This is a genomic window from Halomicrobium urmianum (assembly GCF_020217425.1).
Lineage (GTDB): Archaea > Halobacteriota > Halobacteria > Halobacteriales > Haloarculaceae > Halomicrobium > Halomicrobium urmianum.
The window spans coordinates 2,830,418-2,938,436 of sequence record NZ_CP084090.1; the positions used below are offsets into that span (position 1 = coordinate 2,830,418).

The following is a 108,019-nucleotide window of genomic DNA, read 5'->3' on the forward strand; positions in this document are numbered from 1 at the left end:
TATTCATAGGTCTGGGAATAGACCAACAAGCATGGCTACGATCGAGACCAGCGTCAACCGCCCGTACCTCCCCGCCGACGGCGCGACCCTCACCGCGGAAATCGACGTCGAGCCGGGCGAGCAGACCGCGAGCCCCCGCCGCCACGTCGCCCTCTGTATCGACACGAGCGGGTCGATGCAGGGCGAGAACATCCAGCGCGCCCGCGACGGCGCAGCGTGGGTGTTCGGCCTGCTCGACGACGACGACTGGGTCAGCGTCGTCGCCTTCGACACCGACGCGGAAGTGATCCTGCCGGCGACCCGGTGGGGCGACATCGAGCGCGACGACGCGATGGACGACGTCGACGACCTCTCCGCCGGCGGCGGTACCGACATGTACAGCGGGCTGCGCGCGGCCGCCGAATCGCTGCACGGCTCTCGTGCGGGACCCGACGCCGTCCGCCGGCTCCTCCTGCTGTCGGACGGCAAGGACAACGAGCACCAGCCCGCCGACTTCGCCGACCTCGCGCGGGAGATCGACGCCGCCGGCGCGCGGATCCAGTCGGCCGGCATCGGCACGGACTACAACCAGAAGACCATCCGGACGCTCGGCACCACCGCGCGCGGGACCTGGACGCACCTGGAGTCCCCCGGCGACATCGAGGCGTTCTTCGGCGACGCCGTCGAGCAGGCCGGATCAGTGGTCGCGCCGGACGCACAGCTGGAACTCGACGTCGCGCCCGGCGTCGAGGTCAGCGAGGTCTACCGCGCGCTGCCGCAGGCCCAGGAGGTCGACGTCGAGTGGGAGGACAACACCTCCGTCGTGAAGCTCCCGGACCTCGTCGAGCGGGAGCAACAGCGCGTCGTCCTGAAGATTCACGCGCCGGGCGGCGACCTCGGCGAGGAGGCGACGCTCGCCGACGTGACCCTCACCGCGCGCGGCGAGACGGCCGTCGACGAGGTGGCCGTCGAATACACCGACGACGCGGACCTGCTCGCCGAGCACAACGAGTCCGTCTCGATCGACCACAAGCAGACCGTCGTCCGCACCGAGCTGGGCAAGGGCAACGTCGAGGCCGCCGAGACCGAGGTCGAGCGGATGACCGTCGTCCACGGCGAGGACGCGGCCGCCGTCGAGGAGGCCGAGCAGCAGACCCAGCTCGTCAAGGAGGGCGGCCGCGCCGAGCGGAGCCAGGCCACCCAGATCGTCGACGAGGACCGACTCGAGTGACGATGGACGGAGCGGGACGGGAGCGCGGAGGTGACCGGCCGTGACGGCCGGCGCCGCGACCAGCGACATCGGGCCAGGCGACGTCGTCGCCGGCCGGTACCGGATCGAGGAGGAGGCCGGCGCCGGCGGGTTCGCCCGCGCGTACGAGGCCGTCGACGGCGACACCGGCGAGACGGTCGCCGTCAAGGTGCCCAACTACGACTCCGCGAACGACGCCGACGTCATCGAGGAGTACTTCGGCGCGGAGGCGGACGCCTTAGAGCGGATCCGCGCGGCCGGCGGCCACCCGAACGTGATGGACCTGCTCGCCCGCACGGACGTCGGCGGGACGCCCGTCCTCATCGTCGAGTTCGTCGACGGCTACGAGCTCGATCGGGCGATCGACGAGATCGGGACGCTGGACGCCGGCGAGGTCCGCGAGGTCGGGATGGGCCTGTCGGACGCGATGTCGTTCCTCCACGAGAACGAGATCGTCTACCGCGACCTGAAGCCGGACAACGTGATGCTCGCCGAGCGGGACGGGCAGGTGACGCCCGTCCTGATCGACTTCAACACGGCCACCGGGTTCGACGCCTCCGGCGAGGCCGAGGACTCCGGGACGACCATCCTCGGCCCCTACAAGCCCCGCGAGGTCGCCGAGGCCAGCAGGACCGACGCCCGGCAGGGCCCGTGGTCGGACGTCTACTCCATCGGGAAGATCCTCCTGTTCCTGCTGAAGGGCACCGTCCCGAAGCAGGACGGGATCGACCCGCGGGACTTCGGCGTCGACTGCCCGGCCTACCTCGCCGCCGTCGTCGAGAAGGCCACCCGGACGGACTACGAGGAGCGGTACCCCAACGCCACCTCGCTGTACCACGTCCTCGAGCAGGAGGACCCGAGCCCGCCGCCGCAGGCGCGCCTGCAGTCCCTGCAGACGGACGCGCGGTTCACGATTCACCCCGGCGACACCCTCGGCCGGGAGGACGCCGTCGGTCCCTCCCCCGCGATCGCCATCGAGGACGAGGACGAGTACGTCTCGACAGTCCAGATTCAGTTCGAGTACGACGGCGGGACGTGGGTGCTGGGCGACCGCAGCCTCAACGGCACCTACGTCCAGACCGGCGAGGGCTGGCAGCGGGTGCTGGGCGCGGCCGGCCGCGAGCGTCTGCGCGAGCAGGGCGAGGACCCCACCGACCGCCACGGCGAGGTCCCGCCCGAGACGTTCCGGCTCGCGGACGGCGACCTGATCGCGCTCGTCCACCCCAGCTACGGTGTCGCATTCGAGTTCCAGACGGGATGACCATGGAGTACGCAACACGATACGACGTCGGCGACCGGAAGCGAGCGAGCGGCATCAACGAGGACAGCGTCGCGGTGTCCGTCTTCGAGGAGGGGCACCGCTCGGGGCTGCGCGCGGGTGACGACGCCGGCGAGAGCGATCCGGGTGGCGTCCGCGGCGGGGCCCGCGTCGACGCGGACCGGGGTGCGGCTCGCGGGGCCGGCGCGGGCGACGCATACGACGGCAGCGAGGCCGGCGCGCCCGAGAACCGGTCCGCGTTCGCGTTCGCGCTGGCCGACGGCGCCGGCGGCCACGACGCGGGCGACGTCGCCTCCTACCTCGCGACGACGCGCGCCCTCGAAGAGCTGTCGCCCGTCGCGGCTCGCGCGGCGCGGAGCGACCCCGGCCCGTTCGGGATCGACGTGAACGACGCGGTCCTCCCCGACGAGCCCGACGCGGCGTCGCTGGAGGCGGCCGTCGAGGAGGCAGTCGTCGCGGCCCACCGCGAGGTCGTCGGGTACGCCGCCGAGTCCGGGACGGCGGCGTACACGACCCTCGTGGCCGGGGTCTGCGTCGGCGGGCGCTGTCACTACGGCTGGGTCGGCGACAGCCGGGCGTACCTGGTCAACGCCGCCCGGGACCGGATCGAACTGCTCACGAAGGACCACGCCGTGGTCGAGGAGTTGCGCGACCGCGGCGAGGTCGACGACGTGGCCGCCCACGTCCATCCGCGCGGCAACGAGATCACGCGCGCGCTGGGCGGCACCGGCGACGCCGACCCCGAGACGGCCACCGTCCCCGTCGACACCGAGACCGCCCCGGTCTACGCCGAGGACGTCCTGTTCGTGACCAGCGACGGCCTGATCGACGCCCAGACCGACGCGCCGGTGCTGTACGACCGGTACGTCGAGTCCGGACACGACGAGGAGGTCGCCGCGTCGGTCCGCGAGGCGGTCGTGACGGACGCGGAGTTGCGCGATTACGTCCTGCGCACAGATTCGCTGGCCGACGCCGCCGAGGACCTGATCGACCTGGCCAACGAGCGCGGCGGCAAGGACAACCTCTCGCTGCTGCTGGCCCGCGATCCGGGGCTCCCGTCGACGCCCGACGACCGACCCCTGCGGCGTGCGCTCGAACCCGAGCTCCTGGAGGACCGGGCCACTGTCATCCTCCGCGAGGAGTAATCAGCGCTCGTTCTCCACGAAACTATTTTCTACGATTGGATGCCATTGCCATACCAGGATGTCAGAAAGTACCGGTTCGCTGGTCGAATGTCCTCTCTGTGGGGAGGAGTTCGACCCGACGGTGGCGGGGGGATGGTGTACCAACTCGGACTGCGGCGAGTGGCAGCACGAGGGCACGACCGACGCGGGCGGCGACGAGACCGAGGCTGACGACGAGTCGGAGCCCGATGGGCTCCCCGGAGACTGGGACACGCCCGCTGGGACGAAGTCGGACGACGATGACGACGAAGCGTCCGGTGACGTCGGCTCAGCGGTGCCGGGGCCGGGAGCCGAGGACGGCGAGGCCGAGGGCGACGACGCGACTGCCGAAGCCGCGACGGCCGACGAAGCGGCGCAGGACGGCGAGGACGCCGCGGACGCGGATGACGGGAGCGCGGACGGCGCGGTCGAGGCAGATGCGGACGGCGGCGAGGACGCGGCAGACGAGGACGGCGACGGAGCGCCCGCGGACTCCATCGACTGTCCCGACTGCGGCGCCGACCTGTCCGCGGACGCGGAGTTTTGCACCGAGTGTGGGTCCGACGCCGTCGGCGAGGACGAGGCGTCAGACGAGGCCGAACTGTCCGAGTGTCCGTCCTGCGGGACGGACGTCGACGCGGACGACAGCTTCTGCGCCGGCTGCGGCGAGGACCTCGACGCCCACCGCGGCGACGACGACGGCGGGCTCGAAGCCTGTCCGTCCTGCGGGACGGACGTCGACGCGGCCGACAGCTTCTGCGCCTCGTGTGGTGAGGACCTCGACGCCCACCGCGACGGCGACGTCCTGACCGAGTGCCCGTCCTGCGGGACGGACGTCGACGCGGCCGACAGCTTCTGCGCCGGCTGCGGCGAGGACCTCGACGCCCACCGCGGTGGCGGGACGGCGGACGGTCCCGTCGACTCGGGCGCGACGGCTGGCGGCGGCGCGTCGAGCGCGGGTGCCGGTGCGGGCGAGGAGACGCCGTCGGTGCTCGCGCTGACGGCCTACGGCCGCTCGGTCGTCGTCGGCGACGACGAGACCGTGGGCCGGGAGATCCGGTCGTTGCTGGCCGACGCGGGCAAGTCCGAGGACGAGGCGGTCCGCATCCACCGCGAGCACGTCCGGTTCGTCCGGGAGGACGAGCGGTTCTACCTCGTCGATCTCGGCGAGAACCCCACGCAGCTCAACGGCGAGTCGCTCCAGAAGGGGGACCGCCGTCCCGTCGAACCCGGCGACGAACTGGACCTGTCCGGCGTGGTGACGATGACCGTCGAGGAGCCCTGATCGACGGAGCGGTGCGAGCGGACGACCCCGATACTGCTCGGAACTCCCCGCCGGGAGCCCGACCGCCGCGGCGAACGGAAGGGATTTCACGGGGGCCGACAACGATGCGCGTATGACGTGGCGGCGCGAGGTCGGCGACGCCTTCCGTCTGGTCCGGACTGAGCGATGGGTGGCGACGGACCTCGTCGCGGGCGCGCTCCTGTACGCGCTGTGGTTCGCCGGCACGGGAGCGCTCCTCCGGCGGGCCGCGGACGCCGCCGGACTCACGCCGCCAGCGGCCCACCGCCCGGTCCTCGTCGCCGCCTGCCTCCTCTGGCTGGTCGTGCCCGGGGCGGTCGCCGTCTACCGCCTCCGCGACCGTCTGCTGAACCTGCGCGGGAACGTCGAGCAGCGCTACCGCTTCGACTACCCGGGCGCCCTGCTCGTTCCGCCGGCGGCGTTGCTCGCGGCCCTGGCAGTCATCGCCGCGGTCGTCCCCGATCGCCGCTACGGCGCGGTCGCCCTCTCGGTCGCCGGGCTGTACCTGCTGGCGCGCACGCTCGCGTACAGCTACCGCGTGTTCGCCTTCTCGCGACCCGCGGTTCTCTACGCGGCGACGTTCGCGACGGTCGCGGTCCAGGCGCCCGCGGTCCTGGTGACGGTCGCACCGGCCGTCGACCGGGGCGCGCTGGTCGAACGGGCCGTCGCGGCGCTGGGGGTCGGCGAGTACGTGACGGGGACCGCCGGCGGCGTCCCGCTCCCGCTGGTCGCGACCGTTGCGGTGCCGGTCGGGCTGGCCGTCGCGTACGTCGCCCTCCAGAACGTCGCCGCGCTCGCGGTCCGTCTGATCGAACCCGAGGTGAACCGCTCCGACCTCCGGACGGGCCAGCGCTACCCGCCCTTCGTCGACGTGGCCGACGGGCCCGCCTACGACCGGACGCCGGCCGACGGCGAGGCGACCGACGACGACCGAGCGGCCGAACCGACGCCCGACGAGGGGACCGACGACGCCGGCGAGAACCTGGACGAGGTCCGTCACACGCGCGTGTTTAGGCCCCCGGGTGAGGACGGTGACGACGCGAGCCCCGGCGGCGCGGACCTGATCGAGGACGGCGCCGGCGGCGCGGACGCTGGGACCGGCGGCGCCGCCCGTCGCTGTACGGCCTGCGGCGAAACCGCGGGGGCGGACGCGACGGTCTGTCCGAACTGCGGGACGTCGCTGTAGCGCTCCGAAGCAACCGACGTCCGTTCCTCCTCGACGACGGAGTGCCTTCGAGCGTCGACAATATTTATGACATCTGGTATCGAACCACAAATTGTAGGCGCAGTCGCGAGGACACACTGGACGTCCTGAGCGGGTCCGTTCGTCGGGAACGGGGCCCGTTCGGGGTAGAGGCAAAACCGAAACCCCGTAAGAGGGGTGCGAGGTGAACGCCTCGAAGGAGGACCGAAGCGGCCCGATACCCGCACTCCATTGAGCGCGGGCGAGAAGGCCAAGTAGCGGACCGCGCGTGAGCGTGGTTCGCGAACCTGGTCGGACCAGTACAGGCCGCAGGGGCCGTGGACCCCGCCTCCCGTCCGGGTCCTGATCGCGATCGCGTCCCGTTCTGTCGCTCGCTACCGCCGAGCCGGGAGGCCGGACGCGTTCGGTTCGCCCGGCCGCCGTCAGTCACCCTGCGCCGAACTATCGCGCCGCCCGTCGCCGACGCCGACGTAGGCGTCGCCCTCCTTCATGATCGCCTGTGCGTTGCCGAGCTGACCGGAGTCCTCGATCTCGTGGCCGAGATCCGCCAGGCCCCGTCGGGTCTCCTCCGGGATGGTCTCCTCGACGAACAGCCGGCCGTCGCCGAAGGCGAAGATGCGCGGCTCCTCGACGGCCTCCTCGATGCTCATCCCGAACTCGGCGACGTTGAGGATCACCTGCGACACCGTCGTGATGATGGTGAACCCGCCCGGGGAGCCGATGCTGAAGAACGGCTCGCCGTCCCGGAAGACGATAGTCGGGCTGGTGCTGCTCAGCGGCCGCTTCCAAGGCTGGACCTCGTTCGGCCCGCCGGGCTCGGCGTCGAAGTCGGTCAGCTCGTTGTTGAGCATGAACCCGCGGCCGGGCACCATGTTGCCCGAGCCGAACAGCTGCTCGATGGTGCTGGTCCAGGAGACGACATTGCCCTCGCCGTCGGCGGTCGTGAAGTGGGTCGTCTGGCCGCTGTCCTCGACGGCCGGGTGCGCCGACTCCGTCGACTGCCCGGCGGCCGTCGCCAGGTTCTGGAACTGCTCGATGTCGCGGGCCTCGACGCGGTACTCCCCGCCGGGCTGGAAGGAGAAGGGGTCGCCGGGCTCGTAGGACGCCCGCGCCGACTCGACGTCGATCAGTTCCCGACGCTCGTCGACGTAGTCCTCGTCGAGGAAGCCCTGCTTCGGCGGGTCGACGAACTCGTCGTCTCCGAGGTGCGCGGTCCGGTCGACGAACGCCAGGTTCGACGCCTCAGCGATGAGGTGGTACGTCTCGACGCCCCGGCGGTCGAGGTCTGCGAGGTCCAGCGGTTCGAGCAACTGGAGAATCTGAGCGATGGTCAGCCCGCCAGACGTGGGCAGGGACATCGTCCTGACGGTCACCGTCTCCGCGGAGCCCTCGAAGGTGCTGACGGTCGGGAGCGTCCGTTCGACGTTGTACCGCCCGAGGTCCTGCGCGGACATGTTCCCGCCGCGCTTCCGGCGCCGGGCGAGCCCCTGGACGGTCTCGGCGAGGTCCTCGCCGATCTCGCCCCTGTAGAAGGCCTCGCTGCCCTCGTCGGCGATCAGGTCGAGCGTGTCCGCGAGGTCCGGCTGGACGAGGTCGTCGCCCTCTGCCAGCGGTTCGCCCCCGGGGACGAACACCTCCCGCGCGGCCTCGTTGAACGCGTCCAGCTCGACGTTCTCGCGGATGGACTCCGCGAGGAAGGCGTCGACCGCGACGCCCTCGGCAGCCAGATCCACGGCCGGGTCGACCAGCTCGGCTCGCTCCTTGCTCCCGAACTCCTTCAGCATGACGTCGGCGGCCCGGAGCGTCCCCGGCACCCCGACGGCCTTGCCGTTCGTCCGCAGGTTCTGGAAGTCGGGCTCCTCGCCGTTCTCGTCGAGGAACATGTCCGGCGTCGCGCCCAGCGGCGCGCGCTCGCGGCTGTCGATGGCGTACTCCTCGTCGGCCTCCGCGTCGTATACGATTGCGAACCCGCCGCCGCCGATGCCGGACGTGTGCGGCTGGACGACGTTGAGCGCGAACTGGACGGCCACGGCTGCGTCGACGGCGTTGCCGCCGTCCTCGAGGACGTCGACGCCGATCTCCGTCGCCTTCGGGTGCGAGGACGCCACCATGCCGTCGCCGCTCGTCGCCGTCGACGCGTCGAGGACGTCCCCGTGTTCGTCGTCGCCCGCGGCCGCGACGCTCTGCGATCCGAGCACCCCGCTCCCGAGCAGCGCGGACGTTCCCGCGAGAAAGCCGCGTTTCGTGATCCGCACGCCGTCGTCCGTCCCCGTCGTCTCGTCCGCGGTCGTCTCGTCGTCCGCTTCCTCCGTGCGGTCGTCTTGAGTCCGCATGGTCACCGATCATGTAATTGAAATTTAGTTATAGACGGGGACGGGTCAGTACCGTCGGATTTCGTCGCGGCGACGCGGACCGGACAGGCGGGGCGGTCCAGCGCCGCCTCCGCGTCGGTTTCCGGACTGACAGCGACGGCGGGGTAAGGAAATCGTACGGCCCGTCAGCCGCCAGACTCCGAAGTCTCTCGGTCCGCGCCCGGCGCTGGACGACGCGGGTCACCGCCCGGGAATCGCGATTATCGCGCGAAAATCCGCGGCTACCCGCCCGGCGTGCGGGCCCACCGTCGAAATCGCCCCACTGCCGTCAGACGGTGACGAACCACGGAGTCCCGGGACGTCCACGGCCAGTTCACCCCTGCGAACGCGACAGTACCCTTTTGGCCCGGGCCAGCGAAGGTTCGGGTATGTACGTCCGGGACGCGAAGAACCGCGAGGAGGTCTGGCTGCTGGACCACATCGAGGAGATGGGCCTCGACGAGACGGCGTTCCGGTCGCGCGACTACGTCGTGGCGATCGACGAGGAGAACCACGAGAAGGCCGGCTTCGGCCGCATCCGGATCCACAAGCCCGACGACGGCGACGTCTGCGAGCTGACGAGCATCGGCGTCTTGCCGGAGTGGCGCGGCCAGGGGGTCGGCGCGCACGTCGTCGAGCGACTCGTCGAGTACGCGGGCGACGATGGGTTCCAGGAGGTGTACTCGCTGGCCGGCGAGCCCGACTACCTCCAGCAGTTCGGCTTCGAGCGCATCGAGCCCGAGCAACTGCCCGAGAAGCTCCGGGGCCGCCTGACCGAGAAGCAGGAGTCGATCCAGCCCGGCGCCGTCCCGCTCCGGCTCCAGGTCGACAGGTTCCGGATGCCCGGCCGGCTCCGCGACCGATTCAAGCAGGCGGCCGCCGAGGACGAGGGCGAGACCGAACCCGCCGAGGGCCCGGAGGACTTCGGCATCGACCCCGACGAGGCCACCTACAAGTACGACACCGGCCGCTGACGGACGCGACCGGCCGCTGACGGTTCGGCGCGCCGTCGGCTCTCACACCACCGTCACGCTTTTCTCTCGCTTTCGAGTGTGCCCGTGCATGGTCGAGTTCGTGACGCCCCCGCCGGCCGAGCCCGGCGACCGGGTCGCCGTCCTTGCTCCCTCCAGCGGAGCCGCGGCCGACGTTCCGGGCGTGCTCGCCCTGGCGCTGGAACGGCTCCGCGACCTGGGCGTCGAACCCGTCGTCTACCCGACCGCGCGCCAGTCCGACGACTACCTCCGCGACCACCCCGAGGCCCGCGCAGCCGACCTCCACGCGGCCGTCCGCGACCCCGAGATCAGCGCCGTCTTCGCCACCATCGGCGGCGACGATCAGGTGCGCGTCCTCGACCGCGTCGACCCCGCCGTCCTCCGCGAGCACCCGACTCGCTTCTTCGGGATGAGTGACAACACGAACCTCGCGGCCCTGCTGTGGACGGCCGGCGTCGTCTCCTGCTACGGCGGCCAGCTGCTCAACCAGGTCGCGACTCCCGGCCGGTTCCACGAGTACAGCCGGGAGTACCTGAAGCGCGCGCTGTTCGAGGAGGCGATCGGCGACCTCCGACCGGCCGAGGAGTGGACCGACGACGTCGTCTCCTGGTACCGCGACGACTACGCCGAGGTCGAACCCGAGTACGAGGACACCCCCGGCTGGCGGTGGCGCGGCGACCGCGCCGTCGAGGGCCGCGTGTGGGGCGGCTGCCTCGCAGTGCTCCGCTGGCAGCTGCTGGTCGACCGCTACCTCCCCGACCCCGAGCGGCTGGACGGGCAGGTGCTGGCGATAGAGACGGCAGAGAACATGCCCGAGGCCCGCCGCGTCCGCTGGACGCTGCGGGGCATGGGCGAGCGCGGCCTCCTGGAGCGGTTCGACGCCGTTCTCGTCGGCCGGCCGCAGACACGCAACCACGAGGACGATCCCGGGCGCGAGGCCCGCTACGAGTACCGCCGCGAGCAGCGCGAGGCGATCCTGGCCGAACTGGAGCGGTACAACCCGGACGCGACGGTCGTCTTCGACCTGGACTTCGGTCACACGAACCCGACCGCTCCGATCCCCATCGGCGGCCGGGTCACGATCGAGCCCGACGCGGAGACGATCCGCTTCGAGTGACGGCGTGTGAGACGCGATTACCCCTCGGGATCCGGCCGCTCTCCGAGCGTCAGTTCGACCGTCCGGCGCTGACCGTCCCGGTACAGGTCCACGTCGATCGATTCGCCGGGGTCGGTCTCCAGCGCGAGAAAGGATGTGAGGTCCTGGCGGGCGCGGATCTCGGTGTCCGCCATGCGGACGATCACGTCGCCGCCGACGGGGGCCGAGACGCCGTTGACCGGGCGCGTGCCGTCGCTGCCCTGAAGGACGCCCTCGGCCGGTCCGTCGTCAATCACCTCGTCGATGTAGACGCCGCGGGACTCGGGTACGTCGTTGGCGCGCGCGACGGGCGGCGAGACGTTCATCAGCCGTACGCCCACGTAGGAGTGGCCGAACTCACCCTCCGTGATCAGTTCAGGGATCACCCGCCGGGCCAGGGCGGCGGAGATGGCGAAGCCGATGTTGTCGCCGCCGCCGGCGTTGATGACGCCGGCGACGTCCCCGTCGAGGGTGACCAGCGGGCCCCCGCTGTTGCCGGGGTTGACCGCGGCGTCGGTCTGGATGGCGTCGGGGATCGAGAAGCCGTTGGCCGCGGCGAGCGTCCGGTCGCGGCCGCTGACGATGCCCTCCGAGACGGAACCGCCGTAGCCGAAGGGGTTGCCGATGGCGACGACCCGCTGGCCGACCGCGGGGTCCGATTTGAGCAGCGGGAGGGGTTCGGCGCCGTCCGGCAGGGCAGTCATCTCCATGACGGCGAGGTCGCTGTAGACGTCGGTCGCGAGGACCTCGGCGTTGCGCCAGCCCGAGTCCTGGAAGCGTACGCTCACGTCCGAGGCACCGGAGACGACGTGCTGGTTGGTGACGAGGTGGCGGTCGTCGTAGACGAACGCCGTCCCCTGCGCCCCGTTGCCGCCGCCGTCGTAGGTCCGGACCGAGGCGACCGAGCCGACGACCGACTCGTAGACGGCGGCGTAGGGCTCGCCGTCGACGGCCGCGTCCGCCGCGTCGCCGTCGTTCGACGCCGGGTCGTCCGCGTCTCCCGTCCCCGCGGGCGTGGACTCGCCCGTCGAGCCCGGGGACTGACAGCCGGCCGCGCTCGCGCCGCCGGCCGCCGCCAGCGACCCGAGGAAGGCGCGGCGGGACTGCTCGTGATCCATGGACGCCACACGGGCGTCGATCCGAATAAACCCCGGGCATCCGGCCGAAAGCTACAGGGTGGCGGCCACGTGACTGCTGGCAATGACGAGCAAGTCGAACTCCGACGCGGTCCCCGCACCGGGCTTCGTCGTCCCGGGCGCCCGGTGCGCCCTCGAGATGGCGCTGGTCGGCCTGCTGATCGGGCTGGTCGGGCTCCCGGCCGAGAACGCGCTGTACCTGGGCGTCGTCGCGCTGGCGGCGCTGGTCGCCATGGTCGTCGTCCTCTTCTGGTCGCTCAACCGGCAGATGCGCAAGTGGATCCGGCGCGCGCAGGGCAAGCCAACGATGGCCGACGGCTCCGATCCGCGGTGACTCGCGGCCGCTCGCCCCGCTCTCGGCCGGTCGGAGCGCGCGTTCGGATGCGCGAACCTCCTCCAACCGTTAAGTGCGCTCCGCGAGTAGCCGCGAGCGGCTATGGAACTCACCTGGCACGGCCACTCCACCTGGCACGTCACGGTCGGGGACACCTCGGTGCTGATCGACCCCTTCTTCGACAACCCCAAGACCGACCTCGATCCCGCGGACGTCGAGACGCCCGACTACGTCCTCCTCACGCACGGCCACGCCGACCACGTCGCCGACGTCGGCGAGTTCACCGACGCGACGATCGCCGGCACGCCGGAGATCGCCGCCTACGTCGAGGACGAGTACGGCGCCGATGAGACGGTCGGCTTCAACATGGGCGGCACCGTCGAACTGGGCGACGCCTTCGTGACGATGCACCGGGCGGATCACACGAACGGCCTCGAGACGGACTACGAGTACAGCGGCGGCCCGCCGGCCAGCTACGTCATCTCGGACACCAAGCCCACGCAGATCTCCGACGAGGAGTCGACGACGTTCTACCACGCCGGCGACACCGCCCTGATGACGGAGATGCGCGACGTGATCGGACCGTTCCTCGAGCCCGACGCCGCCGCCGTGCCCGCGGGCGACCACTTCACCATGGGCCCGATGCAGGCGGCCATCGCCGTCGACTGGCTCGACGTCGACCACGCGTTCCCGATGCACTACGACACCTTCCCGCCGATCGAGATCGACACCGACCAGTTCGTCAACGAGGTCAGGGGCACCGGCAGCGACGCCGAGGTGCACGTGCTGGACGGCGACGAGACGTTCGAGCTATAGGTTCGCCGTCGGCTGAAGGGATGCGCGGATCGACCGGCACGCGGAGTGCCGCGTCGGACAGGTTTTAGAGGGAGGCGGTCGACCTCCCGTACGCTATGGCAGACATTCAGGTCACCAGTACGTCCGAGGAGGGCTTCACGACGAGCAACGTCATCGACGACGAGTGGGAGCTGACCATCGACGCGCTCAGCGAGGACGGGCCGGACCCGAACCAGGTCCTCGCGGCCGACTACGCGTCCTGTTACATCCCGGCGTTCCGCGTGGCCGGCGACCAGACTGGCTACGACGACCTCGGCCGGATCGAGGTCGACGTCTCCGCGGACATCGACGAGGACGACGACCTCGAGTCGATCGCCTTCGACATCCGCGTCGAGGCCGACGTCAGCGGCGACGAGGACGAGCTGATCGAGCTGGGCGAGGAGATCTGTCACGTCCACTCGGCGCTGCGCGAGGGACTCCACGCCGACATCTCGGTCGAGGGCGACGCGTTCTAAGTCGGACGTCGCGACCGCACGCACCGTCGACCGCTACTGACGCAGTTTTTCGGGAAACGCTCATACCGGCCGCGGGCCAAGTGCCGGGCATGGCCGACGACTGGACTTCGTCTATCGCCGCCGAGCGGATGGAACTGGACTCGGAGTTCAACGACCGGGTGGAAGCGTCGTCGTTCTCCAACCAGCAGTGGAACCTGGTGATGACGGCGATCGAACTGGAGATCGAGAGCCCGGACGATCCGGAGGCGGCTCAGATCGTCCCCGACACGTCGAGCCTGCCGACGATCATGCCGGAACTCGACCGCGTCGAGCAGCAGTCGATGATGGGCGGCGGTGGCGCCGACGCCGGCGGCGGCTCCAGCGGCGGCGGCCTCCTCGGCGGCGTCAAGGACGCGCTCGGGCTGGGGTCAGGGGGCGGTGACGACGAGCGCATCGAGGAGGCCGAGGACCTCGCCGAGCAGTACTGCGAGCGGCTACAGGAGAAACTCGAGTCGAGCGGACGCTGGGACGGCGTCCGGAGTCGGGCCGCGGGCAACTCGCCGGAGTGAGGACTGGTCGGATCGGTCGAGTCGACCGTCAGATCTCGTCGGAGGACTCGTCCTCGATCCGGAGGTCGTCGAGCCGGTCGATCGTCTCCTGGTCGAGTTCGACGCTGGGCATATAGTAGAAATTGAACGCACTGACACACTCGAGGGGCACCCCGGGTGCCCCTCGATGTGTAAATAGTTTCAATTTCTACTACAGTCGGCGAGAGTAGCGGTACCTACGTGACGGTTCGGAGGTCGCAGCGGCGGGCCGGACGTAGCAGATGCGACGACGATCGATAGAAAACGATCAACTCCGAAAGCGATATGTGAGCGTTAACGGTAGGGGGAGGTATGCGATCCGTCGCGGATTCCCCCGTCACGCGGGACGGCAAGGCGCTCGTACTGGCACACGATCACGGCCTCGAACACGGTCCCAAGCAGTTCGCGGGCGTCGAGGAGCGCCTCGATCCGACCGAAGTCTTCGAGATGGCCACGCACGACGCCGTGACGGCGCTGGCCGTCGGCAAGGGCCTGACCGAGACCTACTATCCCAGCTACGACGATCAGGTGAACCTGCTGGCGAAACTCAACGGCGGCTCGGACCTGTGGATGGGCGAGCCCTACTCGCCGCACAACTGGTCCGTCGAGTACGCCGAGGAACTGGGCGCCGACGCCGTCGGCTACACCATCTATCCCGGCGTCAACAAGGAGCCCGAGATGTTCGAGGACTTCCGCCCGGTCCAGGAGGAGGCCCGCGAGCGCGACATCCCGATCGCCATGTGGTCCTACCCGCGCGGCCAGGCCATCAAGGAGCACCGCTCCCGCGACGTCATCGCCTACGCCGCCCGGATCGCCCACGAACTGGGCGCCGACTTCGCGAAGGTGAAGTACCCGCGCAGCCAGGAGGCCATGGCCCACGCCGTCGACTCCGCGGCCGCCACGAAGGTCCTGCTCTCGGGCGGCTCGAAGACCTCCGACCGCGACTTCCTCGAACTCGTCGAGTCCTGCATGGAGGCGGGCGTCGAGGGACTGGCCGTCGGCCGCAACGTCTGGCAGCGCGAGAATCCCTACGAGATCCTCGACATGCTCGAGGCGGTCGTCTTCGAGGGGGCCAGCGCAGACGACGTCCTGTGACGATGGACGAGGAGACGGCCGACGCGGCCTCGCTTGCCGGCGAGCAGTTCCCCGAGGCGGTCGACGGCGGGCGCGTCGTGTTCGGCTTCGACGGCTACGTCGACCGCGTGCGCGAGGTCGTCGCCGACCGCCACGACCCGGAGCACTACGACCGGCTGGACACGCTGGCGGAGTTCGGCGGTCGCGTGAACCGCTCCGTCGAGGCCGACAGCTCGCTGTCCTTCGAGTGGCTCCAGCGGGGGACGCGCACCGGCGGCCACACCAGTCACCTCTCGCGCGTGTTCGGCACCTGGGGGTTCGATCCCGTCATGATCGGGATGTACGGCCGCCCCGAGCTCGACGTCTTCGCCGAGGAGTTCGCCGAGTACGAGCGTCACACCCTCGGCGAGCCCGGCTACACCGACGCCGTCGAGTTCGACGACGGCAAGCTGATGATCATGGAGCTCGGGGACACGAAGGACCTCGACTGGAAGCGCCTGCTCGAGACGGTCGACCGCGAGACGCTGGCCGACCGCCTCGACGGCGCCGACCTGCTCGGGACGGGCTACTGGGCCGAGACGCCCGACCTGCCCGACGTCCTCGACGGGCTGCGCGACCTCTGGGACGAACTCGACGACCCGCCGGAGACGGTGCTCGTGGACCCGGGCGACGTCCGGAAGCTCGACCGCGACCGCCTGCGGGCCGGCCGGGACGCGCTCGGCCGCCTGGACGACGTCGCGCGGGTCGTCGTCTCGGCCAACCGCGCAGAGACGAAGCTGCTCGCCGAGATCTTCGGCGACGGCGTGCCCGAGGACGCCGACGCCGCCACCGACGCCGAGGCGGTCGCCGACGCCGTCGACGCCGAGCTCGTGGTCAGCCACGGCGTCGACCGCTCCGTCGTAGTCGGCCCGTCGGGCACGACGGGCGTCGCCGTCCCGAAGGTCGACGAGCCCGAACTGACGACGAGTTCGGGCGACCACTTTAACGCCGGCCTGGCGCTCGGGCTGGTCGAGGGGATGGACCCCGCGGCCGCCGTCGTCGTCGGCAACGCCGTCGCCGGCCAGTTCGTCCGGACGGGCGAGTCGCCGACGTTCGACGCGGTCAGCTCGTTCGTCGAGCGCTACGAAGCAAAGTTCTGACGGCCCGAGCCGTCTCTCGTTCCGACGGCCCGAGCCGTCCCTTTTCGCGATATCTGAGACGGTTCTACAGGCGCCGCGTCTCGACCGCGTCGCGGTCCTCGTCGAGGCCCTCGAAGTCGGGGACGCTCGTTCCGGCCCGCTGGACCACGCGCGTCGCGACGGCGACCCCGTTCCTGAGCGCGGCCTCGTCGGACTCCCCGCGGTCCAGCGCCGCCAGTACGCCCGTCAGCATCGCGTCGCCGGCGCCGACCGTGTCGACGACGTCGACGTCGAACGCCTCGGCGAACACGACGCCGTCCGGACCTGCGAGCAGAGCGCCCTCGCCCCCCAGCGAGGCGACGACGCGCTCGAAGCCACCGTCGCGCAGCCGGCGCGCGGCGTCGGCGCACTCGGCGATCGTCTCGACGTCGGCGCCGGTCGCCGCGGCCAGTTCCTCTCGGTTGGGCTTGGCGAGGTCGTACTCCCCGTCGAGCGCGGCGAGCACGTCCCCGCCCACGTCGACGGCGGTCCGCCACTCGCCTGCCCCGGCGATTCGGTCGATGGCGTCGGGATCCAGTCCCGGCGGGAGGCTGCCCCCGACGAGCACGCGGTCGGGGCCGTGCGAGCGGACGGCGTCCGCTAGGTCGTCGACGACGGACGGCGCCACGTCCGGGCCGTTCTGGTTCAGCTTGTACTCCTCGCCCCCGGCCAGTGCGGTCGTGTTCAGCCGGGTGGGCTCGTCGATGTCGACGAAGTCGGTGGCGAACCCGTCGTCGGCCAGCGCGTCGCGGATGAACGTGCCCGTGAAGCCGCCGAGCAGGCCCGTCGCGACGGTGTCGGCGTCCAGCGCGTCGAGGTACTGGGAGACGTTGATGCCCTTGCCGCCGGCGTCGAAGCGGGCGTCGGTCGCGCGGCTGACTGCCCCCGGCGTCAGCGACTCGGCGAAGGTCATCGTCTGGTCGACCGCCGGGTTGAACGTGACGGTCAGGATCACTCGTCGACCTCCGCGACGGAGACGCCGCTGTCTTCGAGGGCGGCCCTGAGGTCGCCCACGGGGGCCTCGTCGGTCACGAGCACGTCCACGTCGGCCAAGTCCGCGAAGGTGACGTAGGACTGCTCCCCGAACTTCGAGCGGTCGGCGATCAGGACGACGCGGCTGGCCCGCTCGACCATCAGCGACTTGACCGCGGCCTCGTCCTCGTCCGGCGTCGTCAGCCCCGACGGGAGCACCGAGTTCGTCCCCAGGAAGAGAAGGTCGATGTGGCGCCGCTCGAGGAACGTCTCCGTCGAGGGGCCGACCAGTGCACGCGTCCGCGGGCGCAGTCGCCCGCCCGTGACCGACACGTCGATGCCCCGCTCCATCAGGGCGGTCGCCAGCTCCGGCATGTTCGTGACGGCGTCGAGCACGGCGTCGGCGGGCACCGCCCGCGCGAGCGCCATCGTCGTCGTGCCGGCGTCGAAGCAGACGACCTGATCGTCCCTGATCTCCTCGACCGCGCGGTCGGCGATGGCCTCCTTCGCGTCGAGGCGCTGTACCTCTCGCTGTCCGTAGGACCGCTCCCGGCCGACCGAGGAGACCGGGACGGCCCCGCCGTGGGACCGCTCGACCTGTCCCTCGTCTTCGAGCTCCTGCAGGTCGCGGCGGATCGTCGCCTTGGAGAAGTCGAGTTCGGAGGCGAGTTCGGCGACCGAGCAGCCGTCACGCTCGGTGACGAGCTCGACGATCCGTCGCCTGCGCTCCGCTGGTAGCATTGGCGGCGGTTTGTCGCCCCGCGACTTACGCGTTTCTATCGTTCCCGTTCGTTTCTGCTCGGACTGATTGTTTCTGAACGGTTCTATGCGAACGGCGGGCTCAGAGCCGATCCAGCACGGCCGCCGTCACGTCCTCCGTCCCGGCGTCGCCGCCCAGGTCCGGCGTCCGTGGTCCCTCCGCGAGGACGTCCTCGACGGCCGTCCTGACGCGGTCGGCCTCGTCGCCGTAGTCGAGGTGGTCCAGCAGCATGGCCGCCGAGAGGAGCATCGCCGAGGGGTTCGCGACGCCCTCGCCGGCGATGTCCGGTGCCGATCCGTGAACCGGCTCGAAGAGCGCGTTGTCCGCACCGACGTTGGCGCTCGGGAGGAGGCCGAGTCCGCCAACGAGGCCCGCTGCCAGGTCCGACAGCATGTCGCCCGCGAGGTTCGGGCAGATGACAACGCCGTAGTCCTCCGGGTGCATCACTAGGTGCATCGCCAGCGCGTCCATCAGCGCGGTGTCGTAGTCGACGTCGAAGGAGTCGCCGACCTCCTCGGCGACCTCCAGGAACAGCCCGTCAGTCTCGCGCATGACGTTGGCCTTGTGGGCGATGGTGACGTTCTCGAAGCCGTTCTGCTTCGCGTACCGGAAGCCGAACTCCGCGATCTCGCGGGAGGCGTCCTCGGTGACCACGCGGGTCAGCGTCCGGACGCCGTCGTGGACCTCCGCCTCGATGCCGGAGTAGACGCCCTCGGTGTTCTCGCGGATGAAGACGAGGTCGGTGTCCGGCTGGACGGCGTCGAGCGCCGGGTACGCCCGCGCCGGGCGGACGTTCGCGAACGAGCCGACGACGTCCCGCAGCGGCAGGATCACGTCGGCCGCCGTCTCGCCCGCGGCGCCGAACAGCGTCGCGTCGGCCTCGGCCGCCAGTTCGCGGGTCTCCGCCGGCAGCGCCTCGCCGCGCTCCGCCTTCACCGCGTCGCCGGCCTCGCCCTCGACGAACTCCAGGTTCAGGTCGAGCGATTCCAGCACCTCGACCGCCGCGGGCGTGACCTCCTGCCCGATCCCGTCGCCGGGGATGACTGCGATCTCGTGAGTCATGCGCGTAGGTCCCGCCGGGGCCGAAAAGAGCGTGTCGATATCCGCGGTGCTAGTACCGCGCGTACAGCACCGCTGCGATCCGGGTCGCGAACAGGACCGTCCCGAGGACGGCGGTCCCCGCGACGAGGGGCGTGATCCCGCCGAGCCCCACCGCGCTCCGGTCGAGACCGAGCAGGTCGCCGCGGGCCACCAGCGAGAGCCACAGCGTCCCGCCGACCGCCGCCACGAGGCTGTACGGTACCGTCCCCTGGTCGATCTCCTCGGCGATCCGGTGCTCGCCGCGCAGGACGTCGCCCTCTATGGAGTGCTTGACCACGAGCAGCGCCAGGAGCCCGATGCCGGCGAGAAACAGCCCCCTGAGTCCGTCCAGCGCGTCGGCCACGAGCAGCCAGGTCATCCACCCCGCGGCCTCGATCAGGCCGAGCGTCGCCAGCCGCTCCAGCGGGACCGTCCGCCCGGGCCCCGTGGCAGCCATCTCGGTGAACAACTGGTGAGCGATCAGGCCGCCGACGAGCACGAGGGTGGCCACGGCCGTCGTCATCGACGCGAGCGGCGCTGTCACCAGGACGGACCACCAGACGACGACGGCCCCTGTCTGGAGCAAGGCCGCGATCAGCACGAGCGTGATCCAGACCGTCGCGAACAGTCCCGCGTTGGTCGACCGCGGCCACTGCTCTGTCCGCTGCATACGCCTCCGTGGACCTCGCACGACAATGGTAACACACAGCTTACTCGGGTCTGTCGACCCGCTTCGCGTGTTAGACCGAGCGAAAACCGCCCGACTCCGAGTCGGCCGGCGATGCGAAGGGACGTTCGCAACCCGAACGGTCTGGTTCCGCTCGCGTTCCGACGGGAACTCTCGGCGTATCGAGGTCGCCGTGCGAGACCGCGCTAAGCATCGCTTTCTGCGAGTCGCCCGGCCAGAGGTCGGGCAAAATAGCCCTCCCGGTTAGTCGTCCGACTCGACGTACGGCAACCCGTCGACCGTCTCGTCGATGGCGTTCTGGTTGGCCTTCATCAGGGCCGTCGTGTCCCAGATGCCCTCGACGAGCGCCTGTCGCTGCGCGTCGTCGACCTCGACGTCAACCGTCTGGCCGCCGTAGGTGACGGTCTCGGCCTCGACGTCGACCTCGACGTCGCCGTCGGGGTTCTCGTCGACCCAGTCCTGCAGGTCCGTGATCGTCTCGTGGTCCGCCGTCACGGTCGGGATGCCCAGCGCCAGGCAGTTGCCCGCGAAGATCTCCGCGAAGGACTCGCCGACGATGGCGTCGATACCCCAGCGCATCAGCGCCTGGGGCGCGTGCTCGCGCGAGGAGCCGCAGCCGAAGTTGGCGTTGACGACCATGACCGAGGCGTCCTGGAAGCGATCCTCGTTCATCGGGTGGTCCTTCTCGTTGTCGTCGTCGTCGAAGCGCTGGTCGAAGAAGGCGAACTCGCCCAGCCCGTCGAACGTGACGACCTTCATGAACCGCGCGGGGATGATCTGGTCGGTGTCGATGTCGTTCCCGCGGATGGGAACGCCGCTCCCCTCGACGTAGTCGACGGAGGGGATTTCCTCGGTGGGGTCGCTCATGCCAGAGCCACCTCCTCCAGTTCGCGCACGTCAGTCACTTCCCCGTTGATGGCCGCAGCGGCGACCATACGTGGGTTCATCAGGACGGTGCGGCCGTCCTTGCTCCCCTGCCGGCCGATGAAGTTCCGGTTTGACGAGGACGCGCAGGCCTCGTCGCCCTCCAGCTGGTCCTCGTTCATGCCGAGGCACATCGAACAGCCGGCGTTGCGCCAGTCGAAGCCGGCCTCCTCGAAGACGTCCTTCAGGCCCTCCTCCTCGGCCTGCTTCTGGACGCGCTGGCTGCCGGGGACGACCATCGCGCGGACGTCGTCGTGGACCTCGCGACCCTTGACGATCCGCGCCGCGCGGCGCAGGTCGGGCAGGCGGGCGTTCGTACAGGAGCCCAGGAAGGCGACGTCGATGTCGTAGCCGTTCATCGTGTCGCCGGGCTCGACGCGCATGTGCTCCTGGGCTCGCCGCGCGGTGTCCTGCTTGTCCTCGGGTAGGTCCGCCGGCGCGGGGATCGGGTCGTTGATGCCGATGCCCTGGCCGGGCGTGGTGCCCCACGTGACGACGGGATCGAGCTCGCTCGCGTCGATGTGGACGACGTCGTCGTACTCGGCGTCGTCGTCGGAGCGGATGGACTCCCAGTAGGGCTTAAGCTCCTCGAAGCGCTCAGGGTTGTTCTGGAAGTAGTCCGTCCCCTCCAGCCACTCGTAGGTGGTCTCGTCGGGGTTGACGTAACCCGCGCGAGCGCCGCCCTCGATGGACATGTTGCAGATGGACATCCGCCCTTCCATGTCCAGGTTCTCGATGGCCTCGCCGGCGTACTCGTAGACGTAGCCGACGCCGCCCTCGGTGCCCAGGCGACGGATGATCTCCAGGATGATGTCCTTGGCCTCGACGCCCTCGTCGAGTTCGCCGTCGACCTGGATCTTGCGGACCTTCTGCTTCTCCATCGCGATGGTCTGGGTCGCCAGCACGTCGCGGATCTGGCTGGTACCGATGCCGAAGGCCAGCGCGCCGAAGGCGCCGTGGGTCGACGTGTGGCTGTCGCCGCAGACGATGGTCTTGCCGGGCTGGGTCAGCCCCTGCTCCGGCCCGACGACGTGGACGATGCCCTGATCGCCGGTGGTCGGGTCGAGGAAGTTGATGCCCGCGTCGCGGACGTTCTCCTCGAGCTCCGACATCATGTTCTCGGCCGCGTCGTCGCCGTAGGGCCGGGACTGGTCGGCCGTCGGGACGATGTGATCGACCGTGGCCAGCGTCAGGTCGGGCCGGGCGACCTCCAGGTCGCGCTCCTGGAGCATCCCGAACGCCTGCGGGCTCGTGACCTCGTGGATGAGGTGGAGCCCGACGAACAGCTGATCCTGTCCGTTGGGCAGCGTCGTCACCTTGTGTCGGTCCCAGACCTTGTCGTACAGCGTGTTCTCGCTCATTCGTCAGTCATCCGCGTTTACGCGCTCCTGCTCGTCCGCTGATTCGGACTCGGACTCCTCCCACGCGAACAGCTCGCGCAGGCGGGCGCCGACGTCCTCGATCTCGTGGTCCTTCTCGGCGGCCCGGAGCTGGGTGTAGCTCGGACGGCCGGCCTGGTTCTCGGCGATCCACTCGCGGGCGAACTCTCCGTTCTGGACCCGCTCGAGGGTCTCCTCCATGTTCTCCCGGACGTGGTCGTCGAGGATCTCGTCGCCCTCCGTGAGGCCGCCGTACTCGGCGGTGTCAGACACGGAGTCCCACATGCCGCCGAGGCCGCCCTCGTACATCAGGTCGACGATGAGCTTCAGTTCGTTGAGGCACTCGAAGTAGGCCATCTCCGGGCTGTAGCCCGCGTCGACCAGCGTCTCGTAGCCGTGCTTGACGAGGCTGGTGACGCCGCCACAGAGGACGGCCTGCTCGCCGAAGAGGTCCGTCTCGACCTCCTCCTTGAAGCTCGTCTCGATGACGCCGGCGCGGGTGCAACCGATGCCCTTCGCGTACGCCAGCGCCTCCTCCTTGGCACCGCCGGAGACGTCCTGGTAGACGGCGATCAGGCCGGGCGTGCCCTGGTCGCGCTCGTAGTTACGGCGCACGAGGTGGCCGGGGGACTTCGGCGCGACCATGGTCACGTCGACGTACTCCGGCGGCTCGATCTGGTTGTAGTGGATGTTGAACCCGTGGGCGAACTGCACCGTGTCGCCCTCGTCGAGTTCGGGCTCGATGGCCTCGAAGACGGCCGGCTGGACCGTGTCCGGAACCAGGATGGATACGACGTCGGCCTGCGCCGCGGCGTCGTCGGGCGTCGCGACCTCCAGGCCCGCCTCCTCGGCCTCGGCGCGCGAGGAGGAGTCCTCGCGCAGGCCCACGACCACGTCCACCCCGCTCTCGTGCAGGTTGAGTGCGTGCGCGTGGCCCTGACTGCCGTATCCCAGCACCGCGACGGTCTTGCCGTCCAGGTGCGATCCGTCCGCGTCCTCGTCGTAGTATACCTCGGTAGTGAATTTCTCAGTCATCGTCTTGCAGTGTGTCGGCACCTCTTTCAAGTGCTACGGTTCCGCCTCGGGCGACCTCCTGGACGTCGAACTGCCGGAAGGCGTCGATGGCGGCGTCGATCTTCTGCTGGCTGCCGGTCACCTCGACGGTGATCGAGTCGGTGCTGACGTCGACCGCGGTGCCGTCGTACATCTCCGCGACGGCGTTGACGTCGTCGGGCTTCTCGCCGTCGACCTTGATCAGCGCCAGCTCCCGGTTGGTCGACGCCGGCTCCAGCTCGCGGACCGAGATGGTCGGCACGAGCTTCTCCAGTTGCTTCTTGGCCTGGTCGATGCCGGGCTCGGGCTCTTCGATGACGATGGTCATCCGCGCGACGTCGTCGTCCATCGTCGCGCCGACGGTCAGGCTCTCGATGTTGAACTGCCGCCGGCTGAAGAGCCCGGACACCTCGGCGAGCACGCCGGGCTCGTGTTTCACCAGCGCCGCCAGCACCGCCTGCCGCGGCTCGTGGGTGGCCTCTGCCTCCGGATCGACGCGAATACCTTGCTCGTTACGCCGGCCCTCCGGACGCATCCGCTCGTTCGGGGCCGGTCCAGGCATGCCTCCGGTCATATCAGATCATCTCCAGGTGGTCCTCGTTCAGCGCGAACAGTCCGTTGTCGCCGCCGCTGGGCACCATCGGGAAGACGTTCTCCTCGGGGTCGATGATGGCGTCGACGACCGACGGGCCGTCGTACTCGCGGGCGGCCTCGATCGTCTCCTCGACGTCGTCGTAGTCCTCCAGACGGAAGCCCCGCGCCCCGAAGGCCTCCGCGAGCTTGTCGAACTCGGGGACCCACGGGTACTCCGAGGCCATCCGCCGGCCCTCAAAGAAGCCGTCCTGCCACTGGCGGACCATCCCGACCGCCTCGTTGTTCAGGACGACGTAGGTGATGTCCAGGTTCTCACGCACCGCGACGGACAGCTCCTGGACGGTCATCAGGAACGAGCCGTCGCCGTCGAAGCAGACGACCTCCTGATCGGGCGCGGCTATCTTGGCGCCGATCGCCGAGGGCACGCCGTAGCCCATCGTCCCCAGCCCGTGGCTGGAGACCCAGGTGCGGGGCTCAGTGAACGTCCAGAACTGGGAGGCCCACATCTGGTGTTGTCCGACGCCGGTCGTGACGATGGCGTCGTCGTCCGCCTGCTCCGAGAACCGCTCGACCACGTACTGGGGCTTGAGCGGCTCGTCGTCCGGCGTGTCGTACGCCATCGGGTACTCCTCTTTCCAGGTCCGGCACTGCTCGCGCCACTCGTCGGCGTCCGGCTCGGCCGGCATGGCGTCGTACAGCTGCCGGAGGACGGCCTTCGCGTCCCCGATCAGCGGATAGTCCGCGTGGATGTTCTTGCTGATCTCCGCGGGGTCGACGTCGACGTGGATGACGTCCGCGTCGGGCGCGAAGGAGTCGACGCCGCCGGTCAGGCGGTCGTCGAAGCGCGTCCCGATGGCCAGCATGCAGTCGGTGTTCGTGATGGCCATGTTGGCGTAGCCGGTGCCGTGCATGCCGGCCCACTCCAGGGACAGCTCGTGGTCCTCCGGGAAGGAACCGATCCCGGGCATCGTCGTGACGACCGGAATCTCGTACTCCTTCGCGAAGTCCCGCAGTTCGTCCGACGCCTCGGCTTTGATCACGCCGCCCCCGGAGAGGATCAGCGGGCGGTCGGCCTCGGCCAGCACGTCGGCGGCTTCCTGGACGTTCGCGTCGTCGGCCTCCTCCGCCGGGTGGTAGGTGTCCGGCGCTTTCGGCTCGCCGGGCTCGACGTCGGTCTCGCCCTGGGTGACGTCTTTCGGGAGGTCGACCAGCGTCGGCCCCTGGCGGCCCTCGTCGGCCAGGGCGAACGCCTCACCGACGTCGTCGCCGACGGTGTCGGCGTCGCCGGCGAAGTAGCTGTGTTTGGTGACGGGCTGGGTGATGCCCACCGTGTCCGTCTCCTGGAAGGCGTCGTTGCCGACGAGGTCCGTCGCCACCTGCCCGGTCAGCGCGATGACCGGATCGGAGTCCATGTTGGCGTCGGCCAGGCCCGTCACGAGGTTCGTCGCGCCGGGGCCCGAAGTGGCGAAGCAGACGCCGGGCTCGCCGGAGACGATGCCGTAGGCGTCCGCCGCGTGGGATGCCCCCTGTTCGTGGGCCATCGTCACGTGGTCGATCTCGGAGTCGTACAGCGCGTCGTAGACGGGCATGATCGCCCCGCCCTGGACGCCGAAGACGTACTCGGCTCCGGCGTTCTCCAGGGCGCGGACGACGGACTGCGCGCCCGTCGTAACGGGTGCCTGCTCCGCGGCGCTGTCCGCGTCCTCGGCGGCCTCGTCTGCCTCCTCCGAGGGAACTGACGCTCGTTCGCTCATGCCGTCTCACCTCGCTGGCGATACTGCGGTCGTGCCGTCTGTGTATACTGGTGCATGGTTGGTGTCCTGTGATGGTCGAAGTCCGATCCGACGGTCGCTGGAGTGACGGGTGCTGTAGGGGCTATACCGCCCCTACAATACGTACGAGAAGGGCGAGTGCGCGGCTGCCGACGGGACGAACCCGGGTAGCAGCGCGCGCCGTCATCACGTCGAGACTCTGACTCGCACCGATAATAAGGTTTCCGTGAGACGGTCTGCCGAACTGACGCGAGAGAGCTGCGACGACTCTCTCCACGCACACCTGCGCCCGCGTCGCCGGAGGCGCCGCTCGCGGTGCCTGCGACCGCACGCGATACGCGCGGCTTCCGGACCGTGCGAACCGGACGTGGGAGCACGGTTAGACCCTGACCTCCTCTTCGGTCTGGGGGACGCCCACGCCCTCTGCGAAGCGCTCCAGTTCCTCCATGGTGACGCGCTTCTTCTCGGCCCCGAAGTCCTTCACGCGGCGCGTGACCTCCCGTACCTGCTCGTCGGTCGGGTCGTAGCCCGCGTCGACGAGCCGCTCGCGGACGGAGTGCTGGCCGGTGTGCTTGCCGAGCACGAGCTGGCGCTCGGCGCCGACCATCTCGGGGGTCATCACGCCGGGCTCGAAGGTGTCGGAGTTCTCGATGACGCCGGCGGCGTGGATACCGCTCTCGTGGGAGAACGCGTTGGACCCGACCACGGGCTTGTTGGCCGGCACCTCGATGCCGGACTTCTCCTCGATGGTCGCGGACAGCTCCGTGATGCGGGTGGTGTCGATCCCCGTATCCACGTCGTACAGCGACTCGACGGCCATCACGACCTCCTCGTAGGCCGCGTTGCCGGCGCGCTCGCCGATGCCGTTGACGCTGACCTGGGCCTGGGCCGCCCCGGCCTCGTAGCCGGAGATGGCGTTGGCCGCGGCCAGCCCGAAGTCGTCGTGGGTGTGGACGTCGATGCGCGCGTCGGTCTCGGCGTCGACTATCTCGATGAGGTCGTAGAAACGACGCGGCGTGGCGACGCCGCAGGTGTCGGGGATGTTGATCCAGTCGACGCCGACCTCGCTGACGGCCTCGATGACCTCGACGAGGAAGTCCTCGTCGGTGCGGGTGGCGTCCATCGGTGAGAACATGCACTCGACGCCGGCCTCCTTGACGCGCTCGACCGACTCGACCGCGCTTTCGAGGGCCTCCTGCCGCGTCGCGTGCATGGAGTCCTCGAGCTGGACGTCGCTCGTCGAGACGAACGTGTGCACCAGGTCCACGCCCGAGTCGAGCGCGGCCTCGATGTCCTTCTCGACGACGCGCGCCAGCCCGCAGACCTCCACCGAACTGGCCTCGGCGATGTCCCGGACGGCCTCGAACTCCGCGTCCGAGTTGACCGGGAACCCCGCCTCTATGACGTGGGTCCCCATGTCGTCCAGAATCGCCGCTATCTCTCGTTTGTCTTCGTAACTGAACGACGTGCGTGGCGACTGCTCGCCGTCCCGCAGCGTCGTGTCGAAAATGCGTGCTTCTGAAATTTCAGAAGTGGAATCCAGTGTGCCCTGGAAGAACTCGATCCGCCGGGGATCCCGACGCGCCCTCTGTATCGTTGGACATAGTCACCCGAATGACTGGTTCCCTCGTAGTTAAAGGTGTCTATCGGTGCGGCGCCGTGACAGCTGTTGGCAGTGCGAGCTGCAGACGCCGGTCGTCGCCCGGTCGGGAGAACGCCAGGGGAGGACGTCACGGGCCGCTGAATGCAGTCGAAGCGAGGATTTTTCTCGGTCGACAGTGAGTACCCGCGTATGTCCGACTTCGAGGGGTTGGATCTGCAGGCGGTGGAGGACAGGATCGACGAGGGCGACGGCGTCTGCGACCGGATCGTGCTGGGCGTGCTCGACGGATCGACACAGCCCGAGGAGTGGCTCGAAGCGATCGCGACCGGCGCCACCCTCGTGTTGAACGTCGAGGGCGACCTCAACGAGCTGGCCGCCGGCTTCGCGCGGGACGTCCGCGACGAGGGCGGCGAGCTGATGCACTTCCGCGGGTTCCTGATCGCGACGCCGCCTGGCGTCGAGATCGACGCCGACAGGCTGGGCGACTGAACGGCCCCGTCCGGACGAAGCCGCCGATCACGCACAGAGCGTCAGGTAGTGGCCGTCGGGGTCCCGAATCCGGACGCCGTCGTCAGTCTCCCAGACGGCGAGGGCGTCCCCGCGGACCTGATCGGCCAGTTCTGCGGGCTCGTCGGCCGCGATGCCCCAGTCGACGTGAACGCCGCCGCGCGCGTCGGCCAGGCCGAGGTGGGGTTCCCACAGTTCCAGGTCCACGTCGCCGGCCGTCAGGCGGACGCGGCGACGCCGGTCGCCGCGGTCGATCACGTCGCACCCCAGCGCCGAGTAGAAGGCCGTCGCCGCGTCGAGGTCCTCGACCTCCAGCACGACCTCGAACAGGCTGGTGATGCCGCCCTCGCCGCCCGCGCCGCTCCCGTCGCCGTCAGTCCCGGCGTCGTCCGCCTCGCCGAGTTCGACGCAGTTGCCGTCGGGGTCGTACAGGTACAGCGAGCGCGCATCGCCGAAGCGGTGTTCCGTCAGGTCGAACGGACCGTCGAGTCGCTCGTACCAGTCGTCGTACGCCGAGGCGGGGACCGAGAGGGCGTAGTGGACGTGCAAGCCGCCCCGCGGAACCGCACCGGGCGCCCTGAGGCGGAGGCGCGCCTCGCCCGTCGGGTAGACTACCTCGTCGTCGGACTCGCGCTCGGGTTCCAGCCCGAGGTGGGTCTCGTAGAAGGACCGCGCCCGGTCGAGGTACTTCGCTTCCAGGGTCAGCCAGCGCGGGCGGCCGAGCATGGCGGGGGTTCGCCCGGCGGTCGGAAAGGCGTTCGGCCAGCGGGCAGCAAGTCGTTCGCCCGGCGTCGAGCAGCGGGTGAGACGCTGTGCTGGTATCCGTTTTATGGGACCGTCGGCCGTACGTCGTGATATGGCTATGAAAGGTTCCGGCCGGGCGAGGAACTGGCAGGAGATCGACCGCTGGGACGGGGGCGTGGGCTGGATCGCCTACCCGGAGGAGGCGATGCAGCGGGCCAGCCACGCGCTGGCCGTCGACGGCGAGGTGTGGGTCGTGGACCCGGTCGACGCCCCGGGACTGGACGACCTGCTGGCGGAGTTCGGCGAGGTGGCCGGCGTCGTCGTCCTCCTCGACCGACACACGCGCGACGCGGGCGCTGTCGCCCGGCGCCACGGGGTCTCCGTTCACGTCCCCCACTGGATGACCGGGGTTCAGGGCGACATCGGCGCGCCCGTCGAGCGGGTCCGCACGGAACTGGGGTCGACGGGCTACGGCGTCCACAAGATCGTGGACAACCCCGTCTGGCAGGAGGCGGCGCTGTACGGCGAGGACACCGGTACCCTCGTGGTCCCGGAGTCGGTCGGCACGGCCGACTTCTTCCTGGCCGGTGACGAGCGCCTCGGCGTCCACCCCGCGCTCCGGCTGTTCCCGCCGAAGCGGCTGGGCCGGCTCTCCCCCGAGCGGATCTACGTGGGCCACGGGACCGGCATCGACGAGGGTGCGACGGAGGCGCTCGACGACGCCCTGAAGCACGCCCGGTCGCGGGCGCCGTCGCTGTACGCCGAGACGGTCCGGGAGTACCTGCTGTCCTGAGCGCCCGCGGTCGAGCGCTCCGCAGTCGAGCGGTGGCGCCGCACTGCCGGGCGGTACGACGAAGGTCGGCTCCGGCGACGCTATTATGCTCCGGCAGTGCGAACAGTCGTCGTGGTCTACGCGACGCGCGGCCTCGTCGACACGCTGCTGCGGATGGCCAGTGACGCGGACCCGGAGTCCGTGACGATCCCGGTGGCCGTCACGCGCGCCGGTGAACTCCCCGACGCCGGCCTTCAGGACGACGTTCCCGTGTTCACGCACTTCTACATGCCCGGGGCGGGGAACTCGGTCGGGGCCGTCTTCGGGATGGACCTGGGAACGCCGGCCGGCCAGACGCAGGGCCGGTTCGTCTCCCACCCGTCGGGTCACCTCGGCGTCACCGAGGAGGACGACCTCCACGAGGTGGTGTTCGTCGCGGCCCCGCCGTGGGACGGCGACGCGTTCGCCGCGTTCGATCGACGGGGCCGCGAGCGCGACCTGACGGTCCTGGACGTCGAACCGCCGGAAGAAGCCATCGAGTAGCGAGCGCGCCGGGCCCGGACGATCGACGCGGAGCCGACTTACTCGAGGTAACCCAGGTCGCGCAGTTGATCGGCGATATCCTGGAACTCCGCCTCGGTCAGTTCGCCCTCCTCCTCGTGCTTGATGACGATCGATCGCAGCAGGAACCGCACGAGGTCGCTCGTGGACGAGAAGCTCGTCCCCTCGATCGTCTCCTCGACCCGGTCCGCGAGGTCCTTCGGGATGGAAACGGTCGTGTAGTCGGCCATGGACCCGCTTTGGAAGCCTCCCGGATAGGCGTTCCGGGCCCGCGAGACGGGACCGTGCCGTCAGTCCCGTCCCGGGCGCGTCGGCTCGTCGGCCGTCGTGTCGAACTGGCCCATCTGGGCCGCACTTTCGGGGGAGAACGTCAGCGGCGCGCCAGCACCGCGGGCGAGCGCGCTCGCCTCGTCAGCCGCGGGCGCGTGAGCCGCCGTCTGTCGGCCGTCGGCGGTCGACTGTCGGTCGCTGGTGGTAGACTGTCGTTCGTCGGCGTCGGTCGGTCGCGCGTCAGTGAGCGGTTCGGTGTTCGTCGTAGACATGGTCGTGGCGTCGTCGGTGGCGGTCGTCTGGCTGTGCGTCCCCGTCTGCGCGCGCGTTTCGTCGGTACGTGCATCGCAGCTATTCGGTCGGAATAGAATATAATAAAAGTTAATGAAGGCATGTGAACGACCGCCAAGCGTCGGCGCCGCTCAGACGACGAGTTCCATCGGGTAGTCGGTGAGGTTCTCGTAGCCGTCCTCGGTGACGACGACGAGGTCCTCCAGTCGGAGCCCGCCGACATCGGGGTCGTACAGGCCCGGTTCGATGGTGATGACGTGGCCCGGTTCCAGTTCGCCACCGTTGGGGCCGACCCGCGGCAGTTCGTGGACGTCCAGGCCGACGCCGTGGCCGGTGCTGTGGATGAAGCCCGTCTCGGTCGACTCGTCGGACCGCAGCGTCGGCAGGCCGGCCGCCTCGTAGACGTCGCAGACGGCGTCGTGGACGTCGGCACCCGTCACGCCGGGCCCGACCGCGTCCAGGGCCGCCCCGTGGGCCTCGGCGGTGAGATCGTACCACTCGCGGACGGTCTCGGACGGCTCGCCGACGACGAACGTCCGGGTCATGTCACCGTGATACTTCGTCTCCTTGTCCCGCGGGAAGATGTCGACGACGACTGGATCGCCGGCCGTCAGCGGTCCGCTCCCCCTGTCGTGCGGGTCGGCAGCGTCGCTGCCGCAGGCGACGATGGTGTCGTCCAGTGCGCACCCCTCCCGAAGGAGCGTCACCTCGATCTCTTCCTTGACGCGCTCGCTGGTGAGGGGTTCGCCGTCGAGTTCGAGCGTCCCGTCCGCGGCGACGTCGGCGTCGCGAAGCGCCCGCTCGGCCGCGACCATGGCCTTCTCGTTGGCCGCCTGCGCGTCCCGGATCAGTTCCACCTCGTCCTCGGTCTTCGTCGCGCGGACCTCCGTGACGGCGCTGTCCTCGTCGGGTTCGACGGCGACGCCCCGGGCGCGAACGCCGTCGGCCGTCGCGACGGGGAACCGCGGCGGGACGGCCACGGAGTCGACGTCGTAGGCGTCGAGGAAGTCCGCGAGGACGTGCCACACCGCCTCGCGCCGGCCGTGTTCCTCGGTCTTCGCCTCGTAGTCATAGTCGACGTACCGCTCGACGCTCTCGGCGCGGGCCTCCCGCGTGGCGCGGCCGTACTCCAGGCTGCGCGAGAACAGGAGGTGGACCTCGCCGTCGTAGAGCGTGACGAAGGGGTCGGGCGCGTCGAACCCCGAGAGGTAGTACTGATCGGCGTCCTCGGAGTCGGCGTCGATCAGGTAGCCGTCGAGGCCCTGTTCGTCGAGGTACGCGTCGAGGTCCGAGAAGTCCGGGTCCATACCGCGTGGTGAGGACGCCACGGCCTTAGTCCCTGACTTCGCGGCGACCGGCGCTCCGGCCGTTCCGGCGACCGACCGTCGCTATAGCAGAAATTGAACGCACTGACACACTCGAGGGGCACACGGGGAGCCCCTCGATGGGTAAATAGTTTCAATTTCTACGATAGCTCCGCCGGGCGATCCGCAGGAAGGCGAACGCGGCGCCCAGCAGCGCGGTGTTCTTCAGGAACTGGATCTGCTCTTGCTGGCGCTCCTGGGGGTCGTCGATCGTCCAGAAGTCGTGCATCACCGGGGTGACGCTGAGCAGGAAGGAGACGACGGCGGCGAGCGCCAGCGTCGGGAGCCGCCACAGCACGACGCCGACGGCACCGAGCAACAGCGACGCGCTCATGGCCGGGACTGTCTGCTCGGGCCGGGGCGCGCCTTTCGAACCGGCGTACTGGATCCGGCCTTCGAGATTGCGAAGGTTGTCGATCGCCGTGAACGCCAAGACGCTCCCGAACAGGAGGCGGGCTATGAAGAACAGCCGCGAGTCCTCGATCGGCTGCTCCATGGTGACTGTCACTTCCTCGATGCCAGAAGAGTCCGGTTCGTGCACGGCGGTTTTCTGGGACGGGCTCATATGGAACCTTAGCAATGTGACACTCTTATCGGTGCCGAGTATGTTTGCGACGATACGTGTAATCCGCTGCTAGACGGCCGCTATCCAGCTATAACTGGATTATAGATAGCACTGTCGGCGGAGCCCGGGCGGCGTTCGCTGGGACGGTCGGCGAAACCGTTTCTGAGCCCGGCAGTTGCTTGCGCGAACTCGGGCGACAATATTAGTGCGTCGCGGCCCCCACTCGAACCGTGACTCGACAGCCACCCGACGGGAGGGTCGCAGATGCCTGAGTACGCCATCGCGGCCGACGACCTCAGCGTGACCTACAGCGACGGCACCCGGGCCGTTCGGGGCGTCGACCTGCGGGTCCCCGAAGGGGAGTTCTTCGGGTTCCTGGGCCCGAACGGGGCGGGGAAGACGACCACGATCAAGGTGCTGTCGACGCTGCTCTCGCCCACGGGCGGCGACGTGCGCGTCATGGGCCACGACGTCGAGGACGAGGCCGCCGCGGTCCGCCGCTCCATCGGGTACATGGCCCAGGAGACCAGCGTCGACCGCGACCTCACTGCGCGCGAGAACGTCCGATTCGCCTGCGACGCCTACGGCGTCCCCCGGAGCGAGCGAGCCGGGCGGATCGACGAACTGCTGGAGCTCGTGGACCTGGCCGACGTGGGGGACAAGCAGGCCAGCGAGTTCTCCGGCGGGATGAAGAAGCGACTGGACGCCGCGACGGCGCTGGTCCACCGGCCACCGCTGGTCTTCCTCGACGAGCCCACGACGGGCCTGGACCCCGCCGCGAGAAACCGCCTCTGGGAGTACTTCCGCCGGATCAACGACCAGGGGACGACCATCTTCCTCACCACGCAGTACCTCGAGGAGGCCGACCAGCTCTGTGAGCGGCTGGCGGTGATCCGCGACGGCGAGATCGTCGTCACCGGCTCGCCCGCCGACCTCAAGCGCGAGGTCGGCGGCGAAGTGCTGGAACTGGACGTGAGCGCGGACGAGCGCGAGCGGGCCCGCCGCGTCCTCGAAGACGCCGATCCGATCGCTCCAGAGGACGGCGTCGAGGTGACCGACGACGGCCTCACCGTCACGTCGCGGCGGGCGCGAGAGATCGGGACCGACCTCCTCGTTGCGCTCCGGGACGCCGGGATCACGGTGACCGGATTCAACGTCCGGTCGCCGACGCTCGACGACGTGTTCCTGGCCGTGACGAACGAGGAGGCCGCCGAGCAGCGGGAGGTGGCCGAATGAGCGGCAGGCTGCAGGAGGTGAGTCGATGAGCCGCGACGGCGGCGGCAACAGCTACCTCGCCGACGTATGGACCAACTACCGTCGGTGGACGCTGAAGGCCGTCCGGAACCCCTTCGTCATCACGGGGTCGCTCCTCCAGCCGATCATCTTCTTCGTGCTGTTCACGCAGGTGTTCGGCGGCATCGCCACGCAGGCGCTGGAGTCCAACGGCGCGGCGATCAGCTACGAGACGTACCTCGTGCCGGCCATCGCCGTCCAGGTGTCGCTGGCCGCGGCGGCGTCGTCCGGGATCGGCCTCGTCAACGACATCGAGGAGGGGATGTTCGACAAGGTCCTCGTGACGCCGATGCGCCGCTCCGCGGTCTTCCTCGGGAAGAGCCTCGCGGAGATCACCCGCATCGCCGCCCAGATCGTCATCATTCTCGTCCTGGGCGCGCTGCTTGGCGCGCGCTACCAGACGGGCCTCGCCGGCATGCTCGGCATCGTCGCCGTCGGCGTCGTCTTCTCGCTGTGGTTCACCGCGTTCTCGAACATCGTCGCGCTGGTGACCCGCGACCAGGAGTCGACGATCATCGGCGCGAACATCCTCCAGTTCCCCCTGCTGTTCGTCTCCAGCGCCTTCCTCCCGCTGGACGCACTGCCCGGCTGGATCCAGGTCGTCGCGCGGTTCAACCCGATCACCTACGGCGTCGACGCCGCGCGGGCGCTGACGCTCGACCGAGACGTGCTGACCGTGCTCGACGTCACCGCCTTCGGCGGCATCTGGGACACGCTCGTCCCCGCGCTGGCCGTCCTCCTCGCGCTTGACCTCGTACTCGGCGGCGCGGCAGTCGTCATGCTCAATCGGGCCGCTGGGACAGCAGTCGAGTGACGCTGGCCGCCGCCGGGACCGGCGTCCGGGCGAACTTCGTGAGGCCGGGCTCGGGAGACGAGCGAAGCGAGTCTGCCGGTGTAGAGTGATGCCGGTAGCCTCTTGACGAGCGGCGTCGACGGCCCGGACATGGACGCAGACGTCTCTCGCTCCACGGTTCGGGGGACCGCGCAGGCGCCCCCCTCGAAGAGCTACACGCACCGCGCCATCCTGGCGGCCGGCTACGCCGACGGCGCGCTGGTGCACGATCCCCTCGTGAGCGCCGATACGAAGGCGACGATGCGCGCCGTCACGAAGTACGGCGGCAGCGTCGGCCTCCGCGACGACGGCGCGACGCTTTCCGTCGACGGGTTCGACGGCGACCCGGAGACCCCGGCCGACGTGATCGACTGCGCCAACAGCGGCACCACGATGCGACTCGTCACCGCCACGGGCGCGCTGCAGGACGGCCTGACGGTGCTGACCGGCGACGACTCCCTGCGCTCCCGGCCGCAGGGACCGCTGCTGGACGCAATCGAGCAACTGGACGGCCGCGCGGAGAGCACCCGCGCCAACGGCCAGGCGCCGCTGGTGGTCGGAGGTCCCGTCGAGGGCGGGGCGGTGTCCATCCCGGGCGACGTCTCCTCGCAGTACATCACGGCGCTGCTGATGGCCGGCGCGGTCACCGACGATGGCGTCGAGGTGGACCTGACGACGGAACTGAAGTCCGCGCCCTACGTCGATATCACGCTGGAGGTGCTGGAGGACTTCGGCGTCGAGGCCGAGCGCACCGACGCGGGATTCGCCGTCCCCGGCGGCCAGTCCTACGAGCCCGTCGGCGGCGAGTACCACGTCCCCGGCGACTTCTCGTCGATCTCCTACCTGCTGGCCGCCGGCGTGCTGGCGGCCGAGGACGAACTGACGATCACCTCGGCGTACCCGAGCGCGCAGGGCGACACCGCCATCGTCGACGTCGTCGAGCGGATGGGCGGCGACGTCGACTGGGACCGCGAGGACGGCGTCATCACCGCCCGGCGGTCCGACCTCTCCGGCGTCGAGGTCAGCGTCGCCGACACGCCGGACCTCCTGCCGACCATCGCCGTGCTGGGGGCCGCCGCGGACGGCACGACCCGCATCGTCGACGCCGAACACGTCCGCTACAAGGAGACCGACCGCGTCAGCGCGATGGCCGAAGAACTGTCGGCGATGGGCGCCAGCGTCGAGGAGGAACAGGACGCACTGATCGTCCACGGCGGTGAGTCGGAGCTACGCGGTACCGCGGTCGACGGTCGCGCCGACCACCGCATCATCATGTCGCTGGCCGTCGCCGGACTGGTCGCCGACGGGACCACGACCGTCGAAGGCATCGAGCACGTCGACGTCTCGTTCCCCGGGTTCTTCGACGTGCTGTACGATCTGGGAGCGACTGTCGACAGGTGAGGCGACGGCCGAACCAATTCTACAGTCGCTCCCAGCCGAGGGCGCCACTGTCGACAGGTGAGGCGATGGCCGAGCCAACCGACGGTAGTCCTGACAGAAGCGACCGAAAACAGTGAAAGCCGCGGCCGCTCAGTAACCGAGCTGCTCGCGGATCAGCACGACGGTCGTCCGGTCGTCCTCGAGCTCCTGGCGGAATATGAGCTGCTTGGCGATGGCGGACTCGACGCCGTAGGCCTCCTGTGCGCGCTCGTTCTCGAGGGGGTAGGCCACCGATGCGAGGCGGTCGAGCGCGTCCTCGAGCGTCGGCACGACCTTGTTCACGCCGCTGACGATGACGACGTTGCTGGCGGCAAAGGGATAGGCGCCGATCCGGCTGCCCGAGCGGTCGGCCGCGACGAGTTCGCCGGTCTGTGAGACGGCGTTGATGCCGCCGAGGAAGTAGTCGGCGGTCTGTGACTCCCGGCGGGCGGCCTGGCGCTCGGCGTCGTCGTCGATGCTCCAGATCTCGTCCGGGAGGCTCTCCCACTCGTGGTCGCCTTCGGACAGGTACTCGACGAAGCCGATCTCCTCGAGGGTGGTCGAGTGGCCGTTCATCACCGAGGCGCCGGCGGGAATCTGCGACTGGACCGTCTCCAGCGCCTCCTCGGCCGAGTCCACGACGACGACGTCGAACCCGTTGGCTTCGAGGTGTTCGACCGTCTCCTCGACGGTCTCGTCGTCCGGCAGTTCGTCGAGATCCGCGTCGATCTCCGCGTCGGCTACGTAGTCGGATTTCTGTGACATGTTGCGATCAGTCTACGCGTATCCGTAACGCCGAGACGGCCTTAAGCGCTCGCGGACACCGGTGTCAGGTGGTTACACCGGTATCACCGGGTCACCGCGGCAGTTGCGGTGCGGTCGACGGCGGCCGGGCCGGCGTGGCCGTCGCGTGCGAACGAGTTGCGACCCGCCGCTCCCTTTTTTCAGTCTCGTGACCTATCCCCGACCATGTTCCGCGAGGACGTGCTGCAGGGGCTCCGAGACGAGTACGAGAAAGACGGCCGCCTCTTCCCGGCCTACGGGAGCTACTGCTTCGCCGGCGTCCCGGGGACGATCCGATCGGTGCTCGACGCTGGCGGAGAGCGGTCGCTGCCCGGGGACGTGTTCACTGGCGTCGACGCGGACGTCGAGCGAGTCGTCGCCGTGGTCGTGGACGGCTACGGCCTCGATTCGTGGCGACGGGACCGCGAGTCGGACCCGTTCATCGACCGCCTGACCGAGCGCGGGACCGTGACGCCGCTGACCTCCTGTTACCCCTCGGAGACGGCCGCGGCGATGACGACCTTCGAGACCGGCGATCTACCTTGCGAGCACGGCCGCGTCGGCTGGAACGTCTACGAGCCCGAGACCGACCGGACGTTCCTGGCGTTCACCGGCGAGGTCGAGAGCGGCGACGAGGAGGGAGCCGTGGCCGAGGAGGCCTTCGATGGAATCACTACCACTACGAGGACCTGGCCGGGATCGACTGCCACAAGGTCGAGCCGTTCGACGTGGCGGTCCCGGGCGTCACGGAGCACGTCTACGACGGGCTCGACGGGTTCGGGCAGCGACTGGCCGACGTCACGACGCGGAGCGACGCGCCCGCGTACGTCCACGCGTACCTCGACCACGTCGACCGCGTCTCGCACCACGAGGGGACCGAGAGCGACGGGTTCCGGGAGACCGTGGCGACCGTCTGCGACGAGCTGTCGGCCTTCGTCGACGGGCTGGAGGACGAGGTCGCCCGCGAGACGCTCCTGCTGGTGACGGCCGATCACGGCCACGTGAACACGGACCCGGAGCGGAACGTCGACCTCTCGGAGCGCGACGCGCTGGTGGCGGCCCTCCGGCGACACGCGGACGGAACGCCGATCAGGATGTCGGGGAGCCCGCGGAACGTCCACCTGCACCTGCGGGACGACGGCGTATCGGAGGCACTGGCGGCGCTGTCGGACCTCGACGTAGCGACGTTCACGCGCGACGAGGCACTGGATCGCGGCCTGTTCGGCGATAGAGAGTCGAGCGACCGGTTCCGTCGCCGCTGCGGTGACCTCGTCGTCACCCACCGCGACCTCGGGACGTGGTTCGGCGACGCCGAGCCGGACGAGCTGGACCTGGTGGGAATGCACGGCGGGTTACATCCCGACGAGATGTTGGTACCGTTCGCGGCGGTGCGGGTCGACCGGCTCCGGTGACGTCGTCCACCCGACCCGACCAGTTGAATTTAACGTGGTTGTACATACTCTGGCTGACTTTCAACGTCGTTTAGTCTCCTGCCCGGTTCGGTTCCGTCGATGACGAGTCGACGCGACGGCGGGCGGATCGCCGGGGACGGGGAGTCGGCGGGGGAGGCCGGCTCCGAGTCGCCGTCGCAGTCAGTCGAGTCTGGAGGAATCGAACCCGACGAAGGGGACGAGCCGGACGGGGTCACGTTCGGCTGGTCCGGCCTGCGCGCCGGGTTCGTGACCTGCGCTCCCGTCGCGCTCGGCGTCGCCGGATACGGTATCGCCTTCGGCGTCCTGGCGGACCGGGCCGGGCTGAGCCTTGCGGAGGCGACGCTGATGAGCGCCGTCGTGCTGGCGGGGGCCTCCCAGATCATCGCCGTCGAGCTCTGGGCGGACCCGATCCCGGCCGCGGCCATCGTGCTGGCGGTGTTCGCGGTGAACCTGCGGTACTCGCTGATGGGGGCCGCGCTCCGGCCCTGGTTCCGGACGCTCTCGCCGGCGAAGGTCTACGGTAGCCTGTTCTTCATGGCCGACGAGAACTGGGCGCTGACGATGCGCGACCTGACGTCCGGGAGCGGGCGCGGCGCGTTCCTGCTCGGCAGCGGCCTCGCGATGTGGCTCTTCTGGGTCGCGTCGACGGTGGCCGGCGTCGCCGTCGGCGGCGTCGTCGGCGACCCCGCCAGGCTCGGGCTGGACTACGCGCTCGTCGCGGTGTTCGTCGCGCTGGCGGTCGAACTCTGGGACGGGTCGTCGTCGATCGTCCCGTGGACGGTCGCGCTCGGGACGGCGCTGGTCACCGCTCAGCTGCTCTCTGGGCAATGGCACGTCCTCGCGGGCGGCGGCGCGGCCGCGGTCGTCGAGGTGATCCGAAGTGACTAGCCCGCCGCCCGCAGCGAACAGCGCGCTGGTCGCCGTGAGTGACCCCCTCGCCCTGCGCCCGTGGGTCGTCCTCGTCGTGGCGGCCACGGCCGTCGTGACCTACCTCACGAAGGTCGGCGGGATCTGGCTGCTGAGCCGCGTCGAGGTCAGCGACCGTGTCAGGGCCGGGCTGGAGGTGCTCCCGGGCGCGATCGTCGTCGCGGTGCTGGGCCCGCAACTCGCCGAGGGCGGGCCGCCGGAGTGGGCCGCGGCCGCCGTCGTCGCGCTCGTCGCCCGGCGGACGGGGAACATCCTCCTCTCGCTGGCCGCCGGGGTGGGCGCCGTCGTTGCGTTCCGGGCACTCCTGTGACGTCCCCTCCGGCTCGCGGTACTGTAACCTTGAAATGGCCCCGTCCCGCACGCGTAGGTAATGAACGGGAACGAGTTCGGCCGGCTCTTTCGTGTGACGACCTACGGCGAGTCACACGGGGAGGCTATGGGGTGTACCGTCTCCGGCGTCCCGGCCGGCGTCGAGCTGTCCGAGGAGGACATTCAGGAGGACCTCGACCGCCGGAAGCCCGGCCAGTCGATGATCACGACCTCGCGAGGGGAACCCGACAAGGTGGCGATCCAGTCGGGACTGCAGGACGGCTACACGACGGGCACGCCCGTCGGGATGGTCATCCAGAACAAGGACGCCCGCTCGGGCAAGTACGAGCCGTTCATCACGGCGCCGCGGCCCTCGCACGGCGACTACACCTACTCGGCCAAGTTCGGCACGCGCAACTGGGGCGGCGGCGGGCGCTCCTCGGCGCGTGAGACGGTCAACTGGGTGGCCGCCGGAGGCATCGCCAAGCAGGTGCTGGAGCAGAGCGAGTACGACGTCCAGATCAAGGCCCACGTCGACCAGATCGGCGACGTGAAAGCGGGCGAGGTGACCTGGGAGGACATGCTGGAGCACACCGAGGAGAACGAGGTCCGGTGCGCCGACCCCGAGGCGGCCGAGGAGATGCGCGACCTCGCCGACGAGTACCAGAAAGCGGGCGACTCCATCGGCGGGGCCATCTACTTCGAGTGCCGCGGCGTCCCCCGCGGCCTCGGCGCACCCCGGTTCGATTCGTTCCCCGCCCGCCTCGGCCAGATGATGTACTCGATCCCCGCCGTGAACGACTTCGAGTACGGCATCGGCCGCGACGCGCGGACTGCGACAGGAACGGAGTACACCGAGGACTGGGAGTTCGACGAGAACGGGGACCCCACCCCGGTCGGCAACGACCACGGTGGCATCCAGGGCGGCATCACGACCGGCGATCCCATCTACGGCGAGGTCACCTGGCACCCGCCCGTCTCCTTCCCCAAGACCCAGAAGACGGTCGACTGGGAGACCGGCGAGGAGAAGGAGATCACGGTCACGGGTCGCCACGACCCCGTGCTCCCGCCGCGGGCCGTCCCGGTCGTCGAGGCGCTGCTGTACTGCACCGTGCTGGACTTCATGCTGCTGGGCGGCCGGATCAATCCCGACCGGCTCGACGACCGACCGGGCGAGTACGACACCGACTACCACCCCTCCAGTCCGCAGAACGATCCCGAGGACGCGGACACCCACGCCAGGACCGTCGACGAAGACTGATCCGCGTGGAGCTACCTAGCTACGAGAACTGAGATGGACGCCAACCAGGAGACCGTAGCGAACCCCTTCGGCATGGACGAGGAGTGTCAGAACTGCCCCGCGCTCTGCGAGACGCGGGAGACTATCGCCCACGGCTACGGCGACGTCGGGGCGGACTTTATCGTCCTCGGCGACAGCCCCAGCGAGGGTGCCGACGAGACTGGGATCCCCTTCGTCGGGGAGCAAGAGCGCGAACTGCTGGACGTCCTGGCCGCCGTCGACCTCTGCGAGGACCCCGACGCCGCGGAGCCGAAGCTGAACGGCGTCTTCCTCACCTACGTCACGCGCTGTCGCCACCCGGACCGCGACGCCACCGACGAGGAGGTCGTCAACTGCGAGCCGTACCTCAACAGCGAGGTGCGGATGATCAACCCCGAACTGCTGCTCCCCGTCGGCCAGCGGCCGCTGGAGGAACTGGCCTTCGAGTACACCACGATGAGCGAGGACGAACTCGACGTCCGGGAGCAACACGCCACGACGCTCCGCGGGCGCGGGTTCGAGATTATCCCCGTGATCCCGCCGGCGGAGCAGACCGACGAGGAGCGCGAGGAGCTTCTGGAACACCTCTCGGAGACGCTGGGGCGCGACTACCGCCAGACGAAGGGTCGGCGCGCCCGGTAACGTCTCGTTGTCTCTACCCGTCTCCGCTTCCCCGCTCTCCGCTACCGTCTTCGCTTCCCCACGCTCCGCTACCGTCTTCGCTTCCCGTTTTCGTCGAGGGTCGAACGAAAAGGGCCAAGGCGATGCTGGCCGGAGGGGAGATCATGACGACAGTGGCCGTTATGGCGCAGCCGCCGGAACCGGGCGTCCTCCCTGAACTGGTGGCCGACGACGTGCTCTCGGAGGCGGAGGCGGCGGACCTCTACGAGGCGATGCTGGCCGACGTCTGCGAGACGGTCGACGCAAGCGGCGGGGACCTGCTCGTGAACTACCGGCCCGCGGACGGGATCGACGCCGACGTCGACGACCCCGAGGCGACCGTCCGCGAGGTCGTCGACCCGATCGTCGACGAAGACCCGCGATACGAGGTGCAGGTCGGCTCGACGTTCTCAGCCCGCGTCGGTAACACGGTCACGCACCTCCTGGAACGGGAGGGGGTCAGAACCGTCGGCGTCCTCCGGCCGTCCGCGGCGCTGTGCGGCCGCCAGCGGATCGACAGTGCGGCGATGAAGCTCCGGACCAGCACCGTGGTTCTCGGCCCGTCGACGGGCGGCGGCGTCTACTACGCCGCCTTCGAGGACACGATCGACTTCGAGGACGCCTTCGCGACGCCGGCGGTCGAGACGCTCGTCCACCGGGCGAACGACGCCGGCCACGACGTGGACTTCGTCCCGCCGATTCCGACGATGGGCACCCGCGATGACCTGCTGACGGCCGTGCCCCAGCTGCGGGCCCATCGCGAGTCCGGCGGCCGGTGGGTCCCCCGTCGGACCATAGACGTCGTCGACTCGCTGGGGCTGCGCGTCGAGGACGGACCCACGCTGGTCCGCGAGTGAGAAGCGCGCCGCTCCGCGACTGAAGCTCAGTCGAGGAACTGCAGGCAGACGGGGCTCGGCAGGTCCGTCACGTCACCCGTCGCCGAGAGTTCGCCGGTCTCGTCGTCGATCGCGAAGGTGACGACGTCGTCGGTGTCTGCGTTCTCCGCCAGCAGGTGCGCGCCGTCCGGCGTGATCGCGAAGTTGCGCGGCCACTCGCCCCGCGTGGAGACGCGGTCGACCGGTTCGAGTTCGCCGCTGTCCTCGTCGACCGCGAAGGCCGCGACGCTGTCGTGGCCCCGGTTGGACCCGTACACGAACTCGCCCGAGGGATGGACGTGCACGTCGGCGGTGATGTTCTCCCCGTCGTAGTCCGCCGGGAGCGTTGAGACGGCGTCGACGACCGTCAGCGCGCCCGTGTCGGGGTCGCGATCCAGCGTGGTGATCGTGGAGTCCAGTTCGTTGATCAGGTAGGCGTGGCGCCCGTTCGGATGGAAGTCGAGGTGTCGCGGCCCCGCTCCGTCGGGCAGTTCGACGGAAGGCTGGTCTGCGGGGACGAGGTCGCCGCTCTCCAGATCGAGTTCGTAGACGTACACGCGGTCCGTCCCGAGGTCGGGTGCGTAGGCGTACTCGTTGTCCGGCCCGGGCTGGATGGAGTGCGGGTGCGGTCCGTTCTGTCGCTCGGGATGGACGCTCTCGCCCTCGTGTTCGACGACGGCCGTCGGTTCGCCGACGGCCCCGTCGTCCTCGATGGGTAGCATCGCGACGGCACCGCCCGTGTAGTGAGCCGCGAGGAGGTACTGTCCGGTCGCGTCGGCGGTGCAATGACAGGGATCGGCGCCGCCGCCCGTGACGATCTGATTCAGGCTCGTCAGGTCGCCGTCCTCGCCGATCTCCATGGCGGTCACGGCGCCCTCGTCGACCTCGTTGACCGCGTACAGGTAGTCCCTGTTCGGGTGCAACGCCAGGAAAGAGGGGTTCTCCCCGGCGTCAGTCGCGCCCAGTCGCTCGATCCGGCCCTCGGCGTCCACTCGAACGGTGTAGACGCCCTCGCTGTCGCCGTCCGTGTACGTACCCACGAACGCGATTCGGTCGTCAGTCATCCCCCGGACCTGCGACGCCCCGACCCTTCTCTCTTTGGGGGCGACGACCGCTACCGACAGTTCTTAGGCCCAGCCCGGCGAATCCCCTGACTGCCCCGCGGTGGGGTGGCAGAGCGGCCCATTGCGCCTGCCTTGAGAGCAGGTGTCCGAGAGGACTCCTGGGTTCAAATCCCAGCCCCACCGTTTCTGAGGGAACGGACGTGACCGAAGAGCGGTGGCTGCCGGGTTTGAGCCCTACCAGACGCAGCCCGGGAAACGAGCGCAGCGAGCGACCCGGAACGTCTGGGTCCGGTTCAAATCCAGCAGCCACCGCATTTGCTCCGAGCGATCACGCGAGGAGCAACGGGCGTCGTTCGGGGTCCGGGAAGCGGATGGGACGCCGGAATCGTAGTCGGAACGTAGTCGGGGCGTTTCTGTCGGATCGTCGAGCAACACGAAGACTTTATACCGTGAGTGAGACGCGACAACCGAGCAAAGATGGGGTCGAACGACACTGATCGGCGTGGCCGCGTCGCCCTGAGCGCGGTCCTCGCTTGTGCACTGGTCCTCGCTGCGATCGCGCCTGTGACTGCGGCGCCACGCATATTCGTTGACGAAGCAGATCTCGAGTCCGATCGAGCGATCGTCGGCGAGCGAGTAAACGTTACGCTTCAGATGGTCAACCGCGGTGACGCGGGCGCACTATCGGTCGACATCACGGCCAACGATTCGGTCGTCGCGGAGAGGCGCGTCGCTATGGACGCCGATTCCGAGCGCACGATCACGACGAACTTCACCGTAGACCAGCCGGGGACCTACAAAATCCGCGCCAACGACGAAGGAGCCGGGTGGCTGGTTGTGGGGAACTCGGTCGTCGAGACGACGGCAGAGCGTGCGGACGGGCGCACCTCGCGAGTTCGGGTCGTCGGAGCGTCGCCGGGGTCGAGCGTGACGGCGGACTTCCCGGAGAGCGACGGCGACCTGGCGATGTCGTCGCTGACGATGACCACGGACCGGTCGTCGTTCGATCGCAGGGTAGCGACGTACGCACCGCCGGAGAACGCGTCGTTCCCCGTCCCAGACGGACCCACGTCGACGGTGTTCGGCGCGCTCACCGTCGAGCCGGTCAACGACGTCGCTGACGACACCCTCCGCGTCAACGTCGACCGATCGCGGCTGAGCACCCGCGACGTGGCCGCGTCGGACGTGCAGGCGTACAGCTACGACGACGGTACGTACCGGACGGTCCCGACCGGCGTCGTGGAGACGACGAACGCACACGTGACCTACGAGGTTCAGGCCAACGGCTCCGCGTTCGTGCTCGGCGTCCTCCAGCCGGAGATGGAAGTCCGCGAGCGGGCCGTGAACGTCACCGAGACCGACGACGGCTGGCGGTTCGCGCTGGACGCCACGGTCGAGAACGTCGGCCCCGTCGGGGGCGAGTACGCGGCTGCGATGGCGGTCGACGGCGAGTCGGTCGACGACGGGAGCGTGGAGATCGACGCGGGCGAGACCAGGACGCTCCACTTCGAGCACGTGGTCACCGAGAGTGGTACGTACGACGTTGCGCTCGACGGAGAGGTCGTGCAGACGGTGGCCGTCAGCGGCGACGGGTCGGACAGCGGGACCGACGGTGGGACTGACACCGCAGGGAGCGACGGCGGATCGCCGACCGCGACGGACGGCGGCGGGGCCGAGGACGGATCGTCCGGCGGCCTGGACGTCGACCTCTCGGTGCCCAGCGTCGACGACCTCGGCGTCAGGAACGTGGTGATCGGTGCGAGCGTGGCCGTCCTCGCGGGCGGCGTGGCGCTCATTCGGCGGCTCTGAACGGCGACGACGGCACTCGGTCACCGTCGAGCACTGCCGGCCATTCCCGGTGGTCCTCGGCCGTCCCTCGTCGCGTCCGCTCGTGATCGAGTCGTCGTCGCCGAGGCGTGACCGGGAGACTTTTGCCGAGGTCCGCCCAGCAACCCCGTATGGACTGGCCGTTCGATCCCGACGGTGAGAAAGGCAGCGAGGGGCGTCGCAAGTACGGGCACGCCATCCTGGCGAAGAAGATCGACGAGGAGGAGGACTTCCCTCTCTCCGCGGACGAGTACGTCGACCAGTACGGCGACCACCCCGTCCGGATCGACTACGAGACCGTCGTGAGCGTCGAGGAGATCTTCGAGCACGTCGACCAGGCGGAGTTCGAGGACTTCCCGGACTTCCACGGCACGGTCGGCGAGGCGCTCCGTGGGGCCGATTACTGGCCCTACCGCCTGGAACACGCCTGAGAGCGCGGCGGTGTGTTCCGACGGGGCATCGGCGGTCGCGTGTAGCGTCTGGTTCAGGCGGTCGCGCGTGATCCCCGGTGCGGGGTCGCCGTTCGACCCCTTTCGGCGGTCGTTGGTCGACTTCGTTCGGCGGTCGCCGGTCGACGTTCAGCCTCGGGAATACATACTTCTGACTCCGAGTGGTATTGTCTCGCATGGCCACCCACGATCCGCTGGATGGCGAGGCGCTCCCGGAGGAGGTCGTCGACGACTTGCTCGCCGACGGACGACGCCGACGTATCGTCGACGTACTGTCCGAGGCCGACGGACCGGTGGTGATCGACGACCTCGCGACGGAGCTGTGGGCCCGGGAGACTGATACGGACCCGGAGGACGTCACCGACAACGAGCGGCGCCGCGTTCGCAACGACGTCTTCCAGCATCACCTCCCGAAACTGACCGCGACGGAGGTCGTCGCGTACGACTCCATGATCGGGACCCTCGAACTCGACGACGCCAGTCCGGTGCTCGAGCGGCTCCGGGAGTGAGGTGTATCGTCCCGTTCACTAGCGCTCCCTGTTCACTGGTACTCCCCGATCACTGGCGCTCCCTGTTCACTGGCGAGCAGAAATTGATCCTTACTGACGGATAGAATCCACCTGGTTCGACCGCCCGGACCGGGAGCGGTTACTCAGATATCCGCCCGCTAGTCTTCGCCCCGGCCGAGTAAAAGCGTGGTGCAGGTAGCTTTTAGAGCACACGTGAGCTATTCGACACCATGAATACGGACGTCACCGTCAGCGAGGTGATGGATCGGGAGTTTGTCGGCGTCACCGAGTCGGACGGCGTCCTCGAGACGGCCGAGTTGCTCCTCCAGGAGGAGGTCGAGGTGGCCGTGGTCCTCCGGGGGCAGGACCCGGTCGGAGTGTTCGCCGACCGGGACGCGCTCGCTCTGCTGGTCGCGGATGAGGGCCCCGACCGCCTGGCGGACGCGACCGTCGGCGAAGCGATGACCGAGGAGATTCCCTCGATCGAGGGCAGTGCCAGCCTGGCGGCCGCCCGCGACCGGATGACCGCCCGTGATACCCGCTGGCTGATCGTCACAGACGGCGCGGAGCCGACGGGCGTGCTCACCGAGCACGACCTCCTGACGAGTTCGACGCTCCAGCGGGAGACGGGCACCAGCGAGGTGGAGAGCGTCGAGGCCTCCGCCAGACGAGTCGAAGCAGGACGGGAGGCCGACGCCGGAGCGAGCGCAACGGAGGGGGCCGGCGGACAGAGCGGCTTCGAGGACCAGAGCATCTGCGAGAAGTGCGGGTCGCTCACGCACGACCTGTCCTCGTTCAACGGGCAGTTGCTGTGCGCCGACTGCCGGGACATCTGATGGAAGTCGTCCTCGCCGACGTCGACGCGGCCGACGCCGTCGTCGACCTCTGGACAGCGCTGGCTGCCGATCAGCTGGCTCACGGCTCGCACATCCTCCCCGGCGAGAACCGAGCGACTATCCGCGAGTCCGTCGACCGCCGCCTGGTCGCCGACGAACTCCTCGTCGCCCGCCGCGACGGCGCCACGGTCGGGTTCGTCATGTTCACCGTCGAGTGCGGTCGGTTCGAGCAGGACGCCGACCGCGGCATCGTCGAGAACATCTACGTGACCCCGGCTCATCGAGGTTGCGGAGTCGGAAGCGAGCTACTGGCGGCCGCCGAGCGGACGCTCGAAGAACGGGGCGTCGACGCCGTCGCGCTGGACGTCATGGCCGACAACGAGTCCGCCCGGCGGTTCTACCGCCGCCACGGGTACGAACCCCATCGCGTCCAGATGGAGAAGGCGACGGAAAGCGACACGCTCTAAACACTCCCCGCGCTACGTGAGAGTGCGCCAGGGGAGCTTGGGTGGTCCAAGCACTCGACTTGTAATCGAGAGTTCGTGGGTTCAAATCCCACCCCTGGCTCTTCTCGCCGAGTGAAACGAGACGTGAGAGCCATCTGGGATTTGAGCCCTGGGAGTCGCAGCCCGCGCAGCCGAGCGGAGCGAGGCGAGCAGGGATGTCTCGATATGGTTCAACTCCCACCCCCGGGTTCGACTGTTCTCTCTTGGATGGCTGCGACACTCGTCCCGTGCTTCGTGTCGTCGGTCGAGAGACGACTGGTCGCGGGAAGAGAGAGAGAGAGACACCACTGTTGCAAGTGAAGCGTGAAAGAGGCGTGGGCTCCGATCGGCGAGCCCGTCCGTCGACTACGCCGACAGTCGTCGTGGTTCCTAGTGGTATTTAATTACATCTAGCTCCATCCATTGGTATCTAATGGAGAGGGGGAGTACAGACTTTCTCCAGTACCGAAGGCAACCACTGATTAACGGAAGGGACCATCGAAGAACGCTGTCACACATATCACTGGTTTAGATGAAACAGTGGTGTGTTGCTTCTCTAGAGTGCCTGCCAGACGTTCACGTGAAACGGTGGTGTGTCAGACTGGTGTCGTCAGGGCATTCACGTGCAACAGATGAAAAGGTGGTTTTATGGTGGGGAGTACTCTGGGTATTGTATGCCTCGATTCGAGCGGAAGCGAAACGTCTTCCGCAACAAGGACGCGCTGGGTGAGTCGTATCGGCCGGAGCGGATCGAGGAGCGTGACGAGGAGATCGAGGCCTACATGGACGCCCTCCAGCCGGTGGTCGACGGGTGGGAACCGAACAACATCTTCCTCTACGGCAACACCGGCGTCGGGAAGACCGCCGTCACCGACTACCTACTCGACGTGCTCAAGGACGACGTCGAGCAGTACGACGACGTCGACCTCTCGGTGATCCGTCTCAACTGCAAGACGCTCAACTCCTCGTATCAGGTCGCCGTCGAGATGGTCAACACGCTCCGACCGGAGGGAGCCGAGATCAGCTCGACGGGCTACCCACAGCAGACCGTCTTCAAGAAGCTTTACGAGGAACTGGAGGTGCTGGGTGGGACCGTCTTGATCGTCCTCGACGAGATCGATTCGATCGGCGACCGCGACGAACTGCTCTACGAACTGCCTCGCGCACAGTCCAACGACTACCTCGAGGAGACGCGCGTCGGTCTCATCGGCATCAGCAACGACTTCAAGTTCCGGGAACAGCTCGATCCCCGCGTTCAGGACACGCTCTGCGAGCGGGAACTGCAGTTTCCTCCGTACGACGCTCAGGAGCTGACCAACATCCTCGAATCCCGCGCCGCGGTGGCGATCAGCGACGACGGGTACGAGAGCGGCGTCCTCAACTTCTGCGCGGCGCTGGCCGCCCGGGACAGCGGAAGCGCGCGCCAGGCGCTGGACCTCCTTCGACTGGCCGGCGAGGTCGCCGAGAACGCCGACGCGGACAGGATCCGCGAGGACCACGTCGAGCGGGCCCGCTCGAAGCTCGAACAGGAACGCGTCGAGGAGGGGATGCGGGAGCTGACCGTCCACGGCCGCCTCGCCCTGCTGGCGGTCATCTCGAAGGCCGCCAAGGGCGAGACTCCCTGCCGGACGAAGAAGCTCTATCACGAGTACGAGTCGCTATGTAGCTCCTCCGGAACGGACGCGCTCGCACAGCGGTCGGTTCACAACCACCTCTCGGACCTCCGGATGCTCGGCATCCTCTCCGCCGAGGAGAACCGCAGCGGCTCGCGCGGGAACTACTACAGCTACGAGCTCGACGTTCCCTTCACCAGCGCCGTCGAAGCGATGGGCGACGCGCTGCACCTCGACGAGGAGATAGAAGTCATCCGGGAAATCGCCAGACGTAACGACGTCGCGTGAGCGACGCGAGCGGTTTAGCGCTATTACCCGAGAGCTCACACACCACTGGTACAAGTGAAACGCGAGATTCGAATTTGATCTAACCGATCACGCGAAACGGTGGTGTCCTTCGCGTGAGGTGGCGGTTTCGTTCACGTGCGAAACGCGGGTGTCGTTCACGTGAATCGGTGGGGTCTGAATCGCAACAGGCCGAGATTATCTCCCTTCCCTCTAAAAAGGAGAAACTAATCCGGTCACTGATCGTCGCGCCAGAGCGACAGCGTCGATCCGCTCGTCCGACACTGTTCCAGAATCGATCCATCTCCGCGACGGAACTGATTCGGGTAACTGTCGCTGGGACCTTCACTCGCAACAGTGGTGTGTGGGACTCGGATATGAGCCGGAAGACTGCCGTGAGCAGAGTCCCATTAAGTATGCTAGAGACAGTGTCGTTCCGGACGCGAGCCGAACTCAGACCGGTGCAGTTCTGCTCCAGTCCGTTCGATCACGCCCCATCGTATCCCGTATCGTCCCGGCCCGCACCCATCCCCCTTCCCCCTCCCGTTGCCCCGCTTCACTTGCAACAGTGGTGTCTCTCGGTTCCGGCGGTACCTTCTTGCCCCGACCGATCCGTGAGTCTGACATGGGCGAGACTGTCGAGATGTACGACGGGACCGAAGTGGAAGTCGAGCACGTGGACGCGCTGGCCGAGGGCGGCGCACGATTCGACGTCGAGGCGGCGGACGGTCGCAAGTGGCGCATCGACGTCGACCGCCACGGCGACTTCGACATCGTGACGACCTGGCGCGACGGTCAACTGGCCGACGTCGACGTGCCGGAGTGGATGGGCGACCTGGTCACGCGCCTGCGCGGGTCCGCGTAGATCGAACAGCGTGCGTCGATCGACCCGTTCACCTTCTACCCACGCAGCGGCCGGGCCCGAACGGGTCCTTTTATATCCGCAGTCCGTAGGCCTCTCTATGAGCGAGACCGGACCCGAGGAGCTACCGGAGAACGACGCGGAGTGGCGTGAGATCCTGACCGACGAGGAGTACCGGGTCCTCCGGGAGCAGGGAACGGAGCCGAAGTTCAGCAGCGACCTGATCGACGTGAAGGAGGCGGGGACCTTCCACTGCGCCGCCTGCGAGACGTCCCTGTTCGACAGCGACGACAAGTTCGAGTCGGGCACGGGCTGGCCCAGCTTCTGGGACGTCTACGAGGAGGGCAACGTCGAGACGCGACTGGACACCAGCCACGGCATGGAGCGGACGGAGGTCGTCTGTGCCAACTGCGGCGGCCACCTCGGCCACGTGTTCGACGACGGTCCCGACCCGACCGGGAAGCGCTACTGTATCAACGGCGCCGCCCTCGACTTCGAACCCGACGAATAGCGGCGATCGGCCGGAACGCTTTTCCCGGAGTTGCAGGCTCCTTTGAGTCACGCGTGACCGACGAGGATTCCGACGAAAGCGACGGGCGGACAGCAACGGTAGGCGGCGAAGGCACGACGGCTGAGACTGGCGACGGTGCGTCGGCTGAGACTGGCGACGGCGCGACGTCCGAACCGGCCGACATCGACGTGACAGACGACGCGGACAGGTCGGCCGAACCCGTCGGCGACGGGGGATTCGCCGAGTCGACCGATGGACCGACCGCCGAGGCGGACGACGCGCCGCTACTGAAGCCCTCGCTGCGGCAGTTCCCGTGGCTCCGGGCCGCCGGTGCCGCGGTCGCGACGATCGCGGTCGAGTACGTCGTCGTGGCGCTCGCGTTCGTCGCCGGACCGTCGTCGATGGACTCGTCGGCCTTCGATTCGCTGGCCGGCGAACTCCTGCAGTACGCGTTCGTGCTGTACAACGCACACCACGTCCCGATAATCACCACGGCCACGAACGCGGCCGTCGCCGGGTCCCGGATGACGAACGCGCTGTACGGTGCCGAGGGCGGTTCCATCCCGCCGGCGGCATTCTTCGCGCTCCCGATCGTCGCGCTGCTGGTCTCCGGCGCGGTCTTCGAACTCCGACGCCGGGGCGGACGGGCATCAAGCACGCTCGAGGAGAGCGCGCTCGTCGGGACCGGGATCGCCGCTGGCTACGCCGTCGTCGGAACCGGCGCGAGCCTCGTGTTGGTGCGCCGTATTACCTTCGAGGGCGGCAACGCATCGTCCGGGCCGGCGATCCTGTGGGCGCTGGTCGCCACCGTCTGCTTCCCGCTCGTCTTTGCGACGATCGGGGCCGCAGTGGCCGCCGTCTACGACGAGCGGTCGGCGTAACTTACGTTCAGGAACTCGAGGATGCGGTCGGACTCGGCCATCGTCACGCCGCGGTCCTCGTCGACGACGACGGGAACGGCCCGCTGGCCCGAGACGCGCTTGACCTCGTTGCGCTGGGAGTGGAGCGCGTCGACCCAGACGCTGTCGTAGTCGACGCCGAGTTCGTCGAGACGGTCGGCCACCTTCTCGCAGTACGGACACCCGTCGAGCCGGTAAAGCGTGACGCTCATGTCCGCAGCCTCGATCGGAAGCGAAAAACCGCTTTCGGCGCCGCGGGCGGCACCGCACAGTCCGCGTCGCCGCGACGTCGGCGGGCGATCGATGCCCGACGAGTGCGGTGTGCGTCGAGAAACTGGTACGAGAACGGCGAGACGGCTACTCGTACAGCCAGGTCTCGTCGATGCGCTCCCAGTCGACGAGTTCGTCCTCGTCGAAGAAGAGCTCGATCTCGCGCTCGTTGGCGCCCTCGTCCTCGTGGTCGGAGCCGTGGATGACGTTGCGACCCAGGTCGAGTCCGAAGTCGCCCCGGATGGTACCGGGGGCGGACTCGGCGGGGTCGGTCTCGCCCATCATCTTCCGGACCTGGCGCGTCGCGTCCTGACCCTCCCAGACCATCGCCATGACCGGACCCGAGGTGATGAAGTCGACGAGGTCGTCGAAGAACGGCTTGTCCTCGTGCTCGCCGTAGTGGTCCTCGGCGAGGTCGCGGTCGATCTGCTCGAACTTCGCGCCGACGAGCTTCAGGCCGCGCTCCTCCAGTCGACCGATGATCTCGCCGATCAGGCCGCGCTGGACGCCGTCGGGCTTGACCATCACGAAGGTGCGCTCGGCGTCGCTCATGCCTCGGCCTCCTCCTCGTCTTCCTCGGCGTCCTGCCCGTCAGCCGACTCGTCCTCGACGGCCTCGGACTCTTCCGCTTCCTCGTCGGCGTCGACGGAGTCGGACCCCTCGGCGACGTCCGAGTCGCTCTCCGTCTCGACGTCCTCGTCGGATTCGGACTCAGTGGTCTCCTGGTCGGCGGCGGCCGTCTCCTCAGCGCCGCCGGCCTCGGTCCACTCGAGGTTGCGGGCCTCGCGGCCCAGGTCGGCGTTGTTCTCGCACTTCGAGGAGCAGAAGTGCACTGTCGATCCGTCCGTGCGGACGAACATCGTGCCCGTGCCGGGCTCGATGTCGTCGCCGCAGTAGTCACACTCTCTCGTGCGGGGCATTGGTTACTGGCCTCCGATCTGGTCGGCCTCGCGAGCGGTCTCGCGCAGCTGGAGCACGTCGCCCTCGCGGACCGGACCCAGGACGTTCCGGGTGATGATGCGGCCCTGGTTGGAGCCCTCCCGGATGCGGCACTTGACCTGCATGGCCTCTCCGTGCATCCCGGTGCGGCCCACGACCTCGATGACCTCCGCAGGCGTGGAGCCTCCGTCTTCGGATTCCTCAGCGCTCATCCGTCACCACCTCACCGGAGTTCCTCGACCTTGCTGGCGACGTCCTCGACGTCGTCGGACGCCTCGCCGGCGTCGACGATGGCCGCGGCGGCGCTGCCGACCTCGAGGCCGGCGGCGTGGCCGACGTCGTCCTGGGACTCGGCGAAGACGTAGGGAACGTCCTTCTCGTCGGCCAGCTCGGGGATGTGCATCACGATCTCCTCGGGCTGGACGTCTTCGGCGACGACGACGAGCTCGGCGCTGCCGCGCTCGATCGTCTTGGTCGTCTCGTTGGTACCTTTCTTGACTGTGCCCGTGTCTCGTGCGACCTCGAGCGCCTCGAGGGCGTCCTCGGCGAGGTCGGCAGGGACGTCGTAGTCTACGTATACTGGCATTAGTGATCACCTCCTGCGCACGGGCTCGCGCTCCCCCGCCGTGTAATCCTGAGAAGGCTGGGAGCATCATCAACCCGACGCAGGGTGTACTCCTGCGTTGCAGACGGCTGCTTAAAAACGCTTCCAAACGGTCGACAGCGTGTCACGCCGGCCCACGCGCTCCCGGACGTCGGCGGGACGGTCCCGCGTCGTCGCGGGACGATGGCGGGGCGGCTGGCCCGTCGACGCGCTCCCTCCCCGACCGTCACGCACATACGGCGGGCCCGGCCACTCTGAACCATGGAGCGACTGGTGGCCGACCTGCGTGCGGAGGCCCGCTTCGCCGACCAGCGGCGGGTCCTCGTCCTGGCTGGCGCGCCCGACGCGACGCGCGCGGCCGCCGACACCGCACTCGACGCCGCCGACGTGCCGCGCGACGAGACCACCTCCGTCGGTCCGGAACCCTTCCTAGCCGGGTGCGAGCACCTCGAACCGGTTCACGCCGGCAATCTTCTCGGCCGCACGCGCGAGGCCATCGTCCTCGACTGCCAGGACGACTTCCGGCCGAACGCGCTGGGGCGGTGCGTCGGCGCCGTCGACGGCGGTGGCCTGCTCGTCCTGTTGACCCCGCCGCTCGACGCGTGGCCGGACAGACGCGACGCCTTCGACGCTTCGCTGGCAGTGCCGCCGTTCGAAGTGAGCGACGTCGCCGGGAACTTCAGGCGGCGACTCGTCGAGACGATTCGCGCCCACCCCGGAATCGCCGTCGTCGACGTCGACTCCGACACCGTCGAGAAGCGAGGGCTCACCGACCCCGCGCCGCGGTTGCCGGTGACGCCGCCCGCAGCCCCCGCGGACACCGCGTTTCCCGCGGCCGCCTACGAGGCCTGCCTGACCGACGACCAGGTCGACGCCGTCGCCGCCTTCGAATCCCTCCTCGGCGGCGGCACCCTGGTCGTCGAGGCCGACCGGGGTCGGGGCAAGTCCAGTGCGGCCGGACTGGCGGCGGCCTCGCTCGCCCTCGCTGGTCGGGACGTGCTCGTGACCGCGCCCCAGTACCGGAGCGCACGCGAGGTGTTCGCCCGCGCGGCGGAACTGCTGACCGACCTCGACGCGCTCGACGGCCTGGACCACCCGGACGCGCCGCAGGAACTACGCACGGCCGAGGGGCGCGTCCGGTACGCGGACGCGACCTCGTCCAGCATCCTTGACGGCGACCCCGACGCGGTGATCGTCGACGAGGCCGCGGCGCTGCCCGTCCGCGTGCTGGAACGGTTCCTCGACGCGCCGGCCGTCGCGTTCACGACGACGGTCCACGGCTACGAGGGCGCTGGCCGGGGGTTCTCGGTGCGCTTCCGGGACCGCCTCGCCGAGAGCGGCCACGAAGTCGTCGAGCACACGATGACCGCGCCCATCCGCTACGCCGCCGGCGACCCGGTCGAGTCGTGGGCCTTCCGTGCGCTCCTGCTGGACGCGCGGCCCGCCGTCGACCCGCTCGTGGCCGACGCGACGCCGGAGAGCGCGACCTACGAGCGCCTCGACGCGGACGCCCTCCTCGCGGACGAACACCTGCTCCGGGAGGCGTTCGGCCTGCTCGTGCTGGCCCACTACCGCACCGAGCCGAACGACCTGGCGCGCCTGCTCGACGCGCCGAACGTGACGGTGCGGGCGCTGACTTACGGCGGCCGCGTCGTCTCCGTGGCGCTGCTGGCCCGCGAGGGCGACCTCCCCGCGGACCTGCGCGCGGACATGTACGAGGGCGGCCGCGTGAGGGGCAACATGATCCCGGACGTCCTGACGACACAGCTCCGGGACGAGGAGGCGGGCGTCCCGGTCGGCCAGCGCGTCCTCCGCATCGCTACTCACCCCGCCGCCCGCTCGCGCGGGCTCGGGTCGCGACTCCTCGATGAAGTCGAGGCCGAGTTCGCGGACGATGTCGACTGGCTCGGCGTCGGCTACGGCGCCACCCCCGAGCTCGTCGACTTCTGGGCCGAGAACGGCTACGCTACGGTCCACCTCTCGACGACGCGCAACGACGCCAGCGGCGAGTACTCGGCGGTGATGCTCCGGCCCACGTCGGCGGCCGGCCGCGACCTGGCCGACCGCCACGCCGAGTGGTTCGTGGACCGCGTTGCAGCCGTCCTCTCGGACCCGCTGGACGACCTCGACCCCGACGTCGCCCGGGCCGCGCTGGCCACCGCTGACGCGACGCCGGCGCTGGACCTCTCCGAATTCGAGTGGCGGCTCCTCGCGGGCGTCCCCGGCGGCGCCGCCACCTTCGACACCGCGCCGGGTCCCTTTCGCGCGCTCGCGATTCGGCACCTGATCGGTACAGCGGTCGACCTCGACGTGGACGCCGACCTCGATCCCGACGCTAACGGCCCTCTCGACGCCGAGCGCCTGCTCGTCCGCAAGGTCCTGCAGGCCCGGCCCTGGGACGACGTCGCCGACGAACTGGGCTTCGTCTCCACCGCGGAGTGCATGCGCGCGCTCGGGCGAGTGGTCGAAAAACTGGTACGCGCGTACGGCGATAGTACGGCACGTGAGGAACTCGATCGCCACGACGCCTGATCCGCTCGTCGCGTCCGCGCTCCCGGATCCGCTCGTCGCGTCCGCGCCTCCGGACTCGCTCGCCGCTGTCCCCGCGCTGGACACGTTCGCCGCACAGCTCTCGGTCCCGGGCCTCGACGCGCTCGCCCTCGTCGCCGGGTTCGCGCTGCTCGTCGCCGGCGTCGCCGGGAGCGTCGTCCCCTCTGCACCCGGCGCCCCGCTGTCGACCGCCGGCGTGCTCGTCTACTGGTGGGGCACGGACTATTCGGAGCCCGGTCTCGGCCTCCTCGTCGGGCTCGTTCTGGTCGGCCTGCTCACCTGGGTCGTCGACTTCGCCGGCGGGGCGATCTCGGCCCGGATCGGCGGCGCGGCCACGTCGACGGCCGTCGTCGCGGGGCTGGTCGGGCTGGTCATGCTCGTCGTCTCCGGGCCGCTGGGGACGCTGCTGGGCGTCGTCGCGACGGTCTTCCTGCTGGAGTTCCGCCGCCAGCAGGACGCCCGCGCCGGCGCGAAGGCCGCGCTCGTGACGACGGTCGGGATGCTCGGCTCCGTCGTCGCACAGGCGTTGCTGACCGGGTCGATGCTCGTCGTCGTGCTGATCGTGGCGCTGACCTGATTACCGCCGGCCGCCTTCCGCCACACATGGACTGTGCCGAGGACGACTGCGAGGAGGAGGCGGCGGTGGAACTCCACGTCCCCTGGGACGAGAACCGACGCGTCTGCACCGCACACGCGCGGGTCTGGGCGCAGAAGGACGGCGTGGTCCCGGACCCGCTGCCCGGGCACGAGGACGAGTGGCCCTGAGGCGGGCACTTTCCGCCGCTGGGTGCCGCCGCTTCAGATCTCCTTCGCCATCATCACCTCGTCGATGTACTGCCCGCCGAGCTTGTAGTGGTCCTCGCGGACGGCCTCGGTCTCCCAGTCGTGGGCCTCGAGGAACTCGATGGCGTCCGCGTTGGTCGAGGGAACGGAGTTGTATATCTTCTCGAACCCTTGGCTGTCGGCCCACTCGATGCCCCGCTCCAGCAGGCGGCTGCCGATCCCCACACCGCGGTACTGTTCGAGGACGCCGAGCGTCAGCTCGGCGGTATGCGACAGCTTGTCGAGCTCGGGGTGGCGCAGGTGGACCCAGCCGACCACGTCGTCGCCGACGGTGGCGACGAAGAAGATGCGCGACTCCAGGTCGTTGTGCCGGAGGAGCACGCCCTCGCTGTCGACGACGTCGGCGATGGTCTCGGCGTCGACGTAGGTCTTCTCGCCGACTGCCTCCCGGATGGCGCCGACGAGGCCGGTCAGGTCCTCCTGGCGGGCCTGTCTGATCGTGAACTCGACGTCCGCGGCGTGAAACTCCTCCGCCTCGGCCTCGTCGTAGGCGATGCGGACTATCCCGTCTCGCTCCTCGAGGACGTCGTCGCGCTTCAGGATGGCCATGTGGTGGCCGAACGCGCGCTCCTCCATTCCCAGCGCGGTCCGGATCTCCGACGGCCGGACGGCGCCGTGTCGCTCCACGTAGTCGTAGATGTCGCTGCGGTCCCGGTTCTCGAACGACGGCGGCTGTGCGAGTTCCATGGGGTTAGTTACCACACATCTATACTTAATGGTTTGTCACGAATGGGGCCGCTTGCTGGCCAGATTCCACGACGGAAGATCAGCCGCGCCCTGGAACCGCGGGTCAGCCCCGACGCTCGGGAACGCCGGTGAGAATCTGCGCGGCGTCGCGGACGTTGTGGGTGTCCACGAGGAGCTCGGCGGCCTCGCGGAGCTGGTACTCCCCTTCGACCTCCACGCCGTAGCAGGCGGCGTACATCGCCAGCCAGTCGTCGGCGGCGCCCTCCAGCCGGTCGTAGGTCTCCGGCGGGAAGTACTCCATCCGGCCGCCCGTGCGGAACTCGACGAACGCCGAGACCGTCGGCCCGAACCCGTCGCGCAGCAGGTCCATCGCGCGCTCCTCGTCGGGCGGATCGGCGGGCGGATCGAACGACTCCCGCGCACTGTGCGCCCGCTGTGCGAGTGCGTCGATCCGGTCCAGGACGTCGGGGTCCGCCTGCATCGCTACCCCTCCCTGAACTCGACGCCCTTGCCGCCGTCCGGGTGCTCCCAGTTCGTGTCGGCGACGACCGCGCAGGTGCCGCATTCGACGCAGGGCTGTGTGTCCAGGCTGACGACGTGCTCCTCGTCGCCGTTGGTCTGGATCCGCTCGTCGCGGTAGCAGCCCCCGCCGAAGTCCTCTGCGCTGACCGGACAGGCCGTCACGGCCGTTCCGGAGGCCGCGTAGGAGTTGTCGATCAGTTCGATGTGCGGGTCGCCGACGTCGTAGGTCAGGTCGCCGATGCGGTCGTCCAGCTCCGGCGGCTCGACCTCGTTGCGGTCGGTCACGCGCTCGCCGAGTTCCTCGGCGATGACGGCCGGCAGCGTCACGTACGGCGTCCGGGTGTCCGGGATCATCGAGACGAGCCGCGGCGAGGAGTACAGGCGTTCGAGGACGCCCTCGCCGAGCGCGCGCACAGCGTAGCGGCCCAGCGAGGAATCGGTCAGCCGGTCGGTCCAGCCGGACAGCGGCTCGACTTCGCCGAGCGAACCCAGGTTCCGGTAGGCGCTCGGCCGGAGCTTCCCCATCACGCCCTCGCTGTGGAGCTTCTCCTCGTACAGCGCTCCGGCCCGCTCGGGACGACCGCGCGAGCGAGCGTCGACGAAGGCCTCGGCGGCCAGCGCGCCCGCGGTGACGGCGTGGTTCATCCCCTTGATGATCGGCCCCTGGGCCTGCATCTGGCCGGCGGCGTCGCCGACCAGCAGCAGGCGACCGTCGTGAGGCGACTCCAGCGCGACCTTCTTCGAGTCCGGGACGAGCTTCGCAGAGTACTCCCGCTCGCGGTAGTCGTCGCCGAGCCACTGCGCCAGCAGGGGATGAGTCAGCAGGTTGTCCAGCAGTTCGTGGGGTTCGGCCCGTTCAGCGGCGATGGAGTCGAGGTGGAACACAGTCCCGACGGACAGCGAGTCCCGGTTCGTATAGAGGAACCCGCCGCCGCGGACACCGTCGAAGAGGTCGCCCGAGAACAGGTGGGCGACGCCCTCGTCGTCGCCGATGCCGAACCGCTCGTTGACCGCTCCGGGTTCCATGTCCACTACGGCCTTGACGCCCTGATACCACTCCTCGGGCTCCTCCCAGTCCATCAGGCCGGCGTCGCGGGCCAGTTCGGAGTTGACGCCGTCGGCCGCGACGATCAGGTCGGCCGTGATGGGATCGAGTTCCGCCGTCTCGACGCCGACGATCTCACCGCCGTCCCGGAGGAGCCCCGTCACCCGCACCTCCGTCAGCAGGCCGCCGCCGGTCTCCCGGGTCATCTCGTGGACCCGCTCGGCGAGCCAGGAGTCCATCTTCCGCCGCAGTACCGAGTCCGCCCACTCCGTGTCGTGGTGGTGTAGCTCGGAGATGTCGAAGGTGGCGACCTGATCGCCGGCGACGTTGTGGATGTAGTTCTCCGTCGTCGGCCGCTCTGTGGCAGCCTCGCGGAACCCGGGGAACAGGCCGTCGATGGTGTACGGCGCGGACTCCTCGGCGTAGATCAGGCCCCCGGAGACGTTCTTCGACCCGGCGTCGACGCCCCGCTCCAGGACCAGCGTCTCGACGCCGTTGCTCGCCAGCGTCGCCGCCGCCGCGGCGCCGCCGGGACCACAGCCGACGACGACGGCCTCGTAGTGCTCGTAGTCGTCGGTCGCGCCGTACTCCCCGACGGCCCCGCTGTCGTCAGTCATCGTCGCTCACCTCCTGCAGGGCCGCGGCGAACTCGCCGCGTTCGAGCGCCTCGGTCAGCCGCGGCAGCACCTCGAACAGGTCGCCCTCGACGAAGTAGTCCGAGAAGCCCCGGATGTCCGCGTCGGGGTCCGTGTTGATCGCGACGATCGTGTCCGACTCGTCCATACCGACCTTGTGCTGGATGGCCCCGGAGATGCCCGCGGCGACGTAGACGTCCGGTTCCACCACCTGCCCGGACTCGCCGATCTGTCGGTCCTCGCCGACGTACTGCTCGACGTGGCCCTCGAAGCTGTAGGAGGACGTGATGACGCCCCGCGAGAGCCCGAGGGCGGCGTCCTCGAAGGTGTCGACCATGTCCAGCCCGAGTTCGATGCCCTCCGTCGGGGCGTCGCCGATGCCCCGGCCGAGCGCGACGACGACGTCGTGGCCGGTCAGGTCGACGCCCTCGTCCAGCTGGTCGTACTCCGTGACGTCCACCTGGAACCACTCGTCGGGGAGGTCCATGTCGTGCTCGACGACCTCGCCCTGCCGCTCGGGGTCGGCCTCGGGGATCTCGAAGCTCCCCGGGATGACCGAGGCCCCCTGCGGGTGGAAGTCCCGGAAGGGCTTGTCGATGCAGAGGATGGTCGAGTACTCGAAGCCCGAGAAGTCCGGCCGCTTCATGTGCAGGACGCGGTCGAACTCCTCGCTGTCGCCGGGCGTGCCGGTCTTGGCGGGGTTCGAGATCATCGCGTTCTCGATGTACAGTCCGGAGCAGTCCGAGGCGAGTCCGGAGTCGAGTTCGCCCTGCACGAGCGCCGAGAGGTCCCGGCCGTTGTTCGTGGCGGGGAAGACGGTGTAGCGGGGCTCGTGGTAGTCCCGCCACTCGAAGTCGCCGTCCCGGCACATGTGGCAGAAGATCTCGGTGTAGGGCTTGTGCCGGAAGCGCTCCAGGCGCTCGTCCTCGTGGTAGACCACGCGATCCGCGCCGTAGGAGACGATCTCGTCCGTCAGGTCGGACACCTCGTCGCCGATCACGACGGCGATCACCTCCTCGGGGTTGCCGTCCTCGTCCCCGCCGTACTCCCGATCGTACTCGTCCATCAACTGCCGGGCCTTCCCGAGCATCTCGCGGGAGACGTCGATCAACTCGCCCTGCTGGGTCTCGCAGTAGACCCACATGTCGTGGTAGGTCTCGCCGGACGTCCCCTCGACCCACTGCTTCTCGTTGGTGGGGTGGTCGAGGTCCGGGTGTTTCTCCTCGGGCGGCACGTACTCCAGTTCCTCGGCCTCTTCGCCCGCCTCGTCCTCACTGCCCTGAATGGCCTCGATGCGGCTTTCGATCCGCTCCTTCGCGGTCTTGCGGTCCTCGCCCTCCCGCTCCCGCTCCAGGAGATCCTCCAGTACGTCGACGTCATCGAGGCCCCGAACGAGGTTGGCGACGTCGGCGACGGTCAGCTCCGAGAGGTCGACCTCGTCCGGATCAGCGTCCTCCTCGTCCTCCGCGGTGAGTTTCTCCAGTCGGTCCTCGAGCAGCGTCTTCACGGGCGCGCGGTCCTCGCCCTCCTCCTCGAGGGCGAGCATCTCCTCGATCTCCCCGGGGTCGTCGACGTCTTTGATCTTCGGGCCCAGTTCGGCGATGTCGTGTTCCGTGGGGTCGATGTCTGGCACAGTCAGTCACCTGCCGCGTAGGGGGCGAGTTCGTCGAACACCTGTTCCATTCCGGACTCGTCGTCGGAGTCGACCACCGTCGCCTCGCGCTCGGAGGGCGCTCGGGGAATCGGGTCCACGCCGGCGACGATGGTGGGTGAGCCGTCGAGGCCGATGTAGTCCGGGTCGAGGTTGAGGTCCGCGTGGTCCCACACCGTGAGGTGGTCCTCGAACCCCTCGGCCCGCTCCTGGGTCTCCTCTCGGAGGTCCTTCCAGGCCAGCCTGTGGGCGGCCTTCCGGTAGGTGGGCTCGAACTCCGGGTCGGCGACGACGAACGCGGGGAGGTCCGTCTCGACGGTCTCGATCTCCTCGACGTCGCCCTCGACGAGGCGCTTGGCCCGCAGCCGTCCGGCCTCCTCGTCGACGTCCAGCGCGACGACGTGGGTCACCAGCGGCATATCGAGGCACCAGGCCGTCTGCGGGCCGGTGTGGCCGGTCTCCCCGTCGGCCGTCTTGAAGCCGGCGAACACCAGGTCCGGTTCCTCCGCCAGGTTCTGGATGCCGGTGGCGACCGTCATGGCCGTCGCCCAGGTGTCGGCCGCACCCATCTCGCGGTCGGAGAGGAGATAGAGGTCGTCCGCGTAGACGTCCGCCATGCCCTCCTGCAGGACCTCCTGGTAGCCGGGCGGTCCCATGCTCATCAGCGACACCGTGCCGCCGTTCCTGACCTTCGTCTGGAGGGCCGCACGGAGCGCGTGCTTGTCGTTCGGGTTCATCACCGTCGGCGTCTTCCCGCGCTCGAGGTGGCCGTCCTCGTCGAAGGACACCTGCCCCTCGCGGAAGTCCGGGACGCCTTTCGTCAGTACGACTGTGCGCATTGGTGTCACTACCCTCGTGGCTGTATGCCACTCCACCGAACATTAATAGTCTTTTGTACTTATTACTCTCCAACAGTTCGGGGAGGGCAGTGGATCGGCTACCCAGGAGGGCGAAAACCGGGGACAGCCGCGGCTGCTCGTCGTCGAATCACTGCGGCGATACGTTCGCGGGAGCCTCGGCCCGGAGGCGACGGCTAGATTCGGCCGGCGCGGCTCGGATCGACGTCGATGGCGTCGACCGGACAGACGTCCACGCAGAGCATGCAGTCGATGCACTGGTCCTCGTGGGCCGGATCGGCCTTGATCTCGCTCTCCGGGTGACCGGGCGTGTCGACCCACTCGAAGACGTCCACGGGGCAGTCCTCCAGGCAGGCCCCGTCCGCGAGGCAGATGTCGAAGTCCACGGCGACGTGGGTTCCGTGGATGCCTTGCTTCTCCTCGATGGGATCCTCGCCGTCTGACGTCCACACGCGGTGGCCCTCGTGGCGGTCTACCTCCTCGTAGGTCTCCTCGAACTCGGGATCTATGGCCATTGGTATCTTATCTCACTTATCGCTATTACTTAAGTTTTTGACCGTCGGGCGCTCCGTCGATCGGAACTCGGCCGGCGAGACTGAAGTGTCCGTCGCTGTCCAGCTGAACTGCGAGAGGCCGGGCTCGGAGGACGAACGGAGTGAGTCCTCCGGCGTGCGGCGGCAGATGCTGCCGCCAGCCGGTAGACTCGCTTCGCTCGTCTCTCAAGCCCGGCCTCGCTGCGTTCGGCTGGACGGCGTTCGACTGCGAGGGTTACAGCGGACCGCCGCCCTGGCGGCCCTCCTCTTCGACGTCGCTCAGTTCGCGCTCGTCGTTGTACTCCCGCCCGCCGGGACTGCCGGCCTCGCCGGTCACCTCGTTGTACACCGCTTCCCGTACCTCCTGTGGCGACTCGAACTCCTCGTCGACGAGCCGGTCGAACACCGAGCCCAGCGACTCGGTCTCGTTCGGGAGGTCGATCGACTGGTCGCCGTACTCGACGGCCAGTTCCTCGCCCCGGACGGGGTACTTCATGTCGTCGAACATACTGGCGTCGCCGAGCATGTCCTCGACCGTCTCCGTCCGCTCGTGGCGACGCTCGTTGGCGCTCTCCTGGACGCGCTCCGGGTCGGGGTCGTAGGAGTCGTCGGGCATCACCGTGGCTAGTCGGACGAGCCGTATAGACCTGTCTCCGGGACAACAACTCGGCGACGACCCGGCGGGAAGCCGGATCGCGGTCGAACCCTCGTGGCACGCAATCGCGGACCAGCAGCGCGGCCCTCCGGTGGCAGTCAGAGATGCTCGTCCAGAAAGTCCGCGGTCCGCTCCAGCGTCCGCTCGTAGGTGGCAGCGTGGTGCGGGAACAGGTGGTCCGCGCCGTCGCCGGAGAGCAGTTCCAGTTCGGCCTCGGTGACCGCCGACAGCGCCGCGTGGAAGCGCTCGGACTGGTCCGGGTCGACGGCCTCGTCGTCGGCCCCGTGGACGAGCAGCGACGGCGGCGTCGTCACGTCCTCCTGTCCCAGCGGCGACGCGAGGTCGAATCGCTCCGGGTCCTCCGCCGGCGTCCCGCGGACGTACTCCCGGTTCGCAGCGGGGTCGTCCCACGCGGCCACGTCGTAGATGCCGGCGTAGCCCACGAGCGCGTCGACGGCCGAGGAGGCGCCCGGGTACCGCTCCGGCTCGAAGGCCGGTTCGTCGGCCGTGACGGCCGCCAGCGCGGCGAGGTTCCCGCCGGCCGAGTGGCCGACGACGGCGATCCGGTCGGGGTCGACGCCGTAGTCCGGCCCCTCGCTGCGGAGCCACTCGACGGCGGCCTTCACGTCGACGAGCGCCGCCGGGAACGACGCCTCCGGTCCGAGCCGATACTGCGACTCGACGGCGACGTATCCCTCGTCGGCGAAATCGAGCGCCTGGCGGGCGAACTGCCCCTTGTCGCCGGAGACGAAGCCGCCCCCGTGGACGAACAGGACGGCCGGATTCGGGCCGCTCTCCGGCGGCTCGTAGGCGTCGAGGTGGAGCGTCCGCTCGTCGGTCTCCCGGAACGGCAGGTCGCGGTGGACGGAGATGCGCGGGGCTTCTCTGCTCATGCCCGGGGCTCCGACCGGGACGGTCAAGTAGCCGGCGGAGACGGCGTCGCCGCGGCCCCGACGAGTGACACGTTGGAAAATAACAATGAAGCGTTCGGGCCGCGAAGGTGCTCGTATGGACCGCCGCAGTTTCCTCGCCACCGCCGGCGTCGCAGCGGTCGGTGCCGGAGCCGGGACCGGCCCCCTCCAGCGGGGGTTCCGAACGATCGGCGTCCCGCGGGACGCGGACTCGATCCAGGCGGGCGTCGACGCGGCGTCGCCGGGTGATCTGGTCCTCGTCGACGCCGGCACCTACGACGAGAATGTGGTCGCCTCGACGCCGGGGATCACGCTGCGCGGCGTGGACCGCAACGCGGTCGTCCTCGACGGCGGCTTCAACCCAGGCAACGGCGTCGACGTGGTGGCCGACGGCGTCGCCGTCGAGAACCTCACCGTCCGGCGCTACCAGGGGACGGGCGTCTACTGGCGCGACGTCGCGGGCTTCCGCGGCAGCTACCTCACCGCGTACAACAACGGCTACTACGGCATCTACGCGAGCAAGTCCCGCGACGGCCGGTTCGAGTACAGCTACGCGTCCGGCCATCCCGACGCCGGCTTCTACCTCGGGCGGAACCGGCCCTACGACGCCGTCGTCGCGAACGTTGTCGCCGAGCACAACGCCATCGGGTACTCGGGCACCAGCACGGGCGGGAACCTGACGGTCAGGGACTCGATCTTCCGGCACAACCGGGCCGGGATCCTCCCGAACACGCTGGACACCACTGATCCGCCGCAGCGCGCCTCCCGCTTCGTCGGCAACGTCGTCTCGGAAAACGACGACGAAGGCGCCCCCTCGCTGCGCTACGTCGCTCCCACGTTCGGAATGGGCGTCGTCCTCTGGGGCGCCAGCGACAACCTGGTCGCGGACAACCAGGTCGACGGCCATCCGAACTTCGGAATCGCCGCCGACCACAACGTCGTCGCCCCGTCGGGGAACGAGGTCCGGAACAACGTGGTCAGGGGCTCCGGCGAGGCCGATCTGGCGCTGGGGGCGCCCGCCGGCGACGGCAATCAGTTCGCGGGCAATCAGTTCGCCACCAGCGCTCCCACGGACCTGCAGGCGGACGCGAGCGGCGGCTCCCGGCGCGTCGCGGCCGTCTTCGAGCGCCAGGCGGTGGCTCAGGGCGACGAGACGCCGGGCGGCGACTGGCGCGACCAGCCCGAACCGGATCCGCAACCGACGATGCGGGACCCCGAGGCGGCGCCGCGGGCCGCCGACGGGGCGACCTCGTGGGGCGGAGACGCGGGGAAAAGATGAGCATCGGCCGGCAGCTCAGGGGTGCGTGAAGTACGCCACGACGCCGACGTCTTCGACCTCGTCCAGCCGCGCGAACCCGACCCGCTCGAACTGGAGCAGGTCGTCCGTCTCGTAGTCGGCGACGCCGGGCTCGGCGACGCCCTCGACGTCGCCCTCCATCGTCCGCAGGCGGAGGTGTGGACCGTCGGCGGGCGCCCAGTGGACCACGTCGACGTCGCCCTCGCGGACCACGTCGATGTCGTCGCCGGTGTACTCGAAGGCGTCGCGGGTGTGACGGACGCAACCGTACCCCTTCAGCCAGACGCGCTCGCCGTGCTCCGGCAGGTCGTCGCCCTCGACGGCGACTACCCCCTCGACGGGGATCTCGCGGACGCCGCGGTCCTCGTGGTCGGGATGGACCGGCGGCTCGGCGACGTCGGGCCCGCCGACGACCTGGCGCTCGACGAGGCCGCCGACGTCGGGGTCGTCCCGGACGAAGAAGGCGCGGTCGGTCTCGTCGTCGATCAGCTCGCGGTTGTTCGCGTAGATGGAGGACATCGCGAGGTCGACGTTCGACGTCGAGGTGCCCAGCTCGACCATGGCGTCGGTGACGGCTTCGCCGCGGATGCCCCGCTTCTCGAGGCTGGCGACGGTGGGCGCGCGCGGGTCGTCCCAGCCGTCGAGGTCGCCCGCCTCGATGAGCTCCTTGATGCTGGAGGTGGACATCGGCACGTCGTAGGCGTCGACCTGGACGTGACCCCAGTGGATCACCTCGGGGTACTCCCAGCCGAAGTAGTCGTAGACGAACTGCTGGCGCTTCGCCGAGTCCTGCAGGTCGATGCCGCGGATGATGTGGCTGACGTCGAGCAGGTAGTCGTCGACGCCCGACTGGAAGTCGAGCATCGGCCAGCAGCGGTACTCGCTGGCTTCCTCGCGCGGATGCGGGGTATCGACCATCCGGAAGGCCACCCAGTCGCGCAGCGCGGGGTTCTTGTGCTCGATGTCGGTCTTGATCCGCAGGACCATTTCGCCGCTGTCGTACTCGCCCGCCACCATGTCCGCGAACTCCTCGCGGACGGTCTCCGAATCCTTGTCCCGGTGCGGGCAGGGCTCGGCGCCGTTCTTCAGTTCCGAGAACTCCTCGCCGGGACAGGAGCAGGTGTACGCGCCGCCGAGATCGATCAGCTCGCGGGCGTGCTCGTAGTAGGTCTCGACGCGGTCGCTGGCCTTCTCGACCTCTGCCGGCTCGAAGCCGAGGTAGTCGATGGCGTCGAGGATCTGGTCGTACGCCGCGAGGTCGGGCCGCTTGGTCTCGGGGTCGGTGTCGTCGAACCGGCAGACGAACTCGCCGTCGTACTCCTCGGCGTAGGTGCCGACCACCGCCGCCATCCGGGCGTGGCCGACGTGCCACGGGCCGTTGGGATTCGGGGCCACCCGCAGGCGGATCTGGTCGTACTCGTCGGCGTTCGGGAGGTCCGGCAGCGGGCCCTCGTCCTCTTCGTCCTCGCTCTCGATCTCCTCGAGCTCCTCGGGGGCCAGCTCGGCCAGTCGCTCCCGGCGCTCCTCGGCACCCATATCGTTGACGTCCTGGATCACCGGTGAGATGACGCCCGGCACCTCGTCGCCGTGCTCGCGAAGCTCCGGGTTCTCGCCCATCAGCGGGCCCATGATGGCCCCGACCTGCGCCTCGCTACCGTGCTTGACCGCGTTGATCAGGGCCGCGATCTCGGCGGCCTCGCGGGCCTGCTCGCGTAACTCCTCGTCCATTACCGTAGGCTGCGACCGGACGCCTCAAAACGGCGTCGGGTTTCGGGCGGTCGCGGTTTGCGCGCCCGACACCGGGCTCGCGTGTCGTTCGCTCTGCTCACTCCCGCTCGCTACAACGAGGTCGCTCGCTATCTCACGGGTCGCTCCTGCTCGCCGTAACGAGGCCTCCCTCCGGTCGGCCTCGCTATCTCACGGGTCGCTTCGCTCCCCGTTCGATTTGTCCGAGGTTTCTCGCTACGCTCGAAACCTCGCTAGTACTCCCGCTCGACGAGGTAGTCCGCGATGCCCTCCAGCAGGTCGCGGGCCTCGTTGTCGGGGAGGATCTGGAGGTTCTCCTTGCCGCTGGCGATCAGCTCGTGGGCGGTCTCGCGGGCGTAGTCGATGCTGCCAGCCTCTTCGAGCCGCTCGACGGCCGCGTCGATCTCGGCCTCGGTGACCGCCTCGACGGAGTCGGTGTCGACCAGCGAGTCGACGTCGACGCCCTGCTCGCGGGCGTGCAGCGTGATCAGCGTCTGCTTGTCCTCGACGAGGTCGGAGCCGCGCTGCTTGCCCAGCTTCTCGGACGGCGTGGTCAGGTCCAGCAGGTCGTCCTGGATCTGGAACGCGCGGCCGACGTCGAGCCCGTAGCCGTAGAGGGCGTCGGTCTCCTCGTCGGCGCCCAGAAGCTCCGCCGGGATGGCGGCGGAGGCGGCGTACAGCACCGCCGTCTTCAGCTCGACCATCTCGAGGTACTCGTCGGGCGTGACCGCGTCGCGGGACTCGAAGTCGATGTCGAACGCCTGGCCCTCGCAGATCTTCGTGCACGTCGAGGCCAGTTTGGACACCGCGCGGACCGACCGATCGGGCTCGGCGCCGGTCTCCAGCATGCTCTCGAAGGCCTTCGAGTACAGCGTGTCGCCGGCGAGGATCGCGGTCTCGAGGTCGTACTCGCGGTGGACCGCCGGCACGCCCCGCCGGAGGTCGTCGTCGTCCATGATGTCGTCGTGGATCAGCGTGAACGACTGGATCATCTCGACGGACGCGGCGGCGGCCATCAGGTCGATCTCGCCGCCGTCCAGCGTCGGGAACGCGCGGTAGTCGACCGACAGCGGCTCGACGTCCGCGAGCGCCTCGGCGGCCAGCAGGACCATCGTCGGGCGGAGTCGCTTGCCGCCCGCGTCCAGCAGGTACCGCGAGGCCTCATACAGCCGCTCGGGCTCGACGACCGGAAGCTCGTCCGGGATCGCGTCGTTGACCCGTTCTCGTCGCGCGAGGATCGCCTCCTCGACGCGCTGTCCTCTCTGGACCATCCTACTCGGTCAGCTGGATCATGTTCCCGTTACGCGTGACGTGCAGGTCCCGGCCCAGCTTGTACCCCTCGTTCTCGGCGAGGTCCACGTACGAGGAGTAGCCCTTCATGTCCTGGTGGGCGGGGATGACGTTCCGCGGCTGGAGCGCCTGCAGCATCTCGTAGTGGCCCTCCTGGTTGAGGTGGCCGGAGACGTGGATGTCGTCGTAGATGCGGGCGCCCTGCATGCCCAGCAGCTTCTCGGACTGGTAGCGCTGGCCCTCGTTGGTCGGCTCCGGGATGACCCGGGCCGAGAAGACGACCTTGTCGCCCTCGTCCAGCTCGTAGGGCGTCTCGCCGCGGCCCATCCGGGTGAGCATCGCACGGGGCTCGCCCTGGTGGCCCGTGACGATCGGCAGGAAGTTCTCCTTGCCGTCGTTCATGATCCGCTTGAACGTCCGGTCGACGGACTTGCGGTGGCCGTACATGCCCAGGTCCTCGGGGAACTCGACGAAGTCCAGGCGCTCGGCCGTCCCGGAGTACTTCTCCATGGAGCGGCCCAGCAGGACCGGCTGGCGACCGATGTCGTCGGCGAACTCAACGAGGCTCTTCACGCGGGCGATGTGGCTGGAGAACGTCGTGGCGACGATGCCGCCGTCGTAGTCCTCCATGCTGTACATGACGTCCTTCAGGTGCCGACGAGCGACCGACTCGGATGGCGTGCGGCCCTTCTTGTTGGCGTTGGTGCAGTCCTCGATGTAGCAGAGGACGCCCTCGTCCTCGCGACCGATCTCGCGGAACCGCTCCATGTCGATGGGGTCGCCCAGGACCGGCGTGTGGTCCATCCGCTTGTCCAGCCCGTAGACGACCGCGCCCTCCGGCGTGTGGAGGACGGGGTTGATCGCGTCGATGATGGAGTGAGTGACGTTGACGAACTCCAGTTCGTTGCGCTCGCCGATCGACATCGTGCCGCCGGCCTCCATCTTCACGAGGTCGTTCTGGACCCCGAACTTCTCCTCGCCCTTGATCTGCTGTTTGACCAGTTCGATCGTGAACGGCGTCGCAACGATGGGCGCGTCGTAGCGGTGGGCCAGCTTGGAGATGGCGCCGATGTGGTCGAGGTGGCCGTGCGTCGGCACGATGGCCTTCACGTCGCCCTCGAGGTCGGACATGACGCGGTCGTCCGGGATCGCGCCCATGTCGATCAGATCGAGGGAGTGCATCCGCTCGGTCTCGACGTTGTCGTGAATCAGTACCTTCGAGAGGTTCAGCCCCATGTCGAAGATGACGACGTCCTCGCCCGCACGCACCGCCGTCATCTGTCGGCCGACCTCCTCGTAACCGCCGATTGTCGCGATTTCGACTTCCATAGTTGTCTCTCCGAGGGAAGCCGTCCGCGTGCGGGGTGTGCCGTCCGGCTACGACAGAGGTCAGGTCGCTCGCGCGACTGGTCCGTGCTCCGCAGGCCGGCCGGGCGGTGCCCGTAGCCCCGGAGCGGTGGTGGGGGACGCCGATCGTCCCTGACGGATGTCCGTCGTCCGCCGGCCGTCCCCGCGCCGGACGGCCGTACGCTCGGTTACGTCGGGCTACGGTACGCCGGCCTAAAAACTGTGTGGGTTCCCGTCAGATCCCGAGAGTCGTCAACCCAGGTAGTCGTCGAGCGGGTCGTCGTCGGTCTCGGGCTCGAAGGAGTCGACGCCCTCGTCGGCGAGCGTCCCCTCGTCGGGTTCGTCTTCTGCCCGTTCGCCGTCGCCGAAGCCGTTCCCGGTCTCGTCGGCGTCGAATCGGCCCTCGTCACCGGCGGCGTCGCCGCCGACGGTCGGATCGTCGTCGGCTGCGGGCCCGTCGGCGAGCTCGCGGTCGGCAACTCCGCGGCCGGTACCAGCCGGATCAGCTCCGGCCGACTCCCCGGCGTCCGGGCCGTCGGTCGCGGGCGATCCCTCGCCCGGATCGATGACGGTCTCTCGGTCTACGGCCGGCCCGTCGGCGTCGAAGCGGTCCCGTTCCGGGCCGCGGTCGCTTCCGGGCGTCGCGCTCGCGCCGTCACCGGCGTCGACTCGCCCGGTCTGATCGGCTCCTTCCCCCGACGAGGCGAACGGATCGTCACCGGCGGGCTCGTCAGCCGCGACGCCGTCCGCCTGCTCGCGGAGCTGGTCCCAGGTCCGGCCCTCATCGGGGCTGGCCCGGGGATCGGCCCCCTCGCCCGGCAGGTCGTCCGCTTCCTCGCGTCCGTTGCCTGGCGCCTCGTCGCTCAGGCCGTCGCCTCGCTCGCCGGCTGTCGCACCGCCGGCCGGGCTCTCGGTCTCATCGGCGGCCTCCGCCGCCTCGGACTGCTCGAACTCGGAGGGATCCGGCGGGGTCCACTCCGGCGGCTCGCCGTCGGCGGGCTCGGTCGCCCTCGTATCGGCGGGCTCCCGGGGCGCGTCGCCCGCGTCTACCGGTTCACCGCCCCCGGAGTCGGGTTGTACGTCGCCCGCGGCGTTCCCCTGCTCACCGGGTCGATCCGCCTGCGTCTGGTCGGCTGCGCCGGCCGCGCTGGCCGCATCGGCCGCGTCGCCGACCCCGGGCGCTCCGTCAGCCGCGCTCGGCGACGCCTCGGCAGGCCCCTCGCGGGGAGCCGGTTCCGGGTCGGGATCAGGCGTCGTATTCGGCTCGGAAGCGGCCGAGTTAGCGCCGGACGGGGGCGACTCCGCGTCGCCCTCGTCGGCGGCGGACCGCGCGGCGGCCGACGTCGCTGCGCCCGTCGGTTCCTCGTCCGCCCCGTCGGCCTCCGCGTCGTTCGATTCTCCCTCCTCGGTTCGTTCGTCGCCCCCGGATACGCCGGCCCCGCCGGACGTCGCGTCCGTCTCCGGTTCGTCGTCAGCCACGGTGCTCGCGGCGTCTCCCGCCGACTGCGCGGCCCCGGTAGCAGCGGCGTCGACGACTAACTTGTAGAACAGTCCGAACACGCCGGTCAGCGCCACCAGCACGCCGGCGACGACGAGGAGGGCGCCGACGGCCACGTAGGGGTTCGACAGGGCGGCCAGCGAGGGACTCGCCAGCGAGGCGCCGCTGCTCGCGGCGACGTACGCGCCGGCCGCCGCGGGGACGCCACCGAAGGCCACCGCTCCGGAGAGATAGCCCACGAACTTCGCGCCGTACTTGTACGCGTCGGCCAGCCCAACGGCTTGCATGCCAGAGACATAACCAAAGGCGACCAAATAGGTTTCCCACAACTGGCTCGGAAGCGGCAACTAATCGGCGGCTCCACTTCCCGGATCGATAGTCGGCAGACCGACCGCGTTACCGCCCATCGACGGTCGTTCCAGGCGCCTCGCCGGCCAGGAAGCCGGCCAGCGCGTCGGGCCCGAAGATCTGCGCGGGCGCGTCGAGCGCGAGCAGCGACCGGACCTTGCCGGCCATCCCGCCGGAGACGTCCGTCGCGTCGCTGTCGCCGAGCACGTCGGCGACCTCGTCTATCGAACCGATCCTGTCGATCACCGCATCCTCGCCGTCGAGGACCCCGGGCACGGTCGAGCAGAGGCCGACCCGGTCCGCGTCGACCGCCGGCGCCACTTCCACCACGAGTTCGTCCCCCGAGACGACAGTCACGCCCTCGCCCTCGTGGGCGACGACGTCGCCGTGGAGCACGGGCGCGAACCCCTCGCCCAGGAGCCGGCGGATCTGGTCGGTGGGCAGGGAGAGGTCGCCGTCGGCGTTTCGCGACCCGGCCGAGAGCGGTCGGACGGGCAGCGCCGGGACCCCCGCCGACTGGAGCGCGTCGACGACCTCGCGGCTGAGGCGGGTCATCGCGTCGTGGATGGCCAGCGCGTCCGCGGCGTCGCGGGTCCCCCGCTCCGTCGTCACGCCGTGCTCGTCCGCGTAGTGGTGGCCGAAGCTCCCGCCGCCGTGGACGACCACGAGGTCCGCGTCGGCCTCGCCCAGCGCGGCCGCCGCCGCGTCGAGCGCGTCGCGGTCGACCGTCTCGGACTCGGACTTGTCCGTGATCACGCTCCCCCCGAGCTTGACGACGACCGTCCCGGTCATTCGACGCGGACCCCCTCGCAGGCGAGCTCGGCGCGGAAGGCCTCCTCGCAGTCAGGCGTGTAGTCCAGCGCCGTCAGCGGCGCGTCGGAGGGGTCGAGCGCGACGATGCAGCCCCCGCCGCCCGCGCCCGTCAGCTTGGCGCCGTGGGCCCCGGCCTCCCGAGCGGCCCACACCATCGCGTCCAGCGAGCGCGCGGAGACGCCCAGCGCCGACAGCAGGCCGTGGTTGACGTCCATGAGCTGGCCCAGTCGCTCCAAGTCGCCGTCGACGAGCGCCGACTCGCCCTCGCGGACCAGGTCGCCGATGGCGGAGACGGTGTCGGCGGCGAAGCCGTACTCCTCGCGCAGGTCCCGCACCCCGGCGACGAGTTCGCCGGTGTCGCCCGCACCGCCGTCGTAGCCGATCAGGAAGGGGAGGTCGTCGACGCCGTCGATGGTCCGGCAGTCGTCGCCCTCGACGCGGACGGCGCCGCCCATCGCCGAACAGAACGTGTCCGCCCGCGAGGCCTGGCCGTCCTGGACCTCGTGCTCGACGCGGTAGGCGCGCTCGGCGATCTCCTCGGGCGCGAGCTCCGCGCCCAGTTCCCGCGCGGCCGCCTCGATGGCAGCCACCGTGACGGCCGCCGACGAGCCCAGGCCTGCGCCCAGCGGGATGGCGCTCTCGATGCTGACCTCGAAGCCGACGTCCTCGACGCCGGCGGCGTCTCTCGCCTGCGCGACGGCCTCGCTGACGTAGCCCATCCCCGCCTCGACCATCGACTCGGGGGCGTCGACGTCGGGGTGGTCGCCGTTCCCGAACTCGACCGTGAACCCGTCGAGCGTGAGGTCCTCCGCGTGGACGCGCAGCCCCTCCGTACGCTTCTCGACGGTGACCTCCGCCCGCCGCTCGACGGCGCAGGGGACCGCCGGTTCGCCGTACACGACCGCGTGCTCCCCGAACAGGTACACTTTCCCCGGGGCGCTGGCTGTGACCATACCCGCCCCTCTGTAGCCGTCCCTAAGGGGCTTTTCGGAGCGCCCGCGCCTGGCGCTTCGCCGCCCCCGCCGACGCCCTAGCGCTCCAGCACCCGCATCCGCATCTCCTGCTCCGGATGGGCCGTCAGCGACGGGTTCAGCTCTAGCGGCGTCTCGCCCAGGAACTCGAGGCGGTAGTCGCTCGCCGCCGTCGCCAGGATCAACTGGGCCTCCAGCATGGCGAGGTGCTTGCCGATGCAGTGGCGCGGGCCGCCGCCGAACGGGAAGTAGGCGAACCGGTGGCGCCCCTCGCTGCGCTTCGGTGACCACCGCTCCGGGTCGAAGGTCTCGGGGTCGTCCCACAGCCGGTCGGAGCGGTGGACCGCCCACTGCGGGAGCATGATGGCCGTTCCCGCCGGTACCTCGTACCCCGCGAGTTCGACGTCCGTCGTCGGCTCCCTGAAGATCGTGTACACGGGCGGGAACAGCCGCATCGCCTCCTGGATCACCCACTCCAGGTACTCGAGGTCGCGGACGTGCTCCATCCCGGGCCGTTCGTCCCCGACGACGTCGTCGACCTCCTCGTGGAGGCGCCGCTCGACCTCGGGGTGCTCCGAGAGCAGGAACCACGAGTACGTCAGCGTCAGCGCCGTCGTGTCGTGGCCGGCCAGCAGCATGGTCATCATCTCGTCGCGCACCTGGTCGGGCGATTGCTCGCCGCGGCCCCGCGCGCGCATCAGTATCGACAGGAAGTCCGTCGGTCCCTCCTCCCCGGACCCGAACGTCCCCCGCCGCCGTTCGATCACCTCGTCGAGCACGTCGTCCAGCGCGCCGACGGCGGCCGCGAACTCCCGGTCGCCGGGCATCGGCACCCACTGCGGCGCGGCGAACCGGACGGGATCGGGCTCGAACCGGGCGCCCAGGGGGACCAGCTGCTCCTGAACCGCTGACACCCGCTCGTCGGGTAGCTCGACGCCCATCATCAGATCGAGGATGACGTCCAGCGTCACGTGGGTCATCGACCGCTCGACGTCGACCGCGTCGCCCGCCGTCCAGTCGGCCAGCAGCGCCTCGGCGTGGCCGGTGATCCGGTCGGCCATCCCGGACAGCCGGGACATCGTGAACGCCGGGTTCGCCAGGTCCCGCTGGCTCTCCCATGTCTCGCCCTCGCTCAGCAGGAGCCCCTCGCCGAGCAGATCGCCCAGGGCGTCGCCCTGGAAGTCGGGTTTGCGGAAGCGGTCGGCCTCGGCGACCAGTATCCGCTCGATCACGTCCGGATCGGCGACCATTACGGTGTCCATCGGTCCCATGTCGAACCGGGCCACGTCGCCGTAGGCCGCCTCCAGCGCGGAGAGGAATCTGAACGGGTCGCGGGCGTACGTCCGACTGCTCCCGAACAGGGGTTCGCCGTTCGGACCGGGTGGGGTCTCTGCCATCGAACCTGTTAGGCGACTGCCGCATTTGAATGGCGTGCCAACACCCGTCAGAGATGCGAGGCCGGATCCAGGTCGATCCCGGTGTGGCGTCGGATCGCAGCGCCCGCCAGCCCGCCGACCGCGCTCAGCCCCACCGTGTAGCAGGCGAACAGCGCGAACGCGATCGCGAGGAAGAGGTCGTACGCGGGCGCTCCCGGCGTGATTCCGAAGCCGAGCCGCCCAGCGATCCACAGCGCCGGCGCGAACAGCGCCAGCAGCGGCACGCCGGCGACGACGCCCGAGAGCCCGCCCACTGTGAACGAGTGCACGTACCCGCCGCCGTCGCGATAGGCCGCGCTCGCGCCCCCGGCCAGCGGCGAGAACGGCAGAACAGAGAGGGCGAGCGTCACGGTAGCCCCTGCGGCGGCGTCGACGAGCAGTCGGAGCATCGCCTCAGAGGTCGGCGTCGTACTTCAGGTAGTTGCCGACCCAGCCGCCCAGCGCGCCGAGCGCAGCGGTCGTCAGGGTCGCGATTACCAGTGCGAAAGCGACGAACACGACCCCGAACGCACCGACGGCCAGGAAGGCGCTCGGATCCACGACGAAGCCGAACCCGATCACTCCCAGCGCGGTCAGTACGAGTGCGCCGAAGAGGGTTCCCGGGATCAGCGACAGCAGTCCCGCGAGCGCCCCGACGCGGACCCCGTCCGAGCGTGCCCCGCCGTCGAGGTAGCCGGCGACGGCGCCACCGATCAGCGGACCGATCGGTCCGACGACCGCCCCGGCGATGGCTGCCGCTAGCGCGCCGACGACGGCGTTCGCGAGCGTGTCTCCTTCGGCCATGCGCGCCGCTTCTCGGTCGGCGAGGATAAACCTACCCGAGAACGGCCGTGTCGAGAATCGGATCCGAAACGAAAGGCGTCCGGTTCAGATGTCGCTCTCGAAGTCCTCGAGCGCGTAGACGGTGTCGGCGCCGCGGCGGTCGAGGGTCTCGTTGGCGAGCAGCCAGTAGACGACCGAGAGGGCCTTGCGACCCTTGTTGTTCGTGGGCACCACGAGGTCCACGTTGGACGTGGTGTTGTTGGAGTCGCACATCGCGATGACCGGGATGCCGACGGTGATGGCCTCCTTGACGGCCTGGGCGTCGCCGATGGGGTCGGTCACCACGACGACGTCGGGCTCGATGTACCCGTCGTAGTCGGGGTTGGTCAGCGTGCCGGGGATGAAGCGGCCGGTGCGGGCGCGGGCGCCCACGGCGTCGGCGAACTTCTCGGCCGGGAACCGACCGTACTGGCGCGAGGAGGCGACCAGGATCTGCTCGGGGTTGTAGTTCTCCAGGAAGTCCGCGGCCGTGCGGATCCGCTGGTCGGTCATCGACACGTCCAGCACGTACAGACCGTCGGTCCGGACGCGGTGGATGAACCGCTCCATGTCCTTGGTCTTCTGCTGGGTGCCGATGTGGACCCCGGCGCCGAGGTACTCCTCGACGGGGATGAGGAGGTCGGCCTCGTCGTCGGGCATGACGTCCTCGTCCAGCTGCGGTGTCTCGTCCTCGGCCTCGGCCTCCTCGGCCTCGGCGTCGGCGGGCGCTTCCTCAGTGTCGGTAGCCTCGTCGGCGCCCGTCTCGGCGTCGACGTCCTCGGCCGCCTCGGCCTCGGTGTCGACGTCGGACTCGGACGCGTCGAGACCTTCGTTCTCGTTGCCGCTCATACTGCGTTGTCCTCGATTCGGATGAGTTCGTTCAGCTTGGCTGTGCGTTCGCCGCCGACCGCGCCCGTCTTGATGAACGGGGCGTCGGTCGCGACGGCGAGGTGGGCGATGGTGGCGTCCTCCGTCTCGCCGCTGCGGTGGGAGACGACCGACGCGTAGCCGTTGTCGCGCGCCAGTTCGATGGCGTCGACGGCGTCGGTCAGAGTCCCGATCTGGTTCGGCTTGATCAGGATGGAGTTGGCCGCGCCCGCGTTGATGCCGGCCTGCAAGCGCTCGACGTTCGTCACGAAGAGGTCGTCGCCGCAGATCAGCGTCTGGTCGCCGACCTCGTCGGTGAGGTCGGCGAAGGCCTCGTAGTCGTCCTCGTCGAGGGGGTCCTCGACGTAGACGAGGTCGTACTCCGCGACCTTCTCGGCGATGTAGTCGATCTGCTCCTCGGCGGAGCGGACCCGCTCGCCGTAGACGTAGCCGTCCTCGTCCTCGTCGTAGAGCTCGGCGCCGGCCACGTCGAGGCCGAACTGGATGGCGAAGCCGAACTCGTCGGCGACGCGCTCGACGGCCTCGTCCATGATCTCGAAGGCCTCGTCGTCGTCGATCGACGGGGCCCAGGCGCCCTCGTCGCCCTTGCCGGAGGGGAGGTCACGGTCCTGCAGGATGTCGTGGACCTCCTGGTGGACGGCGGCGTTGGCGAAGACGGCCTCCTCGACGCTGGGCGCGCCGACGGGGGCCGCGAGGAACTCCTGTATGTGCGTGGCGTCCGCGGCGTGCTCGCCGCCGCCGATGATGTTCCCCAGCGGCGTCGGGAACTCGTTGCCCCGGAAGGTGCCGCCGAGGTGCTGGTACAGCGGCGCGCCGAGCACGTCGGCACCGGCCTTCGCGGCGGCCATGGAGACGGCGACCGCGCTGTTGGCGCCGATGCCCGAGAAGTCGTCCGTGCCGTCGGCGGCGTGCAGCGCCTGGTCGACGTCGCGCTGGTTGCCGGCGTGGACCTCGCCGACGAGCCGCGGGATCGCGTCCTCGCGGGCGTTGGCGATGGCTTCCCCTGCGGGCAGTTCGATCGCCTCGTACTCGCCGGTGCTGGCCCCGCTGGGCGCCTTGCCGCGGCCGAACCCGCCCGATTCTGTCAGGACGTCGGCCTCGACGGTGGCGTTGCCGCGGGAGTCGAGCACTCTGCGCAGCCGGACGTCTGTGATGAGCGTCACTGGTGGTCACCTCGGCGGACGGTGAAGGGGAGAACCCCGGAGTCGTACTCCTCGGCCGCGATGAGGATGGGCTGGGTCTGCTCCGTGTCGATCAGCACCGGTGCGCCGTGGGCCACCTGCAGCGCTCGCGCCCCCAGGATCCGCGCCTTCTCGTAGCGGTTCTCCTGCGCCATCATTGATAGGGTGCCACGATGTCGACGAGGTCCTTGTGCGAGACGAGCATCCGGCGACAGCAGTGCCGCTCGACGCCCAGCTCGTCGAGGACCTTCTCCGGGTCCTCGGGATCGTCGGTCTCGCGCGTGCGAGCCTTGAACTCCTCCCAGTGCTCACCGACCACGTTGCCGCAGGTGAAACACCGGACCGGTACCATCATGCTAGATCACCTGTAGGACTTCTGGTAGCGGGCCCGAGCGCCGGGGCCGCCCCACTTCTTGGACTCGGACTGGCGGACGTCGTTGACCAGCAGCGAGCGGTCGAACTCCATGTACGCGTCGCGGAGTTCGGCGTCGTTGGTGTGGTCGACCAGGCCGCGGGCGATGGCGGTGCGGGCCGCGTCGGCCTGGCCCATGACGCCGCCGCCCTCGACGGTGACCTCGACGTCGACCTGCTCGCGCAGCTCGTCGTCGGCGATGCGGAACGGCTCCAGCATCTTGAGCTGCGCCAGCTCCGGATCGACCAGCTCGACGGGCTGGGAGTCGACGCGCACGCGGCCCTCGCCGTCGCGGATCGTCGCGCGGGCGATGGCCGTCTTCTTCTTGCCTGAGGTGTTCGTTACCATGTGACGTTCGCTCCGATTGATTCGCTGACGTCTCCGAGGGAGACGAACTTGATGTTCGACAGGCGGTCCAGCGACGTGTCCTCGAGCACCTCGCCCTCCTCGTTGAGCGGATTGCCGACGTAGACGCGGACGTTCGAGAGCGCCTCGCGCCCGCGGGGCTTCTTGTGCGGGAGCATGCCGCGGACGGACCGCTTCATGATGCCGTCGGGTCGCCGCGGGTAGTTCGGCCCCTGATCGGAGCCGACGTCCCGCCGCTTCTGGAACTTCTCGACGATCTGGTTCTCCCGACCGGTGATGACCGCGCGCTCGGCGTTGATCACGGCCACGCGCTCGCCGTCGAGCGCGCGCTCCGCGACCTGCGATGCGACGCGGCCGAGGATGCAGTCGCGGGCGTCGACGACGACGTCCGCCTCGAACTCTGCTGCGTTCATCGGATCACCCGTACGTCGGACCCTTCGGGGTTGTTGTCGATTACCTGTTCGAGCGATACGGCGTCTCCGACCTGGTCGATCTTCTTCTCGGCGGTGCCGGAGAAGTCGACGGCTGCGACGGTGACGTCCTTCTGCAGGACGCCGGAACCGAGCACCTTGCCCGGCACGACGACGGTTTCATCCTCCCGGGCGTACCGTTCGATCTGGCCCAGGTTGACTTCCGCGTGCGTGCGCCGGGGCTTTTCGAGCCGCTCGGCGATGTCGCCCCAGACGTCGCCACCCGAGTTGCGGGCGGCGGACTTCAGGTCGGCGATGAGACTACTGAGTCTCGGATTTGTCTTGCTCATAACCTACCTCCTGTGAGAAAATGCAGGGAGCAGGATTTGAACCTGCGGACCCCTACGGGACAGCGCCCTGAACGCTGCGCCGTTGGCCTGACTTGGCTATCCCTGCTCGCATTATGTCGTATTTGTTGGCCCCTAAAACCGCTTTCGATCCTCGCGCTGTCAGGGACGAGGGTTGCGGTCATCGGAGTCGCGGTTGGGGCTGGGGTCATCTTACAGTTGGACTGCGTCGCGCAGTTCGTCCGCGCGGTCGCGAATCGTCTCGACCGCGCGGAGGGTCAGTTCTTCGACGGTGAAGGAGCCGTCCGTCTCGACGTGGAACACGAACGCGTTCTCGACGTCGGTGACTGCCAGCTCCTTCTCGGGGTAGCGGTTCGTGAGGTCGTTGTCGAACTCGTCAGTCAACACGAGGTCGCCGTTCTCGGCGTCCGGGTCGACCTCGGGGTCGACGTGTTCGGCCGCCTGCTCCTCGATGACGCCCCGCAGGATCTGCGGCTCGTCGTCGCCGAATTCGCCCGCGTCCCCGACGACCTCCACCGTCTGGAGGTGCCGGTAGCCGACGGCCACGCCGCCCTGGTGTTTGGCGTGTTCGCGGCCGCGGTCGAGGACGGCGTCGGCCTCGACCTCGAGGCGCTGGCCGTCCTTCAGGTCGATGATCGGGACGTTGTCGTCGGCCGGCTCGACGAGCGGGTCGTTGCTGACGATGTCGCCCGAGTAGGCGGTCTCGGGACCTTCGACGTCGAGCGAGAGGGTCACCTCGTCGCCGACCTCGAAGTCGTCCAGATCCGTCGTCAGCGGGACGAGTCCGAGGCGCAGGCCGATCTGCTCGTCGAACATCACGCTCGAGTTCTCGATGACGCGGACGGTGTCGACGCTGAAGGTCGGCACGTCCGCGATCATCGCCCGGCGGATGCCGTTGGCGAACGCGGGGGTGATCCCGCGAACGAGGAACCGGGCGGCCCGGTCCGAGCGTTCGACGAACTCAACCTCGTAGTCACCTGGCATGGGTTAGAAGCCCGCGTTCTTGGGGCCGCGAGTGCCGTCGTGGGGGATCGGCGTGACGTCCTCGATGCGGCCGATCTCGAGGCCGGCGCGAGCCAGCGCGCGGATCGTCGCCTGCGCGCCCGGCCCGGGGGACTTCTGCTGGTTCCCGCCGGGGCCGCGGACGCGGACGTGGACGCCCTCGACGCCTGCCTCCTGGGCCTTCTCGGCGACGACCTCGGCCATCTGCATCGCGGCGTACGGCGAGGCCTCGTCGCGGTTCTGCTTGACGACCGTCCCGCCGGAGCTCTTCGCGAGCGTCTCCGCGCCGGTCTGGTCGGTGATCGTGATGATCGTGTTGTTGAACGATGCGTGCACGTGGGCGATGCCCCACACTCCGTCCTCTGATTCGCTCATTCTTGTGCCTCCGCGCGTTCGGGATGGAGTTCGTCAGCGATCGGACTGTTCGGATCGAAGCCGACGGCGTCCTCCTCGGCCACTTCGACCTTCCGCGAGGGGACGGAGACCCGCGCGTCGTCCACGACGATGTGGCCGTGGTTGACGAACTGGCGGGCCTGCTCGGGCGTGTTCGCGTAGCCCTTGCGGTAGACGACCGTCTGGAGACGGCGCTCCAGGACGTCGGTCACGTCCAGGGACAGCACGTCGTCCAGCGAGTCGTTCTCGTTGAGGATGCCATAGCGCTTGAGCCGAGCGAGGAACTCCTCGGCCTCGTCGGCGGCGCCCTCGCCCTCGGCGCGGCCGAGGAGCTGTCGGGCCTCGCGGCGGTAGCCACGAAGCTCGGACTGAGCGCGCCAGAGCTCCTGCTTGTTCTTGAGCCCGTAGCGGCCGATGAGGTTGGACTCGTCGGCGATGCGCTCACCCTGGTAGGGGTGGTTCGGCGTCTCGAAGAACTTCGTGTTGGATCCAAGCGCCATTATTCTTCACCACCTTCCTCGCCGGCGGCCTCCTCGGCCTGCTCCTCCTTGATGGCCTCGACGTTGACACCGATGGTGCCCTCCGTCCGGCCGGTGGACTTCGTGCGCTGGCCGCGGACCTTCTGCCCGCGCTTGTGGCGCACGCCCTTGTAGGAGTCGATCATCTTCATGCGGTTGATGTCCTGACGACGGGTCAGTTCGAGATCGTTGCCGATCTCGTGGGTCGTCTCACCGCTGAAGAAGTCGTTCTGGTGGTTGGCGAGCCAGTCCGGGACCTCGTCGGCGAAGCCCTCGACGACACCGACGACCTCGTCGATCTCGTCGTCCTCAAGGCGACCGAAGGTCGCGCGGCGGTCGACGCCGGCCTTGTCGGAGATGATCCGGGCGGCCCGCTGGCCGATCCCGTTCAGTTCCATCAGGGCTCGCTCGACGGACTTCGTCCCGTCGAGGTCGGTCTGTCCGATGCGGACGAAATACCGGAGGTCCTCGTCGTCCTCCGGCGCGTCCGCGTTCTCGGGTTCTTCTGCACTCATGTGTAGTTGATCGGTGTGGTGAGCGTCGTGGCGGGGATTCGAACCCCGGAGGCTTGCGCCACAGAGTTAGCAACCCTGCGCCTTGGGCCAGGCTTGGCTACCACGACACGCTGTCAGACACTCGCGCCCTCGCAAGCCCACGAGGACTCGGGGCACCGCGCCCCTGCACGAGTCTACTCAATACTCCTGTAGCAGTGTATTTAAACGCAACGAAACTGCCCCCGTACGGCAGCAGGTCTCAGGGACCGGCCGGGAAACCGTCTTCCCCGTCGCGGCCTACTGTTCCGGTATGTCCGAGACAGTCGACCCGCACGACAGGCCGACGCTGCGCCGGCACCTCGATCGGTTCGGCCGCGACGTGGTCGAGCGCGAGGACGGGACGCTCGTCGCCCGATTCCGGGGATCGACCGAGTTCGCCGTCGATCCGACGGGGCGCGTCGAGGCCGGGATGCCCCTTCACCAGTTCGACGGGGCCGCAGATGGTCTGGTGTTCGACCACGAGGCCGGCACCGTCACCGTCGTCGCCGGCGAGGGCACCGAGCCTTTAGAGTACACCTTTCGGGCGCCCTGACGGCTTCGGTCCCGACGCGGGAACGGTCAAGGCGTTCCCGGGGCCGACGATGCCCCCGGGGGTCGGAACGGATACTTCTTTGTGCAGTGGATACGGCACGAGGGACGAGGAGACTGGGAGATGTCAGACACGTCAGGACGGAAAGACGACCACATTCGAATCGTGAACGAGGAGGACGTCGAGGTCAGCGGGACGGGGTTCGCCGACGTCTCGCTGATCCACGAGGCGCTCCCGGAGATCGATCGCGAGGCCGTCGACGCGAGCGTCGACTTCCTCGGCGCGGAGCTCGACGCCCCGATCGTCATCGAGAGCATGACCGGCGGCCACCCGAACACGACGGAGCTCAACCGCGCGCTCGCGGCGGCGGCCCAGGAGACGGGCGTCGCTATGGGCGTCGGGAGCCAGCGCGCCGGCCTGGAGGACGACGGCGCTCTGGAGTCGTACGCCGTCGTTCGGGAGGCCGCGCCCGACGCCTTCCTCTACGGGAACATCGGCGCCGCCCAGCTGTCGGAGTACGGCGTCGCGGGCGTCGAGCGCGCGGTGGAGATGATCGACGCCGACGCGATGGCGATCCACCTGAACTTCCTGCAGGAGGCCGTCCAGCCCGAGGGAGACGTGGACGCCCGCGAGTGCCTCGAATGGATCGAACGGGTGGCCGACGACCTGAGCGTGCCGGTCGTCGTCAAGGAGACCGGCAACGGGTTCTCCCGGTCGACCGCCGAGCGTCTCGCGGCTGCCGGGGTCGACGCCGTCGACGTCGCCGGGAAGGGCGGGACGACGTGGTCCGGCGTGGAGGCCTACCGCGCTCGTGCGGTCGACGCGCGCCGGGAGGAACGGCTCGGAGAGCTGTTTCGCGAGTGGGGCATCCCGACCGCCGTCAGCACAGCGGCCGCGAGCCAGGTCCACGACTGCGTGGTCGCCAGCGGCGGCGTCCGTTCGGGACTGGACGTCGCGAAGGCCATCGCGCTGGGCGCCCGGGCCGCCGGCCTCGCCAAGCCGTTCCTGAAGCCGGCCGGACGGGGCCCCGACGCGGTCGTCCGCGTGATAGAGGACCTGATAGCCGAACTGGAGACCGCGATGTTCGTCACCGGTTCCGCGGACGTCGATGTACTGCGAACGGCCGACGTCGCTGTAACCGGGCGAACTCGGGAGTACATGGACCAGCGCGGCGTCGCGCCGGGTGAGTGAGGGCACCGTCCGAGTACGTCGTCGTTCCCGGCAGCAGCACGTCACAACCCTTATCGACAGTCCCCCGCCTACGACGTGGCATGGACGAAGCCGACGTTCGCGAGCGCCTGCGAGGGGTCGAGGACCCGGATCTCGGGGACGACATCGTCACGCTCGGGCTGATCAACGACATCGAAATCTCTGACGAGTCGATCCACATCGACCTCGCCCTGGGCGCCCCCTACTCGCCCAACGAGACGGCCATCGCCGCGCGCGTGCGAGAAGCACTGGACGACGTGGACGGGGAGATCGAACTCACCGCGAACGTCGACCGCGGCGTCGATCCCGTCGAGGACCCGCTGCCGGGCGTCAAGAACGTCATCGCAGTCGCCTCGGGCAAGGGCGGCGTCGGCAAGAGCACGCTCTCGGTCAACCTCGCAGCGGGGCTGGCCGACCGCGGCGCCAGCGTCGGCCTGTTCGACGCCGACGTGTACGGTCCGAACGTGCCGCGGATGGTCGACGCCGACGAGCAGCCGCAGGCCACCGAGGACGAGGAGCTCATCCCGCCCGAGGCGTTCGGCGTCAAGCTGATGAGCATGGACTTCCTCGTCGGCGAGGACGATCCCGTCATCTGGCGCGGCCCGATGGTCGACAACGTGCTCACGCAGCTGTGGAACGACGTCGTCTGGGGCAACCTCGACTACATGATCGTCGACCTGCCGCCGGGGACCGGCGACACTCAGCTGACCATGCTCCAGAACATCCCCGTCAGCGGCGCCGTCGTCGTCACGACGCCACAGGAGGTCGCGCTCGACGACGCGCGCAAGGGCCTGCGCATGTTCGGCCGCCACGAGACGCCCGTGCTGGGCATCGTCGAGAACATGTCCACGTTCGTCTGCCCCGACTGCGGCGGCGAGCACGACATCTTCGGCAGCGGCGGCGGCCGCGACTTCTCCGAGGAGACGGATCTCCCCTTCCTCGGCGAGATCCCGCTCGATCCGGCTATCCGCGAGGGCGGAGACGACGGCAAGCCGCTCGTGCTGGAGGAGGACAGCGAGACCGGCGACGCCTTCCGCGAGTTCGTCCGTCGGACGGCCATCAACCAGGGCATCGTCCACCGCAAGCGCCACGTCGACCGCCAGCGAGAGCGCGACGCGACGGAGGAAGTCGAGCGGTAGCGAGCGCGGCGACACTGCCGCCAGCGCCGCCGCTATCCGGTTCGAGTCGCGAGACAGAATTAGACCGTCAGGCTTCGACCTGCGCGCCCTGCTTGCTCGTGACGTAGCCGGCGATCCGGTTGCGGACGCCCTTCGACTCGACGTTGGTCAGCTCGCCGACGACGTCCTTGTTGTGCTCGAAGTCGTCGCCGAAGGCGTCGGGGTATCGCTCCATCAGCAGCTTCGCGGTCTTCTTGACGTAGGCGGGCTTGATTGCCATGTCCGCTCTTTCCCGTGTCGCGCCCTAAAAGGATTCGACTCGCTCCGGCGCTGCGAACCCTTATCTGACGAGACGGGACCAGCCCCGGGCGTGCCCTGAGAGTCACCCCGCGGCGTCCGCGGTAGCGCGACGCAGCGCCGCGGGATCGGACCGCGTCGCCTGTAAGCCCTCTCGCAGCGGCAACCACCTTCCCAAAGCGAGGTCACCACTCGGCGTCGACCTGCCGGCGGACCACGTCGAACGCCGCTCGCTCTCGCTCGCCGCCGCACCGCTCGACCACGTCCTCGAAGTAGGCCAGTCGCTCCAGCAGCCTGTCGGTGTCGTAGGCGTCGACGTCCAGCCGCGAGGCCGCGACGGTCGCCTCGACGACGGCGTAAAATCCGCGGTTGATAGCGGGGACAGCCTCCCGTTCGACGCCCGACTCGCGCGGCACCAGTTCCCACTCCACCCACTGCGTGTCGCCGTCGGTGCCGCTGTCGACCTCGCTCGCGTCGACCCGGACCCACGCGTCGGCCTCCTCGAGGACGGGGTCGTCTGTCTCACGAACCGTCATCGCGGCCTCGGCGAAGGTCACGGGGTCGCGCGTGAACTGGACGTAGCCCCCGCCCTCCTCCCGGAAGTTCCGCCAGGTTCGGGTCCGGCCCCACGTTCGGGCCGTCGCCGCGCTGCCGCCTGTCGCCGGGTCGCCGTCGCGCCCCGGGTCGCCGTCTCCCTTCGGCGCGTGGACGCCCAGCGCCGCGACGTTCCACCGGTCGTTCGGGCCCAGCGTCGTCACGACCGTCTCGGTGACCCCGTCGAGGTCGACCGGCCACTCCGCCGTCATACGTCCAGCCCTCGTTCCAGAGCGACGAACAGCGCACCAGCGACGAGGTCGGCCGTCGTGCCGGGATTGACGTCGCGGTCGATCAGCTCCGCGGCGAGCGCGTCGGCGTCCTCCTCCCCGTCGAGGACCGCCTGCGCCCGCCGGGTCACTTCCTCGGCCGTCTCGCGGTCGTTCCGCGTGACGACGAAGGTGTCGGGCTCCTCGGCCAGCAGTTCGAGGAAGACGATCGACGCCCGGTCCGGGACGGACCTGTCGGCCGCCAGCAATCGATCAGCCGCGTCGAAGACCCGCTCGAAGCCGCTGGTCCACTCGGCGGCCACGCCGTCGCGGTCTGCGCTGCGCTCCATCACGTCCGAGAGCGCGAGTCCGCGCTCGCGCAGCACCGGGACGGCGTCGCTGCCCCGGCGGACGTCCAGCGCTGCCATGTCCTCGGGCGGGTCGTCGACCGCGACGTCGACGTGCTCGAAGGCCCGGTAGAAGCCGGCCGCGTCCTCGACAGTCGTTTCCGCGACGACCTCTCGGGCTCGCTCACGGGTCAGATCGCCGCTCGCCGCCGTCGCGACCAGCGGCGTCACCACGAGGACGGCCCCGAACTGCGTGTTGCCGCCGCGCTGGTCGGCCATCCCCTCGATCGCGGTCTCGAAGGCCCGCCCGATCGGTTCGCCCTCGGCGGCCCGCTCGAACCCCGGACGCGCGCCGACGGCGCCCGCCAGAAAGTGCTCGAAGCGGAGGTCGTCGTACTCCCGCTCCCGGTCGACGTTGCCGGGCTTGGGCGTACTGGCGACCTCCAGCAGCAGCGCCAGTTCGGCGTTCCCCGCGATCGGCCTCACGGTGACACCTCCCGCTGTCGGAACCAGTCCTCGGTCGCCTCACGGACCCGGGCGAGGACGTCCGGGTCGTCGCTCGGGCGCCCGATGCTCACCGCGTCGGCGCCGTACTCGAGGTACTCCCGGACGGTCGCCGCGTCCCTGACGCCGTTGTTGGCGATCACGAACAGGTCCGTCGCCTCGACGACGTTCGCGACGACCCGCTCGGAGTCCATCGCGTCGACGTGGACGGCGTCGGCGCCGGCCCGATCGAGACGGGCAGCGAGATCGGGGAGGTCCACGCCGTCGACCTCGGTGCGGACCTTGACGCTGACCGTCGCGCCGGTCGCCGAGGCGGCCTCGACCTGCTTGGCGAGCTTTCCCGGCCGGCGTAGGAGTGCCTCGCCGGCGCCGGTGTCGCACATCTCCGCCTGCCGGCAGTGGGCGTTGATCTCGACTATCGCGCCGTGGTCTCGACAGAGGTCTGCGACCTCCTCGACAGGCACTAGCGTCGTGCTCCTGACGTTCACCGCCGGCCGGATCGGAACGTCGGCGAGCGCGCGCAGTTGCTCGCGCACGAAGCGGTACGGATCCGCCGGCAGGAACTCCTCGCGGTCGCGGTCGGCGACCATCTCGCGGGCGGCCTCGCGCGTCGGGCCGTCGAGCGCGATGCCGCCGAGGAAGGCGCAGCCGGCGTACTCCACACCGGCCCGGGCCCACTCGGCGTCGGACTGGCCGCTCAGGCTCGCCAGCGCGACGCGGGGCTCGAACTGGAGCGCGGTCACCCGGCCACCTCCAGCGCCTCGGCGACGGCCCGGGCGACGCGCTCGCTGTCGGCGTCGCCGTCGATTGCCGTGTCCGTCCGGACGACGGGTCGATCCAGTTCCGTCGGGTCTGCTTCGTCGAGGACGAAGGCGTCGGCGAAGGGGTAGCTGTCCGCCACGCCCGCGGTCGAGGGCTCCCGGCCGACGGCGGCCATCAGGTCGGCGGCCGGTCCGGAGAACACCTCGTCGCCGACGAACGGGGAGACGGCGACGACGGTCGTCTCCCGCAGGGCCGCCTCGAAGCCGGGCACGGCGAGCATCGGCCCGATACTGGTGACCGGGTTAGAGGGGCCGATCACTACGGGGTCCGCGAGCGCCGCGTCGACGGCGTCGGTGGCCGTCGCCTCGTCGGCCCCGCGGAACTCGACGTCCTCGACGGGCGGTTCGCCGCCGCGCCCGACCCACCACTCCTGGAAGTGCTGGATGCCGTCGGGCGTCTGGATCAGCGTCGCCACGGGGTCGTCGCTCATCGGGAGCAGCGATCGCTCCAGCCCGAAGGCGTCCGCGAGGACTCGCGTGGCCTCGGTGAGGGACTGTCCCTCGTCGAGCAGGCTCGTCCGGGTGACGTGGACTGCGCGGTCCCGGTCGCCGATGTGCATGAACTCCGCGACGCCGGAGAAGCGCCGCCAGCGGCCGATCTCTCGGCCCTCGGTCTGTCGCTCTGGCGGGAGGTAGCGCGGTCCGCTTCCCAGATCTGCCGCGTCGGCGAGTCGCTGGAGTTCCTCGTGGGTCTCGGCCGTGTCGTCGGCGATCCCCCACCACGTCTCCCGGTCGAGGACGCCGCCGTCGTGGAAGAGGACGGTGTCGACGTCCGGGCAGACGAGGTGACCGCCGAGGATGACGTCGTCGCCGGTGTTGCCGACGACCGTCGTCCCGGCCGGATCGAAGACGGCGTCGGCCCCGGCGAGGAGCTTCGGCGTCCCGGTGCCGCCGGAGAGGAACGTGACCATGGCCGGAGTTTGACGGTCGGTGCCGTAAAGCCTCCCGCTCGCGGCCGAACCAGTCGCGCTGAGGCCCACCCTTTTGTCCGAACGCGGTAAAGGACAATCAGATGACGACCATCAAGGACAGCGTCCACGACCACATCGAAGTCGCGGGCGTGGCCGCGGACCTCCTGGAGACGCCGCCCGTCCAGCGTCTCCGCCACGTCAAGCAGCTCGGGACGGTGGATCTGGTCTATCCCTCCGCCAATCACACCCGCTTCGAACACTCGCTTGGGGTCTACTACCTGGCCGACCGGGCGCTCTCCCACCTCGGCATCGAGGGCCAGCAGGCCGAGCGCGTTCGCGCGGCCGCGCTGCTGCACGACGTGGGCCACTCGCCCTACAGCCACAACGTCGAGGGGCTGCTCCACCGGGAGACGGGCAAGTACCACGACGACGTCCACGGGCTGCTGGGGCGCGGCGAGGTGGCGCGGGGCCTCACGGAGCACGACCTCGACCCGGACGCCGTGGCCGACCTCGTGGCCGGCGACGCGGAGCTGGGCCAGCTCGTCTCCGGGGAGCTGGACGTCGACCGGATGGACTACCTCGTGCGGGACGCCCACCACACCGGCGTCCCCTACGGGACCATCGACCACGAGCGGCTGCTCCGGGAGCTTCGCTTCGTCGACGGCGAACTCGTGCTCGACGAGGGCAACGTCCAGACGGCCGAATCGCTGCTGCTCGCGCGGGCGCTGATGAACCCGACCGTCTACCAGCACCACGTCGCCCGCATCGCCAAGTCGATGCTGCGCCGCGGGACGGAGCGCCTGCTGGCCGAGACCGACGTCGACGCCGAGGAACTGCGGCGCTGGGACGACAGCGACCTGCTCGTGGCGCTGCGGGACTGCGAGGCGACCGCGGGCTACGCCCGGCGGCTGGACGAGCGGAAGCTGTTCAAGCGCGGCGTCTGGGCCGAGCGGCGGGCAGTGCCCGACGACATTCTCGAAGCTGACCACGACCAGATTCGCGAGTACGAGCGGACCATCGCCGACGAGGCCGAGGTCGACTCCGACGCGGTCGTCCTCGACGTGCCCGACGAGCCCTCCATGACCGAGTCGACCAGCCGCGTCGTCGTCAACGGTGAGGTGCGCCGGCTGGGCGACCAGTCGACGCTGGTCGACGCCCTGCGGGCCGCCCAGCGCGACCAGTGGCGGCTCGGCGTGTACGCGCCCGAAGCGGTCTCCGAGCGCGTCGGCAACGTCGCCATCCGGACCCTCGGACTCGACCTGGAGGGCTCGCTGGTCCGGGACGTCCGGCCCGGCGTCCACGCCACCCTCGACGAATTCAGATAGGAGTACCCGGGCGATCGGATTCGGATCTGACAGGGTACGCGAACAGCCAGAAAGCCCCGGCTGTCGTCGGGCGCGGAGCGCCCGACTGCTCGGGAGACCCTCAGTCTCCCGGTGGCTACACTCGGGGGACTCGCTGCGCGCCTCGGTCGCTTCGCTCCCTGCAGTACTTGCGTCGTCCGCCGTCCTCAGAAGCGCTTCGCGCTTCTGATGGGCTGCGCAAGAGCTTTGCTCTTGCGAACGTCGTGTAGCCAGCCGCCGGGATACCTTCGGTCTCCCGAGCTCACGGCGGCGAAGCCGCCGTAAACGCCCCTTTCAGCCCCGCCCAGCCTGGATTGGTCAACCGGCATGGGTGGGACTGAAACGGGCCGGTCGCTTTCTGGCCGTTTACATTCCAGGTTCCATCACCAAACACTGCTGCAGGCGTGACCCACGGTTTTACGTCCGCCGACCGGCCAGTTCGGCGCATGGAACTGACCGGGACGATACTGCAGGGCGAGTCCTTCGAGCCGGTCGAGGGCCGCGTCGTCGTCGAGGACGGGGAGATAGCGGCCATCGAGGAGACGGCCGTCGACTCCGACGACGTGATCCTGCCGGCGTTCGTCAACGCGCACACGCACATCGGCGACTCCATCGCCAAGGAGGCCGGCGGCGGGCTGACGCTGGAGGAACTGGTCGCGCCGCCGGACGGCCTCAAACACCGGCTGCTCCGGCAGGCCGACCGCGAGGAACTGGTCGAGGGCATGGTCCGCTCGATCGACTTCATGGCCTCGACCGGGACGGGCGCGTTCGTCGAGTTCCGCGAGGGCGGCCTGGCGGGCGTCGAGGTCATCGAGGACGCGCTCGCCGGCTCGCCGCTGGAGGCGGTCGTCCTCGGGCGGGAGACGGTCGAGGCCATGGAGGCGGCCGACGGGTTCGGGGCCAGCGGCGCCAACGACGCCGACTTCGCCCGCGAGCGGAACGCGACCGAGCGCGCGGGCAAGATCTTCGGCATCCACGCCGGCGAGGTCGACGCGACGGACATCAACCCCGCGCTCGACCTCGATCCGGACTTCCTCGTCCACATGGTCCACGCGGAGGAGCTACACCTCGACCGCGTCGCGGACAGCGGGACGCCCGTGGTCGTCTGCCCGCGCTCGAACGTCGTCACCGACGTCGGTCTGCCGCCGCTGGCGGACCTGCTGGAGCGGACCACCGTCGCGCTCGGGACGGACAACGTGATGACCAACAGCCCGTCGATGTTCCGCGAGATGGAGTTCGCGGCGAAGCTGTTCGACGTCACCGCCGAGGAGGTCCTCCGGATGGCCACGATCAACGGCGCCTCCGTCGGCGGCCTCGACTGCGGCGTCGTCGAGACTGGCCGCGAGGCGCGCCTGCTGGTGCTCGACGGCGACTCGGACAACCTCGCCGGCGCGCAGGACCTCGTCCGGGCCGTCGTCCGGCGCGCGGGCGCGAGCGACGTGAAGCGGGTCGTTTTGTCGGGGAAGGCTTAACTCCCTGCCACGTGTAGTGCTATCAAGTACCATGTACGACCGGCTGCTCCTGCCGACCGACGGCTCCGAGGAGATGGAGGGGGTCATCGAGCACGCCGCCGGCCTGGCCCGCGAGCACGACGCGGCGCTGCATGCGGTCTACGTCGTCGACGAGGGGGCCGCAGCCGGGGTCCCGATGGCGGGTGCGGGCGGCGACGTCCGGGGGATGCTGGCCGAGCGCGGCGAGGAGGCGCTCGACGACGTCGCCGCGATCGCTGGCGACGCGCTGGCCGAGCGGACGATCCTCGACGGGACGCCGTGGCGCGAGATCGTCGACTACGCCGACGAGCGCGACGTCGACCTGATCGCGATGGGCACGCACGGCCGCGGCGGGATCGATCGGCTGCTGCTGGGGAGCGTGGCCGAGCGGGTCGTCAGGCGTTCGCCGGTCCCGGTGCTGACGGTGCGCGTCGAGCGATCGGAGGAGTAGGTAACGCCGGACGGGCTCAAACAGCGGACTACGCCGGCCGGAGGTGCTCGCAGTCGCCAGCGGCCACTGACACCCGCTCGCCGTCGACGTCGACCACGAGCGTCCCGGGGAAGGTGACGTCGACGGCAGCCCCCTCCACGACGCCGTCGGCGGTCTCGACGCGGACCCGCTTGCCCAGCGTCGACGCGTTCTCCCGCCAGGCGTCGACGACGCCGCGGAGGTCACCCCGTAGCGCGTCGAACTCCTCGAGGACGCGCTGTGCGAACGCCCGCCGGTCGACGTCGCCGACCTCGGCCCGGACGCTGGTCGCCGGCGCGTCGCCCGGGAGGTCGCCGGGGTCGACGTTGACGTTGATCCCGACGCCGACGATCACCCAGGAGACGCGGTCGGCCTCGCCCTCCATCTCCGTGAGGATCCCCGCCAGCTTGCGCTCCGTGCCGTCCTCGCCGGTCACCATCACGTCGTTGGGCCACTTGATGCGGGCGTCGACGCCAGCCTCGCGGGCGGCCCGGGTGACCGCCACCGCCGCGGCGAGCGTGAACGCGGGCGCGTGGGCGGGCGGGACGTCGGGTCGCAGGACGAGGCTCAGCCAGATCCCCCCGCTGGGCGAGGCCCAGGCACGGTCCAGCCGGCCGCGTCCGCCGGTCTGTTCGTCGGCCAGCACCACCACGTCCTCTGCGCCGTCGTTCGCCAGCTCCCGTGCGCGCCGGTTCGTGCTGTCGATCGAGTCGTGGTGCTCCACGTCGAAGGGGGCGTCCAGCCCGTACTCGACGGCCTCGCCGCCGAACTCCGGGACCGATTCGAGGACGTAGCCGTCGCCGTCGCTCCCGATCTCGAAGCCCGCCTCCCGCAGCGCCTCGACGTGCTTCCAGACGGCCGCCCGCGAGACGTCCAGTTCCTCGGCAAGCGCCGGTCCCGTCGCCGGCCCGTCGGCGACCGCGTCCAGCACCCGTCGGCGCGTCTCTTGCATACCTCCCGGTACTCGGTCGCGGCCCTAAAGCAGTTCCCGACCGCGGAGCCGGCGGTCCGAGTCGGCGTCACGTTTCAAGGTTGAGTATCGTGTCGATCACGATGCCGAGGGTGACGAGTATCAGGAGGATCAACAGTCCGTCCGAGGCCCACGCGGGTACCGTCGACACGGGCCAGATATATAGAACATCCAACAATATGAGTGTACAGAGTATGAGTAGTGGCGTCCGGTACCGACCGTCACGTGCGAAAGCCACGCCTACGAGCGCCGCCAGTCCCATTGAGAGATAGGACGCCAGTTCGATGGGGACCATACCGTCTGTGGCGACCGGGACGTGTAAATGGTCTCTGAATGTCACATAGGCAGTCTGAAACGTCCTGGGGAGTCCGCGCTCCCAGACTCCGGGAATTCAACCCCCGGTTTAGGGGGCAGGAGGCCACACGTCCACGTGAGGGACATACCAATGCCAGTCACCGACCCCGTCGACGCGCCCGAGGGCTCGCTCGCCGACTTCCCCGAGTTCGACCTCGTCTGTACCGTCGACGAGGCGTCGGACCCGGAACTCGTCACGATCCACTCGGCGGACGAGGAGGAGATGATCACCCACTGGATCACCGTCGACGAACCCCACGCGATGGATCTAGCGGAGATGCGCTGAACGGGGTGGTCGAACGCGCCCGTCCGTATAAAGGGAAGTAATGCTGCGGTAGCGGTCCAGCATCCGCGAGCGCGCAGCGCTCGCGGTTCGCCGTCAGAGCGAAGCTCTGACGAGCCCTTCGTCGTTTCCTCCGAAGGACACCGGTCGCGCGCAGAGCGCGCGACCGGGAGTTTTTGTACTAAATTTTTGCGAGTGGAGGTGCCGCAGGGCGGCGAAGCCGCCCGAGGACACCCTCCGCAGTAAAAATTCAGTTGGTGAAAATTTAGTCGATCACGAAGAGGGTGTCGCCCATATCCACGGAGTCGCCCTCGTCGACGGCGACGTCGGTGACGGTGCCACCGCGCTCGGCGACGACGTCGTTCTCCATCTTCATGGCCTCGAGGACGCAGAGGACGTCGCCGGCGGCGACGGACTCGCCTTCGTCGACCTCGACGTCGAGGATGGTGCCCTGCATCTCGGCGGTGACCTCGTCGCCCTCGGCGGCCGTCGCCGACCCGTCGGCGGAGCCGCCGCCTCCGCCGCTACCGCCGGCGCCGGGGCGCTCGGGGCGGGTACCGCCGCCTGCCTCGGCGTCGGCGACCTGGATCGGCGGGGCGCCGCGCTCCTCGAGTTCCACGTCGAAGCGCTTGCCGTTGACCTCGACGGTGAACTCCCGCTCCGTGACCTCCTCGTCGTCGCCCTCACCGGAGTCGGTCTCCGTCCCCCACCGCTCCTGGGCCTCGTCGATGCGCTCGGGGTCCATCTGCTCGTCGAGGTACTTCGTGGTGTGGGTGCCGCCCACGAAGGCGTCGTCGTCGAGCATCATGCGATGGAACGGGATGATCGTCGGGAAGCCCTCGATGTCGTAGTCGGCGAGGGCGCGCTTCCCGCGGGCGATGCACTCCTCGCGGTCGCCGCCGTAGGTGATGAGCTTCGCGACCATCGAGTCGTAGTCGGTCACGAGGTCGTCGCCCTGTCGGGGCGCGTCGTCGACGCGGACGCCGATACCGCCCGGCGGGTCGTACACCTCGAACTCGCCGCCGGTCGCGGGCGCGAAGTCGTCGGCGGCGTTCTCGGCGTTGATCCGGAACTCCATGGCGTGGCCCTCGAGTTCGACGTCGTCCTGCTCGAAGGCGACCTCTTCGTCGGCGGCGACCCGGATCTGCCACTTGACGATGTCGATGTCGGTCAGTTCCTCGGTGACGGTGTGCTCGACCTGGATACGGGTGTTGACCTCGAGGAAGTAGAAGTTCGTGTCCGGTCCCAGTACCTCGCCCGGTTCGCGGTCGGTGTCCTCCTCGACGAGGAACTCGAAGGTGCCGGCGTTGTAGTAGTCCGCGGCGTCGGCGCCCCGGCGGGCGGCCTCGCCGATCTGCTCGCGCAGTTCGTCGGAGAGCGCGGGGCTGGGCCCCTCCTCGATGACCTTCTGGTGGCGGCGCTGGAGCGAGCAGTCCCGCTCGCCGAGGTGGCGGACGTTCCCGTGGTGGTCGGCGAGGATCTGGACCTCGATGTGGCGGGGGTTCTCGAGATAGCGCTCCAGGTAGACGGAGGGATTGGAGAAGTAGGCCTCGCCCTCGCGCTTGGCGCTCTCGAGTTGCTCCTCGGCGTCCTCGGGTTCGCGGACGATCTTCATGCCGCGGCCGCCGCCGCCGCCCTCGGCCTTGATGGCGATCGGATAGCCGTGCTCGTCGCCGAATTCGTGGACCTCCGCGACGTCCTCGACGGGGTCGGTCGTCCCGGGGACGATAGGGACGTCGGCCTCCTGCATCACTTTCCGGGCCTGGGTCTTCTCGCCCAGCCGCTCCATGGCCGTGCTGGCCGGGCCGATCCAGGTGACCCCATCGGTCTCTTCGACGCGCTCTGCGAAGTCGGCGTTCTCGGCGAGGAAGCCGTAGCCGGGGTGGATCGCGTCGGCGTCGGCCTGCAGGGCGGCGTCGACGACGGCCTCCTGATCGAGGTAGGAGTCCGCAGCCCGCGCCGGCCCGACGTTGTACGCCTCGTCGGCGTAGCGGACGTGGCCGGAGTGCTTGTCGGCCTCGGAGTAGACGGCGACCGTGTCGACGCCGAGCTCCTCGCAGGCCCGCATCACGCGCACCGCGATCTCCCCGCGGTTGGCGACGAGAACCTTGTCGAACATACCACCGTGTACCGAGGATCCACCCATAAAACTATGCGGAGCATCTGGTGACGGACGCCCCCGCAGTGTGCCGATCCGCGCCGCTCGAGCGGACGTTCCCACGAGGGTCAGAGCGACGCCGCTGACGACCGGGGCGCGTCGCCACGGGCGCGCTCACATCCGGTCGATCCGACCCGCCGCGCTCCAGGAGTCGTCCGGCGCACCGGAGCGCACCCTGACCGACCGGTGTTCGGTGCGCTCGACGCGGCCGGCGAAGGTCCACTCCCGCCCGCGCCAGTCCGGCCGCTGGTCGCCGGCGCCCGCGGCGGCCGCCGCCGCGGCGGCGCGCTCCCTGTCCCGGAGGTGCGCGCCGATGGCGGCGGCGATCGCCGCCGCCTCCTCGTCCGTGGCCGACGGCAACTGCTCGGCCACGGCCGCCGCGAGTGGGTTCGTCATACGAACGCCGGACCGTGTGGTCCGTCAACTATAGTCACCCATAGCGCCACGTCGGTCAAAAAACCACACCCCGCCTTCGACGCGCCACCAACGTTTTTCCGGACGGGCGGAGGAGTCGGGCCTATGACTCGGGAGTGGGGTACTCGAGACGGGCCGACGTGGAGACAGAGATGGGTAGCGTCCTGCAGCCCGGAGGTGACCGGATGACGGGCGTCTACGAGCGCGTCCTCGGGGACGCGGCCGACGACCTCCACCCGGAGGTGTGCGACCGCTACGCCCTGGAACCGGACGACGACGTCGCCACGGTCGGCCGCGGGCGGATGGACATCGAGCGGGGGACGCTGGCGCTGCCGGCGCTGTACCCGATGCCCGTCAGGAACCTGCTGTTCCCGGAGTCCGGGAGAGACGTCCCCTTCTCCGTGACGACGGCGGCCTGGCGCGACGAGGCCGGTCACGAGGCGCTGAGCACGCGTCGCGAGTTCGAGTTCCCCGAACAGACCCGCCGCTTCGACTCGGTGACCGTCTGGGACGCCGCAGCCGAGCGGCTGCTGGACTTCCTCGGGACGGGCGGGCACGTCGTCGCGGAGATGCACCCGCGCGTCGACGACGGCGCCCTCGTCGTCGAGAGCGGTCGGCAGTGGCTGCGCGTCGGCGACCGGTACGTCCGGACGCCCGGACCGATGGGGGTCGACGTGGAAGTCCGCGACCGCTACGTCGAGCGCGAGGATCACTTCCGCGTCGACGCGACGGTCGACAGCGCGCTGGTCGGTCGCGTCCTCTCCTACCGCGGGACGTTCACGCAGGAGCAGCGACCGATGGAGACGGTACCGCCGGACTTGCGGCCGACGAGCGAGATACGGCCCCTGCCGCCCCGATGACGGGCTCGACGCCGGGGCGAACGTCGGCCGCCGACGCTGCCCGGCCGGCCGGCCGTCGGCGGCCTCGCGCTGACCGACCTGAGCGCGGTCGGCGGCGCTGCGCTGTGGGCACTCGCCGCACTCGCTGGCGTGCTCACGCAGGTGGAGCGCGCGCTCGCGCTCGCGCCGCTAGTCGTCGTCCCGCTGGGAATCGGGCTCGTCGCGGACGGCGAGTTCGACGGGCGTTCCGGCCGACTGCTCGCGCTCGCCACGGTCCTCCAGCCGGTCGGGGCAGTGCTCCTCCTGGCGTCGCTCGTCCTGCCGTCCGGTCGGCCGACGGCACTCGCAGCAGCGGCCTGGATTCCCGTCACGGGCGCGCTGGCGCTCGCCGGGTTGTCGCGGACCATGACCGCGGGCTCTCCCCCCTCTCGGAGACGCTCGTCGACGCGGGGCTTGCGTACGTCCCCGTCGCCGCCGTCGCGCTCGCGGTCTTCCACCTCGGGATCACGTTCTGGTTCGACCCCGTCGTTGTCCTCCTCACCGCCGTCCACTTCCACTACGCCGGGTTCGCGCTGCCGGTCATCGCGGGCGTCGCCGGCCGACGGCTCGGTGATTCCAGCGGGCTCTTCCGGCTGATCGCCGGCGTGATCGCCGTCGGCCCGGCGATCATCACGGTCGGCATCTCGTTCTCGCCGCTTGTGGAGGTCGTCGCCGTCGCCGCGTCTACGGCAGCGGTCGCGGCCGCTACAGGGGAATGTTCCCGTGCTTCCGCTCGGGGTTCTCCTTGCGCTTGCCGCGGAGCGTCTCCAGGTCGTCGATTAGGCGCGGCCGGGTCTCCTGTGGTTCGAGGACGTCGTCGACGAAGCCCCGCTTGGCGGCGATGTAGGGGTTGGCGAAGGCGTCGCGGTACTCCTCGACCAGTTGCTCCCGGCGGGCCTCGACGTCGTCGGCGTCCTCCAGTTCGTCGTCGTAGAGGACGTTCACGGCCCCCTCCGGGCCCATCACGGCGATCTCCGCGGTCGGCCAGGCGTAGTTGACGTCGGCGCCGACGTGCTTGGAGGCCATCACGTCGTAGGCGCCGCCGTAGGCCTTGCGCGTGATGACCGTCAAAAGCGGCACGGTCGCCTCGGAGTAGGCGTACAGGAGCTTCGCGCCGTGGTTGATGATCGCGCCCCGCTCCTGGTCCTTCCCCGGCATGAACCCGGGGACGTCGACGAAGGTGAGGACGGGGACGTTGAACGCGTCGCAGAAGCGGACGAACCGCGCGGCCTTCCGCGAGGCGTCGATGTCCAGCGTCCCGGCGTTGACGCGGGGCTGGTTGCCGACGACGCCGACGCTATGGCCGTCGAGGCGCGCGAAGCCCATGACGATGTTCCGTGCGAACCCCTCCGCCACCTCGTAGAAGGAGTCCTCGTCGACGACGCCACCGATCACTCGCTCCATGTCGTATGGCTTCCGGGGTACCTCCGGCACCACGTCGGCCAGGTCCTCGTCCCGGCGCTCGGGGTCGTCCCAGGGGTCGACCCGCGGCGGGTCCTCGACGTTGTTCGACGGGAGATACGAGAGGAGGTGGCTGATCTCGTCCATCGCGGCCTTCTCGTCGGCGGCGGTGAAGTGGGCGACGCCGGACTCCGTGGCGTGGGTCGTGGCCCCGCCGAGTTCGTCGAACCCCACCTCCTCGCCGGTGACCGTCTCGATGACGTCGGGGCCGGTGATGAACATGTGGCTGGTCTCCTCGACCATGTAGACGAAGTCGGTGATCGACGGCGAGTAGACCGCGCCGCCGGCGCAGGGGCCCATGATCGCGGAGATCTGCGGGACGACGCCGCTGGCCCGCTGATTGCGGTGGAAGATGTCGGCGTAGCCGGCCAGCGAGTCGATCCCCTCCTGGATGCGCGCCCCGGCGGAGTCGTTGAGCCCGACGATCGGCGCGCCCGTCTCGATGGCCTTGTCCATTACCTTGCAGACCTTCTGTGCGAAGGCCTCGCCGAGCGAACCGCCCAGCACCGTGAAGTCGTGGGCGAAGACGAACACCTTGCGCCCGCCGACCTCGCCGTAGCCGGTGACCACCCCGTCGCCCGGGAACGACTTCTCCTCCATGTCGAAGTTGGTCGAGCGGTGTTCGCGCAGCTGGTCGATCTCGACGAACGTGCCGTCGTCCAGGAAGTAGTCGATCCGCTCGCGCGCGGTCAGCTTGCCCTTCTCGTGCTGGGCCTCGATGCGCTCCTCGCCGCCGCCCTCCTCCGCCCGGCGCTTTCGCTCTCGCAGGTCCTCGACGTCGTCCTCGCGGCTCACGATCGCTCCCTCCGCTCGCTCCCGCTCGCTCGTTCCGAGGACTCGCTTCGCTCACCTGACATATCTTGGTGGAGACGTGGCCGAGAAAAAAGCGTTACCCGGAATCGGACCCCGGCGTCGCTGTTGTCCCGACTTGTGACGCCCCCGATCGCCAAGACCGCTGAACCCGTACGCCGAGACGTGACCCAGTACCTCCTCTACGGCGGCAAGGGCGGCGTCGGGAAGACCACTTGCGCGGCCGCAACGGGCATCAGACTCGCCGACCAGGGCGAACGAACTCTCGTGGTATCGACGGACCCGGCCCACTCCCTCGGCGAGGCGCTGGAGACCGACCTCTCCGGTGACCCAGCGGAGGTCGCCCCGGACTGCTACGCGGTCGAGGCCGACCCCGAGGACGGCCAGGAGACCTACCGGCGGATCGTCGAGTCGCTGGCGGCGACGTTCCGGGAGGCCGGCATCGGGATGGACGAAGACGACGTCGACCGCCTGTTCGCGGCCGGCCTCGTCCCCGGGAGCGACGAGGTGGCGGCCCTGAAGTACCTCGACGATCCTCACGGCGAGTGGGACCGCGTCGTCCTCGACACCGCACCGACGGGGCACACGCTCCGCCTGCTCACGCTGCCGGACGTGCTGGAGGAGTCGATGGCCACCGCCGAGAACCTGCAGGGCCAGGTCCGCAGCCTGATCACGTCGGCGCGGAGTATGGTGATGGGCCCGGCGGCGTTCCTCGGCGGAAACGACGACGAGGAGATCCACGCGTTCCGCGACCGGATGGACCGCGTCGCCGAGCGCCTGCGCGACCCGTCGGAGACGGGCTTCCGGGTCGTGCTCGTGCCGGAGACGCTGGCCGTCGCGGAGACCCGGCAACTCGTCGAGCGACTGCGGTCGTTCGACGTCCCCGTCGAGGAACTCGTCGTCAACCGGGCGCTCGACCCGGAGGCGGCGGGCGACTGCGACCGCTGCGCGGCGCGGGCCGAGAGCCACGAACGGGCGATCGACCGGATCCGATCGGAGTTCCCGGACCTGCCCGTCCGGGTGCTCCCAGACCTCGGCCCGGAGGCCTACGGGCGCGACGCGCTGGAGCGGCTGGGGTCCGAGCTGGTGCCCTGAAGCGGAAATCGGATTCCGCGGCAGTTTTGAGTCCCGACGTCTTTCGGCCGGCCGTGAAGAACATCGCAGCCAGCCAGTCGAACCCCTTCGGCTTCGATCCGGGCTGTGAGCAGTTTGTCCCCGGCTACGGCGACGCGAACGCCCACTTCCACGTCGTGGGGGACCACCCGGGCGTCCACGGCGGCGCCGAGTCGGGCGTCCCGTTCACCGGCTCCGAGGCGGGCGAGCGACTCCAGCGCGCGCTCGTCGAGGCCGGCCTCCTCGACGAGGCGGGGAGTCCGCCCGACGTGGACAAGACCTACCTCTCGTACCTCCACATGTGCGTCCCCGACGGAGACGGGGGGCCGACGGAGCGCGACTACGACGACCTCGAACCGCTGTTCGACGCCGAACTCCGGGCCATCACGGCCCACGTCCTCCTGCCCGTCGGCGAGCGGGCGACCCGTCACGTCTTCTCCATCGCGACCGTGGAGTCGCCCGACGACGTCGACATGGACGCCCGCCACGCCACGGAGATCACCGGCTCGGGCTGGCTCGTCGTCCCGATCAAGGAGCCGGCCGAGTGGACCGACGGCGACGAGGACGCCCTCGTCTCGACGCTCGAGGCCATGCTCGCGACCGACTACCGCCGCGAGGCCGACCTCGGACGCTTTCTCCCCCACGGCGAGTCCTACCGCGTGCGGTGAGGTGACGGTCCGGTGAGGAGAGCCGCCCTAGAAGGGCGCGAAGAAGATCGCCCCGTCGACGAGGAACAGCTCGTTGACGCCGAAGGCGAGCGTCACGAGGATGCCGACGAGCACGACGATCCGGGTGGTCCACAGCCAGACCGGCCCGAACCACTCCGTACCGGTCGCCCCCTGGCGGAGTTCGTCGACGGCCTCGCGACCGATGACCCAGCTGACGAAAATCACGACGAACAGGACCGACAGCGGCAGGAAGAGGTTGTAGGCGACCGCGTCGAACCAGCCGAACCAGATCGAGATCCCGCCCGGATCGCCGGTGTCCCACGCCGACGGGAGTCCCAGCAGGAACAGGAGGACGCCGGCCGCGACGGCCAGACGCGTCCGTGCTACGTCGTAGTTGTCGGCGGCGTAGGCGATGAGCACTTCAAGTAGACTGATCGCCGAGGACAGCGCCGCCATGAGGACGACGCCAAAGAAGACCACGCCGAGCAGGTTCCCGAGCGGGAGCTGCGCGAACGCCGAGGCGACGGCGACGAACAGCGCATCGGTCGTCGTCTGCGTCGGGTCGGCCCCGATCGCGAACATGATGGGGAAGACCACGAGGCCGGCGAGGACGCCGATCAGCGTGTTCGAGACGACGATCACTCCGCCATCGACCGCGAGGCTGTCGTCCTCGCCGACGTACGACGAGTAGGTGATCATGATCGCCATCCCCAGCGAGAGCGTGAAGAACGCCTGGCTGACCGCGTAGGGGATCACGCTCGGCGCGTTCGTCAGCAGGTCGCCGAAGTTCGGTGAGAGGAAGTACGCGTATCCGTCGGCCGCACCGCCCAGCGTGAACGCCCAGGCGGCGAGGCCGATCATCAGCACGACGATGGAGGGGACCATCACCTTCGTCGCCCGCTCGATGCCGTCAGCGACGCCCAGCGCGACGATGCCAACGACCAGTCCGATGAAGACGGCCTGTCCGATGACCGCTTCGGGCCCCGAGGCGATGGTCCCGAAGAACTCGCCGGGGGCATCGAAGTACGCACCCGTCGCGCTGCCGATCATGTACCTGAGGACCCAGCCGCCGACGACGTCGTAGTACGACAGGATCCAGAAGCCGGTAACGACGCTCAGCGCGCCGACGATCCGCCAGTTCCGGTGACCCAGTTCCTCGAACGCGTCGATCGCGTTGGACTTGGTCCGCCGGCCGATGGCGAACTCGGCCATCAGGGCCGGAAAGCCCAGCAGGAGAACCGAGAGCAGGTAGAACACGACGAACGCCGCCCCGCCGTTGGCCGCCGTCTTGAACGGGAACTGCCAGATGTTCCCCAGACCGACGGCGCTGCCGATGGCGGCGATGAGAAAGCCGACGCGCGAGGTCCACGTTGCACGATTGCTCATCCCTACCGTCGCTTCTCGTCGACGGGGAAAATCTCTGTGAAAGACCGGTGCGGCAGCGGCGCAATCGCCCGGGAGCCGACGCGACCACTCCGAAGGAGTCTATTCCTGCAGTCTGAATGGGAATTCAATGGCCAACGAGGAGAGCGATCTCAGGGCCGTGCTGTACGTCGACGACGAGCATCGCGACGCCGCGGTATCAGAGGGTACTGAACCGTTCACGCGCCTGGAAAAGGTGCCCGTGTTCGGTCCGCGGAACGGCGAGAGCGAGATTAGCGTCGACCTCGAACCGGGTCGACGGGTCTGGCAGAGAGTAAGGACGCGGTCGTCGCTATGATGCTCGCCGACCGGGGGCAAATTCTGCACAATCAGCGCTTCGGACCGTCGTCCTCACCGGTCGGATTACGCCTCTCTCGGCATGAACCGCGGTTCGCGCCGTCGCGCTCACTGGGCGTTTCATGCCTCACCGTACACCGGCACGGCGGCCCCGCTCGTCACGGAGGTAGCGTCGGAACACAGCGCCAGGACGGTGTCGGCGATTTCGGCCGGGTCCACCCACTCGTCGTGGTCGGCGTCGGGCATCATCTCGCGGTTCATCGGCGTGTCGATGACGCTGGGCATGATCGCGTTGGCCCGCAACTCGCCCGTGTTCTCCTCGGCGATGGACTCGGTAAGCAGGCGCACGCCGGCCTTGGAGGCCCGGTAGATGCCGTCGCCCTCGCCGCCCGAAAGCGACGAGCGGGACGCGACCGAGACGATGGCGCCGTCGCCGTCGCGGACGTGCGGGACGGCGTGCTTCGAGGCGAGGAACATGGTCTTCAGATTCACGTCCATCAGGAAGTCGAACGTGTCGACGTCGGTCTCCTCGATCGGGTCGCCGCCGCGCCACGTACCGGCGACGTTGCAGAGGTAGTCGAGGTCCCCGTGCTCGTCGACCACCTCGCCGACCACGCGCTCGACGTCGTCCTCGTCTGTGAAGTCGCCCTGGTGGAAGTCGATCCGGTCTGGGTTCTCGAACTGGCAGTCCTCGCTCTCGGGCTCGACCACGTCGGCGCCGCAGACGGTCGCGCCGGCGTCGTCGAAGGCCGTCGCGACGGCGCTACCGAGGGCCCCGCCGACCCCGGTGATCAGCGCCACCTCGCCGTCGAAGTCGAATTCGGCTGACATGCGTGAGCGGTCGGCGGCGAGGGGGATAAAGCTACGGCGCGTGACCGGGGCGCGCACCCTCACCCCAGCAGCGCCCCGCGGGCGGTCTTCTCGACGAAGATCAGTACGGGCTGGCCCTTCGGCAGGGTGTAGAGGTCGCCCAGTTCCTCCTCGGCGAGGCTCTCGGGCTCGAAGTCGGGGTCCCGGAGGTTCCGCACCCCGTCGGCGAGCATCGGCTCGGAGGCGGCGAACAGGCGGCGGCGGACCGCCCGCCAGGTGGGTGCGTCGCCGATACGTATCCGGCGCTCGGCGACGATTTCGCCGCCGTCCAGCGTCTCGTTGAGCCGCTGGAGGGTCACCCCGGCCGTCTCGCGGCCGTGGACGTACTCCCAGAAGCCCATCGGCTGGCCGCGGTACTCGCGGAGGTTCCCGTGGTGGAAGCTCAGCACGCCACGCTCGGGCGCGGTCAGCGCGTCGCCGACCAGGAAGCCGAAGCCGAAGCGGACGGCCACGTCGGTCTCGGTCAGTCGCTCGACCGCCGGATCGGGGAGGGCGTTCTTCCAGCCGTCGACCGTCTCCGGTTCGCAGGCGATCCGCTCGGCGTCCTCGATCCCGGGGAGGTCGGCGACCCGGCGGCGCTCCAGCGGCTCGATCTCCCTGCTCAGGACCTCGGCGAGGCCGCCGACGACGGCCCACTCCCGGAGTTCGACGGCCCGGTGGAGGGTCTCGACGGGGGACCGCTCGCTGGTCGAGGCGTCCCTGACCTCCAGGGTGATCCGTGCCGGCGTCTCCGCGACCATCCGCTCGACGGCGTCGGCCGCCCACGCCGGGAGCGTCTCGCCCGAGGTGAGCAAGGCGACCCGCGTGACGTCGTCAGGCACGGCCAGTCACCTCCGCCGTCCGGCCGCGGACGCGATCGTTGAGCGCCGCCATGGTCAGGACCTCGACCTCGCCCGTGCTCCGCCGCGCGGCCAGTTCCGACAGGAAGCCCTCGATCACGGGCCACTGGTACTCGTTGGCGACGTCGTAGAGGTGTGACCAGAGGTGGCAGTGCCCGTCCGACTCCACGGCGGCGTCGACGGCCCGGCGGAGGTAGGTCCGCTGGAGGCGCTGGCGGAGGGCGACGGGCACCGCCGAGAAGGGGGCCGGCGGATCCCGCTGGCCCAGCGGCAGCGTCGACGCCGTCAGCGAGGGGTAGGTCGTGCAGTACGTCTCGACGACGCCGTCGACCAGCCGCGGCTCGAAGGTCGGGTGCGGACCGATCACGAGCTCCTTCAGCCGGGCCAGCCGACCGCGGTCGCTGGTGTCCCGGGACAGGCGGACGACCTCGAGGCCCGCGTCTCGCAGCGCCGCCCGCGGCGGCGGGTAGTGCCGGGGCGGCACGATAGAGACGGTCTCGTTTCCCACGTTCCGTCGGTGGAGACGCTGGCACCGGGACAGCTCCCAGTCCAGGGTCGCCGCGCTCACGTCGTCGCAGGGGACGTGCGAGTAGGTGTGCGTACAGATCTCGTGGTTCGTCGGCCGGTCCCGGATCGCGGCGACCGCGTCGGGCGCGTAGAACAGCGGGTCCGACACCGCGTCGGTCCCCGGGTCCGCGTCGAACCAGCCGCTCTCGTGGGGACCGTCGTGGTCGCCGTCGCAGGCCGATTCGAGCAGGTGTCCCACGACGTCGAAGCTGATCGGTACGTTCAGGGCGTCACAGCGGTCGAGGAGCCGTCGGAGATACGCTCGCTCCGGGACACCGTCGTCGCTGAGGTGAGCGTCGTCCGCGAGATCGTGGACTCCCCACCCGAGTTCCACCTCCATGCTGATCGTCACCGTTCCGGGCATGGGACGGCAGAGAACGCGCCCCCTCTTTGGAAGCAGGCGGTTTTCCGCCGTGAACGCGCCGTTACCGAGCGCTAAGGTGACGTTACCGGGCGCACGCAGGCGCGCCGGACCGGCAGAGCGCGGTCCAGTGCCCGCACTGGACGCCGAAAGGCTCGCTTCGCTCGCCTTTCGAGCCCAGCCTCACGCAGTTCGGCTGGACGCCGCTGGAGCACCACTCCAGCGAGCCCGCGATCACTCCGTTCGCGCGGACGCCGGAGGACGAGCGGAGTGAGTCCTCCGAGCTCAGTCTCGCTCCGCTCGACTGGACGGCAAAGCCCTTGCCAGGCCGGACCCAGGCGCTGCCATGGAGTGCATCGCGCATCGCGGCTTCGCCGACCGGTACCCGGAGAACACGCTGGGCGCCGTGCGCGCGGCGGAACGCGCAGACCTCGTCGAGGTCGACGCTCGCCGCAGCGCCGACGGCGAGGTGGTGGTCGTCCACGACGAGACGGTCGACCGGGTGACTGGAACGACGGGAGCGGTACGGGACTTCACCGCGGAGGAACTCGCCGCACTGGACGTGCTCGGCTCCGGGGAGGGAGTCCCCATGCTCGCGTCGGTCTGCGAGGCCCTTCCGGCCGACGTCGGGATCAACGTGGAACTGAAAGAGCGCGGCCTCGCCGCCGACGTCGCAGCGGTGCTGGACGGCGCCGGCCCGGACCGCGTCCTGGTGTCCTCCTTCGACGCCGGCGCGCTGCGGGAGATGCGCGAGGCCGGCGACTGGCCGCTCGCCTACGTCTTCGAGGAGGCCCCCGAGGCGGGCCTCGACCGCGCCCGCGACCTCGGCTGCGCTGCCGTCCACCCGGAGTGGCGGCTCCTCGACGAGGGGTTCGTCGCGGCCGCCCGCGAGGGCGACCTCGCGGTCAACGCCTGGACGGTCGACGACGCCGAGTCGGCCCGCCGCGCCCGCCGGGCCGGCGTCGACGGCCTGATCGCCGACAGCCCGGAGTTCTGCTGATCGCGGTCGAGGGCGACAGTCGCGGGTCAGAGCCCGGCGAGGTTCTGCCGGAGCCTGATGGTCGCGGTCATCAGCGCCGTCGCGGTCATGATGACGAAGACGACCTGGACGTGGCGGACGATGGCCCGGTCCAGCGACGCCAGCACGGCCAGGTCGGCGACGAGCACTAGCGACGCGAACAGGAGGACCGGCAGGAGGTGACGCAGGAGCGTGTCGACGACCGTCCCCTGGACGCGCGAGGCCGAGATGCCCCGCCGGGCAGTCGCCAGCCCGAGGCCGGCGAGCACGAGCGCGCTCAGGCCGCCGAGCGCGGTGACGGCGTCGCTACCGGCGGCGGCGATCCGGCCGACGAACACGGCGAGCACTGCCGCCGCGCCCAGCGGCCAGACCCAGTCCGGGACGGCGACCCCGGCGTCCCCGGGCAGCGCGTGGTGACACAGCGTCGTCGCGGCGAACGACAGCGCGAGGACGTGGGCCAGCAGGACCGCGCTCCGGTACGGCGTTCGCAGCGACGAGACGATCTCGAGGAGGCCCAGCAGCGCGAACACCGCGGCGGTCGCCCCGACGACCACCAGCGACGCCCACAGCCCGTCCCGGCCGAGGTCCGTCGCCCGGTCGTTGCGGTGCGCGTAGAAGGCGAAGCGCAGCCCCAGCACCGCCAGCAGCGTCAGGGCGATGAAGAAGATGAACGTGAGGTTCGCGTTGCCCTCGATCAGGTGGAGCCCGACCTCGACGTCGCCAACCACCTGCGCCGCTCCGCTCTCGGACGCCGGTCCGTCACCGACCATCCGCGTCACCGACGGCCCGTCACCGACCATCCGCGTCCCCCCCTGCGTCCACGGCGCGAAGGTCGGCGGCCAGGTGTTCGACGCTCTCGTAGCGGCGGAGCTTGCGCCGGGCCATCGCCTTGCTGACGACGTCGTCGATCCGGTCGGGGACGTCGGCGACGGCGCCGGGCAGCGGCGGCTCCGATTCGAGGACGCGCCGCCGGACGGTTCCGTAGTCGCCGTCGTAGGGCGATTCGCCCGTGAACAGCCGGTAGATCACCGATCCGAGACCGTAGATGTCGGTCGCGTGGTCGACCCGGCCGAAGTCTCGGTCGAAGTACTCCGGCGCGGCGTAGCGCGGATCCAGCCGCCCGGTCGGGTCGAAGTGGCGCCTGACCGCGCCCATCAGTGCGACGTTGGTCAGGAGCGGGGGCTGGCGCTCGTCCTCGTCGATGACGTTCCCGTAGTAGGCGACGTTCCCCGCGTCGACGCCGCCGTGGACGACGCCGCCCGCGTGGGCCTCGACCAGGGCGTTCGCGATCCGCTCGGCGTTCCACCGGGCCGTGGCCGGCGGGAGGCGGCCCCGGTCGGACAGCGTCACGCCCGCGTACTCGACGACCGCCCACGGCCGCGGCTCGGTCCCCCAGTCGTACAGCGTCGCGACGTCCTCGTGGTCGTCCGCGGACGCCCACCGTGTCAGCGCCGCCGCGAGGTCCTCGGCGAAGGCTTCCTGGCCCTCGTCGGGCCGGTGGAACAGCGCCAGACCGACCGGGAGCTCCTCGCCGTCCCGCACCCCCAGCGCGCGGTAGACGTCCGCGTACCGGCGCCGGCGCCGCCCGGCGAGGACGGTCAGCCGGTCGAACTCGGAGGCGTACTTGATCGCCGAGAGCTCGCTCGAGGCTGTCCAGCCGTCGCGGGCCGGCGGTCCGGCCACGGCCTCGTCCGCAGGGGTCCCGTCGCTCTCCCTGTCGTCCCCGCCATCGTCGAACGTGGCGGGGTCGGACGGCGTCCTCATCGCGCCGTCCGCTTCCGGCATCACAGCGTCGAGGTCGCCGCCTGCCCCGGGCTCCGCCCCCGGTCGGCCGTCGCGTACGGGGATCGCTGCGTCGTCGTTACCGCCTGCGAGCGCGTCCGCGACGCGCTCGTGCTGCGTCCGCGCGAGGTAGTCGGCGAGCAGTCGCAACTCGGCCGGCGCGTCCCCGTCGATGCGTCCGGCGAGCCGCCGGGTCACGTAGCGGACGGCGTCTGGGTCCGCGCGAACGACCCGACAGAGGGCCCACGCCGCGCCGATCCGGACTGCGGGATCGGGTTCTGTCAGCCGGTC

Annotated in this window: 118 protein-coding genes, 4 tRNA genes and 3 pseudogenes (1 of these 125 only partly in view); 54 read left to right on the forward strand and 71 right to left on the reverse strand. The window is 69.6% G+C overall.

Features of this window, described 5'->3' with window-relative positions:
- Positions 1–31 precede the first annotated feature (31 nt).
- The 5 genes from LCY71_RS14105 (at position 32) to LCY71_RS14125 (ending at position 6,159) form a co-directional block, all read left to right on the forward strand.
- A complete protein-coding gene (locus tag LCY71_RS14105; RefSeq protein WP_225333785.1) occupies positions 32–1,210 on the forward strand; it encodes a vWA domain-containing protein in 1,179 nt (392 codons plus the stop codon).
- Positions 1,211–1,250: 40 nt separating this feature from the next.
- Complete coding sequence (locus tag LCY71_RS14110) at positions 1,251–2,489, forward strand: serine/threonine protein kinase (RefSeq protein WP_225333786.1); 1,239 nt, start codon at positions 1,251–1,253, stop codon at positions 2,487–2,489.
- Positions 2,490–2,491: 2 nt separating this feature from the next.
- The gene (locus LCY71_RS14115) at positions 2,492–3,652 is read left to right on the forward strand and encodes a PP2C family protein-serine/threonine phosphatase (protein ID WP_225333787.1); all 1,161 of its coding nucleotides are present in this window, start codon (positions 2,492–2,494) and stop codon (positions 3,650–3,652) included.
- Between the two features lie 58 nt (positions 3,653–3,710).
- Positions 3,711–4,955, forward strand: a complete 1,245-nt coding sequence (locus LCY71_RS14120; protein ID WP_225333788.1) for a double zinc ribbon and FHA domain-containing protein — start codon at positions 3,711–3,713, stop codon at positions 4,953–4,955.
- 112 nt (positions 4,956–5,067) lie between these two features.
- Complete coding sequence (locus LCY71_RS14125; protein WP_225333789.1) at positions 5,068–6,159, forward strand: zinc ribbon domain-containing protein; 1,092 nt, start codon at positions 5,068–5,070, stop codon at positions 6,157–6,159.
- A gap of 440 nt (positions 6,160–6,599) precedes the next feature.
- Here LCY71_RS14125 and ggt read toward each other — a convergent pair whose 3' ends face one another.
- Complete coding sequence (gene ggt / locus LCY71_RS14130) at positions 6,600–8,510, reverse strand: gamma-glutamyltransferase (RefSeq protein WP_225333790.1); 1,911 nt, start codon at positions 8,508–8,510, stop codon at positions 6,600–6,602.
- 407 nt (positions 8,511–8,917) lie between these two features.
- Between ggt and LCY71_RS14135 the strand changes: the two genes are divergently transcribed.
- Entirely contained in the window at positions 8,918–9,502 is a 585-nt protein-coding gene (locus tag LCY71_RS14135; RefSeq protein WP_225333791.1) for a GNAT family N-acetyltransferase, read from the forward strand.
- An 88-nt stretch (positions 9,503–9,590) separates the two neighbouring features.
- Positions 9,591–10,637 carry a S66 family peptidase gene (locus tag LCY71_RS14140; RefSeq protein WP_225333792.1) on the forward strand — a complete coding sequence of 349 codons (1,047 nt, stop codon included), beginning with the start codon at positions 9,591–9,593 and terminating at the stop codon, positions 10,635–10,637.
- A 17-nt stretch (positions 10,638–10,654) separates the two neighbouring features.
- Here LCY71_RS14140 and LCY71_RS14145 read toward each other — a convergent pair whose 3' ends face one another.
- Positions 10,655–11,773 (reverse strand): S1C family serine protease, encoded by a 1,119-nt coding sequence (locus LCY71_RS14145; protein ID WP_225333793.1) that lies wholly within the window; start codon positions 11,771–11,773, stop codon positions 10,655–10,657.
- Between the two features lie 82 nt (positions 11,774–11,855).
- On the opposite strand from LCY71_RS14145, the gene LCY71_RS14150 reads away from it, so the two are divergent.
- From LCY71_RS14150 to LCY71_RS14165, 4 genes are all read left to right on the forward strand, one after another.
- On the forward strand, positions 11,856–12,125 hold the full coding sequence (locus LCY71_RS14150; protein WP_225333794.1) for a hypothetical protein: 270 nt from the start codon (positions 11,856–11,858) through the stop codon (positions 12,123–12,125).
- Between the two features lie 102 nt (positions 12,126–12,227).
- Entirely contained in the window at positions 12,228–12,941 is a 714-nt protein-coding gene (locus LCY71_RS14155; protein ID WP_225333795.1) for a metal-dependent hydrolase, read from the forward strand.
- A gap of 95 nt (positions 12,942–13,036) precedes the next feature.
- The gene (locus LCY71_RS14160; protein ID WP_225333796.1) at positions 13,037–13,435 is read left to right on the forward strand and encodes an OsmC family protein; all 399 of its coding nucleotides are present in this window, start codon (positions 13,037–13,039) and stop codon (positions 13,433–13,435) included.
- 89 nt (positions 13,436–13,524) lie between these two features.
- Positions 13,525–13,983, forward strand: a complete 459-nt coding sequence (locus LCY71_RS14165) for a DUF5799 family protein (RefSeq protein WP_225333797.1) — start codon at positions 13,525–13,527, stop codon at positions 13,981–13,983.
- A gap of 31 nt (positions 13,984–14,014) precedes the next feature.
- Here LCY71_RS14165 and LCY71_RS21480 read toward each other — a convergent pair.
- A pseudogene (locus tag LCY71_RS21480) lies at positions 14,015–14,095 on the reverse strand (DUF7557 family protein); the annotation flags it as partial.
- Between the two features lie 218 nt (positions 14,096–14,313).
- Between LCY71_RS21480 and LCY71_RS14170 the strand changes: the two are divergent.
- Positions 14,314–15,096 (forward strand): class I fructose-bisphosphate aldolase, encoded by a 783-nt coding sequence (locus LCY71_RS14170; protein WP_225333798.1) that lies wholly within the window; start codon positions 14,314–14,316, stop codon positions 15,094–15,096.
- A 2-nt stretch (positions 15,097–15,098) separates the two neighbouring features.
- Positions 15,099–16,214, forward strand: coding sequence for a PfkB family carbohydrate kinase (locus LCY71_RS14175; RefSeq protein WP_225333799.1), 1,116 nt, complete (start codon positions 15,099–15,101; stop codon positions 16,212–16,214).
- A 64-nt stretch (positions 16,215–16,278) separates the two neighbouring features.
- On the opposite strand, the gene pfkB is transcribed toward LCY71_RS14175, so the two are convergent.
- The 10 genes from pfkB to LCY71_RS14225 all read right to left on the reverse strand — a co-directional run bounded on the left by pfkB (position 16,279) and on the right by LCY71_RS14225 (position 27,048).
- Positions 16,279–17,187 carry a 1-phosphofructokinase gene (pfkB, locus tag LCY71_RS14180; RefSeq protein WP_225333800.1) on the reverse strand — a complete coding sequence of 303 codons (909 nt, stop codon included), beginning with the start codon at positions 17,185–17,187 and terminating at the stop codon, positions 16,279–16,281.
- Positions 17,184–17,945, reverse strand: coding sequence for an HTH-type transcriptional regulator GlpR (gene glpR, locus LCY71_RS14185; RefSeq protein WP_225333801.1), 762 nt, complete (start codon positions 17,943–17,945; stop codon positions 17,184–17,186). The genes pfkB and glpR overlap by 4 nt, the downstream gene beginning before the upstream one ends.
- A gap of 100 nt (positions 17,946–18,045) precedes the next feature.
- The gene (locus LCY71_RS14190) at positions 18,046–19,026 is read right to left on the reverse strand and encodes an isocitrate/isopropylmalate dehydrogenase family protein (protein WP_225333802.1); all 981 of its coding nucleotides are present in this window, start codon (positions 19,024–19,026) and stop codon (positions 18,046–18,048) included.
- Between the two features lie 49 nt (positions 19,027–19,075).
- Complete coding sequence (locus tag LCY71_RS14195) at positions 19,076–19,714, reverse strand: hypothetical protein (protein ID WP_225333803.1); 639 nt, start codon at positions 19,712–19,714, stop codon at positions 19,076–19,078.
- Between the two features lie 261 nt (positions 19,715–19,975).
- Complete coding sequence (leuD, locus tag LCY71_RS14200; RefSeq protein WP_225333804.1) at positions 19,976–20,599, reverse strand: 3-isopropylmalate dehydratase small subunit; 624 nt, start codon at positions 20,597–20,599, stop codon at positions 19,976–19,978.
- On the reverse strand, positions 20,596–22,017 hold the full coding sequence (gene leuC / locus LCY71_RS14205; protein ID WP_225333805.1) for a 3-isopropylmalate dehydratase large subunit: 1,422 nt from the start codon (positions 22,015–22,017) through the stop codon (positions 20,596–20,598). Before leuC ends, leuD begins: the two co-directional genes overlap by 4 nt.
- A 3-nt stretch (positions 22,018–22,020) precedes the next feature.
- Positions 22,021–23,070 (reverse strand): ketol-acid reductoisomerase, encoded by a 1,050-nt coding sequence (gene ilvC, locus LCY71_RS14210; protein ID WP_225333806.1) that lies wholly within the window; start codon positions 23,068–23,070, stop codon positions 22,021–22,023.
- Positions 23,063–23,650, reverse strand: a complete 588-nt coding sequence (gene ilvN / locus LCY71_RS14215) for an acetolactate synthase small subunit (protein WP_225333807.1) — start codon at positions 23,648–23,650, stop codon at positions 23,063–23,065. The genes ilvC and ilvN overlap by 8 nt, the downstream gene beginning before the upstream one ends.
- Positions 23,651–23,663: 13 nt before the next feature.
- Entirely contained in the window at positions 23,664–25,436 is a 1,773-nt protein-coding gene (gene ilvB, locus LCY71_RS14220) for a biosynthetic-type acetolactate synthase large subunit (RefSeq protein WP_225333808.1), read from the reverse strand.
- Positions 25,437–25,833: 397 nt separating this feature from the next.
- Positions 25,834–27,048 carry a LeuA family protein gene (locus tag LCY71_RS14225; RefSeq protein ID WP_225335921.1) on the reverse strand — a complete coding sequence of 405 codons (1,215 nt, stop codon included), beginning with the start codon at positions 27,046–27,048 and terminating at the stop codon, positions 25,834–25,836.
- Between the two features lie 198 nt (positions 27,049–27,246).
- Here LCY71_RS14225 and LCY71_RS14230 point away from each other — a divergent pair, with 198 nt between their 5' ends.
- On the forward strand, positions 27,247–27,546 hold the full coding sequence (locus LCY71_RS14230; RefSeq protein WP_225333809.1) for a DUF5779 family protein: 300 nt from the start codon (positions 27,247–27,249) through the stop codon (positions 27,544–27,546).
- A 27-nt stretch (positions 27,547–27,573) separates the two neighbouring features.
- On the opposite strand, the gene LCY71_RS14235 is transcribed toward LCY71_RS14230, so the two are convergent.
- Positions 27,574–28,290, reverse strand: coding sequence for a VOC family protein (locus LCY71_RS14235; RefSeq protein WP_225333810.1), 717 nt, complete (start codon positions 28,288–28,290; stop codon positions 27,574–27,576).
- A 130-nt stretch (positions 28,291–28,420) separates the two neighbouring features.
- On the opposite strand from LCY71_RS14235, the gene LCY71_RS14240 reads away from it, so the two are divergent.
- Together LCY71_RS14240 and LCY71_RS14245 are read left to right on the forward strand one after the other, a co-directional pair.
- Entirely contained in the window at positions 28,421–29,101 is a 681-nt protein-coding gene (locus LCY71_RS14240; protein WP_225333811.1) for a hypothetical protein, read from the forward strand.
- A 111-nt stretch (positions 29,102–29,212) separates the two neighbouring features.
- Positions 29,213–29,623 carry a JAB/MPN domain protein-containing protein gene (locus LCY71_RS14245; RefSeq protein ID WP_225333812.1) on the forward strand — a complete coding sequence of 137 codons (411 nt, stop codon included), beginning with the start codon at positions 29,213–29,215 and terminating at the stop codon, positions 29,621–29,623.
- Positions 29,624–29,661: 38 nt separating this feature from the next.
- Here the strand turns inward: LCY71_RS14245 and LCY71_RS14250 are convergent, their stop codons facing one another.
- The 4 genes from LCY71_RS14250 to LCY71_RS14265 form a co-directional block, all read right to left on the reverse strand.
- Positions 29,662–29,871, reverse strand: coding sequence for a ribbon-helix-helix domain-containing protein (locus tag LCY71_RS14250; RefSeq protein ID WP_225333813.1), 210 nt, complete (start codon positions 29,869–29,871; stop codon positions 29,662–29,664).
- A 60-nt stretch (positions 29,872–29,931) separates the two neighbouring features.
- A complete protein-coding gene (locus LCY71_RS14255) occupies positions 29,932–30,183 on the reverse strand; it encodes a hypothetical protein (RefSeq protein ID WP_225333814.1) in 252 nt (83 codons plus the stop codon).
- A 150-nt stretch (positions 30,184–30,333) separates the two neighbouring features.
- Positions 30,334–31,509, reverse strand: coding sequence for a M24 family metallopeptidase (locus LCY71_RS14260; protein ID WP_225333815.1), 1,176 nt, complete (start codon positions 31,507–31,509; stop codon positions 30,334–30,336).
- A gap of 151 nt (positions 31,510–31,660) precedes the next feature.
- Positions 31,661–32,131, reverse strand: coding sequence for a DoxX family membrane protein (locus LCY71_RS14265; protein ID WP_308444677.1), 471 nt, complete (start codon positions 32,129–32,131; stop codon positions 31,661–31,663).
- 264 nt (positions 32,132–32,395) lie between these two features.
- Here LCY71_RS14265 and LCY71_RS14270 point away from each other — a divergent pair, with 264 nt between their 5' ends.
- The 3 genes from LCY71_RS14270 (at position 32,396) to aroA (ending at position 35,657) form a co-directional block, all read left to right on the forward strand.
- Positions 32,396–33,367: an ABC transporter ATP-binding protein gene (locus tag LCY71_RS14270; RefSeq protein ID WP_225333816.1), complete on the forward strand. Its 972-nt coding sequence runs from the start codon at positions 32,396–32,398 to the stop codon at positions 33,365–33,367.
- A 25-nt stretch (positions 33,368–33,392) separates the two neighbouring features.
- A complete protein-coding gene (locus LCY71_RS14275; protein ID WP_225333817.1) occupies positions 33,393–34,238 on the forward strand; it encodes an ABC transporter permease in 846 nt (281 codons plus the stop codon).
- Between the two features lie 129 nt (positions 34,239–34,367).
- The gene (aroA, locus tag LCY71_RS14280) at positions 34,368–35,657 is read left to right on the forward strand and encodes a 3-phosphoshikimate 1-carboxyvinyltransferase (RefSeq protein ID WP_225333818.1); all 1,290 of its coding nucleotides are present in this window, start codon (positions 34,368–34,370) and stop codon (positions 35,655–35,657) included.
- Between the two features lie 129 nt (positions 35,658–35,786).
- Here aroA and LCY71_RS14285 read toward each other — a convergent pair whose 3' ends face one another.
- Entirely contained in the window at positions 35,787–36,440 is a 654-nt protein-coding gene (locus tag LCY71_RS14285; protein ID WP_225333819.1) for a lactate utilization protein, read from the reverse strand.
- Positions 36,441–36,644: 204 nt separating this feature from the next.
- Here LCY71_RS14285 and LCY71_RS21730 point away from each other — a divergent pair.
- From LCY71_RS21730 to LCY71_RS14315, 7 genes and pseudogenes are all read left to right on the forward strand, one after another.
- Positions 36,645–37,151 (forward strand): annotated as a pseudogene (locus LCY71_RS21730) (alkaline phosphatase family protein); the annotation flags it as partial.
- A gap of 35 nt (positions 37,152–37,186) precedes the next feature.
- A complete protein-coding gene (locus LCY71_RS21485; RefSeq protein WP_263654171.1) occupies positions 37,187–37,870 on the forward strand; it encodes an alkaline phosphatase family protein in 684 nt (227 codons plus the stop codon).
- A 99-nt stretch (positions 37,871–37,969) separates the two neighbouring features.
- Complete coding sequence (locus LCY71_RS14295; RefSeq protein WP_225333820.1) at positions 37,970–38,779, forward strand: AzlC family ABC transporter permease; 810 nt, start codon at positions 37,970–37,972, stop codon at positions 38,777–38,779.
- Positions 38,780–38,813: 34 nt separating this feature from the next.
- A complete protein-coding gene (locus LCY71_RS14300; protein ID WP_225335923.1) occupies positions 38,814–39,128 on the forward strand; it encodes an AzlD family protein in 315 nt (104 codons plus the stop codon).
- A 60-nt stretch (positions 39,129–39,188) separates the two neighbouring features.
- Positions 39,189–40,388, forward strand: a complete 1,200-nt coding sequence (gene aroC / locus LCY71_RS14305) for a chorismate synthase (protein ID WP_225333821.1) — start codon at positions 39,189–39,191, stop codon at positions 40,386–40,388.
- Between the two features lie 33 nt (positions 40,389–40,421).
- Positions 40,422–41,048: a uracil-DNA glycosylase gene (locus tag LCY71_RS14310; RefSeq protein WP_225333822.1), complete on the forward strand. Its 627-nt coding sequence runs from the start codon at positions 40,422–40,424 to the stop codon at positions 41,046–41,048.
- Between the two features lie 143 nt (positions 41,049–41,191).
- Positions 41,192–41,923, forward strand: coding sequence for a hypothetical protein (locus LCY71_RS14315; RefSeq protein WP_225333823.1), 732 nt, complete (start codon positions 41,192–41,194; stop codon positions 41,921–41,923).
- A gap of 26 nt (positions 41,924–41,949) precedes the next feature.
- Here LCY71_RS14315 and LCY71_RS14320 read toward each other — a convergent pair whose 3' ends face one another.
- Positions 41,950–43,005 (reverse strand): lactonase family protein, encoded by a 1,056-nt coding sequence (locus LCY71_RS14320; protein ID WP_225333824.1) that lies wholly within the window; start codon positions 43,003–43,005, stop codon positions 41,950–41,952.
- 99 nt (positions 43,006–43,104) lie between these two features.
- Between LCY71_RS14320 and LCY71_RS14325 the strand changes: the two genes are divergently transcribed.
- The 11 genes from LCY71_RS14325 to LCY71_RS14375 all read left to right on the forward strand — a co-directional run bounded on the left by LCY71_RS14325 (position 43,105) and on the right by LCY71_RS14375 (position 51,263).
- A tRNA-Ser gene (locus tag LCY71_RS14325) sits at positions 43,105–43,188 on the forward strand.
- A gap of 552 nt (positions 43,189–43,740) precedes the next feature.
- A complete protein-coding gene (locus tag LCY71_RS14330) occupies positions 43,741–44,814 on the forward strand; it encodes a hypothetical protein (RefSeq protein ID WP_225333825.1) in 1,074 nt (357 codons plus the stop codon).
- A gap of 149 nt (positions 44,815–44,963) precedes the next feature.
- Positions 44,964–45,263, forward strand: coding sequence for a DUF5785 family protein (locus LCY71_RS14335; protein WP_225333826.1), 300 nt, complete (start codon positions 44,964–44,966; stop codon positions 45,261–45,263).
- A gap of 194 nt (positions 45,264–45,457) precedes the next feature.
- A complete protein-coding gene (locus LCY71_RS14340; RefSeq protein ID WP_225333827.1) occupies positions 45,458–45,790 on the forward strand; it encodes a DUF7344 domain-containing protein in 333 nt (110 codons plus the stop codon).
- A 230-nt stretch (positions 45,791–46,020) separates the two neighbouring features.
- Entirely contained in the window at positions 46,021–46,626 is a 606-nt protein-coding gene (locus LCY71_RS14345; protein WP_225333828.1) for a CBS domain-containing protein, read from the forward strand.
- Positions 46,626–47,093: a GNAT family N-acetyltransferase gene (locus LCY71_RS14350; RefSeq protein WP_225333829.1), complete on the forward strand. Its 468-nt coding sequence runs from the start codon at positions 46,626–46,628 to the stop codon at positions 47,091–47,093. The genes LCY71_RS14345 and LCY71_RS14350 overlap by 1 nt, the downstream gene beginning before the upstream one ends.
- Positions 47,094–47,119: 26 nt before the next feature.
- A tRNA-Thr gene (locus tag LCY71_RS14355) sits at positions 47,120–47,193 on the forward strand.
- A 592-nt stretch (positions 47,194–47,785) separates the two neighbouring features.
- Positions 47,786–49,012 (forward strand): orc1/cdc6 family replication initiation protein, encoded by a 1,227-nt coding sequence (locus tag LCY71_RS14360; RefSeq protein WP_225333830.1) that lies wholly within the window; start codon positions 47,786–47,788, stop codon positions 49,010–49,012.
- Between the two features lie 622 nt (positions 49,013–49,634).
- Complete coding sequence (locus tag LCY71_RS14365; RefSeq protein ID WP_225333831.1) at positions 49,635–49,874, forward strand: hypothetical protein; 240 nt, start codon at positions 49,635–49,637, stop codon at positions 49,872–49,874.
- A 97-nt stretch (positions 49,875–49,971) separates the two neighbouring features.
- The gene (gene msrB, locus LCY71_RS14370; RefSeq protein ID WP_225333832.1) at positions 49,972–50,382 is read left to right on the forward strand and encodes a peptide-methionine (R)-S-oxide reductase MsrB; all 411 of its coding nucleotides are present in this window, start codon (positions 49,972–49,974) and stop codon (positions 50,380–50,382) included.
- Between the two features lie 53 nt (positions 50,383–50,435).
- Positions 50,436–51,263, forward strand: a complete 828-nt coding sequence (locus LCY71_RS14375; RefSeq protein WP_225333833.1) for a DUF7978 family protein — start codon at positions 50,436–50,438, stop codon at positions 51,261–51,263.
- On the opposite strand, the gene LCY71_RS14380 is transcribed toward LCY71_RS14375, so the two are convergent.
- The 5 genes from LCY71_RS14380 to rpl7ae form a co-directional block, all read right to left on the reverse strand.
- Positions 51,242–51,493: a glutaredoxin family protein gene (locus tag LCY71_RS14380; RefSeq protein ID WP_225333834.1), complete on the reverse strand. Its 252-nt coding sequence runs from the start codon at positions 51,491–51,493 to the stop codon at positions 51,242–51,244. The genes LCY71_RS14375 and LCY71_RS14380 overlap by 22 nt on opposite strands.
- 145 nt (positions 51,494–51,638) lie before the next feature.
- Positions 51,639–52,103 (reverse strand): nucleoside-diphosphate kinase, encoded by a 465-nt coding sequence (ndk, locus tag LCY71_RS14385; RefSeq protein WP_225333835.1) that lies wholly within the window; start codon positions 52,101–52,103, stop codon positions 51,639–51,641.
- On the reverse strand, positions 52,100–52,471 hold the full coding sequence (locus LCY71_RS14390) for a 50S ribosomal protein L24e (RefSeq protein WP_225333836.1): 372 nt from the start codon (positions 52,469–52,471) through the stop codon (positions 52,100–52,102). The genes ndk and LCY71_RS14390 overlap by 4 nt, the downstream gene beginning before the upstream one ends.
- A gap of 3 nt (positions 52,472–52,474) precedes the next feature.
- The gene (locus LCY71_RS14395; RefSeq protein WP_225333837.1) at positions 52,475–52,702 is read right to left on the reverse strand and encodes a 30S ribosomal protein S28e; all 228 of its coding nucleotides are present in this window, start codon (positions 52,700–52,702) and stop codon (positions 52,475–52,477) included.
- Positions 52,703–52,713: 11 nt separating this feature from the next.
- Entirely contained in the window at positions 52,714–53,076 is a 363-nt protein-coding gene (gene rpl7ae, locus LCY71_RS14400; protein ID WP_225333838.1) for a 50S ribosomal protein L7Ae, read from the reverse strand.
- 279 nt (positions 53,077–53,355) lie between these two features.
- Between rpl7ae and tmcA the strand changes: the two genes are divergently transcribed.
- The 3 genes from tmcA to LCY71_RS14415 are packed head-to-tail and all read left to right on the forward strand — an operon-like array spanning position 53,356 to position 56,409.
- Positions 53,356–55,626, forward strand: coding sequence for a tRNA(Met) cytidine acetyltransferase TmcA (gene tmcA, locus LCY71_RS14405; RefSeq protein ID WP_225333839.1), 2,271 nt, complete (start codon positions 53,356–53,358; stop codon positions 55,624–55,626).
- On the forward strand, positions 55,598–56,221 hold the full coding sequence (locus LCY71_RS14410; RefSeq protein ID WP_308444678.1) for a DUF456 domain-containing protein: 624 nt from the start codon (positions 55,598–55,600) through the stop codon (positions 56,219–56,221). Before tmcA ends, LCY71_RS14410 begins: the two co-directional genes overlap by 29 nt.
- A 26-nt stretch (positions 56,222–56,247) precedes the next feature.
- Positions 56,248–56,409 carry a DUF8014 family protein gene (locus tag LCY71_RS14415; RefSeq protein WP_225333840.1) on the forward strand — a complete coding sequence of 54 codons (162 nt, stop codon included), beginning with the start codon at positions 56,248–56,250 and terminating at the stop codon, positions 56,407–56,409.
- Positions 56,410–56,442: 33 nt separating this feature from the next.
- Here the strand turns inward: LCY71_RS14415 and LCY71_RS14420 are convergent, their stop codons facing one another.
- The 8 genes from LCY71_RS14420 to LCY71_RS14455 all read right to left on the reverse strand — a co-directional run bounded on the left by LCY71_RS14420 (position 56,443) and on the right by LCY71_RS14455 (position 63,965).
- Positions 56,443–57,174: a GNAT family N-acetyltransferase gene (locus LCY71_RS14420; RefSeq protein ID WP_225333841.1), complete on the reverse strand. Its 732-nt coding sequence runs from the start codon at positions 57,172–57,174 to the stop codon at positions 56,443–56,445.
- A gap of 103 nt (positions 57,175–57,277) precedes the next feature.
- Positions 57,278–57,655 carry a DUF8055 family protein gene (locus LCY71_RS14425; protein ID WP_225333842.1) on the reverse strand — a complete coding sequence of 126 codons (378 nt, stop codon included), beginning with the start codon at positions 57,653–57,655 and terminating at the stop codon, positions 57,278–57,280.
- 2 nt (positions 57,656–57,657) lie between these two features.
- Entirely contained in the window at positions 57,658–59,358 is a 1,701-nt protein-coding gene (locus tag LCY71_RS14430) for an FAD-dependent monooxygenase (RefSeq protein WP_225333843.1), read from the reverse strand.
- Complete coding sequence (locus LCY71_RS14435; protein ID WP_225333844.1) at positions 59,351–61,009, reverse strand: electron transfer flavoprotein subunit alpha/FixB family protein; 1,659 nt, start codon at positions 61,007–61,009, stop codon at positions 59,351–59,353. Before LCY71_RS14435 ends, LCY71_RS14430 begins: the two co-directional genes overlap by 8 nt.
- A gap of 2 nt (positions 61,010–61,011) precedes the next feature.
- Complete coding sequence (locus LCY71_RS14440) at positions 61,012–61,866, reverse strand: electron transfer flavoprotein subunit beta/FixA family protein (RefSeq protein ID WP_225333845.1); 855 nt, start codon at positions 61,864–61,866, stop codon at positions 61,012–61,014.
- Positions 61,867–62,060: 194 nt separating this feature from the next.
- Complete coding sequence (locus LCY71_RS14445) at positions 62,061–62,399, reverse strand: 4Fe-4S dicluster domain-containing protein (RefSeq protein WP_225333846.1); 339 nt, start codon at positions 62,397–62,399, stop codon at positions 62,061–62,063.
- 253 nt (positions 62,400–62,652) lie between these two features.
- On the reverse strand, positions 62,653–63,033 hold the full coding sequence (locus tag LCY71_RS14450; RefSeq protein ID WP_225333847.1) for a DUF5789 family protein: 381 nt from the start codon (positions 63,031–63,033) through the stop codon (positions 62,653–62,655).
- Positions 63,034–63,170: 137 nt separating this feature from the next.
- Entirely contained in the window at positions 63,171–63,965 is a 795-nt protein-coding gene (locus tag LCY71_RS14455; protein ID WP_225333848.1) for an alpha/beta hydrolase, read from the reverse strand.
- Positions 63,966–64,080: 115 nt separating this feature from the next.
- Here LCY71_RS14455 and LCY71_RS14460 point away from each other — a divergent pair, with 115 nt between their 5' ends.
- Positions 64,081–65,262 carry a right-handed parallel beta-helix repeat-containing protein gene (locus LCY71_RS14460; protein ID WP_225333849.1) on the forward strand — a complete coding sequence of 394 codons (1,182 nt, stop codon included), beginning with the start codon at positions 64,081–64,083 and terminating at the stop codon, positions 65,260–65,262.
- A gap of 15 nt (positions 65,263–65,277) precedes the next feature.
- Here LCY71_RS14460 and LCY71_RS14465 read toward each other — a convergent pair whose 3' ends face one another.
- The 22 genes from LCY71_RS14465 to LCY71_RS14570 all read right to left on the reverse strand — a co-directional run bounded on the left by LCY71_RS14465 (position 65,278) and on the right by LCY71_RS14570 (position 81,690).
- Complete coding sequence (locus LCY71_RS14465) at positions 65,278–67,008, reverse strand: glutamate--tRNA ligase (RefSeq protein ID WP_225333850.1); 1,731 nt, start codon at positions 67,006–67,008, stop codon at positions 65,278–65,280.
- Between the two features lie 251 nt (positions 67,009–67,259).
- Positions 67,260–68,297, reverse strand: coding sequence for a geranylfarnesyl diphosphate synthase (gene idsA3 / locus LCY71_RS14470; RefSeq protein WP_225333851.1), 1,038 nt, complete (start codon positions 68,295–68,297; stop codon positions 67,260–67,262).
- 1 nt (position 68,298) lies between these two features.
- Positions 68,299–69,645 carry a ribonuclease J gene (locus LCY71_RS14475; protein ID WP_225333852.1) on the reverse strand — a complete coding sequence of 449 codons (1,347 nt, stop codon included), beginning with the start codon at positions 69,643–69,645 and terminating at the stop codon, positions 68,299–68,301.
- Positions 69,646–69,915: 270 nt separating this feature from the next.
- Positions 69,916–71,448 (reverse strand): hypothetical protein, encoded by a 1,533-nt coding sequence (locus LCY71_RS14480; protein ID WP_225333853.1) that lies wholly within the window; start codon positions 71,446–71,448, stop codon positions 69,916–69,918.
- Positions 71,449–71,557: 109 nt separating this feature from the next.
- The gene (locus LCY71_RS14485; protein ID WP_225333854.1) at positions 71,558–72,301 is read right to left on the reverse strand and encodes an isopentenyl phosphate kinase; all 744 of its coding nucleotides are present in this window, start codon (positions 72,299–72,301) and stop codon (positions 71,558–71,560) included.
- The gene (gene mvk / locus LCY71_RS14490) at positions 72,298–73,275 is read right to left on the reverse strand and encodes a mevalonate kinase (protein WP_225333855.1); all 978 of its coding nucleotides are present in this window, start codon (positions 73,273–73,275) and stop codon (positions 72,298–72,300) included. Before mvk ends, LCY71_RS14485 begins: the two co-directional genes overlap by 4 nt.
- 77 nt (positions 73,276–73,352) lie before the next feature.
- Positions 73,353–74,690: a cytochrome P450 gene (locus tag LCY71_RS14495; RefSeq protein WP_225333856.1), complete on the reverse strand. Its 1,338-nt coding sequence runs from the start codon at positions 74,688–74,690 to the stop codon at positions 73,353–73,355.
- Positions 74,691–74,737: 47 nt separating this feature from the next.
- Positions 74,738–75,118: a DUF5518 domain-containing protein gene (locus LCY71_RS14500; protein WP_225333857.1), complete on the reverse strand. Its 381-nt coding sequence runs from the start codon at positions 75,116–75,118 to the stop codon at positions 74,738–74,740.
- Positions 75,119–75,122: 4 nt separating this feature from the next.
- Positions 75,123–75,512, reverse strand: a complete 390-nt coding sequence (locus LCY71_RS14505) for a DUF5518 domain-containing protein (RefSeq protein ID WP_225333858.1) — start codon at positions 75,510–75,512, stop codon at positions 75,123–75,125.
- A gap of 84 nt (positions 75,513–75,596) precedes the next feature.
- Positions 75,597–76,379, reverse strand: a complete 783-nt coding sequence (gene rpsB, locus LCY71_RS14510; RefSeq protein WP_225333859.1) for a 30S ribosomal protein S2 — start codon at positions 76,377–76,379, stop codon at positions 75,597–75,599.
- Positions 76,376–77,581, reverse strand: a complete 1,206-nt coding sequence (gene eno, locus LCY71_RS14515) for a phosphopyruvate hydratase (RefSeq protein ID WP_225333860.1) — start codon at positions 77,579–77,581, stop codon at positions 76,376–76,378. The genes rpsB and eno overlap by 4 nt, the downstream gene beginning before the upstream one ends.
- Entirely contained in the window at positions 77,578–77,757 is a 180-nt protein-coding gene (locus LCY71_RS14520; protein WP_225333861.1) for a DNA-directed RNA polymerase subunit K, read from the reverse strand. The genes eno and LCY71_RS14520 overlap by 4 nt, the downstream gene beginning before the upstream one ends.
- A complete protein-coding gene (locus tag LCY71_RS14525) occupies positions 77,754–77,954 on the reverse strand; it encodes a DNA-directed RNA polymerase subunit N (RefSeq protein ID WP_225333862.1) in 201 nt (66 codons plus the stop codon). The genes LCY71_RS14520 and LCY71_RS14525 overlap by 4 nt, the downstream gene beginning before the upstream one ends.
- A gap of 6 nt (positions 77,955–77,960) precedes the next feature.
- The gene (locus LCY71_RS14530; RefSeq protein ID WP_225333863.1) at positions 77,961–78,359 is read right to left on the reverse strand and encodes a 30S ribosomal protein S9; all 399 of its coding nucleotides are present in this window, start codon (positions 78,357–78,359) and stop codon (positions 77,961–77,963) included.
- Positions 78,353–78,790, reverse strand: coding sequence for a 50S ribosomal protein L13 (locus tag LCY71_RS14535; RefSeq protein WP_225333864.1), 438 nt, complete (start codon positions 78,788–78,790; stop codon positions 78,353–78,355). The genes LCY71_RS14530 and LCY71_RS14535 overlap by 7 nt, the downstream gene beginning before the upstream one ends.
- Positions 78,787–79,137 (reverse strand): 50S ribosomal protein L18e, encoded by a 351-nt coding sequence (locus LCY71_RS14540; protein WP_225333865.1) that lies wholly within the window; start codon positions 79,135–79,137, stop codon positions 78,787–78,789. The genes LCY71_RS14535 and LCY71_RS14540 overlap by 4 nt, the downstream gene beginning before the upstream one ends.
- A gap of 21 nt (positions 79,138–79,158) precedes the next feature.
- Positions 79,159–79,243 (reverse strand) — tRNA-Leu (locus LCY71_RS14545).
- A gap of 104 nt (positions 79,244–79,347) precedes the next feature.
- Positions 79,348–80,139: a DNA-directed RNA polymerase subunit D gene (locus LCY71_RS14550; RefSeq protein WP_225333866.1), complete on the reverse strand. Its 792-nt coding sequence runs from the start codon at positions 80,137–80,139 to the stop codon at positions 79,348–79,350.
- A 3-nt stretch (positions 80,140–80,142) separates the two neighbouring features.
- Positions 80,143–80,532, reverse strand: coding sequence for a 30S ribosomal protein S11 (locus tag LCY71_RS14555; protein ID WP_225333867.1), 390 nt, complete (start codon positions 80,530–80,532; stop codon positions 80,143–80,145).
- The gene (locus LCY71_RS14560) at positions 80,529–81,050 is read right to left on the reverse strand and encodes a 30S ribosomal protein S4 (protein WP_225333868.1); all 522 of its coding nucleotides are present in this window, start codon (positions 81,048–81,050) and stop codon (positions 80,529–80,531) included. The genes LCY71_RS14555 and LCY71_RS14560 overlap by 4 nt, the downstream gene beginning before the upstream one ends.
- Positions 81,050–81,583: a 30S ribosomal protein S13 gene (locus tag LCY71_RS14565; RefSeq protein ID WP_225333869.1), complete on the reverse strand. Its 534-nt coding sequence runs from the start codon at positions 81,581–81,583 to the stop codon at positions 81,050–81,052. Before LCY71_RS14565 ends, LCY71_RS14560 begins: the two co-directional genes overlap by 1 nt.
- Positions 81,584–81,606: 23 nt before the next feature.
- Positions 81,607–81,690 (reverse strand) — tRNA-Ser (locus tag LCY71_RS14570).
- A 182-nt stretch (positions 81,691–81,872) separates the two neighbouring features.
- Between LCY71_RS14570 and LCY71_RS14575 the strand changes: the two genes are divergently transcribed.
- The 3 genes from LCY71_RS14575 (at position 81,873) to LCY71_RS14585 (ending at position 84,499) form a co-directional block, all read left to right on the forward strand.
- A complete protein-coding gene (locus tag LCY71_RS14575) occupies positions 81,873–82,154 on the forward strand; it encodes a hypothetical protein (RefSeq protein WP_225333870.1) in 282 nt (93 codons plus the stop codon).
- A 120-nt stretch (positions 82,155–82,274) separates the two neighbouring features.
- Entirely contained in the window at positions 82,275–83,342 is a 1,068-nt protein-coding gene (fni, locus tag LCY71_RS14580) for a type 2 isopentenyl-diphosphate Delta-isomerase (protein ID WP_225333871.1), read from the forward strand.
- 80 nt (positions 83,343–83,422) lie between these two features.
- The gene (locus LCY71_RS14585; RefSeq protein WP_225333872.1) at positions 83,423–84,499 is read left to right on the forward strand and encodes an Mrp/NBP35 family ATP-binding protein; all 1,077 of its coding nucleotides are present in this window, start codon (positions 83,423–83,425) and stop codon (positions 84,497–84,499) included.
- 67 nt (positions 84,500–84,566) lie between these two features.
- On the opposite strand, the gene LCY71_RS14590 is transcribed toward LCY71_RS14585, so the two are convergent.
- The 5 genes from LCY71_RS14590 to cofD form a co-directional block, all read right to left on the reverse strand.
- Entirely contained in the window at positions 84,567–84,758 is a 192-nt protein-coding gene (locus LCY71_RS14590; RefSeq protein WP_225333873.1) for a 30S ribosomal protein S17e, read from the reverse strand.
- 202 nt (positions 84,759–84,960) lie between these two features.
- Positions 84,961–85,581 carry a DUF447 domain-containing protein gene (locus LCY71_RS14595; RefSeq protein ID WP_225333874.1) on the reverse strand — a complete coding sequence of 207 codons (621 nt, stop codon included), beginning with the start codon at positions 85,579–85,581 and terminating at the stop codon, positions 84,961–84,963.
- Entirely contained in the window at positions 85,578–86,411 is an 834-nt protein-coding gene (locus tag LCY71_RS14600; RefSeq protein WP_225333875.1) for a triphosphoribosyl-dephospho-CoA synthase, read from the reverse strand. Before LCY71_RS14600 ends, LCY71_RS14595 begins: the two co-directional genes overlap by 4 nt.
- Positions 86,408–87,172, reverse strand: a complete 765-nt coding sequence (locus LCY71_RS14605) for a tRNA-dihydrouridine synthase (protein ID WP_225333876.1) — start codon at positions 87,170–87,172, stop codon at positions 86,408–86,410. Before LCY71_RS14605 ends, LCY71_RS14600 begins: the two co-directional genes overlap by 4 nt.
- Entirely contained in the window at positions 87,169–88,161 is a 993-nt protein-coding gene (gene cofD / locus LCY71_RS14610) for a 2-phospho-L-lactate transferase (RefSeq protein WP_225333877.1), read from the reverse strand. Before cofD ends, LCY71_RS14605 begins: the two co-directional genes overlap by 4 nt.
- A gap of 101 nt (positions 88,162–88,262) precedes the next feature.
- On the opposite strand from cofD, the gene LCY71_RS14615 reads away from it, so the two are divergent.
- From LCY71_RS14615 to LCY71_RS14625, 3 genes are all read left to right on the forward strand, one after another.
- A complete protein-coding gene (locus tag LCY71_RS14615; protein WP_225333878.1) occupies positions 88,263–89,486 on the forward strand; it encodes an HD domain-containing protein in 1,224 nt (407 codons plus the stop codon).
- A gap of 464 nt (positions 89,487–89,950) precedes the next feature.
- A complete protein-coding gene (locus tag LCY71_RS14620) occupies positions 89,951–90,976 on the forward strand; it encodes an amidohydrolase family protein (RefSeq protein WP_225333879.1) in 1,026 nt (341 codons plus the stop codon).
- A gap of 31 nt (positions 90,977–91,007) precedes the next feature.
- Positions 91,008–91,445, forward strand: coding sequence for a universal stress protein (locus LCY71_RS14625; protein ID WP_225333880.1), 438 nt, complete (start codon positions 91,008–91,010; stop codon positions 91,443–91,445).
- A 28-nt stretch (positions 91,446–91,473) separates the two neighbouring features.
- On the opposite strand, the gene LCY71_RS14630 is transcribed toward LCY71_RS14625, so the two are convergent.
- On the reverse strand, positions 91,474–92,415 hold the full coding sequence (locus tag LCY71_RS14630) for a biotin--[acetyl-CoA-carboxylase] ligase (protein WP_225333881.1): 942 nt from the start codon (positions 92,413–92,415) through the stop codon (positions 91,474–91,476).
- A 67-nt stretch (positions 92,416–92,482) separates the two neighbouring features.
- On the reverse strand, positions 92,483–92,728 hold the full coding sequence (locus tag LCY71_RS14635; protein ID WP_225333882.1) for a hypothetical protein: 246 nt from the start codon (positions 92,726–92,728) through the stop codon (positions 92,483–92,485).
- Positions 92,729–92,878: 150 nt separating this feature from the next.
- Between LCY71_RS14635 and LCY71_RS14640 the strand changes: the two genes are divergently transcribed.
- Positions 92,879–93,073, forward strand: coding sequence for a DUF7511 domain-containing protein (locus tag LCY71_RS14640; RefSeq protein ID WP_225333883.1), 195 nt, complete (start codon positions 92,879–92,881; stop codon positions 93,071–93,073).
- Between the two features lie 262 nt (positions 93,074–93,335).
- On the opposite strand, the gene LCY71_RS14645 is transcribed toward LCY71_RS14640, so the two are convergent.
- The gene (locus LCY71_RS14645) at positions 93,336–95,189 is read right to left on the reverse strand and encodes an acetyl-CoA carboxylase biotin carboxylase subunit (protein WP_225333884.1); all 1,854 of its coding nucleotides are present in this window, start codon (positions 95,187–95,189) and stop codon (positions 93,336–93,338) included.
- A 153-nt stretch (positions 95,190–95,342) separates the two neighbouring features.
- Entirely contained in the window at positions 95,343–95,624 is a 282-nt protein-coding gene (locus LCY71_RS14650) for a DUF8022 family protein (protein ID WP_225333885.1), read from the reverse strand.
- A 203-nt stretch (positions 95,625–95,827) separates the two neighbouring features.
- Between LCY71_RS14650 and LCY71_RS14655 the strand changes: the two genes are divergently transcribed.
- The gene (locus tag LCY71_RS14655) at positions 95,828–96,502 is read left to right on the forward strand and encodes a DUF4166 domain-containing protein (RefSeq protein ID WP_225335925.1); all 675 of its coding nucleotides are present in this window, start codon (positions 95,828–95,830) and stop codon (positions 96,500–96,502) included.
- Between the two features lie 141 nt (positions 96,503–96,643).
- Positions 96,644–97,191, forward strand: a pseudogene (locus LCY71_RS14660) (YndJ family transporter); the annotation flags it as partial.
- Between the two features lie 34 nt (positions 97,192–97,225).
- Here the strand turns inward: LCY71_RS14660 and LCY71_RS14665 are convergent.
- On the reverse strand, positions 97,226–98,776 hold the full coding sequence (locus tag LCY71_RS14665) for an acyl-CoA carboxylase subunit beta (RefSeq protein WP_225333886.1): 1,551 nt from the start codon (positions 98,774–98,776) through the stop codon (positions 97,226–97,228).
- A gap of 123 nt (positions 98,777–98,899) precedes the next feature.
- Between LCY71_RS14665 and LCY71_RS14670 the strand changes: the two genes are divergently transcribed.
- Together LCY71_RS14670 and LCY71_RS14675 are read left to right on the forward strand one after the other, a co-directional pair.
- Entirely contained in the window at positions 98,900–99,886 is a 987-nt protein-coding gene (locus LCY71_RS14670) for an ArsA family ATPase (protein WP_225333887.1), read from the forward strand.
- Between the two features lie 53 nt (positions 99,887–99,939).
- A complete protein-coding gene (locus LCY71_RS14675) occupies positions 99,940–100,572 on the forward strand; it encodes a uracil-DNA glycosylase family protein (protein ID WP_225333888.1) in 633 nt (210 codons plus the stop codon).
- 27 nt (positions 100,573–100,599) lie between these two features.
- Here LCY71_RS14675 and LCY71_RS14680 read toward each other — a convergent pair whose 3' ends face one another.
- Positions 100,600–101,958, reverse strand: coding sequence for a sodium-dependent transporter (locus LCY71_RS14680; protein WP_225333889.1), 1,359 nt, complete (start codon positions 101,956–101,958; stop codon positions 100,600–100,602).
- Positions 101,959–102,085: 127 nt separating this feature from the next.
- Here LCY71_RS14680 and LCY71_RS14685 point away from each other — a divergent pair, with 127 nt between their 5' ends.
- Positions 102,086–102,292: a hypothetical protein gene (locus LCY71_RS14685; RefSeq protein ID WP_225333890.1), complete on the forward strand. Its 207-nt coding sequence runs from the start codon at positions 102,086–102,088 to the stop codon at positions 102,290–102,292.
- A gap of 119 nt (positions 102,293–102,411) precedes the next feature.
- On the opposite strand, the gene LCY71_RS14690 is transcribed toward LCY71_RS14685, so the two are convergent.
- Genes LCY71_RS14690 through LCY71_RS14700 form a run of 3 tightly spaced genes read right to left on the reverse strand, consistent with a single transcriptional unit; the run spans position 102,412 to position 104,931 of the window.
- Positions 102,412–103,122, reverse strand: coding sequence for an SDR family oxidoreductase (locus tag LCY71_RS14690; protein ID WP_225333891.1), 711 nt, complete (start codon positions 103,120–103,122; stop codon positions 102,412–102,414).
- A 59-nt stretch (positions 103,123–103,181) separates the two neighbouring features.
- Positions 103,182–103,982, reverse strand: a complete 801-nt coding sequence (locus LCY71_RS14695) for a formyltransferase family protein (protein ID WP_225333892.1) — start codon at positions 103,980–103,982, stop codon at positions 103,182–103,184.
- Positions 103,975–104,931, reverse strand: a complete 957-nt coding sequence (locus tag LCY71_RS14700; RefSeq protein WP_225333893.1) for a polysaccharide deacetylase family protein — start codon at positions 104,929–104,931, stop codon at positions 103,975–103,977. Before LCY71_RS14700 ends, LCY71_RS14695 begins: the two co-directional genes overlap by 8 nt.
- Positions 104,932–105,274: 343 nt before the next feature.
- On the opposite strand from LCY71_RS14700, the gene LCY71_RS14705 reads away from it, so the two are divergent.
- On the forward strand, positions 105,275–105,928 hold the full coding sequence (locus tag LCY71_RS14705; RefSeq protein WP_225333894.1) for a glycerophosphodiester phosphodiesterase: 654 nt from the start codon (positions 105,275–105,277) through the stop codon (positions 105,926–105,928).
- 26 nt (positions 105,929–105,954) lie between these two features.
- On the opposite strand, the gene LCY71_RS14710 is transcribed toward LCY71_RS14705, so the two are convergent.
- Both LCY71_RS14710 and LCY71_RS14715 read right to left on the reverse strand, forming a co-directional pair.
- On the reverse strand, positions 105,955–106,746 hold the full coding sequence (locus LCY71_RS14710; RefSeq protein ID WP_225333895.1) for a hypothetical protein: 792 nt from the start codon (positions 106,744–106,746) through the stop codon (positions 105,955–105,957).
- Positions 106,736–108,019 carry the 3' portion of a hypothetical protein gene (locus LCY71_RS14715; RefSeq protein WP_225333896.1) on the reverse strand. The gene runs 99 nt beyond the window's last position, so the window shows 1,284 of its 1,383 coding nt (coding positions 100–1,383); the start codon falls outside the window, past its right edge; it ends in the stop codon at positions 106,736–106,738. The genes LCY71_RS14710 and LCY71_RS14715 overlap by 11 nt, the downstream gene beginning before the upstream one ends.

What these genes read in the sequence shown, in the direction of transcription:
- tmcA (WP_225333839.1), top strand. Translation starts at nt 53,356, where the DNA reads ATGGAGCGACTGGTGGCCGACCTGCGTGCGGAGGCCCGCTTCGCCGAC.
- LCY71_RS14240 (WP_225333811.1), top strand. Translation starts at nt 28,421, where the DNA reads ATGGCTATGAAAGGTTCCGGCCGGGCGAGGAACTGGCAGGAGATCGAC.
- leuC (WP_225333805.1), bottom strand. Translation starts at nt 22,017, where the DNA reads ATGAGCGAGAACACGCTGTACGACAAGGTCTGGGACCGACACAAGGTG.
- LCY71_RS14710 (WP_225333895.1), bottom strand. Translation starts at nt 106,746, where the DNA reads ATGGTCGGTGACGGGCCGTCGGTGACGCGGATGGTCGGTGACGGACCG.
- rpsB (WP_225333859.1), bottom strand. Translation starts at nt 76,379, where the DNA reads ATGAGCGGCAACGAGAACGAAGGTCTCGACGCGTCCGAGTCCGACGTC.
- LCY71_RS14120 (WP_225333788.1), top strand. Translation starts at nt 3,711, where the DNA reads ATGTCAGAAAGTACCGGTTCGCTGGTCGAATGTCCTCTCTGTGGGGAG.
- LCY71_RS14575 (WP_225333870.1), top strand. Translation starts at nt 81,873, where the DNA reads ATGTCCGAGACAGTCGACCCGCACGACAGGCCGACGCTGCGCCGGCAC.
- LCY71_RS14360 (WP_225333830.1), top strand. Translation starts at nt 47,786, where the DNA reads ATGCCTCGATTCGAGCGGAAGCGAAACGTCTTCCGCAACAAGGACGCG.
- LCY71_RS14155 (WP_225333795.1), top strand. Translation starts at nt 12,228, where the DNA reads ATGGAACTCACCTGGCACGGCCACTCCACCTGGCACGTCACGGTCGGG.
- LCY71_RS14310 (WP_225333822.1), top strand. Translation starts at nt 40,422, where the DNA reads ATGGACGCCAACCAGGAGACCGTAGCGAACCCCTTCGGCATGGACGAG.
- LCY71_RS14105 (WP_225333785.1), top strand. Translation starts at nt 32, where the DNA reads ATGGCTACGATCGAGACCAGCGTCAACCGCCCGTACCTCCCCGCCGAC.
- LCY71_RS14420 (WP_225333841.1), bottom strand. Translation starts at nt 57,174, where the DNA reads ATGGAACTCGCACAGCCGCCGTCGTTCGAGAACCGGGACCGCAGCGAC.
- idsA3 (WP_225333851.1), bottom strand. Translation starts at nt 68,297, where the DNA reads ATGGTCCAGAGAGGACAGCGCGTCGAGGAGGCGATCCTCGCGCGACGA.
- LCY71_RS14680 (WP_225333889.1), bottom strand. Translation starts at nt 101,958, where the DNA reads ATGAGCAATCGTGCAACGTGGACCTCGCGCGTCGGCTTTCTCATCGCC.
- LCY71_RS14495 (WP_225333856.1), bottom strand. Translation starts at nt 74,690, where the DNA reads ATGGCAGAGACCCCACCCGGTCCGAACGGCGAACCCCTGTTCGGGAGC.
- ilvB (WP_225333808.1), bottom strand. Translation starts at nt 25,436, where the DNA reads ATGAGCGAACGAGCGTCAGTTCCCTCGGAGGAGGCAGACGAGGCCGCC.
- LCY71_RS14320 (WP_225333824.1), bottom strand. Translation starts at nt 43,005, where the DNA reads ATGACTGACGACCGAATCGCGTTCGTGGGTACGTACACGGACGGCGAC.
- LCY71_RS14590 (WP_225333873.1), bottom strand. Translation starts at nt 84,758, where the DNA reads ATGGCAATCAAGCCCGCCTACGTCAAGAAGACCGCGAAGCTGCTGATG.
- LCY71_RS14425 (WP_225333842.1), bottom strand. Translation starts at nt 57,655, where the DNA reads ATGCAGGCGGACCCCGACGTCCTGGACCGGATCGACGCACTCGCACAG.
- LCY71_RS14390 (WP_225333836.1), bottom strand. Translation starts at nt 52,471, where the DNA reads ATGCCCCGCACGAGAGAGTGTGACTACTGCGGCGACGACATCGAGCCC.
- LCY71_RS14615 (WP_225333878.1), top strand. Translation starts at nt 88,263, where the DNA reads ATGACGACCATCAAGGACAGCGTCCACGACCACATCGAAGTCGCGGGC.
- LCY71_RS14190 (WP_225333802.1), bottom strand. Translation starts at nt 19,026, where the DNA reads ATGACTCACGAGATCGCAGTCATCCCCGGCGACGGGATCGGGCAGGAG.
- LCY71_RS14175 (WP_225333799.1), top strand. Translation starts at nt 15,099, where the DNA reads ATGGACGAGGAGACGGCCGACGCGGCCTCGCTTGCCGGCGAGCAGTTC.
- LCY71_RS14415 (WP_225333840.1), top strand. Translation starts at nt 56,248, where the DNA reads ATGGACTGTGCCGAGGACGACTGCGAGGAGGAGGCGGCGGTGGAACTC.
- LCY71_RS14335 (WP_225333826.1), top strand. Translation starts at nt 44,964, where the DNA reads ATGGACTGGCCGTTCGATCCCGACGGTGAGAAAGGCAGCGAGGGGCGT.
- LCY71_RS14635 (WP_225333882.1), bottom strand. Translation starts at nt 92,728, where the DNA reads ATGGTCCCCATCGAACTGGCGTCCTATCTCTCAATGGGACTGGCGGCG.
- LCY71_RS14475 (WP_225333852.1), bottom strand. Translation starts at nt 69,645, where the DNA reads ATGGAAGTCGAAATCGCGACAATCGGCGGTTACGAGGAGGTCGGCCGA.
- LCY71_RS14650 (WP_225333885.1), bottom strand. Translation starts at nt 95,624, where the DNA reads ATGACGAACCCACTCGCGGCGGCCGTGGCCGAGCAGTTGCCGTCGGCC.
- ilvN (WP_225333807.1), bottom strand. Translation starts at nt 23,650, where the DNA reads ATGCCTGGACCGGCCCCGAACGAGCGGATGCGTCCGGAGGGCCGGCGT.
- msrB (WP_225333832.1), top strand. Translation starts at nt 49,972, where the DNA reads ATGAGCGAGACCGGACCCGAGGAGCTACCGGAGAACGACGCGGAGTGG.
- LCY71_RS14265 (WP_308444677.1), bottom strand. Translation starts at nt 32,131, where the DNA reads ATGAGCCCGTCCCAGAAAACCGCCGTGCACGAACCGGACTCTTCTGGC.
- LCY71_RS14315 (WP_225333823.1), top strand. Translation starts at nt 41,192, where the DNA reads ATGACGACAGTGGCCGTTATGGCGCAGCCGCCGGAACCGGGCGTCCTC.
- ndk (WP_225333835.1), bottom strand. Translation starts at nt 52,103, where the DNA reads ATGAGCGACGCCGAGCGCACCTTCGTGATGGTCAAGCCCGACGGCGTC.
- LCY71_RS14525 (WP_225333862.1), bottom strand. Translation starts at nt 77,954, where the DNA reads ATGATGGTACCGGTCCGGTGTTTCACCTGCGGCAACGTGGTCGGTGAG.
- rpl7ae (WP_225333838.1), bottom strand. Translation starts at nt 53,076, where the DNA reads ATGCCAGTATACGTAGACTACGACGTCCCTGCCGACCTCGCCGAGGAC.
- LCY71_RS14145 (WP_225333793.1), bottom strand. Translation starts at nt 11,773, where the DNA reads ATGGATCACGAGCAGTCCCGCCGCGCCTTCCTCGGGTCGCTGGCGGCG.
- LCY71_RS14255 (WP_225333814.1), bottom strand. Translation starts at nt 30,183, where the DNA reads ATGTCTACGACGAACACCGAACCGCTCACTGACGCGCGACCGACCGAC.
- LCY71_RS14620 (WP_225333879.1), top strand. Translation starts at nt 89,951, where the DNA reads ATGGAACTGACCGGGACGATACTGCAGGGCGAGTCCTTCGAGCCGGTC.
- LCY71_RS14565 (WP_225333869.1), bottom strand. Translation starts at nt 81,583, where the DNA reads ATGAGTGCAGAAGAACCCGAGAACGCGGACGCGCCGGAGGACGACGAG.
- LCY71_RS14465 (WP_225333850.1), bottom strand. Translation starts at nt 67,008, where the DNA reads ATGGACGAGGAGTTACGCGAGCAGGCCCGCGAGGCCGCCGAGATCGCG.
- LCY71_RS14655 (WP_225335925.1), top strand. Translation starts at nt 95,828, where the DNA reads ATGACGGGCGTCTACGAGCGCGTCCTCGGGGACGCGGCCGACGACCTC.
- LCY71_RS14520 (WP_225333861.1), bottom strand. Translation starts at nt 77,757, where the DNA reads ATGATGGCGCAGGAGAACCGCTACGAGAAGGCGCGGATCCTGGGGGCG.
- LCY71_RS14640 (WP_225333883.1), top strand. Translation starts at nt 92,879, where the DNA reads ATGCCAGTCACCGACCCCGTCGACGCGCCCGAGGGCTCGCTCGCCGAC.
- LCY71_RS14395 (WP_225333837.1), bottom strand. Translation starts at nt 52,702, where the DNA reads ATGAGCGCTGAGGAATCCGAAGACGGAGGCTCCACGCCTGCGGAGGTC.
- LCY71_RS14230 (WP_225333809.1), top strand. Translation starts at nt 27,247, where the DNA reads ATGTCCGACTTCGAGGGGTTGGATCTGCAGGCGGTGGAGGACAGGATC.
- LCY71_RS14540 (WP_225333865.1), bottom strand. Translation starts at nt 79,137, where the DNA reads ATGAGCAAGACAAATCCGAGACTCAGTAGTCTCATCGCCGACCTGAAG.
- LCY71_RS14430 (WP_225333843.1), bottom strand. Translation starts at nt 59,358, where the DNA reads ATGACTGACGACAGCGGGGCCGTCGGGGAGTACGGCGCGACCGACGAC.
- LCY71_RS14585 (WP_225333872.1), top strand. Translation starts at nt 83,423, where the DNA reads ATGGACGAAGCCGACGTTCGCGAGCGCCTGCGAGGGGTCGAGGACCCG.
- LCY71_RS14140 (WP_225333792.1), top strand. Translation starts at nt 9,591, where the DNA reads ATGGTCGAGTTCGTGACGCCCCCGCCGGCCGAGCCCGGCGACCGGGTC.
- LCY71_RS14285 (WP_225333819.1), bottom strand. Translation starts at nt 36,440, where the DNA reads ATGTCACAGAAATCCGACTACGTAGCCGACGCGGAGATCGACGCGGAT.
- LCY71_RS14700 (WP_225333893.1), bottom strand. Translation starts at nt 104,931, where the DNA reads ATGCCCGGAACGGTGACGATCAGCATGGAGGTGGAACTCGGGTGGGGA.
- LCY71_RS14350 (WP_225333829.1), top strand. Translation starts at nt 46,626, where the DNA reads ATGGAAGTCGTCCTCGCCGACGTCGACGCGGCCGACGCCGTCGTCGAC.
- LCY71_RS14115 (WP_225333787.1), top strand. Translation starts at nt 2,492, where the DNA reads ATGGAGTACGCAACACGATACGACGTCGGCGACCGGAAGCGAGCGAGC.
- LCY71_RS14625 (WP_225333880.1), top strand. Translation starts at nt 91,008, where the DNA reads ATGTACGACCGGCTGCTCCTGCCGACCGACGGCTCCGAGGAGATGGAG.
- LCY71_RS14535 (WP_225333864.1), bottom strand. Translation starts at nt 78,790, where the DNA reads ATGAACGCAGCAGAGTTCGAGGCGGACGTCGTCGTCGACGCCCGCGAC.
- LCY71_RS14260 (WP_225333815.1), bottom strand. Translation starts at nt 31,509, where the DNA reads ATGGACCCGGACTTCTCGGACCTCGACGCGTACCTCGACGAACAGGGC.
- LCY71_RS14485 (WP_225333854.1), bottom strand. Translation starts at nt 72,301, where the DNA reads ATGACCGGGACGGTCGTCGTCAAGCTCGGGGGGAGCGTGATCACGGAC.
- LCY71_RS14455 (WP_225333848.1), bottom strand. Translation starts at nt 63,965, where the DNA reads ATGAGCAGAGAAGCCCCGCGCATCTCCGTCCACCGCGACCTGCCGTTC.
- LCY71_RS14480 (WP_225333853.1), bottom strand. Translation starts at nt 71,448, where the DNA reads ATGCAAGCCGTTGGGCTGGCCGACGCGTACAAGTACGGCGCGAAGTTC.
- LCY71_RS14445 (WP_225333846.1), bottom strand. Translation starts at nt 62,399, where the DNA reads ATGGCCATAGATCCCGAGTTCGAGGAGACCTACGAGGAGGTAGACCGC.
- LCY71_RS14250 (WP_225333813.1), bottom strand. Translation starts at nt 29,871, where the DNA reads ATGGCCGACTACACGACCGTTTCCATCCCGAAGGACCTCGCGGACCGG.
- LCY71_RS14160 (WP_225333796.1), top strand. Translation starts at nt 13,037, where the DNA reads ATGGCAGACATTCAGGTCACCAGTACGTCCGAGGAGGGCTTCACGACG.
- LCY71_RS14550 (WP_225333866.1), bottom strand. Translation starts at nt 80,139, where the DNA reads ATGCCAGGTGACTACGAGGTTGAGTTCGTCGAACGCTCGGACCGGGCC.
- LCY71_RS14685 (WP_225333890.1), top strand. Translation starts at nt 102,086, where the DNA reads ATGGCCAACGAGGAGAGCGATCTCAGGGCCGTGCTGTACGTCGACGAC.
- LCY71_RS14460 (WP_225333849.1), top strand. Translation starts at nt 64,081, where the DNA reads ATGGACCGCCGCAGTTTCCTCGCCACCGCCGGCGTCGCAGCGGTCGGT.
- LCY71_RS14505 (WP_225333858.1), bottom strand. Translation starts at nt 75,512, where the DNA reads ATGGCCGAAGGAGACACGCTCGCGAACGCCGTCGTCGGCGCGCTAGCG.
- LCY71_RS14595 (WP_225333874.1), bottom strand. Translation starts at nt 85,581, where the DNA reads ATGACGGCGGAGTGGCCGGTCGACCTCGACGGGGTCACCGAGACGGTC.
- LCY71_RS14705 (WP_225333894.1), top strand. Translation starts at nt 105,275, where the DNA reads ATGGAGTGCATCGCGCATCGCGGCTTCGCCGACCGGTACCCGGAGAAC.
- leuD (WP_225333804.1), bottom strand. Translation starts at nt 20,599, where the DNA reads ATGAGCGACCCCACCGAGGAAATCCCCTCCGTCGACTACGTCGAGGGG.
- fni (WP_225333871.1), top strand. Translation starts at nt 82,275, where the DNA reads ATGTCAGACACGTCAGGACGGAAAGACGACCACATTCGAATCGTGAAC.
- LCY71_RS14275 (WP_225333817.1), top strand. Translation starts at nt 33,393, where the DNA reads ATGAGCCGCGACGGCGGCGGCAACAGCTACCTCGCCGACGTATGGACC.
- LCY71_RS14270 (WP_225333816.1), top strand. Translation starts at nt 32,396, where the DNA reads ATGCCTGAGTACGCCATCGCGGCCGACGACCTCAGCGTGACCTACAGC.
- LCY71_RS14165 (WP_225333797.1), top strand. Translation starts at nt 13,525, where the DNA reads ATGGCCGACGACTGGACTTCGTCTATCGCCGCCGAGCGGATGGAACTG.
- LCY71_RS14690 (WP_225333891.1), bottom strand. Translation starts at nt 103,122, where the DNA reads ATGTCAGCCGAATTCGACTTCGACGGCGAGGTGGCGCTGATCACCGGG.
- ggt (WP_225333790.1), bottom strand. Translation starts at nt 8,510, where the DNA reads ATGCGGACTCAAGACGACCGCACGGAGGAAGCGGACGACGAGACGACC.
- LCY71_RS14380 (WP_225333834.1), bottom strand. Translation starts at nt 51,493, where the DNA reads ATGAGCGTCACGCTTTACCGGCTCGACGGGTGTCCGTACTGCGAGAAG.
- LCY71_RS14345 (WP_225333828.1), top strand. Translation starts at nt 46,021, where the DNA reads ATGAATACGGACGTCACCGTCAGCGAGGTGATGGATCGGGAGTTTGTC.
- LCY71_RS14340 (WP_225333827.1), top strand. Translation starts at nt 45,458, where the DNA reads ATGGCCACCCACGATCCGCTGGATGGCGAGGCGCTCCCGGAGGAGGTC.
- LCY71_RS14365 (WP_225333831.1), top strand. Translation starts at nt 49,635, where the DNA reads ATGGGCGAGACTGTCGAGATGTACGACGGGACCGAAGTGGAAGTCGAG.
- LCY71_RS14150 (WP_225333794.1), top strand. Translation starts at nt 11,856, where the DNA reads ATGACGAGCAAGTCGAACTCCGACGCGGTCCCCGCACCGGGCTTCGTC.
- LCY71_RS14500 (WP_225333857.1), bottom strand. Translation starts at nt 75,118, where the DNA reads ATGCTCCGACTGCTCGTCGACGCCGCCGCAGGGGCTACCGTGACGCTC.
- mvk (WP_225333855.1), bottom strand. Translation starts at nt 73,275, where the DNA reads ATGGTCACAGCCAGCGCCCCGGGGAAAGTGTACCTGTTCGGGGAGCAC.
- LCY71_RS14125 (WP_225333789.1), top strand. Translation starts at nt 5,068, where the DNA reads ATGACGTGGCGGCGCGAGGTCGGCGACGCCTTCCGTCTGGTCCGGACT.
- aroC (WP_225333821.1), top strand. Translation starts at nt 39,189, where the DNA reads ATGAACGGGAACGAGTTCGGCCGGCTCTTTCGTGTGACGACCTACGGC.
- glpR (WP_225333801.1), bottom strand. Translation starts at nt 17,945, where the DNA reads ATGCTACCAGCGGAGCGCAGGCGACGGATCGTCGAGCTCGTCACCGAG.
- LCY71_RS14135 (WP_225333791.1), top strand. Translation starts at nt 8,918, where the DNA reads ATGTACGTCCGGGACGCGAAGAACCGCGAGGAGGTCTGGCTGCTGGAC.
- LCY71_RS14645 (WP_225333884.1), bottom strand. Translation starts at nt 95,189, where the DNA reads ATGTTCGACAAGGTTCTCGTCGCCAACCGCGGGGAGATCGCGGTGCGC.
- LCY71_RS14630 (WP_225333881.1), bottom strand. Translation starts at nt 92,415, where the DNA reads ATGCAAGAGACGCGCCGACGGGTGCTGGACGCGGTCGCCGACGGGCCG.
- LCY71_RS14330 (WP_225333825.1), top strand. Translation starts at nt 43,741, where the DNA reads ATGGACGCCGATTCCGAGCGCACGATCACGACGAACTTCACCGTAGAC.
- LCY71_RS14295 (WP_225333820.1), top strand. Translation starts at nt 37,970, where the DNA reads ATGACGAGTCGACGCGACGGCGGGCGGATCGCCGGGGACGGGGAGTCG.
- LCY71_RS14195 (WP_225333803.1), bottom strand. Translation starts at nt 19,714, where the DNA reads ATGCAGCGGACAGAGCAGTGGCCGCGGTCGACCAACGCGGGACTGTTC.
- LCY71_RS14235 (WP_225333810.1), bottom strand. Translation starts at nt 28,290, where the DNA reads ATGCTCGGCCGCCCGCGCTGGCTGACCCTGGAAGCGAAGTACCTCGAC.
- LCY71_RS14555 (WP_225333867.1), bottom strand. Translation starts at nt 80,532, where the DNA reads ATGAGCGAATCAGAGGACGGAGTGTGGGGCATCGCCCACGTGCACGCA.
- LCY71_RS14450 (WP_225333847.1), bottom strand. Translation starts at nt 63,033, where the DNA reads ATGCCCGACGACTCCTACGACCCCGACCCGGAGCGCGTCCAGGAGAGC.
- cofD (WP_225333877.1), bottom strand. Translation starts at nt 88,161, where the DNA reads ATGGTCACGTTCCTCTCCGGCGGCACCGGGACGCCGAAGCTCCTCGCC.
- aroA (WP_225333818.1), top strand. Translation starts at nt 34,368, where the DNA reads ATGGACGCAGACGTCTCTCGCTCCACGGTTCGGGGGACCGCGCAGGCG.
- LCY71_RS14170 (WP_225333798.1), top strand. Translation starts at nt 14,314, where the DNA reads ATGCGATCCGTCGCGGATTCCCCCGTCACGCGGGACGGCAAGGCGCTC.
- LCY71_RS14560 (WP_225333868.1), bottom strand. Translation starts at nt 81,050, where the DNA reads ATGGCGCTTGGATCCAACACGAAGTTCTTCGAGACGCCGAACCACCCC.
- LCY71_RS14530 (WP_225333863.1), bottom strand. Translation starts at nt 78,359, where the DNA reads ATGGTAACGAACACCTCAGGCAAGAAGAAGACGGCCATCGCCCGCGCG.
- LCY71_RS14440 (WP_225333845.1), bottom strand. Translation starts at nt 61,866, where the DNA reads ATGCGCACAGTCGTACTGACGAAAGGCGTCCCGGACTTCCGCGAGGGG.
- ilvC (WP_225333806.1), bottom strand. Translation starts at nt 23,070, where the DNA reads ATGACTGAGAAATTCACTACCGAGGTATACTACGACGAGGACGCGGAC.